This window comes from Polaromonas sp. CG_9.5, assembly GCF_035984465.1.
Classification (GTDB): domain Bacteria; phylum Pseudomonadota; class Gammaproteobacteria; order Burkholderiales; family Burkholderiaceae_C; genus Polaromonas.
This window is the reverse complement of sequence record NZ_JAXCHR010000014.1, coordinates 1-96042: the sequence shown is the minus strand read 5'-3', so window position 1 is coordinate 96042 and position 96042 is coordinate 1. Positions and strand designations below refer to the sequence as shown.

General features: G+C 60.2%; 88 protein-coding genes. 28 read left to right on the top strand and 60 right to left on the bottom strand.

The window, feature by feature from the left end; genetic code table 11:
* Positions 1–478: 478 nt before the first annotated feature.
* Complete coding sequence (locus RCH06_RS12290) at positions 479–1297, top strand: GIY-YIG nuclease family protein (protein WP_327081756.1); 819 nt, start codon at positions 479–481, stop codon at positions 1295–1297.
* Positions 1298–1695: 398 nt separating this feature from the next.
* On the opposite strand, the gene RCH06_RS12285 is transcribed toward RCH06_RS12290, so the two are convergent.
* The 6 genes from RCH06_RS12285 to RCH06_RS12260 form a co-directional block, all read right to left on the bottom strand.
* Complete coding sequence (locus RCH06_RS12285) at positions 1696–3360, bottom strand: FadD3 family acyl-CoA ligase (protein ID WP_327081755.1); 1665 nt, start codon at positions 3358–3360, stop codon at positions 1696–1698.
* 6 nt (positions 3361–3366) lie between these two features.
* Positions 3367–4413, bottom strand: coding sequence for a ferredoxin--NADP reductase (locus RCH06_RS12280; RefSeq protein WP_327081754.1), 1047 nt, complete (start codon positions 4411–4413; stop codon positions 3367–3369).
* 136 nt (positions 4414–4549) lie between these two features.
* Positions 4550–5308 (bottom strand): SDR family oxidoreductase, encoded by a 759-nt coding sequence (locus tag RCH06_RS12275; protein WP_327081753.1) that lies wholly within the window; start codon positions 5306–5308, stop codon positions 4550–4552.
* A gap of 13 nt (positions 5309–5321) precedes the next feature.
* Positions 5322–6995, bottom strand: coding sequence for an FAD-binding protein (locus tag RCH06_RS12270; protein WP_327081752.1), 1674 nt, complete (start codon positions 6993–6995; stop codon positions 5322–5324).
* Entirely contained in the window at positions 6992–8743 is a 1752-nt protein-coding gene (locus RCH06_RS12265; RefSeq protein ID WP_327081751.1) for an FAD-binding protein, read from the bottom strand. Before RCH06_RS12265 ends, RCH06_RS12270 begins: the two co-directional genes overlap by 4 nt.
* A 47-nt stretch (positions 8744–8790) precedes the next feature.
* Positions 8791–9987 (bottom strand): acyl-CoA dehydrogenase family protein, encoded by a 1197-nt coding sequence (locus tag RCH06_RS12260; protein ID WP_327081750.1) that lies wholly within the window; start codon positions 9985–9987, stop codon positions 8791–8793.
* A gap of 226 nt (positions 9988–10213) precedes the next feature.
* On the opposite strand from RCH06_RS12260, the gene RCH06_RS12255 reads away from it, so the two are divergent.
* The 5 genes from RCH06_RS12255 (at position 10214) to dmpG (ending at position 14944) form a co-directional block, all read left to right on the top strand.
* Entirely contained in the window at positions 10214–11188 is a 975-nt protein-coding gene (locus RCH06_RS12255; protein WP_327081749.1) for a flavin reductase, read from the top strand.
* Between the two features lie 95 nt (positions 11189–11283).
* Positions 11284–12123 carry an alpha/beta fold hydrolase gene (locus RCH06_RS12250; protein WP_327081748.1) on the top strand — a complete coding sequence of 280 codons (840 nt, stop codon included), beginning with the start codon at positions 11284–11286 and terminating at the stop codon, positions 12121–12123.
* A gap of 3 nt (positions 12124–12126) precedes the next feature.
* The gene (locus RCH06_RS12245; protein ID WP_327081758.1) at positions 12127–12918 is read left to right on the top strand and encodes a fumarylacetoacetate hydrolase family protein; all 792 of its coding nucleotides are present in this window, start codon (positions 12127–12129) and stop codon (positions 12916–12918) included.
* 12 nt (positions 12919–12930) lie between these two features.
* On the top strand, positions 12931–13878 hold the full coding sequence (locus RCH06_RS12240) for an acetaldehyde dehydrogenase (acetylating) (protein WP_327081747.1): 948 nt from the start codon (positions 12931–12933) through the stop codon (positions 13876–13878).
* A gap of 28 nt (positions 13879–13906) precedes the next feature.
* Complete coding sequence (gene dmpG, locus RCH06_RS12235; protein WP_327081746.1) at positions 13907–14944, top strand: 4-hydroxy-2-oxovalerate aldolase; 1038 nt, start codon at positions 13907–13909, stop codon at positions 14942–14944.
* Between the two features lie 271 nt (positions 14945–15215).
* Here the strand turns inward: dmpG and RCH06_RS12230 are convergent, their stop codons facing one another.
* From RCH06_RS12230 to RCH06_RS12210, 5 genes are all read right to left on the bottom strand, one after another.
* Positions 15216–15404 (bottom strand): hypothetical protein, encoded by a 189-nt coding sequence (locus RCH06_RS12230; protein WP_327081745.1) that lies wholly within the window; start codon positions 15402–15404, stop codon positions 15216–15218.
* Positions 15405–15660: 256 nt separating this feature from the next.
* Positions 15661–16857: an MFS transporter gene (locus RCH06_RS12225; RefSeq protein ID WP_327081744.1), complete on the bottom strand. Its 1197-nt coding sequence runs from the start codon at positions 16855–16857 to the stop codon at positions 15661–15663.
* A 42-nt stretch (positions 16858–16899) separates the two neighbouring features.
* Positions 16900–17751, bottom strand: a complete 852-nt coding sequence (locus tag RCH06_RS12220; RefSeq protein ID WP_327081743.1) for an SDR family NAD(P)-dependent oxidoreductase — start codon at positions 17749–17751, stop codon at positions 16900–16902.
* Between the two features lie 155 nt (positions 17752–17906).
* Positions 17907–18863 carry an OB-fold domain-containing protein gene (locus tag RCH06_RS12215; protein ID WP_327081742.1) on the bottom strand — a complete coding sequence of 319 codons (957 nt, stop codon included), beginning with the start codon at positions 18861–18863 and terminating at the stop codon, positions 17907–17909.
* Positions 18864–18866: 3 nt separating this feature from the next.
* Positions 18867–20081: a thiolase family protein gene (locus tag RCH06_RS12210; RefSeq protein ID WP_327081741.1), complete on the bottom strand. Its 1215-nt coding sequence runs from the start codon at positions 20079–20081 to the stop codon at positions 18867–18869.
* A gap of 249 nt (positions 20082–20330) precedes the next feature.
* Here RCH06_RS12210 and RCH06_RS12205 point away from each other — a divergent pair, with 249 nt between their 5' ends.
* The 3 genes from RCH06_RS12205 to RCH06_RS12195 are packed head-to-tail and all read left to right on the top strand — an operon-like array spanning position 20331 to position 24219.
* A complete protein-coding gene (locus RCH06_RS12205) occupies positions 20331–21365 on the top strand; it encodes a WD40/YVTN/BNR-like repeat-containing protein (protein WP_327081740.1) in 1035 nt (344 codons plus the stop codon).
* Positions 21362–23746 carry an efflux RND transporter permease subunit gene (locus RCH06_RS12200; RefSeq protein ID WP_327081739.1) on the top strand — a complete coding sequence of 795 codons (2385 nt, stop codon included), beginning with the start codon at positions 21362–21364 and terminating at the stop codon, positions 23744–23746. The genes RCH06_RS12205 and RCH06_RS12200 overlap by 4 nt, the downstream gene beginning before the upstream one ends.
* Positions 23746–24219: a nuclear transport factor 2 family protein gene (locus RCH06_RS12195; RefSeq protein WP_327081738.1), complete on the top strand. Its 474-nt coding sequence runs from the start codon at positions 23746–23748 to the stop codon at positions 24217–24219. Before RCH06_RS12200 ends, RCH06_RS12195 begins: the two co-directional genes overlap by 1 nt.
* Before the next feature lie 274 nt (positions 24220–24493).
* Here the strand turns inward: RCH06_RS12195 and RCH06_RS12190 are convergent, their stop codons facing one another.
* The 21 genes from RCH06_RS12190 to RCH06_RS12090 all read right to left on the bottom strand — a co-directional run bounded on the left by RCH06_RS12190 (position 24494) and on the right by RCH06_RS12090 (position 45920).
* Positions 24494–25654, bottom strand: coding sequence for a helix-turn-helix transcriptional regulator (locus RCH06_RS12190; RefSeq protein WP_327081737.1), 1161 nt, complete (start codon positions 25652–25654; stop codon positions 24494–24496).
* An 89-nt stretch (positions 25655–25743) separates the two neighbouring features.
* Entirely contained in the window at positions 25744–26952 is a 1209-nt protein-coding gene (locus RCH06_RS12185) for an acetyl-CoA C-acyltransferase (protein ID WP_327081736.1), read from the bottom strand.
* A gap of 14 nt (positions 26953–26966) precedes the next feature.
* Positions 26967–27443, bottom strand: coding sequence for a MaoC family dehydratase (locus tag RCH06_RS12180; protein WP_327081735.1), 477 nt, complete (start codon positions 27441–27443; stop codon positions 26967–26969).
* A gap of 2 nt (positions 27444–27445) precedes the next feature.
* Complete coding sequence (locus RCH06_RS12175; RefSeq protein WP_327081734.1) at positions 27446–28231, bottom strand: SDR family oxidoreductase; 786 nt, start codon at positions 28229–28231, stop codon at positions 27446–27448.
* A gap of 228 nt (positions 28232–28459) precedes the next feature.
* The gene (locus RCH06_RS12170) at positions 28460–29623 is read right to left on the bottom strand and encodes an acyl-CoA dehydrogenase family protein (RefSeq protein ID WP_327081733.1); all 1164 of its coding nucleotides are present in this window, start codon (positions 29621–29623) and stop codon (positions 28460–28462) included.
* Positions 29620–30765, bottom strand: a complete 1146-nt coding sequence (locus RCH06_RS12165) for an acyl-CoA dehydrogenase family protein (RefSeq protein ID WP_327081732.1) — start codon at positions 30763–30765, stop codon at positions 29620–29622. Before RCH06_RS12165 ends, RCH06_RS12170 begins: the two co-directional genes overlap by 4 nt.
* Before the next feature lie 89 nt (positions 30766–30854).
* Complete coding sequence (locus tag RCH06_RS12160) at positions 30855–32426, bottom strand: amidase (RefSeq protein ID WP_327081731.1); 1572 nt, start codon at positions 32424–32426, stop codon at positions 30855–30857.
* Positions 32410–33288 carry an SDR family oxidoreductase gene (locus tag RCH06_RS12155; RefSeq protein ID WP_327081730.1) on the bottom strand — a complete coding sequence of 293 codons (879 nt, stop codon included), beginning with the start codon at positions 33286–33288 and terminating at the stop codon, positions 32410–32412. The genes RCH06_RS12160 and RCH06_RS12155 overlap by 17 nt, the downstream gene beginning before the upstream one ends.
* Before the next feature lie 4 nt (positions 33289–33292).
* Entirely contained in the window at positions 33293–34444 is a 1152-nt protein-coding gene (locus RCH06_RS12150; RefSeq protein ID WP_327081729.1) for an acetyl-CoA C-acetyltransferase, read from the bottom strand.
* Between the two features lie 14 nt (positions 34445–34458).
* On the bottom strand, positions 34459–35532 hold the full coding sequence (locus tag RCH06_RS12145; RefSeq protein WP_327081728.1) for an acyl-CoA dehydrogenase family protein: 1074 nt from the start codon (positions 35530–35532) through the stop codon (positions 34459–34461).
* A gap of 12 nt (positions 35533–35544) precedes the next feature.
* A complete protein-coding gene (locus RCH06_RS12140) occupies positions 35545–36699 on the bottom strand; it encodes an acyl-CoA dehydrogenase family protein (protein WP_327081727.1) in 1155 nt (384 codons plus the stop codon).
* A gap of 16 nt (positions 36700–36715) precedes the next feature.
* Positions 36716–37471 (bottom strand): enoyl-CoA hydratase family protein, encoded by a 756-nt coding sequence (locus tag RCH06_RS12135; RefSeq protein WP_327081726.1) that lies wholly within the window; start codon positions 37469–37471, stop codon positions 36716–36718.
* Between the two features lie 43 nt (positions 37472–37514).
* On the bottom strand, positions 37515–38633 hold the full coding sequence (locus RCH06_RS12130; protein ID WP_327081725.1) for an NAD(P)H-dependent flavin oxidoreductase: 1119 nt from the start codon (positions 38631–38633) through the stop codon (positions 37515–37517).
* Positions 38630–39538, bottom strand: a complete 909-nt coding sequence (locus RCH06_RS12125; RefSeq protein ID WP_327081724.1) for an enoyl-CoA hydratase — start codon at positions 39536–39538, stop codon at positions 38630–38632. The genes RCH06_RS12130 and RCH06_RS12125 overlap by 4 nt, the downstream gene beginning before the upstream one ends.
* 13 nt (positions 39539–39551) lie before the next feature.
* Entirely contained in the window at positions 39552–40316 is a 765-nt protein-coding gene (locus tag RCH06_RS12120) for a CoA-transferase subunit beta (protein ID WP_327081723.1), read from the bottom strand.
* Positions 40317–40328: 12 nt separating this feature from the next.
* Positions 40329–41207 (bottom strand): CoA transferase subunit A, encoded by an 879-nt coding sequence (locus RCH06_RS12115; RefSeq protein ID WP_327081722.1) that lies wholly within the window; start codon positions 41205–41207, stop codon positions 40329–40331.
* Positions 41208–41226: 19 nt separating this feature from the next.
* A complete protein-coding gene (locus tag RCH06_RS12110; protein ID WP_327081721.1) occupies positions 41227–42141 on the bottom strand; it encodes a VOC family protein in 915 nt (304 codons plus the stop codon).
* Between the two features lie 481 nt (positions 42142–42622).
* Positions 42623–43702 (bottom strand): alkene reductase, encoded by a 1080-nt coding sequence (locus tag RCH06_RS12105; RefSeq protein ID WP_327081720.1) that lies wholly within the window; start codon positions 43700–43702, stop codon positions 42623–42625.
* Position 43703: 1 nt separating this feature from the next.
* Positions 43704–44336, bottom strand: a complete 633-nt coding sequence (locus RCH06_RS12100; RefSeq protein WP_327081719.1) for a nuclear transport factor 2 family protein — start codon at positions 44334–44336, stop codon at positions 43704–43706.
* A gap of 14 nt (positions 44337–44350) precedes the next feature.
* Positions 44351–45121 carry an SDR family NAD(P)-dependent oxidoreductase gene (locus RCH06_RS12095; protein WP_327081718.1) on the bottom strand — a complete coding sequence of 257 codons (771 nt, stop codon included), beginning with the start codon at positions 45119–45121 and terminating at the stop codon, positions 44351–44353.
* A gap of 64 nt (positions 45122–45185) precedes the next feature.
* A complete protein-coding gene (locus RCH06_RS12090; RefSeq protein WP_327081717.1) occupies positions 45186–45920 on the bottom strand; it encodes an SDR family NAD(P)-dependent oxidoreductase in 735 nt (244 codons plus the stop codon).
* 346 nt (positions 45921–46266) lie between these two features.
* On the opposite strand from RCH06_RS12090, the gene RCH06_RS12085 reads away from it, so the two are divergent.
* Both RCH06_RS12085 and RCH06_RS12080 read left to right on the top strand, forming a co-directional pair.
* Complete coding sequence (locus tag RCH06_RS12085; RefSeq protein WP_327081716.1) at positions 46267–46761, top strand: antitoxin Xre/MbcA/ParS toxin-binding domain-containing protein; 495 nt, start codon at positions 46267–46269, stop codon at positions 46759–46761.
* Positions 46758–47240, top strand: a complete 483-nt coding sequence (locus RCH06_RS12080) for an RES family NAD+ phosphorylase (RefSeq protein ID WP_327081715.1) — start codon at positions 46758–46760, stop codon at positions 47238–47240. Before RCH06_RS12085 ends, RCH06_RS12080 begins: the two co-directional genes overlap by 4 nt.
* A gap of 167 nt (positions 47241–47407) precedes the next feature.
* Here RCH06_RS12080 and RCH06_RS12075 read toward each other — a convergent pair whose 3' ends face one another.
* The 4 genes from RCH06_RS12075 to RCH06_RS12060 form a co-directional block, all read right to left on the bottom strand.
* Positions 47408–49111 carry a hypothetical protein gene (locus tag RCH06_RS12075; protein WP_327081714.1) on the bottom strand — a complete coding sequence of 568 codons (1704 nt, stop codon included), beginning with the start codon at positions 49109–49111 and terminating at the stop codon, positions 47408–47410.
* A 236-nt stretch (positions 49112–49347) separates the two neighbouring features.
* Positions 49348–49494 carry a hypothetical protein gene (locus RCH06_RS12070; protein WP_327081713.1) on the bottom strand — a complete coding sequence of 49 codons (147 nt, stop codon included), beginning with the start codon at positions 49492–49494 and terminating at the stop codon, positions 49348–49350.
* A 154-nt stretch (positions 49495–49648) separates the two neighbouring features.
* Complete coding sequence (locus RCH06_RS12065) at positions 49649–49999, bottom strand: copper-binding protein (protein ID WP_327081712.1); 351 nt, start codon at positions 49997–49999, stop codon at positions 49649–49651.
* Positions 50000–50039: 40 nt separating this feature from the next.
* Positions 50040–50411, bottom strand: coding sequence for a DUF4148 domain-containing protein (locus RCH06_RS12060; protein ID WP_327081711.1), 372 nt, complete (start codon positions 50409–50411; stop codon positions 50040–50042).
* A 151-nt stretch (positions 50412–50562) separates the two neighbouring features.
* On the opposite strand from RCH06_RS12060, the gene RCH06_RS12055 reads away from it, so the two are divergent.
* From RCH06_RS12055 to RCH06_RS12005, 11 genes are all read left to right on the top strand, one after another.
* Positions 50563–51243: a heavy metal response regulator transcription factor gene (locus tag RCH06_RS12055; protein WP_327081710.1), complete on the top strand. Its 681-nt coding sequence runs from the start codon at positions 50563–50565 to the stop codon at positions 51241–51243.
* Entirely contained in the window at positions 51240–52706 is a 1467-nt protein-coding gene (locus RCH06_RS12050; protein WP_327081709.1) for a heavy metal sensor histidine kinase, read from the top strand. Before RCH06_RS12055 ends, RCH06_RS12050 begins: the two co-directional genes overlap by 4 nt.
* A 166-nt stretch (positions 52707–52872) precedes the next feature.
* A complete protein-coding gene (locus tag RCH06_RS12045) occupies positions 52873–53154 on the top strand; it encodes a CopK family periplasmic copper-binding protein (protein ID WP_327081708.1) in 282 nt (93 codons plus the stop codon).
* Positions 53155–53342: 188 nt separating this feature from the next.
* Positions 53343–53762 carry a hypothetical protein gene (locus tag RCH06_RS12040; protein WP_327081707.1) on the top strand — a complete coding sequence of 140 codons (420 nt, stop codon included), beginning with the start codon at positions 53343–53345 and terminating at the stop codon, positions 53760–53762.
* Between the two features lie 124 nt (positions 53763–53886).
* Complete coding sequence (locus RCH06_RS12035; protein ID WP_327081706.1) at positions 53887–54219, top strand: hypothetical protein; 333 nt, start codon at positions 53887–53889, stop codon at positions 54217–54219.
* Positions 54220–54230: 11 nt separating this feature from the next.
* Positions 54231–55646, top strand: a complete 1416-nt coding sequence (locus RCH06_RS12030; RefSeq protein WP_327081705.1) for a TolC family protein — start codon at positions 54231–54233, stop codon at positions 55644–55646.
* 44 nt (positions 55647–55690) lie between these two features.
* Positions 55691–57124: a multicopper oxidase family protein gene (locus RCH06_RS12025; RefSeq protein WP_327081704.1), complete on the top strand. Its 1434-nt coding sequence runs from the start codon at positions 55691–55693 to the stop codon at positions 57122–57124.
* Positions 57125–57316: 192 nt separating this feature from the next.
* On the top strand, positions 57317–57832 hold the full coding sequence (locus RCH06_RS12020) for a cupredoxin domain-containing protein (RefSeq protein ID WP_327081703.1): 516 nt from the start codon (positions 57317–57319) through the stop codon (positions 57830–57832).
* Positions 57813–58322, top strand: a complete 510-nt coding sequence (locus RCH06_RS12015; RefSeq protein WP_327081702.1) for a DUF411 domain-containing protein — start codon at positions 57813–57815, stop codon at positions 58320–58322. Before RCH06_RS12020 ends, RCH06_RS12015 begins: the two co-directional genes overlap by 20 nt.
* Positions 58323–58332: 10 nt before the next feature.
* Positions 58333–58665 carry a copper-binding protein gene (locus tag RCH06_RS12010; protein ID WP_327081701.1) on the top strand — a complete coding sequence of 111 codons (333 nt, stop codon included), beginning with the start codon at positions 58333–58335 and terminating at the stop codon, positions 58663–58665.
* A 178-nt stretch (positions 58666–58843) separates the two neighbouring features.
* Positions 58844–59896 carry a DMT family transporter gene (locus tag RCH06_RS12005; protein ID WP_327081700.1) on the top strand — a complete coding sequence of 351 codons (1053 nt, stop codon included), beginning with the start codon at positions 58844–58846 and terminating at the stop codon, positions 59894–59896.
* Positions 59897–60052: 156 nt separating this feature from the next.
* Here the strand turns inward: RCH06_RS12005 and RCH06_RS12000 are convergent, their stop codons facing one another.
* The 9 genes from RCH06_RS12000 to guaB all read right to left on the bottom strand — a co-directional run bounded on the left by RCH06_RS12000 (position 60053) and on the right by guaB (position 71405).
* Positions 60053–61099, bottom strand: a complete 1047-nt coding sequence (locus tag RCH06_RS12000) for a YVTN family beta-propeller repeat protein (protein ID WP_327081699.1) — start codon at positions 61097–61099, stop codon at positions 60053–60055.
* Positions 61100–61346: 247 nt separating this feature from the next.
* Positions 61347–63683 carry a heavy metal translocating P-type ATPase gene (locus RCH06_RS11995; protein ID WP_327081698.1) on the bottom strand — a complete coding sequence of 779 codons (2337 nt, stop codon included), beginning with the start codon at positions 63681–63683 and terminating at the stop codon, positions 61347–61349.
* A gap of 267 nt (positions 63684–63950) precedes the next feature.
* Entirely contained in the window at positions 63951–64373 is a 423-nt protein-coding gene (locus RCH06_RS11990) for a hypothetical protein (RefSeq protein ID WP_327081697.1), read from the bottom strand.
* Between the two features lie 178 nt (positions 64374–64551).
* A complete protein-coding gene (locus RCH06_RS11985) occupies positions 64552–64992 on the bottom strand; it encodes a hypothetical protein (RefSeq protein ID WP_327081696.1) in 441 nt (146 codons plus the stop codon).
* A gap of 530 nt (positions 64993–65522) precedes the next feature.
* Positions 65523–66482 (bottom strand): LD-carboxypeptidase, encoded by a 960-nt coding sequence (locus RCH06_RS11980; RefSeq protein ID WP_327081695.1) that lies wholly within the window; start codon positions 66480–66482, stop codon positions 65523–65525.
* A gap of 85 nt (positions 66483–66567) precedes the next feature.
* A complete protein-coding gene (gene tadA, locus RCH06_RS11975) occupies positions 66568–67818 on the bottom strand; it encodes a tRNA adenosine(34) deaminase TadA (protein WP_327081694.1) in 1251 nt (416 codons plus the stop codon).
* A gap of 61 nt (positions 67819–67879) precedes the next feature.
* A complete protein-coding gene (locus tag RCH06_RS11970; protein ID WP_327081693.1) occupies positions 67880–68140 on the bottom strand; it encodes a hypothetical protein in 261 nt (86 codons plus the stop codon).
* Positions 68141–68238: 98 nt separating this feature from the next.
* The gene (gene guaA, locus RCH06_RS11965) at positions 68239–69858 is read right to left on the bottom strand and encodes a glutamine-hydrolyzing GMP synthase (RefSeq protein ID WP_327081692.1); all 1620 of its coding nucleotides are present in this window, start codon (positions 69856–69858) and stop codon (positions 68239–68241) included.
* A 77-nt stretch (positions 69859–69935) separates the two neighbouring features.
* On the bottom strand, positions 69936–71405 hold the full coding sequence (gene guaB / locus RCH06_RS11960; protein ID WP_327081691.1) for an IMP dehydrogenase: 1470 nt from the start codon (positions 71403–71405) through the stop codon (positions 69936–69938).
* A gap of 153 nt (positions 71406–71558) precedes the next feature.
* On the opposite strand from guaB, the gene RCH06_RS11955 reads away from it, so the two are divergent.
* Complete coding sequence (locus RCH06_RS11955) at positions 71559–72083, top strand: DUF4124 domain-containing protein (protein WP_327081690.1); 525 nt, start codon at positions 71559–71561, stop codon at positions 72081–72083.
* Between the two features lie 17 nt (positions 72084–72100).
* Here the strand turns inward: RCH06_RS11955 and RCH06_RS11950 are convergent, their stop codons facing one another.
* Both RCH06_RS11950 and RCH06_RS11945 read right to left on the bottom strand, forming a co-directional pair.
* The gene (locus tag RCH06_RS11950; RefSeq protein WP_327081689.1) at positions 72101–72466 is read right to left on the bottom strand and encodes an RnfH family protein; all 366 of its coding nucleotides are present in this window, start codon (positions 72464–72466) and stop codon (positions 72101–72103) included.
* Positions 72453–72899, bottom strand: a complete 447-nt coding sequence (locus RCH06_RS11945; protein WP_327081688.1) for a type II toxin-antitoxin system RatA family toxin — start codon at positions 72897–72899, stop codon at positions 72453–72455. Before RCH06_RS11945 ends, RCH06_RS11950 begins: the two co-directional genes overlap by 14 nt.
* Positions 72900–72970: 71 nt before the next feature.
* On the opposite strand from RCH06_RS11945, the gene smpB reads away from it, so the two are divergent.
* Complete coding sequence (gene smpB, locus RCH06_RS11940) at positions 72971–73528, top strand: SsrA-binding protein SmpB (RefSeq protein ID WP_327081687.1); 558 nt, start codon at positions 72971–72973, stop codon at positions 73526–73528.
* 58 nt (positions 73529–73586) lie between these two features.
* Here smpB and RCH06_RS11935 read toward each other — a convergent pair whose 3' ends face one another.
* The 11 genes from RCH06_RS11935 to RCH06_RS11885 all read right to left on the bottom strand — a co-directional run bounded on the left by RCH06_RS11935 (position 73587) and on the right by RCH06_RS11885 (position 89325).
* A complete protein-coding gene (locus RCH06_RS11935) occupies positions 73587–74726 on the bottom strand; it encodes an enoyl-CoA hydratase/isomerase family protein (protein WP_327081686.1) in 1140 nt (379 codons plus the stop codon).
* Positions 74727–74928: 202 nt separating this feature from the next.
* A complete protein-coding gene (gene typA, locus RCH06_RS11930) occupies positions 74929–76752 on the bottom strand; it encodes a translational GTPase TypA (protein WP_327081685.1) in 1824 nt (607 codons plus the stop codon).
* Entirely contained in the window at positions 76749–77828 is a 1080-nt protein-coding gene (truB, locus tag RCH06_RS11925; protein ID WP_327081684.1) for a tRNA pseudouridine(55) synthase TruB, read from the bottom strand. The genes typA and truB overlap by 4 nt, the downstream gene beginning before the upstream one ends.
* An 88-nt stretch (positions 77829–77916) precedes the next feature.
* A complete protein-coding gene (rbfA, locus tag RCH06_RS11920) occupies positions 77917–78285 on the bottom strand; it encodes a 30S ribosome-binding factor RbfA (RefSeq protein WP_327081683.1) in 369 nt (122 codons plus the stop codon).
* A gap of 77 nt (positions 78286–78362) precedes the next feature.
* Positions 78363–81353, bottom strand: a complete 2991-nt coding sequence (gene infB / locus RCH06_RS11915; RefSeq protein ID WP_327081682.1) for a translation initiation factor IF-2 — start codon at positions 81351–81353, stop codon at positions 78363–78365.
* Between the two features lie 31 nt (positions 81354–81384).
* Positions 81385–82902: a transcription termination factor NusA gene (gene nusA, locus RCH06_RS11910; RefSeq protein ID WP_327081681.1), complete on the bottom strand. Its 1518-nt coding sequence runs from the start codon at positions 82900–82902 to the stop codon at positions 81385–81387.
* A 22-nt stretch (positions 82903–82924) separates the two neighbouring features.
* The gene (rimP, locus tag RCH06_RS11905) at positions 82925–83533 is read right to left on the bottom strand and encodes a ribosome maturation factor RimP (RefSeq protein WP_327081680.1); all 609 of its coding nucleotides are present in this window, start codon (positions 83531–83533) and stop codon (positions 82925–82927) included.
* 199 nt (positions 83534–83732) lie between these two features.
* Positions 83733–85355, bottom strand: a complete 1623-nt coding sequence (locus RCH06_RS11900) for an ABC transporter ATP-binding protein (protein ID WP_327081679.1) — start codon at positions 85353–85355, stop codon at positions 83733–83735.
* Entirely contained in the window at positions 85352–86413 is a 1062-nt protein-coding gene (locus tag RCH06_RS11895) for an ABC transporter permease (protein WP_327081757.1), read from the bottom strand. Before RCH06_RS11895 ends, RCH06_RS11900 begins: the two co-directional genes overlap by 4 nt.
* 22 nt (positions 86414–86435) lie before the next feature.
* On the bottom strand, positions 86436–87470 hold the full coding sequence (locus RCH06_RS11890; RefSeq protein ID WP_327081678.1) for a microcin C ABC transporter permease YejB: 1035 nt from the start codon (positions 87468–87470) through the stop codon (positions 86436–86438).
* 28 nt (positions 87471–87498) lie between these two features.
* Entirely contained in the window at positions 87499–89325 is a 1827-nt protein-coding gene (locus RCH06_RS11885) for an extracellular solute-binding protein (RefSeq protein ID WP_327081677.1), read from the bottom strand.
* A gap of 112 nt (positions 89326–89437) precedes the next feature.
* Here RCH06_RS11885 and fabI point away from each other — a divergent pair, with 112 nt between their 5' ends.
* Positions 89438–90235: an enoyl-ACP reductase FabI gene (gene fabI, locus RCH06_RS11880; RefSeq protein ID WP_327081676.1), complete on the top strand. Its 798-nt coding sequence runs from the start codon at positions 89438–89440 to the stop codon at positions 90233–90235.
* 84 nt (positions 90236–90319) lie between these two features.
* The gene (locus RCH06_RS11875) at positions 90320–91204 is read left to right on the top strand and encodes a DNA ligase (protein WP_327081675.1); all 885 of its coding nucleotides are present in this window, start codon (positions 90320–90322) and stop codon (positions 91202–91204) included.
* A 57-nt stretch (positions 91205–91261) separates the two neighbouring features.
* Here RCH06_RS11875 and RCH06_RS11870 read toward each other — a convergent pair whose 3' ends face one another.
* On the bottom strand, positions 91262–93550 hold the full coding sequence (locus RCH06_RS11870) for an arginine/lysine/ornithine decarboxylase (protein ID WP_327081674.1): 2289 nt from the start codon (positions 93548–93550) through the stop codon (positions 91262–91264).
* Positions 93551–93829: 279 nt separating this feature from the next.
* Here RCH06_RS11870 and RCH06_RS11865 point away from each other — a divergent pair, with 279 nt between their 5' ends.
* Together RCH06_RS11865 and RCH06_RS11860 are read left to right on the top strand one after the other, a co-directional pair.
* Positions 93830–94258: an NfeD family protein gene (locus RCH06_RS11865; protein ID WP_327081673.1), complete on the top strand. Its 429-nt coding sequence runs from the start codon at positions 93830–93832 to the stop codon at positions 94256–94258.
* A 66-nt stretch (positions 94259–94324) separates the two neighbouring features.
* Positions 94325–95236 carry an SPFH domain-containing protein gene (locus tag RCH06_RS11860; protein WP_327081672.1) on the top strand — a complete coding sequence of 304 codons (912 nt, stop codon included), beginning with the start codon at positions 94325–94327 and terminating at the stop codon, positions 95234–95236.
* 97 nt (positions 95237–95333) lie between these two features.
* Here the strand turns inward: RCH06_RS11860 and RCH06_RS11855 are convergent.
* Positions 95334–96042, bottom strand: a 709-nt coding sequence (locus tag RCH06_RS11855; protein WP_327081671.1) for a hypothetical protein, incomplete at its 5' end; no start/stop codon positions are given.

The following is a 96042-nucleotide window of genomic DNA, read 5'->3' as shown; positions in this document are numbered from 1 at the left end:
GCCCCTTGAGGTCTACCGCAATTTGTTGCTCAACTACCACCCCTCGCCCGCTACTATTCAATGATCCCTGTGTTGCGCTTGGACTTGAAACTGCCGGGCGTTGAGGGGGTTGTTTTGCTACTTAAACGATAGCTGCTTACGCAAGTAGTAAATGCGCATAGAGCCTTTTTGTCTGATAAATAAAGATGCACAGGCTTTCTGGCAGCCTGCGCTGCGGCCAAGCTGTGCCGGAAGGGTAAAACCCAGCCAGAACGGGTGGCAGCAGGAATGCAGAAGACAAACCGCCGAAAAAAACCAAACGTTGGACGGGTTTCGGTTTGAATATCGGCTAACGGCCAAGAAATCGGCATTCGAATTGAAGACTTCAAAGCCCGCTTCAGACTGAACGGAAGCATTCAGTATTTGAAGCTACTTGCAAATAGTAGCCGTAACGTTGCTGGTGGCCTAACGCTAACCACCACCATATATAGTGGTATTCATGGCAAAACAACCTTCCATCTTTTCCACAAAAAAACGACGTCCTCCCAAGACGGATAACGGTGTTTGGACGCAGATACAGAACAGGTTCGCCAGGCCAATTGAGCTCAAAGCCAAAGAACAAAGGTCGAAAATCATATCGAAAGAAATTGCGGCCTTTAAAAAAACTCAAGTTCTTTCAAGCGTGAATGAGGTAATGCAGAAGTACGGGAAGGATGAAAAGCAAGCGAGAAGCATTACTGGATCAGTTCGCCGGCAGTTAGTCAAAGAGGAACAAGCCAGTGCCGATAGGCGAAGGCTACTTGCCTCTTTTCAAACTCCCAACCTTATCGAATCCAATGTATCCAGCAAGACTTTTAATTCTCCGATTGCTGCCAAGGGGATCATTGCAGACCCGATTCAATCATCAACCAAAGTCCCTGCGATTCTTTCCGCAAGTGATGACCTTCAAATCGCAAAAATTGCTTTGCAAAAAATTCGTCTGCAGCATGGTGCTGAAATACGCCAACGAGGCGAGCAGACATCGATTCAAGAAGGCTTTATTTACTTGGTGTCGCATCCTTTGTTTCATGGCTGGGTAAAAGGTGGAATGACCGTGGATTTCGAATTGCGGCTCGAGATGTATAACGTGGCTGATCCACTTTCAAGGTTTAGTCTTTCAAAAGTAAAGTGGGCCGCGTATAGAAGAACTGCAGAGAAAGAACTTCTGGACCGGCTTGCTAACATCGCTCAAGAGCGTCGTGGTGAATGGTTCAGGATTGAGTTCGAGCAGGCTTGCAATGCTTTTCACAGCATAAAAAATCAATTCCTGATTCTGTGAGCGTGTACCGTCAAACGCCTTCACAAAGATACCCAATTGGGATTAAAAAAATCTCGGTCGTATGTTTATAACGTTGCCGTCCAGCAATACTCTCATGAGCTGCCAAGCAGTAATTCCCGGCAACCACCCCGAAAGACGGCATTGAGGCCGTTCTCGCCTTCATTCACCGCCCCGTTCTGGATGCGCCGAGGAGTGCAAGGTCAGGTGGACAAGCGCTGGTGATTTTCTGAGTGAAGCGGGTTCAAACTCGGCCCCGCTTGGGCCGAGCGCCACCAAGAATTTCAAGCCATCTTGAAAATCTGATCGAACTACAAATTCAATAGCGAATAGCGCCCGTACTGCTTTCGCCAGAGCCTCATTTGGCCAAAAACCGCCGGGCGAAGCCAAAAACCCCCGGCTCATCCCTTGGAGATCCCCAACCGCCCCACCGCCAGCTGCGCCAGCTCGCGCTTGAGCACCTTGTTCGACGCATTCACCGGAAAGGCGTCAAACCACAGCACATGGCGGGGCACTTTGTAGTTCGCCATGTTGGCGCGCGCCCAGGCAATCAGGGCTTCGGGTGTCAGTTCGCTGCCGGCGCGGCGCACCACGCAGGCGCAGCCGACTTCGCCCATGCGCTCGTCGGGCACGCCGACCACGGCGACCTGGGCAATCGCCGGGTGGTCGGCCAGCTGGCGTTCAATTTCGGCCGGGTAGCAGTTGAAGCCGCCGACGATGAACATGTCTTTCAGGCGGTCGGTGATGCGCAGGTAGCCGCGTTCGTCCAGCACGCCGACATCGCCGGTGTGCAGCCAGCCATCAAGGTCGATGGCTTCGCGCGTGGCGGCTTCGTCGTCGAAATAGCCTTGCATGACGTGGTAGCCGCGCAGCAGCACTTCGCCGGGCTGGCCGGTGGGCACGGGCTGGCCAGCTTCGTCAATGCAGCGCACTTCGGTGCCGGGCATGGCGCGGCCGCAGGTGCCGGCGACGGTTTCGGCGCTGTCGCCGGGGTCGCAAATCGTGGCGCAGCCGCCGCATTCGGTCAGGCCGTAGGCGGTGGTGACGTTGGTGATGCCGAGTTCTTCGCGCATCCGGGTGATCAGCACCGGCGGCACGGTGGCCGCGCCGGTCACGGCCACGCGCAGCGAAGCAATGTCAAAGTCCTGCAGGCGCGGGTGCGCCAGCATGGTCAAAAATAGCGTCGGCGGGCCGGGCATGAAGCTGATGCGGTCGTGTGCGATGCGCGTCAGCACCTTGTCGGCGTCAAACACTTGCTCGGGATACACCGTCGCGCCCTGGATGAAGGCGGCCACCCAGCCGGCCTTGTAGCCGAAGGAATGAAAAAACGGGTTGACGATGAGGTAGCGGTCGCCCGGCTCCAGCCCGACGACGCGGCTCCAGGTGCTGAACGCGCGGATGGTCGGGCCGTGCGCCGACATCACGCCCTTGGGCCGGCCCGTGGTGCCCGAGGTGAACATCAAATCAGCCGTGCTGTCCGCGCTGAGCGCCTGCTCGCGCGCCAGCACCTGCGCGGGCGACACGGCGCAGCCCAGGCCCATGAAATAGCGCCACGCCATGTCGCCAGGCGGGCTGGTGTCGGCCTGAAAACCGTCGCGCAGCACCACGATGTGCTGCAGTGTGGCCGGGCGCTGGCCTTCGAGCAGCGCCGGGTAGTACTGACCCAAAAAGTCGCCAATACAAAACAGCACCTTGGTGCCGCTGCGCGCCAAAATGTCAGCCGCCTCGCCGCCCTTCATGCGGGTGTTCAGCGGCACCAGCACCGCGCCGGCCGCATGAATGCCGCAGGCGGCCAGAATCCACTCGTGCAGGTTGGGTGCCCAGACGGCCACGCGGTCGCCGGCCTGCACGCCCAGCGCGATCAGCGAGCGCGCCACGGCCTGGCTGCGCACCAGCAAATCGGCGTAGCTGATGGTGACTGCACCATCGACGATGGCCGATTGTCCTGAAAACTTGGCCGCCGACTGGCGAATCAGCGCCGGCAGCGTCTCTGGCAAATCGGGCGCGAGCGCCCAGGACGACGACTCGGAAACAGCGCGGACAGGCGCTTCAAAAAGCAGGCTCATGGGGGTTTACTCCGGAAATTTGATGCGCAGCCGCTCGCTGGTCGGCACGGCCTGGCAGGCCAGCGTCCAGGCCTTGGCAAGGTCTTTTTTGTCCAGCACGTCGTTGTGCCGCAGGTGCACGCTGCCTTCGACAACCTGACACATGCACGAGGCGCACATGCCGGCCTGGCAGGAAAACGGCGCGTTCAGGCCGGCCTTAAGGGCGGCTTCGAGCAGCGTTTCGTTGCCGCTGCAATGCAGCGTGTGGGTTTCGCCATTGAGCAGCACCTCGACCACGGCTTGGTCCACGGCACCGGGCAGCGGCGGCGCGGCTTGGGCGACGGCGTTGGCAGCGGCCAGGGTTTCCTCGTCGGGCAGGGAAGCAAAGCGCTCGACATGGATGCGCTCGGACGGCATTTCAATCGCCTGCAGCGCTGCCACGGCGGCATCCATGTAAGGGCCGGGGCCGCAAATGAAGGCTTGTGCGGCGCAGTGATGCCGCGCCAATTCGGCCAGCTGCGCCACCGACGGCACGCCCTGCACCGAGTCCAGCCAGTGGATCACGCTGAGCCGCGCCGGGTAGGCCTCGGCCAGCGCCTTGAGTTCGTTCTTGAAGATGACCGACTTTTCGTCGCGATTGGCGTACAGCAGGGTGATGCGGCCCGTGCCTTTGGCCAGCACCGAGCGCAGGATGGCAAACACCGGCGTGATGCCGCTGCCGCCGGCCAGCAGCAAAAAGTCGCCGCCCAGCGTGCGCGGGTGGAACACGCCTGACGGCGGCATCACCTCGATAATATCGCCGGCCTTGACGTGGTCGCAAACCCAGTTCGAGCCGCGCCCGTCCCGCACACGCTTGACGGTGACGCGCGGCGCGTCGTCCACGCCGGGTGCGCTTGACATGGAATAGCAGCGCGGCACATGGCGGCCCTCAATGCCAAGTCGCAGCGTCAAAAACTGGCCCGGCTGGTAAGCAAAGGCGTCGGCCAGCGCGGGCGGCACGTCAAACACCAGCGACTTGGTGTCGTGCGTCTCGTCCACCACCGCGCGCACGCGCAGCGCATGGTATCGGCTCATCATGAACTCCTTTTCAGCAAGCGCTCAGGCACTATGAAAATAATAGCTGTCAGCGCACGGCTGGCGTGCGCAAGAGGCAGTTTTGGCATTAAAAATGAAGGGATTACGGGCAATCTGGCCATCCAAGCGCTTGCGCTCACAGCCCCATGCCCAGAATGGCACTGTCGGCGCGAATCTCTGCACCGCTGATGGCCTGCGAATCATCGGACGCCAGGAACAGCAACACCTTGGCAATGTGCTCGGGCAAGGCGGCGCGGCCTTTGCGGTTGTTTTTGGCGTCAAACAGCAAGAACTTGGCCGGCACGCCGGGTGCGGAGGCCTGCATCATGGGCGTGTAGATGCCGTCAGGGTGCAGCGAATTGACGCGCACCGGGTGGCCGTTGTTGCGGCAATACAGCGCGGTGGCGCGGGTCAGCGCACCGACGGCGGCCTTGCTGGCGCTGTAGCCGGCGTAGCCTTCGATAGGCAACCAGGACGACACCGACGCCATATTCACAATGCTGCCGCCGCGCTCCTTCATGGCCGCCACGCCCTGCTGGCAACCCAGAAAGCACGAGTCAGCGTTGACCTGCATCAGCTGGCGAAACTGCGCCAGCGTGGCGGTTTCAATGCTGTCCGGAATCAAAATGCCGGCGTTGTTGATGAGGATGTCGAGCGGGCCAAAGCGCTGCTGCACGCTGGCGATGGCGGCGCTCCAGTCGGCTTCGCTGGCCACGTCGTGGCGCACAAATAAAGCGCGCTCGCCGCATTCGTCGGCCAAGGCCTGGCCGGCCTCAGCGTTGATGTCGCTGATGGCGACGAAAGCGCCCTCTTGCAGCAGCAGCTTGACGGTTTCACGGCCCACGCCGCTGGCGCCGCCGGTGACCAGCGCCACTTTGTCTTGTACTCGTCCCATCTTGATTCCTTTTTTATGCAGCCATGGCAGCGCGGCCAGCGCGCCTGCCGGAAAACACACAGTCGGCCAGCGACAGGCCGCTGATATAACGCGACGACGGCAGGCCGATGGCGGCGCGGCCCGCAGCAAACAAACCACCGATGCGCTGGCCGGCGGCGTCCAGCACCTGGCCGTTGCTCTCGTCCAGCACCAGGCCGCCCAGCGTCAGCACCGCCAGCGGAAAGGTTGGCGAGCCGATGGAAATGTCGAGCGCGTAATACGGCCCGCGCCCCAGGTCGTGGCGCATGTCGGGCGACTTGCCAAAGGCGTCGTGGTGTTCGCCGCGCGCTGCGGCGCTGGCACTGTCCAGGCTGGCGCGCAGCGTGACCGGGTCAGCCTGAATGCGCGCCGCCAGTGCCTCAGGCGTGGCGGCTTTTTTGGCGCTGAACAGCATCATGGCCAGCGCCGGCAGCGACTGAAACGCCCAGAGACCGCCAAACAAACACTGGCGCATCGCCTGCTTGCGCAGCTTGCCGTCCAGCACCAGCCAGCCGCGCCCGCCATGCTTGTCCACCAGTTCATGGCCCAGCGTCGCGCCGTAGACCTGTTCGTTGCAAAAGCGTTCGCCAGCGGCGTTGACGACCACGCCCTTGGGCCAGACCGATGGCGGCGTGATGAAGCGCCAGGCCGACACATTGTTCAGCGCCTGCGTCGCCGCGCCGGCGCTCTGGCCCAGACGCAAGCCGCTGCCGTCGCAGCCCGCGCCGCCAATCGGCCAGCCGCGCCGGGTGTGCGGTGCGTTTGCCTTGACCAGCTCGGGGTTGTAGATGAAGCCGCCCGTGGACAGCACGACGCCGCGCAGGGCGCGGATAAAGCGCGGTTGGGCGGCTTGTTGTTCGATTTGCGCCGCCTCGACCCGGCAGGCGGCGGCTTTGCCCGGCCTGAAGGTGCGCCAGCGCGCCACCTGACGGTTCAGCGCGGCATGGCGCAGCGTGGCGGGATCGCCCGGTGGCAATTCCCAGATTTCAACACCCAGCACCGCGCCCGGTTGGCTGTCGGCGCTGCGCTGGCGAACCAGCCGGCGCACGCTGGCCTGAGTGATGGCCACCGCGCCAGCGCGCAGCGTGGCGTCACGCAGCGCGGCATACAACGTCGCGCCCGACTGGCCCTTGGCCACGGCGCGGTGGCCGCGCGGCGCAGGCGCACCGCGCTCGCCCCGGCAAACCGGCACCACTTCGTTGCCGGAGTAATACAAAAACTTGCCCTCGGGCGGGTACGAGGTTTTGTGGTCGGGCATCGTCGCGGCAAAGCGCGCGCCCTGCGCTTCCAGCCAGGCCAGGTTGGCGACGCTGTCGTCGCAGAATTTTTGCAGGGTGGTGTCGCTGACCACGCCGTTGACCTCATGGCGCAGGTAGTCGGCCATGGCGTCCGGCGTGTCTTTAAAGCCCGCTTGCGTTTGATAAGGCGTGCCGCCGCCGGCATACACCACGCCGCCTGACAGCGCGCTGGCACCGCCGCCCTCGAAGCGGTCAATCACCCGCACCGAAGCGCCCGCACTGCGCGCCTCAATGGCCGCACAAGCACCGGCAGCACCCCAGCCGACCACCACCACGTCGGCGCTGTCACTCCAGTCGACGGCGCTGGCGTCGTCGACTTCCAGCGCTGGCGCAATCGGCGTGACGGTAGTGGGCCGCTTGCCTTTGCTCATGCCACGGCTTCCAGTTGCCAGGCGGGGGCCAGCAGGTCGGTGCGCTCCAGGGCAATCGGCTTACCTTGCATGGCAGCAATCGCGCGGTAGCCAAAGGTCATGGCCGGGCCGAGCGTCGAACCCGCGCCGGGATAGGCGGGGCCCATCACCGAAGCCGAGTTGTTGCCGATGCAGTACAGGCCTTCAATCACCTTGCCGGCACCGTCGAGCACGCGCGCATCACGGTCAGTCAGCAGGCCGCCCTTGGTGCCAATGTCGCCGGGGTACAGCTTCATGGCATAGAACGGGCCTTTGGCAATCGGTGCCAGGTTGGGGTTGGGCGACACGTTCACGTCGCCGTAGTAGCGGTCAAACACGTTGCCGCCCCGGTCAAACTCCAGGTCTTTTCCGGTGCGGGCAAAGTCGGTCATGCGGGCGGCGCTGGCCTTCAGGCCGGCAGCGTCCACACCGATATGGCCCGCCAGTTCTTCGAGCGTCTCGCCTTTCCAGTACACCGTGTTGAGCCAGCTCTTGCGCATCCGGCTGTCGGGCACGGCGGAGCCGGGCATGAGCGGACCAATCGGGTAATTGGCGCGGAAAGTGGCGTCAAACACAATCCAGGCCGGAATGCCGCCGCCGGTTTTGGCGTGGTTGGCAAACATGGCTTGCTGAAATTCAGGGTACGGGCCGGATTCGTTCAAAAAGCGCTCGCCGCGCGCATTGACCACCATGCAGCCGGGCAGCGAGCGCTCGACAAACACGGGGCGAAATTTCTCTTCCTTGGGCACTTCCATCGTCGGCACGCCCCAGGTGTGCGCCATCAGGTGCAGCTGGCCGCCTACGGCCGCGCCGGCGCGAATGGTGTCGCCGGTGTTGGCGTCCGGCGGTGTGGCCGTCCAGCCCTGCTGGGTCGGTTTGGGCAAATATTGGTCGCGCATTTCCTGGTTGCGCTCAAAGCCGCCCGCGCCCAAAATCACGCCTTTGCGCGCCTGCAGACGCAGTGTCTGGCCGTCTTTTTTGACCACCACGCCGGTGACGCGCCCGCCTTCGGTGATCAGCGATTCCATCGGTGTGTTCAGCGACAGCGCAATGTTGCGTTTACGCAGCGCCGTCAGCAGCCCGCCGACCAGCGCCTGGCCGCCGGTCAGGCGGCGGTCGCGCCGGCTTTTGCGTCGCCACGGGTAGTCCAGAAAGTAGCGCGCCATGATGCCCATCAGCATCCACTTGGCCTTTTTCTCGCGGGCCAGCATGGTGCGCGCCTGAAAGGCGTTGATGTTCATGCGGCCAAAAATCAGCTGCCCCGGATTGGTCGGGCGCATCAGCGCCAGGCCTTCAAGCCCGAGCTTGGCGGCGTTGAAATCAATCGGGTCCATCGTGCGGCCGCCGGGCAGCGAGCCTTGCACATGCGGGTAGTAATCCGAGTAATGCGGCATGCAGCGGTAAGGCACGCCAATTTCAGTCAGGTAGCGCGCCATGTGGCGCGCCGTCTCGACATAGGCCAGCACGCGGTCGTCGCTGGCCAGCCCCTTGGCGCAGGCCTTGACATAGCCAAAGGCCACGTCCAGGCTGTCGCGCAGGCCGGCTTTGGGCATGTCGTGGTTGTCCGGAATCCAGATGCCGCCGCCCGAAATGGCCGAGGTGCCACCGGCCAGCGCCGTTTTTTCGACCACCAGGGCTTTGAGCCCGGCGTCGCTGGCACGGATGGCGGCCAGCAGCGCGCCGGCACCGGAGCCGACGACGATCACGTCGAACGCTTGGTTGTCTGTCAAGTTTTGATCTTGCACGCCGTCTCCTGTTGTCATGCGTTAAGCCCGGGTCAGACGAAAGCGTCGGCGTTGGGCAGGCCCAGCATCACCGCGCCGTGGCTGCGGGCGTAGGTATCGGTGTTGTTGGCAATGTGGCCGCGCGCCACATGCAGGTCACGGAAGGTGCGCTCGATCGGGTTGGTCTTGAACACGCCACCTGCCGCGCAGGCGCGCATGATCTCGTTGACCGCCTCGGCGCACAGCTTGGGCACCTGCGATGACTGGGCACGCTGCATCAGGCGCTCTTCGACCGGCATCTTTTCGCCGCTCTTGGCGCAATCAACGATGCGCTGGAAGTTGCGGTGCAGCACCAGCTTGAGCTGGTCGGTGGTCATCATGGCTTCGCTCACCGCCAGCTGGGCGTTGACGTCCTCGGCGGTCTTGGCACCGTGCTTGCCGACAAAGCTGGCAGCCCGCGTGCGAAAGCTCTCGATGGCACCATCGGTCGCGCCAATGCAGGCGGTGGACACGGCGCGCTGGAACACCTGGGTAAACGGAATGCGGTAGAGCCAGCCGGGGTTGGTGGCGCGGCCCAGGCAGCCTTCGTCGCTGTGGTCGTTGGTGCGGTGCGTGCGGTGCGTGGGCACGAAGGCATTGGTCACCTGAATGTCGTGGCTGCCGGTGGCGCGCAGGCCCAGCACGTCAAAGTTGTTGACGATTTCAAAGTCCGCCTTGGGCAGCAAGAAGGTGCAGTGCTCCAGCGCGCCCGAGCCGTCTTTCTTGGGCAGCAGGCCGCCCAGCAAAATCCATTCGCAGTGCTGCGAGCCGCTGCTCCAGCTCCAGCGTCCGCTGAAGTTGTATCCGCCCTCGACCGGCTCGGCCTTGCCGGTGGGCATGTAGGTCGAAGCCGTCAGCGTGGTCGGGTCTTTGCCCCAGACATCGATTTGTGCCTGCTCGTGGAACAGCGGAATTTGCCAGTTGTGAACGCCGACTACGCCGTAGATCCAGGCCGTCGCCATGCAGCCTTCTGCCAGCGCCATTTGCACTTCATAAAACACGCGCGGGTCCATCTCGTAGCCGCCCCAGCGCTTGGGTTGCAGCACCTTGAAAAAACCCGCCTCCTGCATCTCGTCGATGGTGACGCGCGGCACCAGGCCGGCGTCCTCGGCGGCGCGGGCACGTTCGGCCAGGCGCGGTGCCATGGCGCGGGCACGCGCGATCAATTCAAGGGCTTCAGGGGTGAGGTAGTCGTCTTTCACGGGGTTCATGGTGTCGTCTCCGAAAGGCTGGGCCTGTGCGGCGCAAGGGGTTAATCCGCAAGGAGAATGCCTTGCGATGCACGCATATTCCCACCCGCCGCCAGCGCATTCATCGTCCAATCAGACTAAAAGCAAACCAGTGACCAAGGGCCGGCGCCTGGCCTAGTCCGTGTGAGGGATTCAACCCGTCCTGGCTGGCGGCAAGCTAGGCGTCCAGGCATCAGGAGACACACATATGGACCAACCCGCCCCGCCCTTTGACCCCAAAGACTTTCGCCGCGCGCTCGGCAATTTCGCCACCGGCGTCACCATCGTGACCACGAACGCGGCTGACGGCACGCCGGTCGGCATCACGGCCAACAGCTTCAACTCGGTCTCGCTGGAGCCGCCGATGGTGCTGTGGAGCCTGGCCAACAACGCGCGCAGCCTGCCGGTTTTCAGCGGCAGCGAATTTTGGAACGTGCATATTTTGTCGAACGAGCAGGAGGCGCTGTCGAACCGCTTTGCCCGCCCCAGTGAAGACAAGTTCACCGGCCTGGCGCTGGACGCACAGGCCAGCGGCGCGCCGCTGCTGCCCGGCTGCAGCGCGCGCTTTCAGTGCAAAAGCGCCTTCAAGTACGAGGGCGGCGACCACACCATCTTTGTCGGCGAAGTCGTGAAGTACGACAGCTGCGCCCTGCCGCCATTGCTTTACGTGACGGGCGGCTATGCGCTGGCGTCGCGCAAGGCAGCGCCCGTGTCGACCGAGCCGCTGGCGCAGCTGGAAGGCGCGTCGTACTCTGAAAACCTGCTGGGCTACCTGTTTGGCCGCGCCCACTTTCAGTTTGTGCATGGCATTCGCAGCACATTGCAGCAGCGCCATCTGTCGGACACCGACTTTTTCGTGCTCTCGCTGCTCAGCGTGCGCCAGCCGCTGGGTGCTGAAGAAATCGCCGCCCACATTGCCTACACCGGCGTAGACCTGGGCGCTGCTGCGCTGGCATCGCTGGTGCAGCGCGGCTTGCTGCAGGAAACCGGCGCGCAAGGCCTGCGCCTGAGTCCGGCGGGCGAAGACGCGATCTTGCACGTACTGGCCGCCGCCAAGGCGGTTGAGGCCGATCTGGTGGGCCGCATGGGCGAGCTGGAATCGGCCGCGCTGCGCAACCTGCTCAAGCAGGCGATTTTGGCAACCGACCCCGGCCTGCCCAAGCTCTGGACGCAGCCCATCTGAAGCGACGCAGCCGCCGTGGGTTGGCCACGGCAGCGCGCCGCAGCCCTGCCCCACGCTGCGCCCCCTTTTTTCCTTTCTTTTTTTACCCACATTCCATGCAAACCACCTACTCCATTCCAGAAGGCAAGTACCTCGACATTGGCGAAGTCGCCGGCTTGCCGACGCGCATCCACTACCACGAGCAAGGCGAAGGCGAAGCCGTCATCTTCCTGCACGGCGCAGGCGGCGGTGCCAGTGGCTACAGCAACTTCAAGGGCAATTACCCTGAATTTGCCCAGGCCGGCTACCGCGCCATCGTGCCCGATTTGATTGGCTATGGCCTGTCGAGCAAGCCCGACCTGCCGCAGTACGACCTGGACCTGTTCATTGCCGGCATCAAGGGGCTGGTCGATGGCCTGGGCTTGAAGAACGTCACGCTGCTGGGCAACTCGCTGGGCGGCGCGGTGGCGTTGGGCTATGCGCTGGCCTACCCCGACGACGTGGCGCGGCTGATCTTGATGGCCCCCGGCGGCGTCGAAGACCTCGACACGTACCTGGCGATGCCCGGCATTGCCAACATGTTCGCCATCTACAAATCGGGCAAGACCGGCGCCGAGGCGATGCGCGCCGTCATGACCATGCAGCTGTTCGACCCCAGCTTGCTGACCGATGAAATCATCAACGAGCGCGCGCCGATTGCCGCCACGCAGACGCAGGCCGCCCGCTCAATCCTGAAAGTGCCCAACATGACCGAGCAGCTGCACGAATTGCGCTGCCCGGTGTTTGGCTTTTGGGGCGTGAACGACCAGTTCAACCCGGCCAGCGGCACCATGAAGCTGATGGACAACTGTCCGCAGGCGCGCATGGTGCTGGTCAACCAGTGCGGCCACTGGGTGCAGGTCGAACACCGCGAGCTGTTCAACCGCAGCTGCATCGACTTTTTGCAGAACGGCTAAATGATGGACGCTACCACCATTGAAGCGCTGGGCGACGAGCTGTTCGACGCCTTGCGCGAGCGCCGCACGCTGACGCCATTCACCAGCCGCCACCCCGACATCAGCGTGGACGACGCCTATCGCATCTCGCTGCGCTTTCTGGCACGGCGCGAAGCGGCTGGCGAGCGCGTCATCGGCAAGAAAATCGGAGTCACGTCCAAGCCGGTGCAGGACATGCTGGGCGTGTTCCAGCCCGACTTCGGCTTTTTGACCGACACCATGCAGTGTGCCGACGGCGCGACCGTGTCGCTGAAAAAATCGGGTCTGATCCAGCCACGCGCCGAGGGCGAAATCGCCTTTATGCTCAAGTCCGACCTGCAAGGCCCGGGCGTGACGCGTGAAGATGTGCTGGCGGCGACCGAATGGGTCGCGCCCTGCTTCGAGATTGTCGATTCACGCATCGACGACTGGAAGATCAAGATTCAGGACACCGTGGCCGACAACGCCTCCTGCGGCGTGTTTGTCGTCGGCACGCAGCACACCGACCCGCGCGCGCTCGATTTGGCGGCAGCTTCCATGCAAATGTGGAAGAACGATGCGCCCGCCGGCTCCGGCCTGGGCGCTGCCGTGCAGGGCCACCCGGCTGAGGCGGTGGCCTGGCTGGCGAACACGCTGGGTGCGTTTGGCATACCCTTCAAGGCCGGCGAGCTGATCCTGTCGGGCTCTTTGGCGCCGCTGGTGCCAGCGGTGGCCGGCGACCGTTTCACCCTGCAGATCGAAGGCCTGGGCGGCTGCTCGATTGCTTTTTCAGACTAAGAAAACCCTTCAATGACCTCAAAGAAAATCAAGTGCGCCCTGATCGGGCCGGGCAACATCGGCACCGACCTGCTGGCCAAGCTGCAGCGCAGCCTGGTGTTAGAGCCGGTCTGGATGGTCGGCATCGACCCCGACTCCGACGGCCTGAAGCGCGCCCGTGAAATGGGCATCAAGACCACCTCGGACGGCGTTGACGGCTTGATTCCGCACATGAAAGCCGACGGCGTGCAAATCGTCTTTGACGCCACCAGCGCCTATGTGCATGCCGAAAACTCACGCAAAGTCAATGAACAAGGCGCGATGATGATCGACCTGACACCGGCGGCCATTGGCCCGTTTTGCGTGCCGCCAGTGAACCTCAAGCAGCATGTCGGCCAGCGCGAGATGAACGTCAACATGGTCACCTGCGGCGGCCAGGCGACGATTCCGATGGTCGCAGCCGTGAGCCGCGTGCAGGCCGTAGCGTACGGCGAAATCGTCGCCACGGTGTCGTCCAAATCAGTCGGCCCCGGCACGCGCAAGAACATTGACGAGTTCACCCGCACCACCGCCGGCGCGGTTGAAAAAGTGGGCGGTGCCAAAAAGGGCAAGGCCATCATCATCATCAACCCGGCCGAGCCACCGATGATGATGCGCGACACCGTGCATTGCCTGTTGGAAGCCGAGCCCGACCAGGACGCCATCACGCAGTCGATCCACGACATGATCAAGGAAGTGCAAAAGTACGTGCCCGGCTACCGCCTGGTTAACGGCCCGGTGTTTGACGGCAAGCGTGTGTCGGTGTTTCTGGAAGTCGAGGGCCTGGGCGACTACCTGCCCAAGTACGCCGGCAACCTGGACATCATGACCGCCGCCGCCGCCCGCACCGCCGAGATGTTTGCCGAGGAAATCCTCGCCGGCACGCTGGTGCTGACCCCCACGCCCGCCAGCGCTGCGCCTGCCGCCCTGGCCACCGCCTGAACCGCCTGAACCCCCAAGGAGCCACCCCATGAATTTGCAAGGCAAAAAAATCACCGTCCACGACATGACGCTGCGCGACGGCATGCACCCCAAGCGCCACCTGATGACGCTGGCTGAAATGAAGGGCATCGCCTGCGGCCTGGACGACGCCGGCGTGCCGCTGATCGAAGTCACCCACGGCGACGGCCTGGGCGGCAGCTCGGTCAACTACGGCTTTCCGGCGCATACCGACGAGGAATATTTGAGCGCGGTAGTTCCGCTGATGAAGCGCGCCAAGGTATCAGCGCTGCTGATTCCCGGCATCGGCACCGTGGACCACCTGCTGATGGCCCGGGACCTGGGCGTGAGCACCATCCGCGTGGCCACGCACTGCACCGAAGCCGATGTCAGCGAGCAGCACATCAGCAAGGCGCGCGCGCTGGGCATGGACACCGTCGGCTTTTTGATGATGGCGCACATGGCCAGCGCCGACAAGCTGGTGAGCCAGGCACTGCTGATGGAAGGCTATGGCGCCAACTGCATCTATGTGACCGACTCGGCCGGCCACATGCTGCCGGGCGACGTGAAGGAAAAACTGAGCGCCGTGCGCGCTGCCCTCAAGCCAGAGACCGAGCTGGGCTTTCACGCCCACCACAACCTGGCGATGGGCGTGGCCAACTCCATCACCGCCATTGAATGCGGTGCCAATCGCATCGACGCAGCCGCCGCCGGCCTGGGCGCGGGCGCAGGCAACACCCCGATGGAAGTGCTGGTGGCCGTGTGCTCGCTGATGGGCATCGAGACCGGCGTCGATGTGTTCAAGATTCAGGACGTGGCCGAAGACCTGGTAGTGCCGATGATGGATTTCCCGATCCGCATCGACCGCGATGCGCTGACGCTGGGTTACGCCGGCGTCTACGGCAGCTTCCTGCTGTTTGCCAAGCGCGCCGAGAAAAAATACGGCGTGCCGGCGCGCGACATTCTGGTCGAGATGGGCCGGCGCGGCATGGTCGGCGGCCAGGAAGACATGATTGAAGATACGGCCATGACGATGGCGCGCGAGCGCCGGGAGCGGGCCGCCGCCTGAAGCCGCACAGCATTGCCCGGCTTGCCGTGGTGCCTGCGCCCTCTTAACCGGGGCCAGGCAAAAACGGCAACAGCACGGGGCTGAAATGAAAAAAGGAGGCGCTGGCCTCCTTTTTTTACGTGCGCATGGCACTGAATAAATACTATGCTTTTGATAGCTGTCAGCGCCCGTCCAGCATGCGCCAGCGGCTGTTTTTACTATATTTCAAGGAAAAACATCGCTAAAAAGGCCAGACCGGGGCGGCTGCGCCCGCATTTGAGGCTACTGCGTCTTACCAGCGGTTGGAGGTCATGGCCATTTGCCATGACGTGCCCGCAGGGGGAGCGCCTGCGCTGTCGGCAGTTTGGGAGGCGCTGCTTGAAAAAGCCAGGGGCGTCAGCGACGGCAGGCTCATCAGCGAAGTGCCCAGGGCAATGGCAACGGTAGCGGCAAGAATCCAGCGTGAACGGCGGCTTTTCATGGTGTGTCTCCTGGTTTCAATGAACAGGCTTTTCAGCCCCTGTGGTTCCTGGGGAACTCTGTTTTTTCTCGGCAGGCCCCGCTTGTTGCGGGGCCATGGCGCAAGTATCAAATCAATGAAACCGTGCAACATCACCCGTTTGAACTAAGGGTTTTCCTTGAAACGCTTTACTTTTTCAAGTTTGGTGACAGTGCTGCTCTGGTTAACCCCATGATTGCTGGCGCTGCCGCCACCCAGCACCTGCCAAGCGGTTTTTTCAGGGCTTGGCGACGTGTGCGTCAGCGGTCGCCAGCGGACGCCACAGCCAGACGGCCAGCACCGGCACGACTGAAGAAGCCAGTGCAAACACCAGCAAGCCGCCAAAGCTGCCGCCCGCGACGATCTGGCCGGCCAGGCCGGGCCCGGCCATCGAGCTCAGCGCAAAAGCACCCGGCACCAAGGTCACGGCGCGGCCGCTCGGGTCACTGCGCGCAATGGCGGCCGTCTGGAACACGCAGCCGCAGGTGAAGGCAAATTCCCAAACCCACGCGCCCAGCGCAAAGCCGACAAACCCGGTGGTGCTGGCGCTGGCCAGAAGCGCCAGCCCTGCACCAATGACTGTCAGCACCAGCAAGGCGGCGCGCAGCGGTGACAGGCGCTCGCCCAGCGCCGCCACGCTGAAGGCGGCCACGCCTCCCAGCAGCTTGAGCAACGCAAAGACAATGCCCATTTCGGTCGGGCTGACCTTGAGCGACGCGCCGATGCGCTCCAGGAACGCCCACAGGCCAATGTTGCCGACCAGAAATAAAAAGAACAGGGCAAGTGCCCGCCACGAAGCTGCGGGCAATGCGCGGTGTCCGGTGGCAGCCACAGGCGCGCCCTGCACCGCTGCCGCCCCGGCGCTGGGCGGGCCATGCGGCACCCACAGCGCCGACAAGCCCAGCAGCGCCACCACACCGGCCAGCGCCAGCGCCGCGCCGGGGTATTTGAAATGTGCAATCACCAATGGCGGCAGCGCAAACAGCACCAGCGCCGTCACCGACAGCTCGACGCCCTGGCGCACACCAAAGGCGCGCACCTTGTTGGGCAGGTCCGACAAAATGCGCATGCCCAGGCAGGTCATGGTCGAGGCAAAAAAGCCGATCAGCGCCCACATGCCATACAGCACCGACACGCTGCTGACCCCGACGCTGAGCGCAAAAAACAGCGCGGTGCCCGCCGTGCTGACCACCGTCAGCACGCGCCAGTTGAGCCGGTTCATCCACAGCGGCGCGCCCAGCGTGCCGACCAGGTAGCCGGCAAAGCAGACCGAGCCCATCAGCCCGGCGGCGCGTGCGTCCAGCCCGAACGAGTCGGCCATGCTGCCCAGCATCACCGGAAGCAGGTTGAACGGCAGCCCGCCAATGGTCGAGGCCAGGCTGGCCGACAGCATGAAGGCGATCAGCGTGCGGTCACGCAGTGCGGTGGGGTGCATGAAACAGTCTCCGGCTGGCCGGCGTTCAGGGCCAGCCTGGGTTTAAAAAGCGTAGTCAGGCAGCGGCTGGCTGCCATCCAGCGTGTGCACCGTCACCCCCAACTCGCGCAGCAGCGGCAGACTCAAGACGCAGCGGCCCGAGAGCTGTGCCTGCGGGCGCGAGCACAGTTGCAGCGCAGCCTCGGCCATCGCTTCTTCAGGCTCCATGTGCGCGACGGCATCGATGGCGCCGGTTTTCAGCGCGCCCGCACTGGCCACGGCCTCGACCGGTGCCAGCGTGTTGACGGCAATATTCACCGGCGCCAGCTCGGCGGCCATGCCGGCCGACGTGCGCTCCAGCGCCGCCTTGGTCGAGCCATACAACGTGGGCGAGGTGTTCTGGTGGAACTGGTAAGAGCGGTTTTTGGGGTCGTAAGGTGCCGGGTCGGGGTGCAGCACGGTGGTGCTGGAAAGGTTGAGTATCCAGCCGCCACCGCGCTCGACCATGCTTTCAATCGCCTGCTGCGACAGCTCCAGCGGCGCAAAATAATTGATCTCAAACGCCAGTCGGGTGTAGCGCGGCAACTGCTCACGCGTGGGTTTGAAGCGTGCCCAGGCGGCGTTGTTGACCAGAATATCGACGCCGCCAAAGTGCGCCACCGCTTCTGGAACGATGCGCGCGCGGTCTACCGGGTTGCTCAGGTCGGCCTGCACGCAATGGCATTCGCCGCCCCGCGCGCGGATGCGCTCGGCGGTTTCCCGCAGCGATCCGGGCAGCTTGCCATCGGCCTCCAGCGTGCGGGCGGTGATGACCACCTTCGCGCCTTCGGCCGCAAAGCGCTCGGCAATCGCCGCACCAATGCCCCGGCTGGCACCGGTAATGATGGCGACTTTGTTTTTCAGCGTATCGGACATGAGAAAACTCCTTGAAAGAAGCGCCGTGCTGGCAAGCCAAAGCGGCCTCCGCACGGCGTGCGGTGGCAAAAGGCGCGAAGTGCAAAGCGGGAACGCAGGCCAAAGGCGCGCAGGCCAGGTCAAGCCGGCGGCAACGCCCCAGGCCGTGCCGCGTGTCACATATAGAGCATCACCAGGTCGTTGATGACCGAAGGCCGATCCTGGCCAACGCAGTGGATGTTGATTTCCATCACCACCTGCACGCCGCGCTTGAGCTGCTCGACCGACTTGATGCGGTAGCGCCCATGAATGCGGCAGCCCGACGGCACCGGCGTGGCAAAGCGCAGGCGGTCCGAGCCGTAGTTGACGATGTTGACGAAATCCGTCACCTCAAAGTCCATCGGCATCTTCAGCTGGCTGGTCAGCACCTGCACCAGCGAGCCGTGGGCAATGGTGGTGCTAAACGGGCTTTGCGCACGCGCCTTTTCGGGGTCGGTGTGAATCCAGTAATCGTCGCCCGACAGCGCGGCAAACTGGTTGATCAGCGCTTGCGTGACTTCAAACTGGTTGGACCAGGCCGAGAACTCCTCGGACACCAGCGAGCGCATGGCGTCGATGTCCTTGCAGCTGACCTGGCGTTTGGGCGCTTCGGTTGCCGCTCCCGGTGCGGTTTCGGTTTCGGTTTCGGTTTCCGCTGGTTTTTCACCGGTGATGACATTGGCATGTGCCGACTCAACCGGCGTAAAGCGCAGCAGCGTGGCGCTGCCGGGCCGCTCGTCAAACACCGGGCGCACGCGCTGGCCAACACGCAGGTCTTCTGGCTGCACGCCGACCATCGTCGTGTTGATGTGGACGCCTTGATCGAGCGCAACCACGGCCAGCAACTGCGGCATCTCGTCGCTGAACTCGGGCAGTGTCGGTACGCGCGCCACGGTGAAGGTGTAGAGCGTGCCTTCGCCAGACACAGTTTTCCAGGTCAAATCGCGCGAGCCGCAGGTCGGGCAATGCGTGCGCGGAAAGAACAGCCAGTGACCGTGGTCGCACTGCTGGATGCGCACTTCATGCGCTTTCAGACCGTCCCAGAACGGGGCGGAAATAGTCGTCGGTTGGGGCAGGGGTTTGTTCCAGCTCATGACTCAGGCTCCTTTCAAAATCAAGGCACCCTGCTCGCTCATGACACCGCCGGTGCCAGAAACATAGGCCATGTCGTGGCGCGCCACTTGGCGCTCACCCGCGCGGCCCTGGATCTGGTGCATGGCCTCAATAACCTGCGTCATGCCGCCGGAGCTGCCGGTCTGGCCAAAGCTGAGTTGTCCGCCATGGGTGTTCATTGGAAAGTCGCCCTTGAATGTGAAATCGTGTTCGCGCAAAAACTGCATGCCCTCGCCCTTGGCGCAAAAGCCGGCGTCTTCCAGCGTCAGCAGCACGGTGATGGTGTAGCAGTCGTAGATTTGCGCCATGTGCATGTCGGCGGGCGTCAAGCCCGCCATGGCAAAGGCGCGGCGCGAAGCCGGGCCAATCGGCGTGGCCAGCATGTCGGCCGCGTAGGTGGGCGACTTGGTTTGCACATGCTCGCCGCAGCCAATCACTTTCACGCCGCGATGCCGGCCTTTTTTGGCCTTGTCGTCGCGCGTGACGACCACGGCACCGCCGCCGGCCACCGGCATGACGATTTCCAGCATGCGCAGCGGCTCGGCCACCATGCGCGATGCCAGCACGTCCTCGACGGTGATCGGCTGGCCGTAGAACATGGCGTTGGGGTTGTGACAGGCGTTGAAGCGCTGGTCGACGGCAATGCGCGCCAGGGCGGCGGCGTCGTAGCCGTGGATGGCAGCGTAGCGCTGTGCAATCATGGCGTAGCCGGTGTTTTGCGCCATGTGGCCGTAGGGCAAATCCATCTCGGCCTCAGGCGCGCCAAAACGCGTGCTGTGGCCACCAAAGCGCGACGCCTTCATCACCTCGGCCATGTGGTTGTCGTTGGGCGCAGTGGGCGCCATGCGTGACGGAATCACGCACACCACCGTGTCGCACATGCCCATCTCAATGGCCATGGCCGCGCGCCAAACGGCACCGACCGAACTGGCGCCGCCCAGGTCGACCACCTCGGCAAAGTTCAGCGGCACGCCCAGGTATTCGCCGGCCATCGCCGGCACGAACATGCCGGCCTCATGGAACTGCGGCCCGACGGTGATCAGCCCGTCCACGTCGGCCAGCGACAGGCCGGCATCCTCCAGCGCCTGCGTGGCCAGGTCGGCCACCTGCTCCAGATGAAACATCTGCGGTGCGGTAGAGTATTTCTCTGGCTTGTATTGCGCGGCGCCAACCAGCGACGCCTGTCCTGTGAGTCCCATGGGTTCCTTCGGTGAATATGTCGGTAGCTTGCATTGTGGGCAGCCGCGCCGGGTCATCCATCGTCCAACAAGACTATTTCGCATGGCAAACCGGGCGATAGCAGCCACCCACCGACTCAGGGTTTACCCGCTGGCCGCGCCGCTGTCGTCCTTTCGGACGATGACTGATCTGCCCCATTGCGAAGAATCGTCCCCTGCAGCGCGCCCGCATCCAGCGGCGGCGCGCATTGAATCCAAGGAGACAACATAGTGCGAACACCTGTCGGCATAACCGTGGCAGTCCTGATGGCGCTGGGCGCGGCGCAAGCCTTTGCCCCACGCGCAACCCCCCCGCTGGCGGCCACCCGGCTGGCCGTGGACCGGATGCAGCTCAATACGCTGGTGGCCTCCAAAGCCGGCCTTGTGACGGGTGGCGAGCTGGGCAACCTGCTGTATTCCACCGACCAGGGCAAGGACTGGACGCGCGCCAAGGTGTCCAACGACCGCCAGGCACTGATCAACCAGATCAGCTTTGCACCTGACGGCCTGCACGGCATGGCGGTGGGCCACGAAGGCTGGATTTTGCGTACCACCGATGGCGGCCTGAGCTGGAAGGAAATCGCTTTCGAGGAAAAAAACGGCGAACCGCTGATGAGCGTGGCGCGCCTGCCGTCGGGTGCCTGGATTGCCGTGGGGGCTTTTGGCAAGGCGCTGCGCTCGGACGACGAGGGCGCGCACTGGACGCCTCTGGCCCTGCCCGCCAGCGTCGAAGACAAGCACATGAACCGCATCGTCGGGTCAAGCGACGGCCAGCGCTGGCTCATCGTCGGCGAACGCGGCCTGGTGCTGCACTCGGGCGACGCCGGCCAGAGCTGGAGCCTGATTGACCCGTTCTACAACGGCTCGCTGTACAACGCCTTGGCGCTGCCCGATGGCGGCTGGCTGGCCTATGGCATGCGCGGTAACATTTTTCAGAGTAGCGGTGACCTGGGGCCGTGGAGCCGCTCCGAGATGCCGGTGCAAGCGTCTTTTTACAGCCATGCCGTCACGCCTGACGGCAAGATCATCCTGGTCGGCCAGGGCAGCGTGATGGCGACCAGTAGCGATGGCGGACGCCACTTCACCTTGAGCCGCGCCAAGGGCCGCACCAGCCTGACCGACCTGCTGCTGTTGCCGGGCGGCCAGGGCTGGCTGTCCAGCGACGCCGGCCTGCAAGCGTTTTCTGCAACTGCGACCGCTCCCCCGGCCCTGCCCACACCCGCGCCCCAGCCCAGCGCCACCCCCTCTTCCGGAGCCGCACAATGAACCCGACCCAGCCCGCATCACGCGTTGAAGCGCTGATTGCCCGCCTTGCCCACGGCTTGATTGCCTGGCGCAAAACGATTGCCATCGTCACCACCCTGATCACGCTGCTGCTCGGTGCTTCGGCGCTGCGCACGCACCTGGACGCCGGCTTCAACAAGCTCATTCCGCTGCGCCACGCGTACATGACCGCCTTCCTGGAGCACGCCAGCACCTTTTCGGGTGCCAACCGGGTGCTGATCAATGTGCGCTGGAAGGGCCAGGGCGACATCTACAACAAGGAGTTTCTCGACACTTTGCGCAGCGTCACTGACGAGGTGTTTTTTACGCCCGGCGTCAACCGGGGCCAGGTGTTCTCGCTGTTCACGCCCAATGTGCGCTACATCGAGGTGACCGAGAACGGCTTTGTCGGCGAAGTCATCATTCCGTCCCGCTTCACGCCCAATGAAGAAGGCCTGGCGCAGGTGCGCTCCAACGTTTCCAAGTCGGGGCAGATTGGCCGGCTGGTCAGCAACGACGTGAAGTCCGCCATGGTGCGCGCCGACCTGCTGGAGATTGACCCGCAGACCGGCAAACACCTTGACTACAGCGACGTGGCCAAGAAGCTGGAGCTGATTCGCACCAAGTTCAGCAATAAAGACATCGAAATCAACATCGTCGGCTTTGCCAAGGTGCTGGGCGACGTGATGGACGGGCTGACCACGGTGATCGGCTTTTTTGGACTGGCCTTCATCATTACTGCCGTGCTGCTGTGGCTGTATTCGCGCTCGGTCAACCTGACAGTGCTGGCGCTGGGCGTGGCGCTGCTGCCGGTAATCTGGCTGCTGGGCCTGCTGGCCATAGGCGGCTTTGGCATTGACCCGATGTCCATCCTGGTGCCGTTTTTGGTGTTTTCGATTGGCGTGTCGCACGCGGTGCAAATGACCAACGCCTGGAAGCAGGACGTGCGCGCCGGCATGACCTCCGAGCTGGCCGCCGAAAGCGCCTTTCGCAAGCTCGCCATTCCCGGCACCGTGGCGCTGCTGACCAATGCGCTGGGCTTCATGGTCATCATGCTGATTGACATTCCCATCGTGCATGAACTGGGCCTGACCGCCTGCCTGGGTGTGCTGCTCATGATCATCACCAACAAGATGATGCTGCCGGTGATCTTGTCGCACCTGCGGCTGGAGCCCAAAGCGCTGGGCCGCGTCGATGGCGTGACCGGCCTGCATAACCGCTGGTGGGCCGTCTCGGTGCTGGCCAAGCCGGGCCCGGCGCTGGTGACACTGGCGGTTTCGCTGGTGCTGCTGGTCGGCGGCACAATTACCTCGCGCCACCTGCTGACCGGCGACATCGGCGCCGGCGCGCCCGAGCTGCGCGCCGACTCGCGCTACAACCTTGACAACGACCGCATCATCAGCAGCTATGCCATTGGCATGGACGTGCTGTCGGTTTATGCCGAGACCACCAACGTGCCAGAAGCCTGCCTGAACTGGCCGGTGATGAACGCCGTCGAGCGTTTTGACCTGACCATGCGCGGCGTGGACGGCGTGCGCTCAGTCACCACCGTGGCCGGTCTGGCCAAGCTGGCGGCCAGCGGCAACAACGAAGGCAATCCCCGCTGGGCCGCGCTACAACGCACCGAAGCGGCACTGCGCACCGGTGCCAAAGCGGCCAACCCCGAGCTGGGCCTGAACACCGGCAACTGCGATGTGATTCACCTGCAGCTGTTCCTGAAAGACCACGAAGGCGCGACCCTCAAGCACGTGGTCGGCGAAGTGGAAAAATTCATCGCCGCCGACAAGACCCCCAACCTGAAGTTCCGCCTGGCCGGCGGCAACGCGGGCGTGGCCGTCGCCACCAACGACGCGGTAGAGCATGCCGAAGTGCAAATGCTGGCGTCCATTTTTGGTGCCATCACGTTGCTGTGCTGGCTGACTTTCCGCAGCTGGCGCGCGGTGCTGTGCATCATCGTGCCGCTGACGCTGGTGTCCATTTTGTGCAACGCGCTGATGGCGCTGCTGGGCATTGGCCTGAAAGTGGCGACGCTGCCGGTGATTGCCATGGGCGTGGGCGTGGGCGTGGACTACGGCATTTATCTCTATGAGAGCCTGCAGCACGAAATGGAGCACAACGGCAAGTCGCTGCGCGAAGCCTTCTACGAAGCGCTGCGCCAGCGCGGCACGGCCGCCGTGTTCACCGGCGTCACCATGTCGATTGGCGTGGGCACCTGGGCGTTTTCGGCGCTCAAATTCCAGGCTGACATGGGTATCTTGCTGGCCTTCATGTTCCTGGTCAACATGCTGGGCGCGGTGTTCTTGCTGCCGGCTATGGCCTGCTGGCTGGGCGTGGGCGACAAGCAAAAGCGCGCTGACACCCCACTCATGCACAAGGTGTCTTGATGAACGCCGTGCGCCTGACGTACCCGGTGCAGGCGCTGCCCTTGGAGCGCCTGCTGCTGGAGCGCGAACTGCACCAGGTATTGATTGCCTATGCGCTACTGTGCGACGGGCGCGACTGGGGCGGCATGGGCAACGTCTTCAGCGACGACGCCAGCGCCACGTACGGCGGTCGCGCCCTGCTAGATCGCCCCGCCATCCTGGACATGCTGCGCAACCACCTGGGCGGCTGCGGCCCGACCCAGCACCTGCTGGGCAATTTGCAGGTGTGGGTAGAAGGCGAGCAAGTCACCAGCCGCATTGAAGTGCGCGCCAGCCACCGGGGCATGGGCGAGAAAAAAGAGCTTACTTACGACTGTATGGGTTATTACCAGGATCGCTGGACGCGCACGCCGGGCGGCTGGCGCATTGCCCACCGCGCCATGACGGTAACGCTGGAATTTGGCAGCCGCCAGGTGCTGGGCCCGGCGCGTTGAGCAAAAATCGTGCGGTCGGCTGCTTCAGGGCAAGTTTTTAAGCCAAAACAGTCTGTTGTGCAGGCAAAACGGGCGCAAGCAGCTATTAAAAAGTGAGTAACCTAAGCTTGATTTCAAGCGCGTGGCGTCATTCCCTGCCCTGTTGAGTCGCCCAACCCCTTACCGGGAAGCCACAAGCCGTGACGATTCATGACCTGCGGTTCGTCATCGCCAGCGCAGCGCCATGCGCGCAACGACGGGGCTGCCGGCAAACATTCCGGCAGACACCGGGCGTTCAGCCAGCAGCGCTCAGCCAGGCCACGCTGTTCAGGAAAATCCGCACCAGTTCGGTTTGGCGACGCACGCCGGTCTTGGAAAAGATCGAGCGCAGATGCGCGCGCGCGGTGTTGCGCTTGATGTTGAGCACTTCGGCAGCTTCTTCGAGCGACAGGCCGTTGGCCAGCTGAATCGCCAGCGCGGTTTCAGCCGGCGTCAGGTGAAACAGTTGCTGCGCCAGCCGCACCGGCGGGTCAACGCGGCCTTCGGTGTCCCGCACGAACACCACCACGCTGGGGCGCTGCTTGCCCTCAGTCCACTGGTCGGACGAAATGCTCTGCACAATCAGGCCCCAGCTCAGGCGGCCCGACGGGCGGCTGACCGACATGGCCTCTGTCAGCGTCAGTTTGGCGGCAAGCGGATGCGTCAGCGCGTCGCGCACCAGGCCCAGCAGCTTGCGGTTGTCGTTGGCATACGAGGCTTCGAGCTGCTTGCCAACCACGCGCAAGCCGTCTTTCAACTCCAAAATAGCGGCGGCGGCGGGATTCGACTCAATCACCTGGCCGTTTTGGTCCAGCACCACCACGCCCACCATCATCTGCGCCATGGCATGGCTGTACAGCGTGCTGACCTTGCGATCCTGGTTGATCGACAGGTGCATGTTCAGCGCGCGCTTGATGTGCGGAATCAACAGGCCGCAAAAGTCGCGGTCGGCCCTGGAGAAGTCCGGGGCCGTTTCGGGGCGGGTGACGCGAAAACCGTACACCCCGCCATCGCGCGTGACAATGTCGGCGGCCAGCACATGAAAGACGCCCTGCGGCTGGCAGTAGTCGCGGTAATAGGTCGAAGCGCGCCAGTCTTTTTCAGACAGCACGTCCCCAATCGTCACCAGCTGGTCGGGCACCATGCCGCTAAACGGACTCATGGCGATATAGGGGTTGCCGGGGTCCAGACTGGCCTGGTTGTTGCCGGCTGAAACAATCAAGCCGACATCGTCAATGGTTTCGGTGCGGACAATCAGGGACGCATAGTTGGCACCAAAAATAGTGCGTATTGACTCCAGGCAAGAAACCCAGCCGGCCTCGTCAAGTGCCGCGTCGTAAATCGCGCCCAGAATATGGCTTAAAAATTCTGGCGACATGCTCTCGCCGAGTGAGGATCCAGGTGAAGTGTCTTGCAAGGCCGCTGTTTCTAAACCGTTGGATTCAATAAAAATCGAGTATATCTTTGGGCGGACGCCATGCAAAACACCCTGCTCCGCAACTGGTTTTAGGCCACTTCGAACAGTCCGGCCGCGCCCATGCCGCCGCCAATGCACATGCTGACCACGGCATATTTCACGCCGCGCCGGCGTCCTTCGAGCAGCGCATGGCCGACCAGACGCGCGCCCGACATGCCAAACGGGTGGCCAATCGAAATCGCGCCGCCATTAACGTTCAGGCGCTCGTCCGGAATGCCCAGCGTGTCGCGGCAATAAATGACCTGGCAGGCAAACGCTTCGTTGATTTCCCACAGGCCAATGTCGTCCACGCTCAAACCGTGGCGCGCCAGCAGCTTCGGAATGGCAAACACCGGGCCAATGCCCATTTCGTCGGCGCCGCAACCGGCAACCGCCACGCCGCGATATGTGCCGAGCGGCGTGAGGCCACGGCGCTTGGCTTCAGCCGCGCTCATCAGTACCGAGGCGGAAGCGCCGTCGGACAGCTGCGAGGCATTGCCGGCGGTGATGAATTCGCCTTCGGGCACCCACTGGCCGTTTTTCCAGACCGGTTTGAGTTTGGCCAGGCTTTCCAGCGAGGTGTCGGCGCGGTTGCCCTCGTCCTGCATCAAGGTGACGGTTTCGTTGCCGGTGACGTTGCCTTCCTTGTCGAACAGTTGTTTGCTGGTGGTCAGCGGCACGATTTCATCGGCGTACAGGCCGGCCTTTTGGGCAGCGGCAGTGCGCTGCTGGCTGCGCAGCGAATAGGCATCTTGCGCCTCGCGCGAAATGCCGTAGCGGCGGCTGACGATTTCAGCCGTTTCGATCATCTGAATGTAGGCCGTCGGCATGGCCTCCAGCACCGACTTCGATTGCGCGCGGTAGCTGTTTTTGTGCTTGTTTTGCACCAGCGTGATGGATTCGAGGCCACCGGCCACGGCAATGTCCATCTCGCCCGTCATGATGCCTTTGGCGGCGGTGGCAATGGCCATCAGGCCCGAGGCGCACATGCGGTCAATCACCATGCCGCCCACGCTGTCGGGCAGGCCGGCGGTGTAAGCGCACAGGCGGCCCAGGTTGTAGCCCTGGTTGCCCTGCTGGGCGGCAATGCCCAAAATAATGTCGTCAACTTCGTGGCCCGCCACACCCGCTTTGTCGAGGGCTGCGCGAATTACATGGCCGCCCAGCACGGGCGCTTCGGTGTCGTTGAACGCGCCGCGAAAGGCCTTGCCGATGGGCGTGCGGGCAGTGGAAACGATAACGGCGTCTTGGGTGTTCATGTAAATGCTCTCATTCAAACTTGATCAAAATAAAGACGGCTGATGGTGTCCACCACGCAGCCCGGTTTGTCGGCGCCTTCAATCTCGACGCTGATACGCACGGTGACCTGCACGCCGTCGCCCTTGACAGGCTCGGCAGCCACCACTTCGCCGCGTCCGCGAACCCGCGCATTGACCTTGACGGGGGCCGGAAAGCGCACCTTGTCGCAGCCGTAGTTCACGCCCATCTTCAGGCGCTGGTAGCTGACGAGTTGCGGCAAAAACAGGTTGGCCAGCGACAGCGTCAGGTAGCCATGCGCCACGCAGCCGCCAAACGGGCCGTCCTTGGCGCGCTCGGGGTCGACATGGATCCACTGGTGGTCGCCGGTGGCGTCGGCAAAGGTGTTGATGCGCGCTTGCGTGACGCTGACCCAGTCGGTGGTTCCAAGGTCGGAACCGACCGCCGCCAGCACGCTGGCGACCGAGTCAAAACAGGTCGTAGGAGTGTGCATGGTCAAGCGTGCTGCGCGCTGACCGACACCACTTCGCCGGTCATGTAGGACGAATAATCGCTGGCCAGGAAAATCATCACGTTGGCGATTTCCCAGGGCTCTGCGCCCCGGCCAAAGGCTTCCTTGGCCGACAGTTCGTTGAGCAACTCTTCAGAAGCCGATTTTTTCAGGAAGGCGTGAATGGCAATCGACGGCGCGACGGCGTTGATGCGGATACCGAACTCGGCCGCTTCCAGCGCGGCGCAGCGCGTCAGCGCCATCACGCCGGCCTTGGCCGCCGCGTAATGCGCCTGCTCGACCTGCGCGCGCCAGCCCAGCACCGAGGCGTTGTTGATGATGACGCCCTTGCCGCGCGGCTGCATCACCTTGAGCGCGGCGCGCATCATGCGAAACGTGCCGGTCAGCGTCACGTCGATGACCTTGTGCCATTCGGCGTCGTCCATGTCGACCACGCGGCGGCTGGTGCCCAGACCGGCGTTGTTGACCAGCACGTCGATGCCACCGAGTTGCGCTTCGGCTGCGTCCACCAGCGACTGAACCTGGCTTTCCTGGCTGACATCGCACAGCTGGCTGTACACCTCTGTCAGGCCGGTGTCGCGCTGGATGGCTTCGACGGCTTCGCTCAGGCGGCGTTCATGCACGTCGGAAATAAACAGCGCGCGGCAACCTTCTTCGGCGGCACGCTTGGCAATGGCAAAACCAATGCCCGCGCCGGCAGCGGCAGTGACCAGCACGGACTTGCCGTAGAGCAGGCCATGGGCAGGAACGTAATCGGGAGCAGGCTTCATGGGGCAACATCCATCAAAAATAGTAGGACTCATGGTGCCTGCGGGCCAGGGACGTTACATCGTCTGCATGGACGATGAGAACGGCCGCCTGCGCTGATGCTTCAATGCCTTCATACGGGTCAATCAGCGAGTTTTAAGCATTAAATAGGTCGATAGCGCATGCTGTATAAGCGTTAACAGCTATTAATACAGTAGCAAAATGCTGATAAATCCGCTTGCCTTTTCAACTCAGCGCGGCATTTGCAGCGCGCGTTCGGCCATCATGTTGAGCTGGATTTCGTTGCTGCCGGCGTAAATCGTGTCGGCGCGGCTGACCAGCCAGAGCCGTTGCAACGCGTGGCGCAGGACATCGTCGTTGGTCACGTCGCCGTCGGCGCCCAGTACATCCATCGCCAGCTCGCCCAGCGACCGACGCCAGTTGGACCACAGGTATTTGCCGATGCTGACGGCGCGCGGCGGTGCGTCATCGTTTGACGTGCGCAGCGCGTGGCTGCGCAGCGTTTGCAGGCCGAGCGCGGCGTGGGCGATGCGCTGGCGCAGCAGCGGGTCGCGGGCCGCGCCGTTGCGACGCGCGGCGGCAATGACCTGCTCCAATTCACTTTTGAAATGCGCCTGCTGGCCCAGCGTGGACGCGCCCCGTTCGCAGCCGAGCAAATACATGGCGACTGCCCAGCCCTGCCCCGGCGCACCCAAATGCAGCGCGCCTTCGGTGCGGGCGCCGTCAAAAAACACCTCGTTGAATTCGGCCTCGCCCGTGATCTGGCGAATCGGCCGCAGCGTGATGCCCGGCTGATGCAGCGGCACCAACAGCAGCACCAGCCCCTTGTGGCGAACGGAGCCGGGTTCGCAGCGCGCCAGCACGAAAATCCAGTCCGACTCCTGCGCCCACGAAGTCCAGACCTTCTGGCCGTCAATCACCCATTCGCCGCTGTCCGGGTCGAGGCGCGCGCGGGTGCGCACGGCGGCCAGGTCGGAACCTGCGCCGGGCTCGGAATAGCCCTGTGCCCAATACGTCTGGCCCGCCAGAATGCCCGGCAAAAAACGCGCCTGCAATTCGGGCGAGCCGTGCGCCATCAGCGTCGGCGCCAGCAGCGTCTCGCCGATGTGGCCCAGCCGGCCTGGCCCGCCGCAGCGCACGTATTCCTCATGAAAAATCACCTGCTGTGCCAGCGGCAACTCGCGCCCGCCGTGCTGGCGCGGCCAGCCCAGGCCGGTCCAGCCGCCGGCGGCCAGTTGCTGCTCCCAGCGCTTGGCCAGCGCCGGCTCGTAGCCCGGCGCGCCCAGACCGTGGGCGTGGCGCAGCGGCTCGAATTCGCCGCGCAGGTTTTCACCCATCCAGCCGCGTACGCTGGCGCGGAAGGCTTTTTCTGTCTCGGTTTCCTGCAAATTCATACCGTCTCCTCGGGCGTATCCAACAGCTGTTCGGCCACCTGCTCCAGCCACCACGCCGGGGTACCGAGCCGCTGGCTGGACGCCTGCGCGCGGCGCAAATACAGGTGCGGGTCGAACTCCCAGGTAAAGCCCACGCCGCCGTGCAGTTGGATGGCTTCACGGGCACAAAATTGCGCCGCCTCGGTGGCGGCCACGCGCGCTTGGGCCGCATGAAACAGCAGAGTGGCGGCGTCGGGCGTTGTATCAGCGATGCACGCCGCGCCATAGACGGCGGAGCGGGCACTTTCCAGCGCCACCAGCATCTGAGCGCAGCGGTGCTTGACGGCCTGAAAGCCGGCAATCGGCTTGTCAAACTGCACGCGCTGCGCGGCATAGGCCAGCGTCAAGTCCAGGCACTGCTGCGCCACGCCGACCTGTTCTGCCGCCAGGGCAATCGCGCCAAGTTGCAGCGTGCGCGCCAGCACGGCGTCGAGCGATTCGCCCTGGCCAATGCAGTTCTCGACGGGCAAATTCACGGCCCGGCACTGCACTTGCGCCAGTCGGCGCGTGGTGTCCAGCGTCTTCAAAGGCTGCACCTGCAGGCCCGTCGCACCAGCCGGCACGGCGAACAACAGGCTTTCGCCCGATTCGCCCTGCGCAGGCAGCAACAGCACATCGGCCAGCGCGGCAGAACCGACCTGCGGCCATTCGCCGTCCAGCGTCCAGCCCGTGTCGGTGCGTTGGGCGCGGACGTGCACCGCAGCGACAGGGCTGGCAGCTTCTGCGGTCAAGGCCAGCGCGCCAACCTTCTCGCCGGTGGCCAAGGATTCCAGCCAGTCCTGCGCCAGTGCGCTGCCCGGCAACTCGCGCAGCACGGTCGCGGCCAGCGCCACACTGTCAAAAAACGGCACGCAAGCCAACTGCCGGCCCAGTTGTTCTTGCAGCAGCACAAGCTCGACCATTCCCAGGCCCAGCCCACCAGCCGACTCGGGCAAATGCACGCCGCCCCAGCCAAGTTCGGCGATGCCGCGCCAGAGTTCGCTGTCCAGTCCGCTGGCGCTTTCGCTGGCAGCGCGCACCGCCGGCATGGCGCTGGCTTCTTGCAAAAAAGTGGCGGCGCTGTCGGCAATTTGCTGTTGCTCGTCGCTCAGGGAAAGATCCATGCGAGTGATCCATCAAAAATAAAATGAAAAACGGCGCGCCGCCCCGGCAAACACCGGGGTTGGCACGCCAAGAGCGCTGCGCCAGGGCGTTAAATCGCTGGCCGGCGGTCTTTCCAGGGGGCGGCCTGTTCCAGCTGTGCGGCCAGTGCCAGCAGCGTGGCTTCATCGCCGTAACGGCCCGCAAACTGCGCGCCGAAAGGCATGCCTTGATCGCTCCAGTGCAGCGGCACGGCCATGGCCGGGTGGCCGGTCATGTTGAAAATCGCGGTGAACGGCGAAGCTTGCATCGCGACCCGTGCATAGTCTTCATACGGCTGGTCCAGCGCCATGGTGCCCAACAAAGGCGCGGGCCCTGCCGTCACCGGCGACAAAATCAGGTCGTAGGTTTGCAGGAAGATATCGATGCTTCGAGCGCCCTGGTCAAACGCGGTGCGCGCCGTGTAGGTCTGGTCGGCCGTGTAGGTGCGCGCCAAGTGCAAACTGCGCCAGTTCAGCGGCTCCAGCTCGTCTTCGCGCACCGGGCGACCCAACTCCTTTTCCCGGGCGCTGACCGTGTGCAAAACACCGGTTGCGGTCACGATGCCCATGCTGCCAAACAGTGCGCCCACGTCCAGCCTGGGCGCAGCCACTTCCACTTGATGCCCCAACGATTCGCACAGCTTCGCCGCGCCGCGCGCCGCCGCCAGACAATCGGGGTGCACTGGCGCACCAAAGGGGTTTTGCGCCATCAGGGCGATGCGCAGGCGGCGCGGCGGGCGCGCAATCGCCTGCATCACATGGCCTGGCACAGGCCCGGTGCGACTCCCCGGCTCCGGCCCTTGGGTCAACTGCAGCAAGAGCGCGCTGTCGCGCACCGAACGGCTGATCACGTGGTTGGCCGACAGCCCGAGCCAGCCCTCCAGCATGCGCGGGCCCATGGGCACCAGCCCCCGGCTGGGCTTGAGGCCAAACAGACCGCAAAAAGACGCCGGAATGCGGATTGAGCCGCCACCGTCGCTGGCGTGGGCCACTGGCAAGATGCCCGCCGCCACCGCAGCGGCCGAGCCGCCGGAAGAACCGCCGCTGCTCAGTTTCAGGTTCCAGGGGTTGAGCGTGCGGCCAAACAGGCGCGATTCGGTGGTGGCCGTTTGCCCGAACTCGGGCGACGCCAGCTTGGCAAAAATGTTCAAGCCCGCCGCACGGTAACGTTCCACCAGCGTCGAATCGTGGTCGGCCACCGCGTCTTTAAAAAACACGCTGCCCTGGGTGGTGACCGTGCCCTTCATCGCCACGCCCAGGTCTTTCAGCGCAAACGGCACGCCTGTCAGGGGTGATTTCTCGAAAAGCAGGGCGCGGTCAACCGCGCTCAGGCCCGAGAGCCTCTTGGCCTCTTGCCGCGCCAGCTCGAAGTGACGCACGGTGACCGTGTTGAGTACGCTGCGCGCCTCGACCCGGGCCAGCGCAGCTTCCAGCGTGTCCAAGGCAGTGAGGTGGCCGCTACGCATCTGCTGCGCGAGGCCGACCGCGTCAAAGCGCTCGTATTCGGGCAAGGGCAGCGCCGGGCTGGCGGCCTGCGCCGAGCGGGCCGACAAACCCAGGGCCACGGCACCGCTCAAAGCCGCGCCTGCCTTCAAGAAATCACGGCGATCACTCGACGCCTGCATATCAAGTCCCCCAAACACGCTGCGCCGGCACGGCTTCGGCCAGCAACTGGTCGATGACCGGGCCGAGTTCTGCCGGCTCCCAGCGTGCGCCCTTGTCGCGCGTGGCGTCGGTGCGCCAGCCGTCGCCTATCGAGATGCGGCCGCCCTGGCTTTCAAACATTTTCCCGGTGACATGCGCTGACTGGCTGCTGCCCAGCCAGACCACCAGCGGCGCGACGTTTTCTGCCGCCCAGCCATCAAAGCTGCCGTCGCTGGGCGCTTTCACCATGTCAGGCATGCCGGCTTCGGTCATGGCGGTGCGTGCTGCCGGGGCCAGTGCATTGGCCGTGATGCCGTAGCGGCCCATTTCAGCGGCCTGCACCAGCGTCAGCGTGGCAATGCCGCCCTTGGCAGCGGCGTAATTCGACTGGCCAATCGAGCCTTGCAGGCCCGCGCCCGAACTGGTGTTGATGATGCGGGCGTCGACCGGCTTGCCGGCCTTAGACGCGTCGCGCCAGCGCTTGCCCAGCAGGTTGGCCAGGCAAAAGTGGCCCTTCAGATGCACGCGCATCACCTGGTCCCAGTCGTCTTCGCTCAGGCTGACGAACATGCGGTCGCGCAGGATGCCGGCGTTGTTGACCAGCACATGCACTTCGCCATACGCCGCCACGGCGGCGTCAATGATGGACTGCGCGCCGGCGATCGTGGTGATGTCGCCGTTATTGGCCATCGCCTGGCCACCGGCCGCCGGCACTTCGGCCACGACGGCTTCAGCGGCTTCGAGGCGAATGTCGTTGACGACGACGCTGGCACCTTCAGCAGCAAAGGCCAGCGCGTAGGCGCGGCCCAGGCCGCCGCCGGCGCCGGTGATGATGACGGTGCGGTTGTTGCAAATAGCCATGATTTCAGAGTCTTTCAAGAATGGTGACATTGGCCTGGCCGCCGCCTTCGCACATGGTCTGCAGGCCGTAGCGGCCACCGGTGCGTTCGAGTTCATGCAGCAGCGTGGTCATCAGCTTGACGCCCGAAGCGCCCAGCGGGTGGCCCAGCGCAATCGCGCCGCCGTTGACATTGGTGCGCTCGTGCGGGTAGCGGGTTTCCTTCAGCCAGGCCATGACGACCGAGGCAAAGGCTTCGTTGATCTCGACCAGATCGATGTCATCCAGCTTCATGCCGGCTTTTTTCATCGCGTATTCGGTCGCCGCAATCGGGGCCGTCAAGTGCCAGATCGGGTCATCAGCACGCACACTGATGTGGTGAATGCGGGCGCGCGGCGTCAGGTTGTAGCGTTTCAGCGCAGCTTCTGACACCACCAGCACGGCAGCGGCGGCGTCGCAGGTCGAGCTGGACACGGCAGCGGTAATCTTTGGATACGTTGGGTCAACCGGCTTGAGCGTGGCGAGCTTTTCCAGCGTGCTGGCGCGCGCTGTCTCGTCCATGCGAAAGTCGCCAAACGGCACGATTTCCCGGTCAAAGCGGCCTTCTGCGATAGCGCGCAGCGCGCGGTCGTGGCTTTCCTTGGCAAACACTTCCATGTCTTCGCGCGACAGACCCCAATGGTCGGCAATGCGCTGCGCGGCATAGAACTGGTTGACCGGCGCATCGCCAAAACGCGCCTGCCAGCCCACGCTTTGCGCAAACGGCGTGGTGAAACCCAGCGGCTGGCCGGCCAGCATGGCCGAGCCAATCGGGATGGCGCTCATGGTCTGCACGCCGCCGGCCAGAATCACGTCCTGCGTGCCGCTCATCACCGCCTGCGCGGCAAAATGCACTGCCTGCTGTGACGAGCCGCACTGCCGGTCGATGGTCGTGCCGGGCACGCACATTGGCATGCCGGCGGCCAGCCACGAGGTACGGGCAATGTCGCCGGCCAGCGAGCCGATGGTGTCGACACAGCCAAAAATCACGTCGTCGTAGTCTTCAGCCGGAACGCCGTTGCGCTCGACCATTGCCTTGATGACATGCGCACCCAGATCAGCGCCATGCACGGCGGCCAGTGCGCCATTGCGCTTGCCGGTGGGCGAGCGCAGAGCATCAACAATAAAAGCTTCTGCCATGGGAAAACTCCGAATCAAGTGGTGTGGAAAGTGGCGCCGGGGCCGAGCAGCGTGTCGTCGCTCAGCAAGGCATCGGCGATACGCTGCTTGTGAAAGGCGCGGTCGCCCCAGGACGCATCGAGCACCCAGGCGCGCTTCATGAACATCTGCAAGTCAACTTCCCAGGTGTAGCCCATCGCGCCATGCACCTGGATGCCCTTGCGCGCCGAGAACCAGCCGGCGTCAGCGCACACCAGTTTGGCGTGCGAGACGCGCACCGAACGCTGCGCCTCGCCATTGGCCAGCGCGCTGGCAGCGCGGTAGAGCACCGGTTTGGCAAATTCGATCTTGGTGACCACATCGGCCAGGTGATGCTTGACCGCCTGAAACGAGCCGATCGGCTTGCCAAACTGTTTGCGCTGCGCGGCATAGTCCACCGTCAAGTCGAGCATGCGCTGCGCCAGGCCGATCAACTGGCCCGAAACGCTGAGTGCGCCCCGATCCAGCAGGTCATTGGCGAGCAGCTGGCCGGCAACTGCGTCGACGATGCGCGTGGCGTCTGAAGGCGTCCAGGCCACGGTGGCCAGCCGGCGCGAAGCGTCGATGCTGGCGCAGGGCGTCAGCTGCACCTGTTGCGGCGTCAAGGCGTGCCACTCGGTGCCGCCGTCGGTCGGGTTGGCCAGCAGCAACAAGTTGGCCAGGTGGGCGTCAGCCACCCACGGGTTGACCGGATGGCCCAGCGCAATGCGGGCGCTGCCGTCGGCAATGCGCGCCAGCCAGGCGCTGCGCAAGGCATGCCCCTCGGGCAGCGCCGTCAGCAGGCCGGTGGCCAGGTAAGCCGTGTCGGCCAGCGAATCGGGAATGCCGAAGTAACCCAGTTCCTGGGTCATCAAGGCCCAGTCCACGTCGCCCATACCCAGTCCGCCATCGGCCTCGGGCACTGACAGTGCGGTCAGGCCTTGCGCGGCGAGTTTGCCGCGCAGCTCGGACGAGCGGCCCACATCGGTCTGCCAGACTTCGCGGAGTTTTTCCGGTGCGGCCTCGACCATCAAAAAGCGGCCGACCGAGTCGCGCAGCGCTTGCTGGTCTTCGTTAAAGGTGAAATCCATGGTCGGCCTCGCTTAATTCTTGGGCAGGCCGAGCAGGCGCTCGGCAATGATGTTGCGCTGGATTTCGTTGCTGCCGGCGTAAATGGGGCCGGCCTGCGCAAACAAAAAGCCTTCGAGCCAGTCGTGCGTCTCGGGGTCGTCGCACAACTCGGCGCGCGGGCCCAAAATGCGCATGGCAGTCTCGTGCATGTCCAGATCCAGCTCGGACCAGAAAATCTTGTTGGTGCTGGCCTCGGCACCAATGCGCGCGCCATGCTGCACCCGGCTGACCGTGTGGTACGACGCCAGGTTGTAGGCTTCAGCGCCCATCCAGCCGCGCAACACGGCTTCGCGGATCGACGGGTCGCGGTCGGCGCTGGCCTGGTGCTTGCGGTACAGCTGCACCAGTTTTTGCGCGGTGCGCTGGTAGCGCGCCGGTGAGCGCAGCAGCAGGCCGCGCTCGAAACCGGCGGTGGCCATCGCGACGTTCCAGCCCTGGCCTTCGTCGCCCAGCAAGTTCTCCACCGGCACGCGCACGTCGTCGAAAAATATTTCGGCAAACGCTTCCTTGCCGTTGAGCGCCTGAATCGGACGAATCGTGATGCCCGGCGTGTCCAGCGACACCATCATGTAGCTCAGGCCGTGATGGCGACTTGAAGCCGGGTCGCTGCGAAACAGGCCGAACAGCCAGTTGGCAAACACGGCACGCGTCGACCAGGTTTTTTGGCCGTTGAGCACATAGTGGTCGCCGTCCCGGATGGCGCGGCTGCTGATGGCGGCCATGTCCGAGCCGGCGTTGGGCTCACTCCAGCCCTGCGCCCACATGTCGTCACAGCGCGCCATGCGCGGCAAGAATTTGGCTTTTTGTTCGTCGGTGCCAAACTCCATCAACGTTGGGCCGAGCAGCAAGATGCCGTTCTGGTTAACGCGAAACGGCGCATTGGCGGCGGCGTATTCTTCTTCAAAAATCAGCCAGTCGATCAGGTCGCAGCCGCGCCCGCCCAGTTCCTTGGGCCAGGTCACGCTGCTCCAGCCGCCTTCAGCCAGCGTGGCCTCCCAGCGGCGGTGCTGCTCGAAGCCTTCGCGGGTGTCGTAGCTGGCAAATTTTTCTTGCGGCACGTTGGCGTGCAGCCAGTCGCGCACTTCGGCCCGGAAGGCCTTTTGCGCGGGGGTGTAGGTCAGGTCCATCTTGGCGTCCTCGGGTTCAGAACTTGGCGTCGCGTTTTTCGACGAAAGCGGCGCGGGTTTCGCTGGAATCGGGGCTCATGTAGGCCTGCAGCGTGAAGCCCTGCTCCCAGCGGTACTTGGCTTCCAGGTCGCCGTCCTCGATGCCGGTCAACGCCTCTTTGGCGATGCGGATCATGGCCGGGCTTTTGGCGGCAATCTTGCCGGCCACTTCCAGCGCGGTTTCGCGTAACTGGTCGCGTGGCACCACTCGCTCGATGGCACCCAGACGCAGCGCCTCAGGCGCGCCGATCATGTCGCCGGTAAAAAACAGGTAGCGCGTTTTTTGCACGCCAAACATGCGCTGCAGGTGCGCCGCGCCGCCCATCGCACCACGGTCCACTTCGGGCAGGCCAAAGGTAGCGTCGTCAGCGGCAATCACGATGTCAGCCGCGCCGCAAATACCAATGCCGCCGCCCAGCACGAAGCCCTGCACGGCAGCAATCACCGGCACCTTGTTCAGGTGGACGGCCTTGAAGGTGGCGTAGTTGCCAGCGTTCACGTCCAGGATGAGCTTGTCGTTGGCGGCCAGTTCCTTGATGTCGACGCCGGCGCAAAAGCCCCGGCCTTCGGCGCGCACGACGATAACGCGGACTTCAGGGCGCTCGCCCAGCGCCGCGATTTCGGAGGCCAGCCCGTTCCAGCCAGCGGCATTCAGCGCGTTGACCGGCGGGCGGTTGAGCACGACTTCGGCTACGCCGTTGTCATGCACCAGGGAAGAAAATTGCTGTGTCATGCTTGCTCGTCCTCGTGTTGTTCTTTGACTTTGTTCTGGGGGTTCAGGCGACTTGCGCACTGGGCATGGCAGCCAGGGCGGCTGGCGCGTTCGTCATGGCATTGAGCGCGGCGCGGCGTTCGCAGGCCTGCGCCACGATGCCGGCAATCACCTGCTCGCACGAGTCGAGCTTGCCAATCAGCGCAGCCACCTGGCCGGCGGACATCACGCCTTCGTCGGGCTTGCCGTCGACCATCGAGCGCTGCAGCAGCATGGGCGCGTTGGCAGCCATGACGGTTTGCGCGGCGCTGCCGGGGTCTTCGCGCAGGCCTTTCCACATCACGCCCATGGCGTGCTGCGTGGTCATGCCGGTCTGGGCTTTGAATTGCAGTGCCAGATTGACGGCAATGCGCAAGCGCTTGAGTGGCGAAGCTTTTTCGAGCATGGCCAGGTATTCGTTGGGAATCATGCGCTGCGGCATGCCGTCCACCAGGTACGAAATCTGGATCTTTTCGGCGTCGCGCGTGGCCAGGTAGCGCTTGAGCGTCACCTCGGGCACGCCCGAATCGCTGGTCATCAAAAAGCGCGTGCCCATGGCGATGCCCTGCGCGCCAAAGGCCAGCGCCGCCAGCAAACCGCGCCCGTCGTAAAAGCCGCCCGCCGCCACGACCGGCACACTGACCGCATCGACGACTTGCGGCAGCAGCACCGTGGTGGGCACCGAGCCGGTGTGGCCGCCGCCCTCGCCGCCCTGAATGGTGATGGCGTTGGCACCCATCTCGATGGCTTTTTGCGCATGCTTGAGCGCGCCCACCGTCGGCATGCAGACGATGCCGGCATCGCGCAGTCGGCCAATCACCTTCTTGTCCGGCCCACGGCCATAGCTGACAGCGCGCAGCTTGTGTTTGACGGCCAGGTCCAGCAGCTGCTGCGCGTTGGGCTGGAACATGTGAAAGTTCAGGCCGAAGGGCTGGTCGCCTGTCAACTCGCGAATGCGGACGATTTCGGCTTCAATCTGGTCAGCAGCAATCGTGGCACCGGCCAGAAAGCCGAAGCCGCCGGCATTGGTGGTAGCCGCCACCAGCGACGAACCCGCCACCCAGCCCATGGCCGTTTGCACCACGGGATAGCGGCAGCCCAGCAGGTCGCACAGGGGCGTGCGGATCGTGGAAGTTGCGCTCATGCGTTGCCGTCCTTTTTGTTGGCCTGTGCCATTGATTTGGCGTCGTGCCCGCCCAGGTGCCCGGCACCCAGAATCTGGCTGTGCGCATGGGCAAAGTGGTGGTAGCCAAAGGCCACGTCCATGGTGGTGCGCAGGCCCTGCAGCTCTTCGACCCGGTTGATGACGGTCTTGGTCAGTGCCAGGCCCAGACGTGGCTGCTTGGCAATGCGGGCGGCGATGTCATAGGTTTGCGCTTCCAGCTCATCGCGCGGCACCACGCGGTTGACCATGCCCATCATGTAGGCGCGGTCGGCTTTCATGCGGTCGCCGAGGAACAGGAATTCCTTGGCGATGCGCGGATTTAGCTCGTGCGCGTGGGCAAAGTATTCGACGCCCGGAATGCCCATGCGCACCACCGGATCCTGGAAAAAAGCGTCGTCGCTGGCAATGATCAGGTCGCAGACCCAGGCCAGCATCAGCCCGCCGGCCACGCAGGCGCCCTGCACCATGGCAATGGTCGGCTTCGGGATGTCGTGCCAGCGCCGGCACATGCCCAGGTACACCTCCTGCTCGCGCACAAACAGCTGCTCGGCACCGGGCTTGTTGGTGTGGTCCCACCACAGCGTTTCACGCTCGAAGGGCTTGTTGATGTCGCGCCCCGGCGTGCCAATGTCGTGGCCGGCGCTGAAGTGCTTGCCGGTGCCGCGCAGCACGATCACCTTGACGCTGTCGTCGTCGACGGCACGGCGAAAACCCGCGTCCAGCGCGTAGGTCATCTGCGAGTTCTGCGCATTGTTGAAGTCAGGGCGGTTCATCGTCAGCGTGGCGATGCCGTCCACGGCCTGGTACAGCACCGGCTCGTCGGTTTCGTAGACTGATTTGTCCTCGCGCTGCACGAAGTTGTCACCCGGGTCTGTATGGCTCATGGAAAGTACTCAGTTAAGCAAGCACCGAAGCGCGCAGGTTGTGGGGATCAAGCCGCGCCAGCAAGGCGAGTTGCTCGTCGGTGGGCGCTGCAGTCTCGGGCACATCGGCCGGAACATGCAGCTCAAAGCCGGTGGCTTCCTGCACCTGCGCGGCGGTAACGCCGGGGTGCAGAGACACCAGCCGCGCCTGGCGATCGGGGCCGCCAAAGTCAAACACCGCCAGATTGGTGAATATCTGCCGCACATCGATGTCGTCCAGGCTCCAGCCGCGTGCCAGCCGCGCCGGGTTGTAGCCGACCGACGCCACCATGTCGACTTCGCCGGCCACAAACACCTTGGTGCTGTGGTTGGGAACGAAAAACGAGTTGGCATGGCTGATGGAGTTGCCCGGAAAGCCGCGCACGCCCAGCATCATCGACTTGGGTTTTTGGTAATCGCTGCCAATCATCGAGATGTTGGCCTGACCAAAGCGGTCAACCTGCGTGGGCCCGACCATCGCGTGGCGCTTGCCGCTCCAGACATTGTCAAAAATGCGGGTAAAACCCATCCAGCCTTCGCGCTTGGGCTCGTAGCCGTTGCGCGGGCCAATCGGCACCGGCTCGCTGACCAGCCAGGCTTCTGAATCGGTCATCATCAGGGCCGGGTTGCTCGACAGCATGCTGATCGAGGCTGCCAGGCGCGGCACGATGCCAATGCCGGTGGCCAACACTTCGCCGTCGTCTTTCCACGCGTTTGAAGCCGCACAGATGATTCGGTCTACCAAAGAAAATTCACTCATGACAAGCTCCCGTCAAAACACTGGCAGCGGCAGCTTGCGCACCGCATCGATACCCCCGACCCGCTCCAAATACTCTTCGTGGGTCCAATTCACAAAGCGATCGGCATATTTTTGCCAGCCGCCCTCTTCCTTGGCCGTGGCCGCGTATTCCTTGAAGTGCTTGACATCAAAGCCATACATGGGTGCGCACGAACTTGGGTGTGCGCCCGCAGGGATGTGCACCACGCCGGTGGTGTGGGCGCGTTCCCAGAACACCTGGCGCGAGGCTTCGGCAGATTCAAAATGGCTGCTGTCAACCATCTCGTCGCAGCTCACGAAGCTTTGCTTGGCAGCGCGCACAAACAGCTCGTCCATGTAGACGTCAGGGCCGTTGACCTGGCACACGCCGCGCGTGTCCGCCTTATCCACATGCACCAGCGCCACATCAAGCGGCAGCGCCGGCATGGCCACCCACTGGCGGTCGTCGTAAGGCGAATCGACCAGCCGGATAGAAGGGTTGCGCGTCAGCACGTCGGTGCCCAGACCAATACGCGAAGGAATAAAGGGCACGCGCATGGCGGCGGCCCGCAAGCCGAGCAGCATCATGCCTTCGTCGATTTCCATCACGTCCAGCTTGCCGCTCTGGCGCGCCTGGCGAAAGTAGGGTTCGAGCGGAATGAAGTCTAGCGTCACGAAGGCAAAAATCAGCTTTTTGACCTTGCCGGCAGCGCACAACATGCCCACGTCAGCGCCGCCATAGGCGACCACCGTCAGGTCTTTCACCGGGCTGCGCAAAATCTCGCGCACCAGCGCCATCGGCTTGCGCCTTGGGCCCCAGCCGCCAAAACCCACGGTCATGCCGTCCTTGATCTGCGCAACCGCTTCTGCGGCGCTCATTTGTTTATTGGCCATCACTGCTTCGCTCTCCTGGTCAAGCAACTGCGTTGACAGCGCTGCGCTGTCCGACGCTGAAATCGTGGCCCCAAAGGCTCACGCGGGTAAATTCGTGGGTGATGTGCTCGCGCCAGTCCACCACCGCGCCGCCGTAGCCAAACTCGATGTCAAAGTTCGACGGGCTGCGCATGTAAAAAGAAATCATCTTGTCGTTGGTGTGCTGGCCAAGCGTGGCGGTCTGCTGCACCTGGTGCGCGGACATGCGGTCCAGCGCGCGGCCCACTTCGGGCATGTTCTCGACCTCGACCATCACATGTACGCAGCCGCTTTCTGACGGGAAACCGGCGAACGCCAGGCTGTGGTGGCGGGCGTTGTTACAGTGGAAAAAGTGGATCGGCAGCGTCGGGCCATCCGGGCCAGCGGGCTGAAAGTTGAAGATGTCCGACAGGCCAAAACCCATCACCTGGGTGGCAAATTCAACCGTCTTTTCAAAGTCCAGCGCGGGCAGCACGGTGTGGCCCATGCCGATGTTGCCGGTGACAAAGCGCGACACGCCCATCGGCGAGGCAAAGTGCGCAAAGTCCGAGCGAAAGCCCCAGACCAGTTCGTGGCGGTTGCCCGAGGGATCGCTGAAACCCGCCACCTGTTGCACGCAGCGCAAGCGGCACTGGGCGGTGTCGCCCATCGCGACTTCAACGCCAGCGTCCTTCAGCACTTGCAGCGCGTGGTCGAAGTCGGCCCGGCCAGTCACTTCCCAGCCTGACACCACATAGGCGTCACGTGCGCCGGATTGCACGGCAAAGCGGTATTGCCGCTCGTCCATGCGCACATACAGGCCGCCGTCGGGTGCGGGCGCTGTCATCATGCCCAGCACGCCTTCGGCGTAATTTTTCCACTTGGCCAGATCGGTGGTTTCAGCCACCACGTAAGCCAGTCCGCTGATGTTCATCATTGTTTGTTTCTCCGGGCTTTGCACCAATGAAGCCGCTGCGGTTGATTCTGGTCAGCCGACCCCCTGCAAGCATCGTCCGTTGAGACTAACGAAATCAACAGGCGGACAGCGCACCGCTGCGTGATGGCGGGCGCAGTGCGGTAATCCATAGCTGCGCCTTATCAAAGCTGGATCGCCACGCCAGCGGCCTGCGTTCTGGGCCAAAAACCAGGTTTCAGCATAAAATAAGCCTCTTGCGCATGCTGCGTATGCGCTGGCAGCTATTTATTTAATAGCAAAATGCTGGGTTTTTGCTGGCGTGATGGGCTGCCAAACCGCCTCCGCTCTGGCGCGTAGAGAAGAATTGCAGAGTCGTTTTGCCACGCACTTCGGCCTCGCAATGGCGAGGCCGAACGGGCAGGAAACACAGCGCACGAGAAAGCGAAAAAAGGCGTGAAAACGCCCTGTATGCGGGCGCTTCAACCAGCGCCACCAAAAGGCGTCAAGCCGTGGCGGGGTCGGTGCAGTAGCTGTCGTAGCTGGTGTAGCCGGCGGCGCCTGGCGTGTACAGCGTCTTGCGGTCAAAGCGTGTCAGCGGCTGGCCGGCGCGCAGCCGGGACACGAGATCCGGGTTGCCGATGAAATGTCGCGCAAACGACAGGGCAGCGCCAGGATGGTCGCGCAGCGCGGCTTCGGCGTTGTCTGCGCCAAAGCCGTCGTTCAGGATCAGCCGTTCGCCAAAGTTCGCACGCGCCAGCGCAAAGGCATCGACTTCGGGCATCGGCGCGCGCATCACGTGCAGATAGGCCAGGCCCAGCGTCGCCGCCTGGCGCATCAGTTCGGCGTGCGTGGCGCTTGAGTCCTCGTCGCGGGCGTCGTTGTAAGTGTTGCCGGGGTTCAGGCGCAAGCCGACGCGGCCAGCGCCAATCGCCGCACCCATCTCGCGCAGGCATTCAAAGGCAAAGCGCGCGCGATTGGCCGCCGATCCGCCGTATTCGTCGGTTCGCTGGTTGGTGCCCGAGCTGAGGAACTGCATCGGCAAATAGCCGCTGGTGCCGTGCAATTCGACGCCGTCAAAACCTGCCTCGCGTGCATTGCGCGCGGCTTGGGCATGCTCTTGCACGATGGCACGAACTTCTTCGGTGCTGAGCGCACGCGGCGTGTCGTAGGGCTGCATGCCGGCGCTGTCGGTGACGACTTCGCCCGCCGCCTGCAGCGCTGACGGCCCCACGGTCTCTATGCCCTCGGGCTTGACATGCCGGCTGCCAATGCGCCCGCCATGCATGACCTGCAGCACGATCAGGCCGCCGCGCGCATGCACGGCGTCGGTCACGCGCTTCCAGCCGGCGATTTGCGCTGGCGTGGCAATGCCGGGCTGGCGGCAATAGGACTGGCCAACCGCGCTGGGCCAGGTGCCTTCGGCCACGATCAGGCCGGCGTCGCCGCGCTGGCCGTAGTAATCGGCCATCAGCTCGCCGGGCACGCCGTCAGCGCCGGCGCGGTTGCGCGTCATCGGCGCCATCACGATGCGGTTGGCCAGACGCAGCTCGCCCAGTTGCAGCGGTTCAAACAGTTTGCTCATGTCAACGCACCTTCATCTTGGGCGCGGGCGTACCGCGCCGCATCGTGACTAAAAATTGCTCCAGCGGCGCGGGCGCGGCGACTTCGGGCAGCGTGTCCTTGTCGGTGCGCTTGGCCCAGAACTCGGTCCAGCTCGGAAACAGGTCGTGAAACGTGCCGTTGTAAGGCTGGCGGCCGGGCCAGCGCATCTTCATGTCGCCAATCGGCGGCTTGTTCAGGTCGGTGGCGTACCAGTAGCACGGCAGGCGGCGGCGGAAATACCAGCCGCCGTCGATGCGCTCGTAGTCGTCCCAGTAGAGCATCTGCATGGTCACCCACTCGGCGCCGCACTCGTGCTCGTTCTTGGAGTAAACGACGCCGGTGGCGTGGTCGGCATCGACAAACTCGATGATGTGCTGGCCCAGGTGGTGCGAGGTGCCGGTGAACTGTTCGCGCAGCGTGTCGGTCTGCCAGGCCTTGAAGTGCGCGCGGCCCACCTTGTCGCGGCCCACGCGGATGTCCGGCGCAAACAAATTGACATGCGCATCCATGTCGCGCATGTCCAGCGACAGCGAATACTTGCCGGCCAGCTGGCGAATCGCGTCGATGGATTCGAGCCGGTCGATGCGCTCTTCCAGGTTGGCAGGCCAGGTCATGGGTTGGTCGCCTTTCACAGCGCAGTGACCAGCACGGCCGAGCGGCCACCATCGACCGGCAACGCCGCGCCGGTGATGTAGCTGGCCTCGTCGCTGGCCAGAAACAAGATGGCGTTGGCCAGTTCTTCGGGCTGGCCGACGCGGCCCATGGGAATGAGCTTTTCGGTGTTCTGGCGCGAGGCTTCGTCGGCCAGCATGCCGGCGGTTCCGGGTGTCTCGACCACGGCTGGAATCACTACGTTGACGCGGATGCCGCTGAGCGCGCCTTCAGCCGCTGCCGCACGTGAAAAATTGATGATCGCTGCCTTGGCTGCCGAATAGCCGGCCATGTGGGCCGTGCCCAGCAGGCCGCAGATTGACGACAGGTTGATGATGGAGCCGCCGCGTTCCTTCATCAGCTTCATCGCCGTGCGCGTGCCCCAGAAAGTGCCATCGACCGAGGTGCTGAAATTACTGTGCCAGTCGGAGGTACTGGTTTCCTCAATGGTGCCCCAGCTGTAGGCCATCGCGTTGTTGACCAGCACGTCAAGACGGCCGTGGCGCTGCGCTGCGGCCTCAATGGCAGCCGTAAAGCCGTCTTCGTCACTGACATCGGCCTGCACTGCCTCGGCCTGGCCACCGGCCGCCTTGATTTGCGCCACCACCTCGTCCAGCGGCGCTTGGCGGCGACCGCAAATGACCACGGTCGCACCTTCCTGGGCGAGGCGGATCGCCGTTGCTGCGCCAATACCCGTGCCGCCGCCGGTTACGAAAGCGACCTTGCCCTGCATTCTTGCTTGTGTCATGGTTGTCTTTTTCAGTGGGCACAGGGCGACGTTGCGCTCCGGTCTGTGCCGCAAGGTGAATGAATTAAAGGAAGGCGCTGCCGCCGTTGACCGCCAGGTTCTGGCCAGTCACAAAACCGCTGTCGTCGCTGGCCAGGAACAGCGCGGCGCGCGCGATGTCCTCGGGTTCGGCCATGCGGCCCATCGGTACGCCGGCAATGATGGCGTCCGTCCATTCCTGCGGAATGCTTTGCATCATGGGCGTGTTGGTCGGGCCGGGCACCAGCGTGTTGACGCGGATGCCTTTGGACGCCAGCTCTTTGGCCATGCTGCGTGTCAGGCCCATCAGCGCAGCTTTCGACGCGCAGTAATGCGCCGGGCCGTCGCCGCTGGCCGCTGCCGTGCTGGCCACGTTGATGACCACGCCGCGCGTTTCGGCCTTGAGCATGGCGCGCACCGCTTGGCGGGCGCAGTAAAAAGCACCGTTCAGGTTCACATTGATGACACGCGCCCAGGTTTCGTCGTTGATATCGGCAAAGGCATCGACCGAACCAATGCCGGCGTTGTTGACCAGCACATCGACCTGACCAAAAGTGGCAACGACTTCATCTATTACGGCGGCGACAGCGGCGCTGTCGGCGACGTTCAGGCTGCGCGCGATGCTGCGCCCTTTCAATCCGGCCAGCGACTCCTGCGCCGCTTCCAGATTCAGGTCCAGCGCCACCACAATGGCACCTTCCTGGGCAAAACAGCGCGCAATGGCGCGCCCCATTCCCTGCCCTGCACCGGTCACCAATGCCACTTTGTCTGCGAGTCTCATCTGTTGTTCCTTTACGAATCATGGGGTCAATCTGATGCGCAAAGCTTAGACAGCCACCAGTCACAAGCCATCGTCTAATGGGACTATTGAGCGATCTTGATGAATGCAGAGTGGTCCCAATTCGCGGCATATCTAAGACGTCACCCTTTTCAGATGGCTCCCCACGCGTTGGCCAGCGTTCAAGGACTTCCTGATTGGGCAAAACAGCCTGTTGATAAACAAATAGAGCTGATACAGCAAGAAAAGTGGCTGTAGCGCACGTACAGCGTGCGAAAGCCGCTATCAATTCAGGACTAACATAGCCCTACGAGTTGCAATTGCATCGCCTTTATGATGCAATTGAATCATGACAACCCTATCTTCCCTGCCTGCGACGGCCCAGCGCATGAAATCACTGGGTGCGGTCTGGAACATCATCGAGCCCTCCACCACCGGGTCTTCAGCCGCACGCCTGCCGGTGCCGCCCTTTACCAACGAACAGGCGCTTCGGATCCTCAAGCGCGGCATTTCCAGCAAGGTCATCGAGCCTTTGTCTGATTACCTAGCGGTCGGCAAGGGTGAACTGGTAAATATTCTGGACCTTGACCGGACGACGCTTTTGCGCCGCGCCAGCAAAGACCAGCCGCTGCCCACGCATTCCGCAGAAAACGTGCTGCGCGTGCTAGAACTCAAGGACGCCGCCATCGACACCTTCGAGACCGAAGCCATGGCGCTGGACTGGATGCGCCGCCCGCATCCGATGCTCGACGGCGAAAGCCCGCTCGAATCAGCCGCCACGTCTTTTGGCTCGCGGCGGGTGCGCGAAATTTTGCTGGCTATTCAATACGGCGGTGTGGCTTGAGCGTTGTCGCGGTCTGGCGCATCGCCTTTTCCGGCGCGCTGCGGCTGGCCGATCTGGGCTTTGGCTCAACACTGGGCGATGGCCGCTGGCACACCGGATGCGCAGGGCCGCGTCAACTGGTCTATTGCGGCGCAAGCCGGGCGTTGTGCCAGCTTGAAAAGCGTGTCCACTGCAACGGAGCGATGCCCAAAAACATGGCCTTGATGCGGCTGGAAATTCCGGCTTCCGCCGCTTTACCTGACGTTGAGCAATGGGCGGGCCAGGCGCTGGCTGCCGACTGGCGGCAAGACAAGGGGCTGACCCAGTCGGTCGGCATGCAATGGCTGGACAGCCAAGCCAGCCTGGGCTTGTGGGTGCCGTCGTATGTCGAGCCTGCGGAGCGAAACCTGTTGCTCAACCCGGCGCATCCCGACTACCTGCGCATTGAGCTGGTATGCGAAAAAAATCCTTTCGTTTTTGATCCCCGGCTGTTTATGTGAGTACGCCAGTGCGGCTTTGATGAGGGGCTGGCACCGCTCTTGCCCATAACGGTTTCAAAACCCAAATGCACCGGTCGGGATGAATCCTGTTTTTTTCGATAGATGGATTGTCAAAATGAAGCGAAAAACCAAACGCGAATTTTGTTCTTGCAAAAATGACACCATGTTTACGCATTTTTTACCGAAAACAGCAGCGCTTGCATGCTCTCACGTTCAGCAATGCTGGGCCAATTGGCATCCTGTGGCACGGATGCAGGAGCGGCGCTACCAAGAGGGGTAGACGGCGTTGAAGTCCAGTCAACACGCCCTTCCTGGTTAAACCGGATCTCGGTATAAGTTTCGTTGACCACCGTGTCAGGAGCGCCATTTTTCATCCGCACGTACCAGTCTGCCAAGCGCAAGGTCTGACCAGCCAGTGTTTCGGCCACTGCTTGGCCACGTGCCAGCGCCACGTACAACGCATGCGGGACAGGGTGGACACCCTGCTCTGCGTCCAGCAAGAAAACATAGGACGCGTACTTGTCTTCATCTGCACACTGCCCGTCTGGCACGCAGCAGTTTTGGGCTGACACATCCACGGTGCTGTACACCGGTGAAAAGCCACCGCCCGGCGTACGAAAGTTGGTGGTTTGGCCCTGATACATCCGCGCTGCCACCCACTGGACTGCGCCGTCATACGTGTAGGCGCGCAGATCAAATTTCATGGCCTTGGGGTCCAGCTTGTCGACCATGCGCTCGCCAGGTAAAACGATGCTCTGTGCCACATAGTCACCCGCAAGAATATCTTGCCAGACACGCTTGGTCAGCTTGTCGCCACGGTAGGCGGCCCGGCTTCCAAAACCGGCGACCGGCTTGAAAAAGAGGCTTCGACGTGCGGCCCAAAGGCGTTGCTCATCGTCGGGATCAACCACTTCGGTGCGGGGAACATGTTTGAGCAGTACCTCTTGCGTCGCCTGGGGAACGCCCAGCGCCTGCAATTGCGCCGCATCGCTGAACACTGCGAGCCGCCTCTTGTCGGCATACAGCGCGTGGGCCTGTGGATGCGGTGTCAGCACAACCCCACGGTTCAAGTAGGCTTCACGCAGCGCGCTGCTGCTGGCTTCCTCCAGATAAAAATCAGTGAGCCGGTTGTAAACCAGATCGATGGCGAGTTCACCATGCCACAGCACGCCGCCGCGCCACTCCAGCGCAGAAGGACCGCAAATAACCGAGCGCATACCGTGACGCTCGAACAACTGCTGGAAAAGCAAAAACTCGGGGTAGAGATACTGGTCTTCTGGCCCCTCGTCGACGATGGCAATACTCGACAGCGCATTGGTTCGGCCGCTGAGATGCCATTCATGGCGAAACATGTCAACTATTTGCTGCTCAAAGTTGGCTGCCCCCTTGAGACTGGGTGCCATCTCTTCCATCGCCGTGCAACAAGCCCGCTGCGCCCGCGCCAGCAACGCATTGAGCATGGCCCCGCCTGCATTGGTATTGATCTCGATGAGGCCCAGACTGCCTTGATGAAGGTGAAAGTCGTAGCCAAAAAAGGCTCCTCGGGGACCACTGGTCTCGAAGCGGGCAATGGCGGGCGAGGTGGCCAAGACCTGCTCACGGTACGTGGAAAGCGCCACGACCGATTCGACGGCGTGCACCAATTGCGCCATGGCTTGCAGCTGCACTGCAGGCACAAACACAGGTTGCGCGGCGAACAGGTAAGGGCAACGCTGCCGAATCATTTCCGACAGGACAGGCTGACCGACCTCAGCATCGAGCGCAAGCGACAGCGCGTTTGGGTCGAGCGTCAGGCAAAAGCAGCTGCGATTGAGGACGTCAGAATGCTCAGGCTGCGCGCTGAGTTGCGGCGAGGGTGAAGGAATATTCATGGGTCTTTAAATATCCCCATACTAATCGGTCGCTCTGAAGTTCAAAGCAGCACGATAAGCGTTCATCGGCAAGCAGCCAGCCAAGAGTGTTGAAACATCAGGAAACCAGTCAGGCTTTGGTTTTTCGCCACCAGTTTTTGATAAGCGTGAAAGAGTGCCCAGTTCTGTCTGTGGTGGACTAACTTAAATGAAGCCACCATGAGGCATTGCCAATTGGCGTAGCGGATTGAAAAAATTTAAAACCTGTCTTTGCTGGCGTGCCTGCCGCTGAAAAACAGGTATTTAACCAACGAAATGGCTGCAAGTGCCAACACCACAAAAAGCAACAGGCATAAAAGCCCCATGACCCACATCATCGGGCCACCCGCCATGGCGTGCATCATGTTTTGCATAGTTATTTTTCCAATGCTATTAAGAGTTTGAAAAGTTTGGCATCACCGCCTGAACAATGCACCGAGCATGAGACAAGTCCTTTTGGCGGGCGTTTACTCATCTGTCGCTGGTGCCGTAGGGTGCGTCTATCGTGACGAGCCAGGGTTACTTGGCCGCTTGAATAGTCGTTATAACCAGAGCACCATTGGCTTTTTCAGCCGCGAACTTGATCTTGTCTCCGACCTGCAATTTTTCAAGCATTGCGGGATCGGTTGCTTTGAAGACCATAGTCATGCCTGGCATTTGAAGGTTTTCAATTGCCTCGTGCTTGATTGTGAGTTTGCCCTGCTCGGTGTCGACCTTGCGCACCTCTCCAGAGGTCAACTTTGCGAACACGGCAAGCGTTGCAGTTTCACTCAAGGGTGAAGTCTGCACGTCAGAGGCAGCCATTGCGATCCCTGAACTCCCCGCAAACAGAGCTGCAGCAATCAGCAAAGCATTTATTTTTGTCTTCATAAAAATCCTAAGTGTGGTTGATCAATGGACGACCAGGTGTTTACCGGCGGTACAGTTCACGGTTGCGGCGCTTGTCGGCGTCCGTCAACACCACGCTTGGCTTGACAGTGTTGTGCGCAATGGTGTCCGTGTGAACAAGCGTGCCTCCTTGAAACGCATAACTGTGCTGGGCAGGCACAAAGCCTCGCTCGTTATCGATGAACCTGCTGCCGTCAGCGGCAACGGGGTTGTTGCGAAAGGCTTGCAACTCTTGCATCACTTCAGCGCGGGTTTTGGTGCTGGTGCCGGTGTTGGCCTCAATGAGGCTAACGCCGCGCTCGTTGCCTGCCCAGCCGGTGTGGCTGCTGGCAAAAGCGGCAGGAACGGCAGCGGCCACAAGGGCCAGGGCAACAATGGTTTTACGAATGGACATGATCAAGCTCCTTTAATATCGACGGAGTTGTCCCAAGCCTGGGAGCAACCTGGATGCAACTGCTGCATCACGGTTCCCAATGTAGAAGCCAGAGGGCAACACAATGCTGACCTGCAGATTACAAATATGACATGTTCGACAGGAACCTATTTTGAAGATATTGGTGATTGAGGACGAACCCAGGGCTGCCGAGTATTTACGCCAGGGCCTGACGGAGAGTGGCTATGCCGTTGAGGTGGCCCACAATGGAACGGACGGCCTTCACGTGGCGATCAACGGCGATCATGCGCTGGTCATTCTGGACATCATGCTGCCAGGTATTGACGGATTCACCGTGCTGTCAGCACTGCGTACTTCCAAACAAGTACCTGTTTTGATGCTCACCGCCCGTGGCCAGACCGATGACAAGGTGCGCGGCTTTGACTTGGGCGCCGATGATTACCTGGTCAAGCCTTTTCAGTTTCCCGAGCTGTTGGCCAGGGTGCGCGCACTGGTCAAACGCGGCCAGCCAGCAACAAATGATTCCGTTTTAAGGACAGCAGATCTTGAAATAGACCCAGTTCGTCACCGGGCAACCCGGGCAGGCCAGCGGATCGATCTTTCCGCAAAAGAGTTCGCCTTGCTGACTCTGTTAGCCCAGAAAACGGGTGAGGTACTTTCAAGAACACAGATTGCATCGCTTGTATGGGACATCCATTTTGATTCGGACACCAATGTTGTCGAAGTGGCGATCAGACGGCTACGCGCCAAAATTGACGATCCTTTTGATGAAAAACTGATTCACACGGTGCGTGGCGTGGGTTACGTTTTTGAACGCCGGAAAGCGTCGTGACGCCGCGCGCACTGCTCGATTTCTGGACTCAGAAATCACTGGCAGTTCGAATTGCGCTCACCAGCGCATTCTTCGGTCTCATTCTCACGGGTGGGGCCATCGTGGTCGGTTTTTATGCGCTTTCACAACAGCTCGATACACGTGCGGCCGAAGAGCTTAAAGGAAAGCGTGACTTGCTGCTGCACATGTTGTCTGAAATACCCTCACCTGAAGCAATCGCTCAAAATAAGCACCGGTTTGAGGATTTGTTGATTGGTCATGATGACCTGCATTTGGCCCTGACTGACCCCGCCACCGGCCAATGGGTGGCGAGTTTTTCCGAAGTCGCAAAGCAATCAGTGTTTGCGCTGGACGCCAGTGCAGCGATCAATACAACCATCGCCGCATGGAGGATGCCCAACAATAGTCAACTCAATGCCATTCGTGGCATTGGTCCGGTCGCCAATGGCGAAGCAGTGCGTTACTACCTTTCTCTGGACCGGCGCCATGACCGCAAGCTGCTGAGTGGTTTCATCAACACCACGGTGGTTGCGTTGCCAATAATGCTGCTTGTTGTGGCACTGGGCGCATGGCTCATAGCGCGTACCAGTTTGGCGCCGCTGCGACGATTTCATCAATTGGCCGCATCAATCGGAACGCAGTCCCTGAGCCACCGAGTATCTTCTTCAGGATTACCCAAGGAGCTTCATGAGCTTGCCGAAGCGTTCAACGGCATGCTGATCCGAATCGATGACGGTTATCAAAGGCTGCAGGAATTTTCGGGCGAACTTGCCCATGAAATGCGCACCCCCATTGCAACGCTTTTGGGAAGAACTCAGGTGACCCTTTCCCAATGCCGCACAGTTGCCAACCTGCGAAATGTACTCGAAGGCAATGTGGAAGAACTCGAACGCCTGTCTCGCTTGATTGCTGACATGCTTTTCATTGCCAGCGCAGACCACAACGAAAATATCCTCAAATGTGCACCCGTCGATCTGGGCAAAGAGGCTCGGCAGGTAGCGGAGTATTTATCGCTGATTGCAGAAGAGCGAGGCTTGACCATTGAGGTAACTGGCAGTGCAACTATCTTGGGCGACCGGCTGCTAGTGCAGCGCGCAATTACCAACCTGCTGTCCAACGCGATTCGTCATGCGCATGCAAATTCTGAAGTGAACTTGCTGATAGCGTTTGAAAATGAGAACACCACGTTGGCAGTCGTCAATGAAGGGGATGGCATCGCAGCGGAGAATTTGGAACGCGTTTTTGATCGCTTTTACCGTGCTGACGCGGCCAGAGCGCGTCTTGACGGTGGGGCAGGTCTTGGCCTGGCAATTGTGCGATCCATCATGTCGGCGCATGAAGGACAGGTGAGCGCAAAGAGTCTGGTAAATGGCAAAACAACTTTCACACTGTCATTTCCAGTAAAAAATTTTCCTTGCCTAAATATGCCCAAATCTGCGACGGTATCCAGCATGGATGATTGAGTCGAAATTTGCACTGGTTGTTGATTGAATCGAGGATAACAAAATCGTAATGTTTCGGTCAGGCCACTGTATGCCGGTGTCCTCTACATTGCCCTCAGTGATACAAAAAATTGTGTCACAGGCTGCATAGATTGACTGGGACCTATTACAAAGAAAGATTTTTGTTATGTCTATTTTCAAAGCCATTGTTGGATTCGGTCTTGTTTTTTCAAGTCTGTCAGCCTTCGCCATCGATCAAGGAAACATCGAAAAGTCCGTTCAACTCAAGGATGGATCAACGGTGCACCAGTTCAAAGATGGAAAAATGGCCATGGAAAGCAAATTCGGGCGCCCTTACCGTATGAAAGACGGTGAAGTCATGGAAACGACGAATGGCAAATCAATTGCGATGAAGGGCGATGAAGTTGCCAGACTTTCCAACGCGATACGGTCACATATGAGGCCTTGAAAATTGGTTTTTGCATCACTTTTGCCTGGGTTTTTTGCAATAAACGCTGGTCATAGCCATTTGAATCGACTGCAGCGGTTGCCCACAAAAACAGGTAGAGCCGATGATTGCCTATTGCTGCCGTTAACGGCTACTTGCAATGCCCTATAAAATAAACTACTAAAAATTTCTGGTATTTTCACCTCCCCATGCGTCACCTTTTCCTCATCCTCATGATCGCCCTGCTGCCTTTGCGCGGCTGGGCCAGTGACGCGATGGCAACGGCAATGGTCACGGCTCAGGTGCAACACCAGCAAACTGCTGCACCCACATCAGCCACCCACGCGCATGAAGCAGGGATGCAAGCGCATCAGGATACCGAAACTGTGATGGCTGACGCAGCTCGAACTGCCGCCGACTGCTCAGGCCATGCCTTTGGAGAAGATGAGCATGCAGAGGACGCACACTGCAATACCTGCAGCGCCTGCCAGGCCTGCCACACGGTTGCGCTGTCTCCATCGACAGTCAATGTAATCACCGCTTTCAATCCACGCACACTGCCCCACGCAGTCATTGCCCAATATGTCAGTGCCGAACACGCACTGGGCCAAAAACCACCGATTTCCTGATTTCCAGGCCCGTACTGGGTCTGTACTTGCTGACCGCATGGCCCCTTGTGGCCTTTGCATCGCATGCGATGCCCGGACAACCGCGATTTTTCCCATCGCCCCGCTTGTATTTCAGGAGATTTTCGTGACTATTCGTCTTTATTCAAAACTGTCCGCTGCCGTGGGCTTATTGGTGGTGTCCCTGTGGGCCACCCAGGCCAGCGCACAAGTTTCTGCTTCTACACCATCAAACATTGCGAGTCCAGCAGCCACCGAACAAGCTGCTGTGCCCGCTTACCGCTCGGCGCTTGAGGGCTACCAGCGCTACACCGAAGAAAAAACCGTCAACTGGAAAGACGCCAACGACGCCACCGCGCGGATTGGCGGTTGGCGCGCGTACGCCAAGGAAGCCAGTCAACCGCAGGCGCCAGAAGGCACCGACAAGTCCAACTCCGGCGTAATGCCAGCCAAACCGTGACGAGAACCCCCATGAAAAAGATTTTTCGATTGAGCGCGCTGGCTGCGGCCAGCCTGGTGCTGGCGGGCTGCGCATCGGTCAACATGGACCAGGCCGTGCGGGACACCAACAACACCGCAGGCACGTTCACCCAAGGCAAACTCGAACTCAGCCGCACCGAGCAGCAAACCCAAGCCAGGGCCAGGCTGAGCAACGATTTGCTGGCCAAACCCCTGGGCATGGATGACGCCGTACAGCTGGCGCTGGCCAACAGTCCGGCGGTGCAAACCCTGCTGGCGCAAAGCTGGTCTGACATGGCGCAGGCCAACCAGACCGGCCGCATTGCCAACCCGGTCTTCTCGTTCGAGCGAATTCGCTTTGCTGATGAACTGGAGTTGGGCAGGCTGCTGTCGTTTGGCTTGCTGGACTTGTTGACCCTGCCACGGCGCATGGAGATTTCACAGAGTCAGATGGCCCAGGCCAGGGTACAGCTCAGCGCCAATGTGGTCGAGCAGGTCACGCAGGTTCGCCAGACCTGGGTACGCGCTGTCGCCGCACAGCAGTCTTTGGCGTATGCAACCCAAGTCAACCGCAGCGCGCAGGCCGGCAGCGAGCTGGCCAAGCGCATGCAGCAGGTGGGTAACTTCACCAAGCTGCAGCGTGCGCGCCAGCAAAGCTTTTATGCCGACAGCGCAGCCCAGCTGGCGTCCAGCCAGCATGCCAGTACTGCTGCCAGGGAAGAGCTGATTCGGCAACTCGGTTTGACCGACACGCAAGCCGGTCAGCTCAAGCTGCCCGAGCGCCTGCCCGACTTGCCCAAAGAGCCTTTGCAGGCCGCTGTGGTCAATGACAACGCGCCGCAGCAGCGCCTTGATGTGCAGCTTGCACGCAACCAGCTGGAGATGGCAGGCAAATCGCAAGGTTTGAACCTCGTCACCAGTTTGGTAGATGTGGAGCTTGGGGTGCGCCGCGACACCGTGTTCGACAACGCTGCAGGGACCAGCACCCCGCGCAAGGGCTACGAGCTGGGCATTCGCCTGCCGATCTTTGACTGGGGCACGGCCAAGCGCGATGCCATGAATGCGCAATCGCTGGCAGCGGCCAACCGCTACGAAAGCACGGTTCGCGGTGCATCGTCGCAATTGCGCGAAAGCTATTCGGCCTACCGCACCGCCTACGACGTGGCGCGGCATTACCGCGATGAAATCGTGCCGCTGCGCAAAACCATGGCCGATGAAAACATCCTGCGCTACAACGGCATGCTGATCGGCGTGTTCGAGTTGCTGGCCGACAACCGCGACCAAATTGCCAGCGTCACCGCTGCCCTCAACGCCTACCAGCAGTTCTGGCTGGCGGACGCCGCACTTGCAGCCTCCATGACGGGCAAACCCACTTCCACCATGATGACCGCGCCTGCTACTGGCGGTAGCGACGCCGCTGGCCACTGAGTCCAATCACGCCCAAACTCACGAAACACATTGAGTAAATTCCTATGACGAACCGAAGAAAATTTTTGACCGGTGCAGGCGCTATCACTACAGCGGTGGCTGCTGCTGCGGTGAGCCGGGTGGCCATGGCGGCGTTGCCAGAGCCCGTATTCCAGACCAAGCCCGACACGATGGCACCGCTGGTGCCCAACACCGGCCGGCCTTACAACCCTGTTGTCACGCTCAACGGCTGGACGCTTCCCTGGCGCATGAACAATGGCGTCAAGGAATTTCACCTGGTGGCCGAGCCCGTGGTGCGCGAGATGTCGCCCGGCTTTAAAGCCCACTTGTGGGGCTACAACGGCCAGTCGCCCGGCCCGACCATCGAAGTCGTTGAAGGCGACCGGGTGCGCATCTTTGTCACCAACAAACTGCCTGAGCACACCAGCGTGCACTGGCACGGCCAGCGCCTGCCCAACGGCATGGACGGCGTGACGGGGCTGACCCAGAAGGCCATTCCGGTTGGTAAAACCTTTGTCTACGAGTTCGTCGCGCGCAGGCCCGGTACCTTCATGTACCACCCGCATGCCGACGAGATGACGCAGATGGCCATGGGCATGATGGGTTTCTGGATCACGCATCCCAAAGTCAGGCACCCGCTGATCGACGAGGTCGATCGTGATTTTGTCTTTCTGCTCAACGCCTACGACATTGACCCCGGCGCCTACACGCCCAAGATCATGACCATGCTCGACTTCAACCTGTGGAGCTGGAACAGCCGCGTCTTTCCAGGCATTGACCCGCTGGTGGTGCGCAAAAACGACAAGGTTCGAATCCGAATCGGCAACCTGACCATGACCAACCACCCCATGCACCTGCACGGCCATGAATTCACAGTGACAGGCACCGACGGCGGCCCGACGCCCAAGTCAAGCCGCTGGCCCGAGGTGACTGCCGACGTGGCTGTAGGCCAGATGCGGCAAATCGAGTTTTTGGCCAACGAGGAAGGCGACTGGGCTTTTCACTGCCACAAGAGCCACCACACCATGAATGCCATGGGCCACGATGTGCCCACGCTGATCGGCGTAGACCACCGCAAGGTCGCCCGGGACATCACCAACGTCATTCCGGACTACATGGTGATGGGGGAGCGAGGCATGTCCGACATGGCCGAGATGGAGATGCCCTTGCCCGACAACACCGAACGCATGATGACCGGCGCCGGCCCATTTGGTTCGGTCGAGATGGGCGGCATGTTCAGCATGGTCAAGGTGCGCAAAGACCAGAAACCGGGCGATTACAAAGACCCGGGCTGGTACAAGCATCCGGCGGGCGAAGTGGCTTATGAATGGACAGGTGCCCTGCCCAATCCGGCACGCTTTGCAGCCGAAGGTGGTCAATCCATGAAAGCGCAGAACATGCCGATGAAAGAAGTCGAAGTTCAGGTGCGCAAGCCCGTCATGGGCGGTATGGGCGGTATGGGCGGTATGAAGCACTGACGGCCAGCAAGTCGTCGCTCAAAAAAAGCATCCGATGAAAAATATATTCACTATCAAAATAATAGCTGATAGCGCAATATGGGTGTGCACAGCAGCCTCTTTTTGTCAAATTTTCAGTCATGTGGGCCGCTTGCAAGCTGACGCTAGCTCGGCAACCACAATTTTTCCACTCTCACCCTTGAAAGGTATTTCATGAAATCACGCAACCTCCTGATCGCAATTCCCGGACTTCTTCTCGCTATCAGCGCCATGGCCTCAGGCACCCACGCCGGTGGCCACGGCGGTGTCGAGGAGATCGGAAAACCCGGCATCGCCGCCAATGTGACGCGCACCGTCAACGTCGACATGACCGACGACATGCGCTTTGGGACTTCAAAAATCGCCGTCAAACAAGGCGAAACCATCCGCTTTGTCGCTAAAAACTCGGGGCAAGTCAAACACGAAATGGTGCTGGGAACCCAAAAGGAACTCAAGGAACACTACGAAGTGATGAAGAAAAATCCCGAGATGGAACATGCCGACGAAAACATGGTCACGGTGGCTCCGGGAAAAAACGGCGAAATCATCTGGCACTTCACCAAGGCCGGCAACGTTGACTTTGCCTGCCTGCAGCCTGGTCACTATGACGCGGGTATGAAAGGCGTGGTCAATGTGGCCAGCGGCAAGGCGCAGTCCAAAGGACATGGCCATGCCGACAACAAGCATTGATACGGTTTCCCGTCGCCTCGCATGGCAGCTGCCGCTTGCGCTCATGGGTGCTGCCGTCTTGACGCAGCCCTTGCGTGCGCTGGCAGCGAGCAGCGCCAACCAGATTGCCGTCTGGAAAACGCCAAGCTGTGGCTGCTGCCATGAATGGGTGGCGCATCTGCGCAAAAACGGCTTTGAGGTGGCGACCCATGACGTTGAAGACACGGCACCCATTCGTCAGAAATTTGGCTTGAATGCCAAGTTTGGGTCTTGCCATACTGCGCGTCTGGGAAACTATGTGGTGGAAGGCCATGTTCCGGCGCAGGAGCTGCGCCGATTGCTGCGTGAGCAACCCAAGGCGCTGGGCCTGGCCGTACCCGGCATGCCGATGGGCTCGCCGGGCATGGAAATGGGCAACACCCGGGATGCCTACGACGTGCTGCTGGTTCTGGCCGATGGCAGCTCGCGCGTTTACCAGTCCTACCCTTCTCAATCTTCTGTCAAATCCTGAAAGAAACATCATGAAAAAATTCAACGCCTTACTGCTTCTCACTGCCCTGTTGGCCGGTACTGTTTCCGCTCAAACGGCCATGCCTTCGGGCAGTGGTGCCATGCCCATGGCCGGATCAGCCGACATGGCACAAGGCGAGATCCGAAAAGTCGATATGGACAACAAGAAAATCACCATCAAGCACGGTGAGATCAAGAACCTGGACATGCCGGGCATGACCATGGTGTTTCAGGTCAAAGACCCTGTCCTGCTGGAAAAAACAAAGGTCGGCGACAAGGTTCTCTTCAAGGCTGAAAAGTCCGGCGGTGCCCTGGTGGTAACGGACATTAAACCTGCCAATTAATCGCGGGCAACTCCGGGGAGAGGCGCATGCGCCCCGGACGATCCATCTTCCGAGTCAAGCTTTTATTCAAGCCCATCTTTGGCGACGCAGGAAATTCCCGTGCAGTCTTTCACATCGCAGGAGACATGGGACAGCGATACTGTGCAGTGCAGCGGATGCATCACCAAAGGAGTAGCTCTTGAGATTGCTTACACAGCCAGGCGTGTTGGCCACCTTGACAGCCGCCTTCCTGTTCGGCGGCGGCACCCCACTGGCCAAACTACTCTTGGCGCAAACCAGTCCCTGGCTGCTGGCGGCCTTGCTCTACCTGGGCTCAGGCGTGGGCCTGCTCGCTTTACGTTTTCTGCGCAATGCACCATCGGTTCAATTGCCTCCGGGGGAGTGGAAGTGGCTGGCTGGTGCGGTGCTTGCAGGAGGTATGGTCGGCCCGGTGCTGTTGATGGTTGGGTTGTCGGGCATGCCCGCCTCCGGCGCATCCTTGCTACTCAATGCCGAAGGCGTACTGACTGCGCTGATCGCCTGGGTCATATTTCGCGAAAACGTCGATCGACGCATCGCGCTGGGAATGCTGGCGATTGTGGCGGGTGGCGCGGTGCTGTCGTGGCCGGGCGAAGCACGATTTGGGGAGCTGTGGCCCGCCTTGGCGGTGGTCGGTGCATGCCTGGCCTGGGGCATCGACAATAACCTGACACGCAAGGTTTCCTTGTCTGACGCATCGTTCATTGCCATGGTCAAGGGGTTAACAGCCGGTGCAACGAATCTTGTACTGGCGCTCTTGTTGGGCGCCACATGGCCTGAATTCCCCGTCGTAGTGGCTGCCGCAGTGCTGGGCTTTGCCAGTTACGGGGCCAGCTTGGCCCTGTTTGTCCTGGGCTTGCGCCACCTCGGGGCAGCCCGCACGGGTGCTTATTTTTCCATCGCGCCTTTTGTGGGTGCGGCTCTGGCCATTGCAATCCTGGGCGAGCCAATCACGCCGCAGTTACTCATGGCAGGCGTCTTGATGGCGTGGGGTGTCTGGCTTCATCTGACAGAAAACCATCAGCATGCACATACCCACGAGCCGCTTGAGCACACCCATGTGCATACGCACGGCACAGGCGATACCCACCACGATCATGCTCACGACGATGTGGTGACGCCTGGTACGCGCCATACCCATTCACATCGTCACACCCCTATCACGCACACCCATGCGCATTTCCCGGACGTGCATCATCGTCATTCGCACTGAGCGCAGCGCCTGGCACCTGCGAGTGCGTTTGACTCAGGGTGTTGGTCACCATTCTTGGCAGTCACACTAGACCTTAAAAATACAAGTCCAGCGCGACATGCCGCAGGCCGCACACAACGAACACTTGGGCGGACAGCGGCAAACGCCGGGCGAGCATCAAGGCGTCACGCTGATGCCGTTGGGGCCCTTGCCGACAGGAACGGTCTTCACGACCTTGCGGTCTTTCACATCGACCACGGAGACTGAGTTGGCGTAGCTGTTGGTCACGTAGGCGTACCGGCCTTCGCGGTCAACGACCACGCCATGGGCTCCGGCGCCGGTCACCACAGTCTTGGTGACCTTGAAACTCTCCAGGTCGATCAGGCTGACGGTCTTGCCAGGCTTCTTGCGCGTACCCTGGTTGGCCACTACCAGTGTGCGTGAATCAGGCGTGGCATACAGCTGGATGGGGACTGTTCCGACCGCCACCTTGCGAATCACCTTGCGCGTGGCCGGGTCGATCACTGCGACGGCGTTTTCCTCTGACAGCGAGACCAAGACAAGACGACCGTCCGGCGTAAAGCCGACCTGAGCCGGCCCCTTGCCTGCCGGAACTTGCGCAATTTCCTTCTGGCTGGCGGTATCGATGACTGACACCGTGCCGCCCTTGAGGTTGGCGACCCAGACCTGCTTGCCGTCTGGCTTGAACCGAAGGCCGTGGGGAAACTTGCCGACCGGAATTGTCGCCACAAGACGTTGCGCGGATGTGTCGATAACGCTGACCGTGTTGTCGCCACCATTGGTGACATAAGCGAAGCGGCCATCGGGCGACACCACCACATGGGCCGGGTGCATGCCAACCGGCACCTTGGCGACGACTGCGTCGCTACTGGTATCGATAGCCCAGACCGCCCCCGGCTTTCCCATCGCATCATGGCTGCCTTTGGTCATATTTTTGTGCGCAGAAGCGTCAGCCGTCTGATCGGGCTCGCCGTTGTTGGTCACCCATACGAGCTTGCCGTCGGGCGATACCTGCACGTTGTGCGGCATCTTGCCGACGCGCACGTTTGCGAGCGTTTTGAACGACGCGGCATCGAGCACGCTCACCGTGTCAGCGCCCTCGTTGGCCACATACACCTTGTCGGCGGCCAAGGTAGCGCCAGACCAGGCCAGCAGGCTGAGTTGCAGCGTCGTCAAAAACCATTTATTTTTACTTGTAGTCATCAATCAATCCTTGTTGGGTACTATTGATCCGGCCCTCTGAAGTTTGAACAAAAATTGACTATTTTTCTTGGGACCAAAGCCGCAAAACTTATGACTTCAATGGGCCGGAGCAATAACACTTCTGTCGCCAGGCTTGAACCTTCAATGGCGAGTAATTGACACCAGCGACGATCAAAGTCGCCGTGCCTGCTATTTCATGCCTCTGGCAACAAAAGTAGTTGTCGGCGAGACAAGTAAACCAGCGGACTCACACACGTCTGTTGCGCAGGCGCAAAGCGTTGCCGATCACGGATGCCGAGCTGAAACTCATGGCCAGCGCCGCAATCATGGGCGACAGCAGCCAGCCGGTCAGCGGATACAGCACACCAGCCGCAATCGGGATGCCCAGCGCGTTGTACAAAAAGGCAAACATCAGGTTTTGCTTCATGTTACTGACGGTCGCTTCCGACAGCGCACGCGCAATCGCAATCCCGCGCAGATCGCCCTTGACCAGCGTGATCTGCGCACTGTTCATGGCCACGTCGGTTCCTGTGCCCATGGCCACGCCCACATCGGCCTTGGCCAGTGCCGGTGCGTCGTTGATACCGTCCCCAGCCATGGCCACCACACGGCCCTCCTTTTGCAGCTTTTCTACCAGCATCAGTTTGTCGGCTGGCTTGACTTCGCCGTGCACCTCGTCAATGCCCAGGCGGGCGGCGACGGCTTTTGCTGTGGTCAAACCGTCGCCGGTCGCCATCACGATGCGCAGTCCGGCCGCTTTCAAGGTTGCCAGCGCTTCCGGCGTGCTGGCCTTGACCGGATCAGACACGGCCAGCAGACCCATCAGCTGGCCATTCACCGCCAGGTGCATCACGCTGGCGCCTTCTGCGCGCAAAGCCTCGGCCTGCGCCACCATGGCGGCGACCGACACGCCAATTTGCTCCATCAACGTGGTGTTGCCCAGCGCCAGCTGACGGCCCCCAACTTGCCCGCGCACGCCAATGCCCGAGCCGGAATCGAAATTCTCCGGTTTGTCGAGTTGCATGCCACGCTCGCGGGCAGCACGCACAATGGTTTCGGCCAGTGGGTGCTCGCTGCCCTGGTCCAGGCTGGCGGCCAGGCGCAATACCTCGTCGGCCTCAAAGCCAGCGGCTGGAACAGCGCGGTCAAATGTCGGACGGCCTTCCGTCAGGGTGCCGGTCTTGTCGATGATCAGGGTGTCGACCTTGCGCAAGTTCTCGATGGCTGCTGCATCGCGAAACAACACGCCCTGCGTTGCACCGCGGCCTGTCGCCACCATGATCGACATCGGCGTGGCCAGGCCCAAAGCGCACGGGCAGGCGATGATCAGCACCGACACGGCATTGATCAGGCCAAACACCCAGCTGGGCTCAGGCCCGAAAAATCCCCAGATTAAAAACGTCAGCAACGCAACAGAAACGACAGTGACGACAAAGTAGCCCGCCACCACGTCGGCCATGCGCTGCATCGGCGCCCTGGAACGCTGCGCCTGGGCAACCATCTGCACGATCTGCGACAGCATGGTGGCCGCGCCAACGTGCTCTGAGCGCATGACCAGGGCCCCGCTGGTATTGAGCGTGGCGCCGATCACTTTATCGCCCACACGTTTGGCAACCGGCATCGGCTCGCCTGTCAGCATGGATTCATCCACCGAGCTACCGCCTTCTGTCACGATGCCGTCGACTGGAACTTTTTCGCCAGGGCGCACGCGCAACTGGTCGCCCACATGAACATGGGACAATGGAACATCCTCTTCCGTGCCATCCTCCCGGATCCGGCGCGCGGTCTTGGGCGCCAGGCCCAGCAGAGACTTGATGGCGGCCGAGGTTTGTGATCTGGCCTTGAGTTCGAGCATCTGGCCCAGCAGCGTGAGCGAGATGATGACGGCCGCTGCTTCAAAATACACGGCCACGCGCCCCATGGAGATGAACGAATCCGGAAATACCTGCGGTGCCAGAGTCGCCACGACGCTGTAAACATAGGAGGCGCCCGTGCCCAGACTAATCAACGTCCACATGTTGGGACTGCGATGCACCACGGATTGCCAGCCACGCGCGAAAAATGGCCAACCGGCCCACAGGACGATGGGAGTTGCCAGTACCAGTTCCACCCAGCTTTGTACGGTCATGTCCATCCACTGGAAGCGATGACCAAACATGGCAAGCACAAAAACGATGGCGGTCAGCGGCAGAGTCCACCAGAAGCGCCGCTCGAAGTCGCGCAACTCGGGGTTTTCATCATCATCGAGGTCTGGAAGCAACGGCTCGAGCGTCATGCCGCATATGGGGCAGTTGCCGGGATGGTCTTGGCGGATCTGCGGATGCATTGGGCAGGTGTAGATCGTTCCCACCGCCGCCGGAGCGGTGTCTACCGGCGCTATGGGCGTAAGGTACTGCAGCGGATTGGCCGCGAACTTGCCCTGGCACTTGGTGCTGCAGAAATAGTAAGGCCGACCCTCGTGCGTCAACTTGTGATCAGACTGCTCTGTGACGGTCATGCCGCACACTGGATCCTTCAGATCGGTGGGCGAGGATGGCGTAGCTAACGGGTTGCTGCTCTGATGCTGATGCGTTTTCATATCCATGGGGTTACTCCTTGTTATGGCTTGTGTGGCCCGGTTCTGTTGCCGATGCCTTGAATAACCACCATGTCCTGTTGAACACGAACATCGCTTTAGGTGCGTGTGCATGCAAACAGTCACATCTAGGTCATGCTATGGAACTGATTGGTTATGAAAAAATCGAGAAACGATCAAGGCTCCACAGTTCAAGTCAGCGCACACAGGGCATCGAACAATCCGACGCTGGCCAGCGCGACACCCGTGTAAAGAAATGTTGTGGGATTGGGTGCGTTATTTCGCTGGTGTAGGCTGCATCCTGTCCATCATCATTTTCATCATGGACTGCATCATTTCCATGCGTTTTTCCATCATCGGATGATGTGAACTCATGTCACCCGCCATCCCGGGCATGCCTTTCATAGCGCCCATGCCAGCGCTGGGCATGCCCTCCATCATGGCCATCCCCTCCTGCATGGTTTTCATGTGTTCGGCCATCAGCTTGCTTCGCTCTTCCGGAGTCTTGGCGTTCATCATCTTGTCGTGCATGCGCTGCATGGTCTCCATCTGCGCATCCATCTTGGCCGTCTGATCTGGTGTGGTCATGCTGTTGTTAGACGCAGTGCCCATGGGCATCGCCGGAGCCGTATTACAGGCGGCTAGTGCGCTGGTGGCAATCAAGGCGACGGTAAGCGGAATAAATCGAAAATTGGTCATGGCAGACTCCTGTTTAGTTGACAGAAAATTAACTACGGGGGGTGCTGTGGGAAAGCACAGCGCTGCTTTGATGTCGTAATCTGCGTTCTGCGCTCGGCACAAAAGCAAACTGAATTCAATTCGGATATGGACGCAGACCGCAGAGCACAAAGCTCGGGATTTAAACGTCAAAGGGCGGCTAAATTGCCAGTCGCGAGAAGCGAATACGGATGGGCAGCACAGGCTTGGCCGGCTGCTCGTCATCCATGTGATGAAGTGTCGGAATGACCGGCGCAGCGGTGCCCCAGAGAATTCCAACGAGGAGCGCTGGCCCGGGATCGTTTTGGGCGACCGTCAAATCCTGCTTGGGGAAAGAGCGTGAGCCGTCATCACAAACCTTCAGGCATGGCGCCTTGGAGTGCGATTCACCAACGCCATCGGCCACGGCTCCGGGGTGACCCGGAAACATCACAGACTCATGCGCAGCTTCAGAAGATTCGACTGTAACTGTGTATAAATTCGTTTCACGCGCTTCCAGTAAACAAGCGTTCACAACCCCTGAAGCCAACGCAAACACCCATGCCATCAACACCATCAATATGATGTTGCGCTTGGCACAGATGTTAGAAAAAAATTTCATGTTGGATCGGGTTGCAGATATCTCATATTAAGCCCATTCCGCTTCAAGTTATTGATCGAAATCAAAAAGTGCAGTATTGCTTAAGCAAACTCTGCCTAACTCCCATATTTTTGTGCTTTAAATCAGTTTGATTTAAAGTAATTTTGTTTATGAAACAAGCCGTCCTGAATCTCAATTTGAGTGTGAAGAAGACCCGCAAGTGTGAGTTCCTGGAGAAGATGGAGCGCGCTGATCGAGCTCATTGCCCCGTACTGTCCAGGGAGGAAAAATGGCCAGACACCTTTTATTCTGCAGACGGTACTGCGCATTCACTTGCATAGCAGCAGTGGTTCGCGATGTCGAACCCGGGCACGCAAGAGGCGTTCTTAGTCACCCCGCTGTACCGCGAGTTTTCCCATCTCGCCGAATTTGGCAGCCTGCCCATGAGTCCACCACCGGGCGCTTTGGCCGTCGGTTGAAAAAGCACAAACCCGCCAAGCAAATCTTGACAACAGTCAACGAGAAACTGACTAATTACTTGTCTTCTTGGATCAATGTTGATGACCCCATAACAAAAAAGCATCTCTTTTTTCTACAGCCAAAGTAACTGAGAGTCCAACAGGCAAAAGTACCTTGGTAGCTATATGACCAAATGGCAGTCCGGTCAAGACCAGCCCCTTGACGTTACTTTTTAGCCAAGCTACTACGCTTGCAAGTTTGTAGCCTTTGTCATGCGGTACAAGTTTATAGTTACTGAATTGGCCAAAAATGATGGCTTTTTGCTGGGCAAGAATGCCTGCCTGAAGCAGTTGGGCAAGCATTCGTTCAACTTTATAAGGATGCTCGCCTACATCCTCTATGAATAGAATTCCGTTCTTGACCACAGGCATATAAGGCGTTCCCACCAGCGAAGTCAACATGGACAGATTGCCGCCCCACAGTATTGAATTACTTATATTATGAATACTCTCTGCAATTATTGTGTTTTCATTACTCTTAATATCATTTACTAATTTACCAGCAGACTTGGGCAACTGCCATCCACTGCCTTCACCCTGCCCTGTTACCAGATCATCAAAACAGGCCTCCATGATGTCATCTGCTCCGTCGGCGGCACCAAAGTCTTCACCTAATGAAGGCCCCGCCCAGGTAACTGCACCGGTTTTAGCTAAAACAGCCAGTTGAAATGCGGTGAAATCACTAAACCCAACAAATTGAGTGCCTTTTGAAATTGCATTTGCGACAGCACGATAATCAATATCGGGCAAAATTCGCGTGAGTCCGTAACCTCCACGTGAAATAAGCGCAATGTCAGCACCGCTACTTGCGGCTCTGTGGATTGCAGCTAATCGTGTTTTGTCATCGCCGGCAAATCTTTGGTGAGTTGTCAGTGCAGCTTCATCGACTTCGACTTCATAGCCCATTGCACTTAGTTTTTTCAGACCACGTTTGAAGCTGGCTTTATCACGTACAGCACTTGAAGGCGAATAAATATATATATGTTTTTTCATTTTTACTTTTTTAGTAATTATTTAAAATTAAAATGTGTAAATTACATTGAAATGCATGGGGCACTATCCTGATGTGTAACGCCTTTTATTCGACGTTAACTTTAGTCGTTGCCATTTGTTCACGCCAATACCCGGAAACTTCATGTGAGATGACGCTGCATTTTGTAATTCCAGCTTCCCCTGCTATTCGCCCAAAAGCTCGAATGGCAGCGCGATGTCCCTGATCCGGAAAAGGCGCATTCCAAGCAACCGTCCTGTCATTGACGATGTTCATCTGTTTATCGCTACACAAATACGGCGACACCTCATTACTATCAGCAGGCATATGTGCAATCAGCTTTTCCCATAGTCCATGCCCTGCAGAAATTGGTAAATTACTGTTAACCAGTCCGTCCTCCTGAACCCGTAGATAGCGGTAACGTTTGGGTGCAGCCATTGGCAGCGTAAGAGAAAGCCATGCGTTGGCTTGTGATACCACAAGCGCAATATTCTTCAAGTCCAGTCGTTCAACAAGTTCGATCAGTATTTGACGATGATGGCTAAAGGTGTGAAAAGCCTCTTTTTTGGGTTTGTCACTTTTTCCAAAACCAATCAAATCCGGCACGATTACACGGTGCCCTGCATTGATCAGGGGCTGCAGAAAATGGCGAAACTCGTAACTCCAGCCCGTTCCATTATGCAAAAACAGATAAGTCAGCGAATCACCGCCCTGCCCCAGGTTTGCACCCTGATCGTCCAGATAATGTATTCGTAAGCCATCCAACGCAGGTAAATCGTTGACGTAATGAGGCTGCCAGGGATAGTCAGGCAGACCGTGAAAGGCTGCATCAGGCGTACGCAACGCATCCTCGCGTAACAAATAACTTTGGCTAGACTCTTTACGCAAAGTGAGCCTGCGCTGGCGAAAAAATTTTTGTATCAGCGCACGACCTTGCGCAGGTAGAACTCCGCCCTGTACTTGGGTGTGGTGATTCAACTCCGGTTGTGCAAACAGGTTAATCACCGAGCCAGCTGCACCAGTTTTTGGCTCGGACGCCCCATACACCACGCGCTTGAGCCGTGCGTTCAGCAGCGCGCCGCTGCACATGGCGCAGGGCTCAAGCGTGACAAACAATTCACATTCGTGAAGCCGGTAATTTCCCAACACCATCGCAGCGGCGCGCAAAGCGACAATTTCGGCATGGGCCGTCGGATCATGCGTGCCAATCATTGCATTACAGCCCGCAGCAATCACTTCACCGTGCCGTACGACGACCGCACCCACCGGGACTTCGCCCAGCAACGCAGCTTGGCGGGCTTGGGCAAGGGCTAGCCACATGAAATCTTCGTCACTCATTTGCTACCAAATTAATAGCTATCAACACTTGCCAGAAATGCGCCAGCGCCTTGTTTGACTATTATTTTGCGTCATCAGGGACTGGATGGCTTTGCTGCATGGCGGCGTCAAGCGATTGCTTGATTTGTTGCTCGATTTGCTGGCGCTGAGCTTGGGGGGTTGCGCCAGCAGGAACGACCGGCAAAGTCACCGACGGATCAACAAGCGCCGGATTCTGTACGTGAATGGGTACGGCGGGCGTTGATGCCAGCTGCTTTTTAGCCAGCCCCAGCACCACCAACAGTACGATCAATAAACTGATCAAACCAAAAACTGCACGCATCTCAACCCCCTTGAAGATTTAAGAAGGCCGTGCGTGTTTGGTGAGAAACATGGCGGCATCGAACTCATTCAAGCCCAATATCACAGGCAGCTGCTTACTTATTCCCACTCAATAGTCGCTGGCGGCTTGCTGCTGACATCGTAGGTAACACGGTTGATGCCGCGCACTTCATTGATGATTCGGCCTGATACTTTCTTGAGCAGTGCGTAAGGCAGTTCGGCCCAGTCAGCCGTCATGAAATCGCTGGTTTGGACTGCACGCAGCGCCACCACGTACTCATAGGTACGACCATCGCCCATCACGCCTACGCTCTTTACCGGCAAAAACACGACGAATGCCTGGCTGGTCAGGTCGTACCAGGTTTTACCTGTTTCAGCGTCTTTGAAATTACGCAACTCTTCAATAAAAATTGCGTCTGCCCGGCGCAACAGATCGGCATATTCTTTTTTGACTTCGCCCAGAATTCGCACGCCCAGCCCCGGTCCGGGAAAGGGATGGCGATACACCATGTCGTGCGGCAAGCCGAGCGCCACGCCCAGTTCACGCACTTCATCCTTGAAGAGTTCGCGCAGGGGTTCGAGCAGCTTGAGGCCCAACTGTTCAGGCAAACCGCCGACGTTGTGATGGCTTTTAATAGAAACTGCTTTTTTGCTTTTGCCGCCACCTGACTCGATCACGTCGGGATAAATCGTGCCTTGGGCCAAAAATGTCGCTCCCTGGTGCCCGCCGCTTCCGGCCTTGAGCTTGGCAGCCTCAGCCTTGAAAACTTCGACAAACTCACGGCCAATGATCTTGCGCTTGGCTTCCGGATCACTCACGCCAGCGAGGTGTCCAAGAAATTGACCGGCGGCATCGACCCGAATCACTTTGGCGTGGAGTTTTCCGACAAACATCTCCATCACCATGTCGCCCTCGTTCAGGCGGAGCAGACCATGATCGACAAACACGCAAGTGAGCTGGTCGCCAATGGCGCGGTGAATCAGCGCCGCTGCGACCGATGAATCGACCCCGCCTGACAGGCCCAGAATGACTTCTTCGCTACCGACCTGCTGGCGGATTTTTTCGACCGCTTCAGTGATGTAGTCACCCATGACCCAGTCCGGACGTGCGCTGCAGATGTCAAGCACGAAGCGCTCCAGAATCGCCTTGCCCTGGGGGGTGTGCGTGACTTCGGGGTGAAACTGCACAGCGTAATATTTACGCTCTTCATCGGCCATGCCAGCAATCGGGCAAGAATCGGTCGACGCCATGATCTTGAAGCCCGGCGGCAATTCGGTGACATTGTCGCCGTGGCTCATCCAGGCATGCAGCATGCCTTGGCCTTCGGGCGTAGCGTAATCCTGAATACCTTCCAGCAGCTTGGTATGCCCACGGGCGCGAACTTCGGCATGGCCAAATTCACGCTTGTGACCGCCTTCGACCTTGCCGCCCAAGGCCTCGGCAATGGCATACATGCCAAAACAAATGCCGAGCACCGGAATCCCCAGTTCAAACACCGCTTGGGGCGCACGAAGGGTTTCGTCTTCCCAGAGGCTGGCATGGCTGCCTGAAAGGATGACGCCTTTCAGGTTGCCGTCCTTGGCGTATTCACGAACCCAGTCATCAGTCACATCGCAGGGATGAACTTCGCAAAAAACATGGGCTTCGCGTACGCGGCGGGCAATCAGCTGGGTAACTTGTGAGCCGAAATCTAGGATGAGGATTTTTTGGTGCTTCATGAAAGACGTAGGGGCAATTGTTCAGTCAAAAAAGAAAAGGGCGTCTGCTGCCAGACGCCCAGGATGCGAAGACTCGATCAGTCTGCGCGGTAATTCGGCGCTTCCTTGGTGATCTGTACGTCATGCACGTGGCTCTCGCGGATACCGGCAGAGGTGATCTCGACAAACTCTGACAGGTTGTGCATTTCTTCGATCGTGGCGCAGCCGCAATATCCCATGCTTGCACGCAGTCCACCGGCCATCTGAAAAACGATAGCCACCATGGAGCCCTTGTACGGGACACGGCCTTCAATGCCTTCAGGAACCAGCTTGTCCGCATTCGGGTTGCCCGTGCTGGACTCCTGGAAGTAGCGATCCGCACTGCCCTGCTGCATGGCACCAATACTGCCCATGCCGCGATAGCTCTTGTAGCTGCGGCCCTGGAACAAAATAACCTCGCCGGGTGCCTCTTCGGTGCCGGCAAACATGCCGCCCATCATCACGGTTCCAGCGCCAGCCGCGATGGCCTTGGCAATATCGCCGCTGTAACGAATGCCGCCGTCTGCAATCAAGGGCACGCCGGTGCCGCGCAAGGCGGTGGCTACGTTGTCGATGGCCATGATTTGCGGCACACCCACGCCAGCGACGATGCGCGTCGTGCAAATGCTACCGGGGCCAATGCCGACCTTCACCGCGTCAGCACCAGCATCTACCAGCGCCAAGGCCGCTGCGCCGGTGGCGATATTGCCGCCGATCACATCAATGTGCGGATAGTTCTGCTTGACCCAGCGAACCCGGTCAATCACGCCCTTGCTGTGGCCATGGGCGGTGTCCACCACAATAGCGTCCACCCCGGCACGAACCAGGGCTTCGACGCGCTCTTCAGTGCCCTCGCCCACCCCGACGGCTGCGCCCACGCGCAGCTTGCCATGCAAATCACGCGCGGCATTGGGAAAGGTGGTCTGCTTGGTGATGTCCTTGACAGTAATCAAGCCCTTCAGCTCAAACTTGTCATTGATCAGCAGGACGCGCTCCAACCGGTGTTTGTTTAACAACGCCTTGGCATCGGCCAAGGTTGCCGTTTCAGGCATAGTGATCAAGCGCTCGCGCGGCGTCATGATGGTGCTGACCGGCACATCCATGCGCGACTCAAAGCGCATATCGCGCCCGGTCACGATACCGACCACCTTGCCGCCGTCAATGACCGGAAAGCCGGAAATACCAAGCTGTTCACTGAGCGCCATGACTTGACGAACGGTGTGGGTCGGGGTGATCACGACCGGATCACGCAGCACACCGCTTTCGTAGCGCTTGACTCGGGAGACCTCTGCCGCCTGCTGCTGAGGCGTGAGATTTTTGTGGACGATACCAATGCCACCTTCCTGCGCGATGGCAATGGCCAGACGCGCCTCGGTGACCGTGTCCATCGCCGCTGAGACCAGCGGCAAATTCAGGCGGATGTTTCGGGAGAACTGGGTGGAAAGCAGGGCGTCCTTGGGAAGGACTTGGGAGAACGCTGGCACCAACAATACGTCGTCGAAGGTGAGCGCTTTGCCGAGTAGGCGCATAGAGAAAGCTCCAAAAACACGATTGTACCTTTGTACAAGACGCTCCCAGTCGCTGCATCCCTAGTGATATCCAGACCGTACGCCGGGTTTGCAGGCAAGCCGTTTTGTTAAAAGACCACCCATACGACTGGCACACAGCGCTACACTTTCGCGATGGACTTCAAATCTTTTACAAGAAACCTGATTCTGCTTGTTGCCAGCACTTCATGCATGCACGCTGCGCTGGCGCAATGGCAATGGATTGACAAGGACGGCCGAAAAGTCTTCAGCGACCGCGCGCCGCCCGCCGAAATTCCAGAAAAAAATATCCTGAAACAGCCCGGTTTGAGAGCGCCTTTGCCGGCAGCCGATGCAGATGCGGCACCTGCGGCCGCCGCCCCGCTGGTAGCCAACAAAGCCGGCACGCCCAAAATCCCGGGCAAGGACACCCAGTTGGAAGCAAGAAAAAAACAGGCGGAGGATGAGGAAAACGCCAAGAAGAAAGCGGAAGAAGAAAAATTGGCAAAGTCCCGAGCCGACAATTGTGAGCGCGCCAAAAAAGGGCTGGTCGCGGTTCAATCAGGCACGCGGCTGAGCGTCATTAATGCCAAAGGCGAACGCGAATTCATGGATGACAACGAGCGCGCAAAAGAAACCAAGCGTCTGCAGGGCATTGCCGACAGCGACTGTCAAAAATAAATGGCTGGCGATCCGGGTCAATAGCCGGCTTTTGCGCCGGGCCGGGTTTTGGCAAAAAGTCCTGCGCTTTTTGATCCTTGGCGATTGAAGCGCTCACGCCGCGCCACCTTGGGGTCTACACGCAATTCCCGGTAAATTTCGATCCGGTCGCGGTCATTGAGCCGGTGATCCAGCCCGCTTTTCAAACCCCAGATGCCCACTGACAGCGTCTGATGCCGCAATTGCGGAAATTCGTCGTACAAACCAGACGCTGAAAGCCCCTGCGCTACGGTGCCATCCTGTGCCAATTCCAGCGTCCAGTCACGAACCTGCCGGGGCGCCGGTGAATAAACCAGCGTGACCCGGATGCGCGGCTTGTCTTGAGAGTTTTCAGGCTTCGCCATAAACAACAGACGCTCTTTTGACAAAAGCATCGACCAGACTGCCGGCTATTTTGTCAAAAACAGGACCCACCAGCGCAGCCAGCGCTATATTGTCAAAGTCATAGCAAAGGGTGAACTCCACCTTGCAGGCGCGCTGGCTGCCGTCGCCCAAGGGCAAAAAGCGCCACTCGCCTTCAAGGCTGGAAAAAGGGCCGTCGACCAGTTTGAGGCTGACTTTCTGGTCTTGTTCGTGGCGATTACGCGTCGTGAAGCTTTGCTTGATGCCGGCAATGGAAATGCCGACCTTGGCGGTTACGCCATCGACATGCGTAGCCTGCACGGAGGCACGGTCACACCAGGGCAAAAACGCTGGGTAACTGGCGACATCGGTGACGAGGGCAAACATTTCAGCTGCGCTGTACCAGATAAGAACGGACTTGTGAACGGTTTTCATACAATCAAAGGCTGGGGGCAATTGTATGAGCCACAAGTGCGCCTTCGCCCCTTCGTTTCACTATCTTAGCCATGGCCACCAAAGAAGCATCCTCCTCCAAAAAATCCGCCGCCGCCTCTTCAGGCAAACCGACTGGCAAACCCGCCAGCAATTTGTCTCCCAAGGCTGCTGCCGCTGCCGTGCGCATTGCCGACAACAAAAAAGCGACCTTCAACTATCACATCGAAGAACGCTTTGAAGCGGGCATGGTGCTCGAAGGCTGGGAAGTCAAATCCGTGCGTGAAGGCAAGGTGCAGCTCACCGACGGCTATGTGGTGATTCGCAATGGCGAGCTTTTCATCATTGGCTGCCAGATCAATCCGCTGGGAACGGCATCGACCCATATTCGTACAGACTCCGTGCGCACCAAGAAGCTGCTGATGCACAAGGAAGAGATTCAGCGCCTGATCAGCAAGACCGAGCAAAAAGGTTTTACCATCGTGCCGCTCAACATGCACTGGAAAGCCGGCAAGGTGAAGTGTGAGATCGGCCTGGCCAAAGGCAAGGCTGAGCACGACAAGCGCAACACCATCAAAGACCGTGAAGGCAAGCGCGAGGTCGATCGCGCCATGAAATCAAAAAATCGCTGAAAAAGCGGATTGACTCAGCCCTGGCAAAGGGCTGAAAACGACCCTCAGCTTGACTTTCCTACAGGTCGCGCAAGGGATGCGTTTGCGCAGTCCACGGGCTGACAAAAAATTCATCTGCCATGCCGGGTTTCACGTCTTCAATGCGTGCCGGCTTCCATTGCGGTTTGTAGTCCTTGTCAACTGCCAGCGCACGAATGCCTTCCACGGTTTCACTTTGCGCACCGGGGCGCAGGTGAAAGCACTGATACACCATGTCCCGCTCCATGCGCAAGTCATCGGCCAGCGTCATGCCGCGTGCCTTGCGAATCTGCTCCAGCACCACATGCAGCATTAGCGGCGAGCGCTTGCGCAAAGTCGCTGCTGTCTTGATCGCCCAGGCATCGGTCGAAGCTTCCAGCGCATCAACGATGTGTTTGACGCGCAGCAACGAGAAATAAGTATCAATCTGGCCTGTAGCGCACGCTGGACGGGCGCTATCAGCTACTAATTCAGTAGCAATCCACTGATCAACATCTGCCGCGCAAGCAAACGGTGCGGCACCCAGTTCGGCCCAGAGTGCCGGCAAGCGCGCGGCCTCCAGCTTGACATCGGCCAGGCCGTAGCCGACCGCCTCATCAGCGCCAATCACCTCGCCCGTCAGCGCCAGATACTCGCCCACATGGCCGGGGCAACGGCTCAGGAAGTAGCCGCCGCCCACGTCAGGGAACAGGCCAATATTGGTTTCGGGCATCGCCATCTTGGTGCGCTCAGTGACGATACGCACACGGGCACCCTGGCTGATGCCCATGCCGCCGCCCATCACCACGCCGTCCATGAAGGCGATATACGGCTTGGGATAGGTCTGGATCAGGTGGTTGAGGGTGTATTCCTCGGTGAAAAAGTCTTCCAGTGACGCATCACCCGACAGCGCGGCTTCGTGGAAAAAACGAATGTCTCCGCCTGCGCAAAAACCGCCAAAAAGACTCTCCGGCGTTCCAGGGCGGCCAACTTTATTGGTTCCGCGAATGGCCACGACCAATACCGTTGGGTCGTCACGCCAGGCGCGCAAGGTACTGAGCAGCTCGCGCACCATTCCCAGCGACAGGGCATTGAGAGCTTTGGGGCGGTTCAGCGTGATCAACCCGGCACTGCCGCATCGCTCGGCGAGTACGTCCGGGGCAGATTCGGTTTGTTTCATCGTCATCGTTTCTGTCGTCATGGTCTTTGTCTCCATCCAATTAATTCATTCATTCATTCACTACCAGCGCGCGAATTTCATTACAACCCCTGTAACCAGGTCAAAAAAAGGCCGCTGGCGATTTTTACGCGCAACGGCCTGATTTTTAACTGCTCCCCGTCTTTACCAGCAGGGGCCGCGCCCTGGGGCAGCGAACCCCACGAAGTGGGGAGCGTGGAGGCATTTAACGGCCAGCGCGCTTGCGCTCGCTTTCGGTCAGGTGACGCTTGCGCAGACGGATCGACTTGGGCGTGATTTCGACCAGCTCGTCGTCCTCGATGAACTCGACGCCGTATTCCAGCGTGCATTCAATCGGCGGCGTAATCTTGATCGCGTCTTCCTTGCCGCTGACGCGGAAGTTGGTCAGCTGCTTGGTACGCGTGGCGTTGACCACCAGGTCGTTGTCTCGGCTGTGGATGCCGACAATCATGCCTTCGTACACCGGGTCGTTCGGCTTGACGAACATACGGCCACGGTCGTCGAGCTTGCCCAACGCGTAGGTGAATATTTCACCCGCATCCATGGAAATCAGTACGCCGTTTTTACGGCCACCGATGTCGCCCTTGTGCGGCTCATAGCAGTCAAAAATGTTGGCGATCAGGCCGGAGCCGCGCGTCAAGTTCAGAAATTCGTTGGTGAAACCGATCAGGCCACGCGCCGGAATGCGGTATTCAAGGCGCACGCGGCCACGGCCGTCCGGATCCATGTTCACCAGCTCACCCTTGCGCTCGCCGAGCGCCTGCATCACGCCGCCCTGATGGCCTTCTTCGATGTCAGCCGTTACCAGCTCGATGGGCTCATGCTTTTCACCGTTCACGTCCTTCATCAGCACGCGGGGCTTGGACACGGCCAGCTCAAAGCCTTCGCGGCGCATGTTTTCCAGCAAGATGGTCAGGTGCAACTCGCCCCGGCCCATCACTTCAAAAATGCCTTCTTCGTCGGTTTCCTTGACGCGCAACGCAACGTTGTGCTGCAGTTCTTTTTGCAGGCGGTCCCAGATCTGGCGGCTGGTGACGTACTTGCCTTCGCGGCCAGCCAACGGGCTGGTGTTGACGCAAAAGTTCATGGTCAGGGTCGGCTCATCGACCTTGAGCATGGGCAGCGGCATGGGGTTGACCGGGTCGGTGATGGTCACGCCAATGCCGATGTCGGTCAGGCCGTTGATCAGCACGATTTCACCGGGGCCGGCCTCAAGCGCCTGCACGCGCTCCAGACCCTGGAAGGTCAAGACCTGATTGATACGGCCCTTGACGGCTTTGCCATCCGGACCTTCCATGACCATCACGTCCATCATGGGTTTGATGGTGCCCTGGCTGATACGGCCCACGCCAATCCGACCGACAAAGGTCGAAAAGTCGAGTGCCGAAATTTGCAGTTGCAGTGGCGCAGCCGGGTCACCCTTTTGGGCCGGTACGTGCTTGAGCACAGTATTGAACAGGGCCGACATGTCGGGGCCCCACTGCTCGCCTGGCGCACCTTCTACCAGTGACGACCAGCCGTTGATACCCGAGGCGTACACCACGGGGAAATCGAGCTGTTCATCGTTGGCGCCGAGCTTGTCGAACAAATCGAACGCCGCATTGACAACCTTGTCCGGGTTGGCACCCGGCTTGTCAACCTTGTTGACGACGACGATGGGCTTGAGGCCCAGGGCCAGCGCCTTCTTGGTCACGAAACGCGTTTGTGGCATCGGGCCTTCTTGCGCATCAATCAGCAGCACCACGCCATCGACCATGGACAGGGCGCGTTCGACTTCACCGCCGAAGTCGGCGTGGCCGGGGGTGTCGACGATGTTGATGTGCGTGCCTTCCCAGGTCACGGCGCAGTTCTTGGCCAGGATGGTGATGCCGCGCTCTTTTTCGATGGCGTTGTTGTCCATCACGGTGTCAACCACTTTTTCGTGGTCGGCAAAGGTGCCGGACTGGCGCAGCAATTGATCGACCATCGTGGTCTTGCCATGGTCGACGTGGGCGATGATGGCGATGTTTCGTATCTGTTTAGGGCTCATGGTTGACTTTCTGGGAACTTGAAAACGGGACTTGATGAATATTGAAAAGAGCCGCTCTCCGTTGTTTCGGAGGGGGCGGCCGTGAAAACCGGCGTTAAAACTTCAGCAGAACGCTGCGCCGATTGCAGCATGTCCTGGATTTCAATCAGGCTCAGCAAACGCTGGGGAATCAGCTCATCGCCAGTGATATGGGCAGAACCCAGAAATGCAGCCGGCGCACTGCCATAGACCTGCACCAGCGGCGCATCAGCACCCCACTCACCCCGACGCCGCAGGCCGCTCAAAAAACGTCCTGCATTATCAGCGTCGAGTGTGACCGAAGGGTAAGCAGCCACCAGCGACTGCGGCGGCAACAGGCAAGCATCACGTTCAGCTTCGCTCATTGCCTCCAGCGCGGCCAGCGTGATGCACTGTGAAGCCACAAAGCCGCCGGTTTCGATGCGCCGCAACGCGCCCAGGTACGCACCGCAACCCAGCGCTTCGCCGATGTCTTCGCCGAGTGTGCGGATGTAAGTTCCCTTGCTGCAGCTTACTATGATTTTAATAGCTGCTTGCGCGCGTGGGTCATGCGCCACAGCCATATTTAGCTTAAATATAGTGATGTGACGGGGTTCACGCTCTACTTCTATGCCCTTGCGTGCATATTCATAAAGCGCCTTGCCGTCTTTTTTCAAGGCGGAATACATCGGCGGAATCTGTGCCAGCGGGCCGGTAAAACGCTGCGCAATGCTCTCAAGCAACTCGGGCGTGATCTCGGGCACGGGCCGGGTTTCAATCACTTCGCCTTCGGCGTCGGCCGTCGTCGTCTTCTGGCCCAGCAGCAGCAGCGCCTCGTAGGTCTTGTCGGCGTCAAGCTGCAACTGGCTGAACTTGGTGGCCGCGCCAAAGCACAGCGGCAGCACGCCGGTCGCCAACGGATCGAGCGTGCCGGTGTGACCTGCCTTGTCGGCGCGCAGCAGCCATTTGGCCTTTTGCAGCGCCTGATTGCTCGACAGGCCCAAGGGCTTGTCGAGCAGCAGCACGCCGTGAACGGGACGTCGCTGGATTTTCTGGCGAGGAGAAGAGGATTGCGTCATAAGGCTCCGACAGGCTCTGCGCCGGGCCTGCCCGAACGCTGGTGGGCACCGTTATCCCCGAACCTGTCAAAAGGGGAACGGCGCGAACTCAGTCGTCCTGGGCGCGGGAAGAAACGGCCTTGGCGATCAAGGCGTTCAGGTCGGCGGCACGTTCGGTGGTTTGGTCGAAGTGAAAATGCAGGGTAGGCACGGTGTGCGTCATGAGACGCTTGAACAGGCCGTTGCGCAAGAAGCCGGCAGCCTGATTCAGCGCAATTTCGCACTCTTTCGGGTCACCAACCAGCACACTGAAAAACACCTTGGCATGGGCATAGTCAGGCGTGACTTCAACCGCCTGAACCGTCACCATACCAACGCGCGGGTCTTTCAACTCGCGCGCGATCAGTTCCGTCAGGTCACGCTGGATCTGGTCGGCAACACGAAAACTGCGGTTGGGAGTAGATGATTTTTTACGCATGGAATGAGGTCTGAAGTTGCAGTCCTTGTTTTAAGCAGATCGATCGCCAACCCGAAGGCTGACGATCGACCGTGTGCTTACAAAGTCCGGGCCACTTCCTTGATTTCAAAGAACTCCAGGATGTCACCGACTTCGATGTCGTTGTAGTTCTTCAGGTTCAAGCCGCACTCGAAGCCTTCCTTGACTTCCTTGGCATCGTCCTTGAAACGCTTGAGCGAGTCGAGTTCACCGGTAAAGATGACCACGTTCTGGCGCAGCAAGCGCAGCTTGGCGGTGCGGCGAACCACACCGGCGGTGACCATACAGCCGGCAATCGAGCCGATCTTGCTGACCTTGAAGACTTGGCGAATCTCGGCATTGCCAATAATTTCTTCCTTCTTGTCGGGCGTGAGCATGCCGGACATGGCAGCCTTGAGCTCGTCCACCGCGTCATAAATGATCTGGTAGTAGCGAATATCAACGCCGTTGTTCTCAGCCTGCTTGCGCGCCTGGGCGTCAGCGCGGGTGTTGAACCCGATCAGCACCGCCTTTGAAGCAATCGCCAGGTTGACGTCGGATTCGGAGATACCACCGACACCCGAGTACACCAATTGCACCTTGACCTCGTCGGTCGACAGCTTGAGCAGCGACTGGGCCAGCGCTTCCTGCGAACCCTGTACGTCGGCCTTGATGATGATCGGCAGCAGCTTGACTTCGCCAGCGTTGATATCGGAGAACATGTTCTCCAGCTTGGACGCTTGCTGCTTGGCCAGCTTGGTGTTGCGGAACTTACCTGCACGGTAAGTAGCGATTTCGCGGACACGGCGTTCGTCGGTCATGACCATGAAGTCGTCGCCAGCTTGCGGCACTTCCGTCAAGCCCTGAATTTCGACCGGAATCGAAGGGCCTGCCGTCTTGATCGGTTTGCCGTTTTCGTCGAGCATGGCGCGCACGCGGCCATAGGTCGAACCTGCCAGCACCACATCGCCCGCCTTCAGCGTACCGGACTGAACCAGCACGGTGGCCACCGGGCCACGGCCCTTGTCAAGGCGCGCTTCGATCACCAGACCCTTGGCCAGGGAATCGACCGAAGCCTTGAGTTCAAGCACTTCGGCCTGCAGCAACACCTGTTCAAGCAGTTCGTCAATACCGGCACCGGTGTGCGCCGAAACCGGCACAAACGGTGAGTCACCGCCAAACTCTTCGGGCACCACGCCTTCGGTGACCAGCTCACCCTTGACGCGCTCCATGTTGATGCCGGGCTTGTCGATCTTGTTGATCGCCACGACGATGGGAACGCCAGCGGCACGGGCGTGCTTGATGGCTTCCTTGGTCTGCGGCATCACGCCGTCGTCCGCTGCAACCACCAAAATCACGATGTCGGTAGCCTGCGCACCACGGGCACGCATGGCGGTAAACGCCTCGTGGCCCGGAGTGTCCAGGAAAGAGATCATGCCGCGCGGGGTTTCCACGTGGTAGGCGCCAATGTGCTGGGTAATGCCGCCAGCTTCACCGGTTGCCACCTTGGCACGACGAATGTAGTCAAGCAGTGAGGTTTTACCGTGGTCAACGTGACCCATGACCGTCACCACCGGTGCGCGCGACAGCGCTTCAGCCTGCTGGCCTTGCACATCGTCATCGGTGAAAGCTTCCGGATCATCCAGCGCAGCGGTGAGTGCCTTGTGGCCCATTTCTTCCACCACGATCATGGCGGTATCCTGGTCCAGCGGCTGGTTGATGGTGACCATCTGGCCCAATTTCATCAAATGCTTGATGACCTCGGACGACTTCACGCTCATTTTGTGCGCCAGTTCACCCACGGTGATGGTTTCGGGCACATGAACCTCAATCACCTTGAATTCAGTCGGCGCCACAAAGTTGGATTCAGGACGCACATCACGACCAGAACTGCGGCGGCCGCGTGCGCCAGGGCGGAAATTACCACGACCAGGAACCACCGGGGCGCCACGGCTCGGAATGCCTTTTTTCTTGGCAGCGTCATCTTTCCAGGTGGACGACAAGTTCTCGGACTTGACTTCTTTCTTGCCTGCAACGCCGGGGGCAGCAGGCGCAGCAGCGGGCACGCCTGGCTTGACAGCGCCAGGGGCTACAACTGGCTTGTGCAGCGTTCCCTTCATCGCAATCTTCGGATCCACATGCGGAACCAAGACACGCTTGGGCGCTGACAGCATGGCGCGAATGCCAGCGGCTTCGGCCTCGGCCTTGCGGCGACGCTCCTGCAAATCTACGGCCTTGGCCGCATCGGCCTGGAATTCAGCCGTTGCCTTGGCTTTGGCAGCAGCCTGCAGGGAAGCAGTTTCTGCGGCTTTGGCGGTGGCAGCTTCTGCGGCCTTGCTGGCCTTTTCTGCCGCGGCTGCATCAATCGCCTTTTGCGCATCGACATTCACAGCTGGCGCGGCGGGCGTTACGGGTGCGGCCGGTGCAGGCTTGAAGATTTTTCCAATGGTGGGCTTGACTTTTTTGGCTGCTTCTGCGGTCAGCGCGGCAGCCTGAGCAGTTGCCGCAGCCGCTGCTGCGGCCTGAGCTTCAGCTTGCGCCTTTTGGGCAGCTGCTTCTTCGCGTTCACGTTCACGCGCTGCTTCCTGGGCAGCTTGCGCATCCAGCAAGCGGCGTTTTTCAGTCAATTCTTCTTCTTGACGGCGCAGCAGTTCCGCATGGCGACTGGCTTCTTCTTCGCGGCGAACCAGTTCGGCATCTTCAGCAGCCTGTGCCTGCAGGGCAGCCGCTGCATCCACCCGAACTTCTTCGGGCTGATCAGCTTCGTCTTCGCGGCGGACAAAAGTACGCTTTTTACGCACTTCAACCTGAATGGTGCGGGCCTTGCCGGTGGAATCGGCCTGCTTGATTTCAGAGGTCGATTTTTTCACCAGCGTGATCTTTTTACGATCTGCCGCGACAGTGCCATGACTGGCATGGAGATAGCCGAGCAGCTTTTGCTTGTCGGACTCCGACAAGGGATCGCTGGCCTGCGTTTTGGCAACGCCGGCGCTGGTCAATTGCTCGATCAGGGTAGCGGGTGATTTATTCAATTCAGCTGCGAATTCAGCGACGGTAGTGGTACTGGACATATTTTGTTTTCCTGACTGGCCTGCATGATCATTACTCTTGGGCTGCTGCGGGTGCAGCAGCGTCGCCAGCGTCATCGGTAAACCAATGGGCGCGTGCAGTCATGATCAGGGCTTTGGCCTCGTCCGCAGACTGGCCGGTTATATCGGTAAGCTCATCCACGGCCAGATCGGCCAGGTCGTCACGGGTGGCAACACCCGCTTCGGTCAATTTGTCAATAAGCTCGGGCGAAAGGCCTTCAACGTCACGCAGATTTTGCGAGACGCCACCGGCATCTTCTTCCTTGACAATTTCCATTGTCAAAAGGGCGTCTTTGGCGCGCATACGCAACTCGTTGACCGTGTCTTCGTCAAAAGTCTCGATTTCGAGCATTTCCTGCAAGGGCACATAGGCCACTTCTTCCAAGCTGGTGAAGCCCTCGGAAATCAGGATATCGGCGATTTCCTGGTCTACATCGAGCTTTTCCATGAACAGCTTGCGGCTGCTGTCGGTCTCAGAAGCCTGCTTCTGGGCCGACTCATTGGCATCCATGATGTTGATCTTCCAGCCGGTCAGCTCGGACGCCAGGCGCACGTTCTGGCCGCCACGACCAATGGCGATAGCGAGATTTTCCTCATCCACCACCACATCCATGGCGTGACGCTCTTCGTCAACCACGATGGACGACACGTTGGCTGGTGCCAGAGCACCAATCACGAACTGCGCCGGGTCTTCGCTCCAGAGCACGATATCGACACGCTCGCCGGCCAGCTCGTTGGTCACGCCGTTGACACGGGTGCCGCGAACGCCAACACAGGTGCCGATAGGATCGACGCGCTTGTCATGCGACAGAACGGCAATCTTGGCGCGCGAACCGGGGTCACGGGCGCAGGTCTTGATTTCGAGCAAGCCTTGCTCGATTTCAGGCACTTCCTGGCGAAACAGCTCGATCATGTATTCGGGCGAGGTGCGCGACAAAATAATGGGTGCACCACGCAGCGTGGTATCGACTTCCATGATCATGGCGCGCACACGGTCGCCGGTGCGCAAGTTTTCCTTCGGAATCATGTCGCTGCGGCGCAGTCGACCTTCAACCCGGCCTGACTCGACGATCAAATCGCCCTTGTCCATGCGTTTGACGGTGCCGACAAAAATCTTGTCGCCGCGCGACATGAAGTCGTTGAGCAGCATTTCGCGCTCGGCATCACGGATTTTTTGCAGAATGACCTGCTTGGCGGCTTGCGCGCCAATGCGGCCAATCGGCAGGCTCTCAATCGGCTTTTCGATGTAGTCGCCTTCTTCGATGTCGGAGATTTCATCACGGGCATCGGTTACCAACTCTTCAGCTTCCGGGTTTTGCAGTCCGGCCTCGTCAGCCACGACCAGCCAGCGGCGAAAGGTTTCATATGTTCCGCTGTCACGGTCTACCGCGACACGAATATCCACACCTTCGGGATACACCTTCTTGGTGGCAGAGGCAAGCGCAAGCTCGACGGCACCAAAGACGACGTCACGCTCAACGTTTTTTTCACGCGAGATGGCATCAACCAACATCAACAGTTCGCGATTCATTTCACAAGCCTGCCTTTCTAAATTAATTCTCAATGGATTTATCAGCAGCCAGCTTGGGTCTGCGGCCCTTGAAATCGACAACCGGCGCCAAACGCGCCTGCTGGATTTCATCGAGCGTGAAGCCGAGCGCTTGCAGCGGCGCGGGAATTCTTTTTTTGCTTATTTTCTGGCCAAGCTTGACGGCAGGCTCATCACTCCAGACGATTTGCCAGCCCGCAATGCCGTCTACCGGCTCAGCGCGCTCCAGCGTGCCGCGGAATTTCTTGCGACTGGCAGAGACCGTCGAACCTGCGGTTGCCGCCACGCCAATCGGTGCCTTCAGAGTGATGTCAATCAACTCCCCGGCAAACCGTTCAAAATCTTTTTCATGGCGCAGGGGCCGGTCAATACCTGGGGAACTGACTTCAAGCCGCGAATATTCAGCACCTTCGACTTCAAGCACGAACTGCAATTGACGCGTGACTTTTTCACAGTCCTCGGCATTGATGAACTGCACCGCTTCAGGCGCCGTGCCGGCAACATAAGGCATGTCAATCGTGACACGCAGCAAGCCGCCGCTGGTGCGCTCAACCTCTATCAGCTCGTAGCCAAGTCCTGTTACCGTTTGTTCAATCGTCTCTTGCAAAGCCATTCAGTCTTTCGTTCCTTATTTTCTATCTCTTGTTTTTGCCCATACGCAAAAACAAACGCCCAAAAAAAATGGGCGGTGAAAACCCGCCCATTTGGTCGTGTGAAGCGCGTATTCTAGCGCAGCTTGCCCTGCATTGCAACAATTTTCGTGCCCAAAACCTGGGCTGGCAGCCGCAAATACTTGTAGTCCACGGCCCGTGTCATTCCTGGGCTACCAATATTTGCGTATAAGGATGGCGCGGCGTGTCCAGCACCTCCTGGACACTGCCAGATTCGACGATTTCGCCGTCTTTCATCACCATCACGTCGTGGGCCATGGCGCGAATGACATCCATATCGTGGGTGATGAGCAAGTAGCTCAGGCCCCTCTCCCTTTGCAACCGCTGCAGCAGCGCCAGCACCTGCTTTTGAATCGTCACATCGAGCGCACTGGTCGGCTCATCGAGCACCAGCAAGCTGGGGTTGATGATCAGCACCCGCGCAATCGCCAGCCGCTGGCGCTGCCCGCCCGAAAACTCATGCGGATAGCGCCGCAGCAAGCCCGGAAACTGCGCCTCGCTCATGCCGACATCCGTCAGCGATTGCTCAACGCGCAGCCTTCTTTCGCCCGGCCCCAGCAAGGGTTCATGCACCAAGAGGCCCTCTTCCACAATTGCCTCAACTGTCATGCGCGGCGACAGCGACGAAAACGGGTCTTGAAACACCACCTGGACCACCCGGCGAATCGCCTTGTTGCCGGCGGCCTGAAGGCTCCAGGATTGCCCTGCCGCCTGCAATTGTCCGGAAAATTTCAGCAGCCCCAAACTGGCCAGCGCCAAGGTCGATTTTCCGGAACCTGATTCACCGACGACGCCCAGCGTTCTGCCGGGAAGAATAGTGAACGTGGCCGCTTTGACGGCGACAAATTCGCCGCTTTTAAACCAGCCCCGGATGCCGGCAATAGCCACCGGATAGCCCACCCGCAAGTCGCGGGCCTGCATGACCGGCACAGAATCCGGCGCAAGGCTGGCTGACACCACGTCGCGCACCGGTTTGCTGTCAATCAATTTACGCGTGTACGGGTGCCGGGGCCGCGCAAACACGTCGGCAACACTGCCCTGCTCCACAATATGGCCGTTTTCCATGACCGCGACCCGATCCGCAAAGCGGCGCACCAGATTCAGGTCGTGGGTAATCAGGAGCACCGCCATGCCGTTGCGCCGTTGCAAGTCACTGAGCAAGTCCAGGATCTGGCTGCGCAGCGTGACGTCAAGCGCCGTGGTCGGCTCGTCAGCCAGCAGCAGTTTGGGACTGCAGGCCAGCGCCATCGCGATCATGGCGCGCTGACGCTGGCCGCCTGACAACTGGTGCGGAAAGGAATTGGCCCGCCGTTCAGGCTCGGTGATGCCGGTATCTGCTATTAACTTAATAGCTGCTTGCGCCGATGCAGCCTGCACAAGGCCCTGTTTTAGCTGTAAAACTTCAGCAATCTGGTCGCCCACGGTAAACAGGGGGTTCAATGCCGTCATGGGCTCCTGAAAAATCATGGCGATGTCCCGCCCACGAATGCCGCGCAGCGCCTGCTCAGGCAAAGACAGCAAATCGCCCAAGCTACCCGAGGTTTCAAACAACGCTTGCCCGCTGATCTCGGCATCCTGAACCAGCCGCAGCAGGCTCAGCGCCGTCACCGTCTTGCCCGAACCCGATTCGCCCACCAGCGCCAGCTTTTCTCCGGGCGCGATGGAAAAGTTGATGTCACGCACGACTTCCTTGCCGGCAAAGGATACGCGCAGATTTTTGACTTCCAGCAGCAGTCTGGGCGAAGCGACAGGTATCGGGCTCATGCATCCACCTTTCGCGGATCCAGCGCGTCCCGCAAAGCATCGCCCATGAAAGTCAGCAGCAGCAAGGTGATGACCAGGACGGCAAAAGTCGACATCGATATCCACCAGGCGTCGATATTGGCCTTGCCCTGGCTGAGCAGTTCGCCCAGCGAAGGCGTTCCCGGCGGCACGCCCAACCCGAGAAAATCCAGCGACGTCAACGCCAAAATGGCCGCACTCATGCGAAATGGCAAGAAAGTCACCACGGGCGTCAAACTGTTCGGCAATATATGTCGCCACATTATCTGTAGATTACTTACGCCAAGCGCTTTGGCTGCGCGCACATAGTCCATCTGGCGATTACGCAAAAACTCGGCGCGCACGTAGTCCGACAACCCCATCCAGCCAAACAGGCTGAGCAGCAACAAAAGCACGCCCACGCTGGGCGCAAAAATGGCGCTGAAAATAATCAACAGGTACAGCTCAGGCATGGAGCCCCAGATTTCCATGAAACGCTGACCAATCAGGTCGGTCTTGCCGCCGGCATAGCCCTGAACGGCACCGGCAATCACCCCCATCACAACGCCGATGGAAGTCAGCGCAAGTCCAAATAGCACGCTGAGCCGAAAACCGTAAATCAGCTGCGCCAACAAATCGCGGCCCCGGTCATCGGTGCCCAACAGGTTGTCGCGCGATGGAGCCGACGGGTTGGGCTCCTTGGCAAAGTAATTAATGGTGCGCGCGCCATACGGATTCGGTGGATAAATGGCCCAGTTACCGCCCTGGCTCAGTTTGCTGCGAATGAACGGGTCGAGGTAATCGGTCGGCGTATCAAAGTCGCCATCGAAAGTTTTTTCTGAATAGTCTTTCAGCAACGGAAAGTACAGCGTGCTCTGGTAACGCACGACCAGCGGCTTGTCGTTTGACAGCACTTCGGCAAACAGGCTGAACACGACCAGCAGGCAAAACAGCACCAAGCTCCAGTAGCCCAGCCGGTTGCGCCGAAACCGCTGCCAGGCACGGCGTGAAGGCGAAATTGAGGCCCCTACGCTTGTCGCTTCGCGTACTGCGCTGCTCACGGCGTCAGCGGCGTCTCTGGCTTCAATCGAATTTGACACGCGGATCCACCCACACATAACAAAGGTCGCTGATGAGCTTGGTGACAAGGCCAATCAGGGTAAACAAATAAAGGGTGCCCAGCACCACCGGGTAATCGCGCCGGATCACGCTTTCGTAGCTGAGCAAGCCCAGCCCGTCGAGGGAAAACAGCGTTTCAATCAACAGCGAGCCGGTAAAAAATGCCCCGATAAAGGCCGCCGGAAAGCCGGTGATGATCGGAATCAGGGCGTTGCGAAACACATGCTTCCACAGCACCTGCCGCTCGCTCAGCCCTTTGGCCCGGGCCGTCAACACATACTGTTTGCGGATTTCTTCCAGAAACGAATTCTTTGTCAGCACCGTGGTCACGGCAAAACTGCCCAACACCATGGCAATGATGGGCAGCGTGATATGCCAGAGGTAGTCGGTAATACGCGCGCCCCAACCCAGCGTTTCCCAGTTGGCCGAGGTCAATCCGCGCAGCGGAAACCATTGCAATTGCCCGCCAAATACCACCAGCAGCGCCACGCCCAGCACAAAGCCCGGAATGGCGTAGCCGATCAGCACAATCAGCGTGGTTAAAAAGTCAAACCGCGAGCCGGCCCGCACTGCCTTGGCCACGCCCAGCGGAACGGCAATCAGGTAGCTGATGAAAAAAGTCCACAGCCCCAGGCTGACCGACACCGGCAACTTTTCCTTGACCAGTTGCCAGACATCCTTGTGCTGGTAAAAACTGTTGCCCAAATCAAAGCGGGCAAAGCGCCCCAGCATCTGAAAAAATCGCTCATGCACCGGCTTGTCAAAGCCATACAGCACCTTGATTTCCTCAATGCGCTCGGCATCCACGCCTTGGCGTCCCCGATAACCCGCGCCCGCAGTGGCAGCACGTTCGCCACCTGAATCGCGCCCCTGCAGTTGCGCCACCATTTGTTCGACCGGCCCGCCCGGCACGAACTGCACCATGGCGAAAGTCAGCAGCAGCACGCCGAACAAAGTCGGAATCATCAACAGCAGGCGTTTGAGGATGTAGCTGGCCATGTCGTTTTCTTGAGGTTCTGGTTTTCCGTTATTTGTTGGACGCGGACGCCCACCAAGTGCTCATCGCCCAAGTGTCGGGCTGGTAATACGGCGGAATGGTGGCCGGCAGCACAAATGGCCGTGGCCGGTAGCCAATCAAAAACGCGTCGCCGTAGTACTGCGGCACCGAGTAATAGCCGTTCGTCAGCACCCGGTCCAGCGCGCGCATGGCGGCGCTGAGTTCAGGCCGGGTCTTGGCGGTCACCACTTTTTGCAACAGCGCATCCACCGCCGGGTCGGCAAGGCCCCAGACATTCGAAGATCCGTGCGTGGTGGCGGCCTTCGAGCCGAAAAGCTCCAGCAACTCGCCGCCCGGCGCAGTGCTGCCCGGCAGGCGCAGCGTGGTGATCTCAAAATCAAAAGCGTCCATCTTCTGTTTACCCAGCGAAAAATCGACGATGCGATAAGTCATGGTGATGCCGAGCTTTTCCAGCGCTTTTTGAAACGGCCCGACGATGCGCACCAATGAAGGCTGGTCATTCAGGAACTCCATCGTGAAGGCTTCGCCCTGGGCGTTGCGCAATGCGCCATCGCGGTAAGTCCAACCGGCCTCACGCAGCAGCGCCTGGGCCTGGCGCATGTTGTCCCGCAGGCTGCCGGGCGGGGTGGTGCTGGGTGATAACGGCACAGGCCCAAACACTTCAGGCTTGAGCCTGGCGCGCAGCGGCTCCAGCAAGGCCAGCTCGTCAGGCTTGGGCAGGCCTTCTGCATGAAATTCACTGTTCGGAAAGTAGCCGTTGACGCGTTTGTACAACCCGTAAAACAGCTGGCGGTTCATCCATTCGAAATCCATCGCCAGGCCAATCGCCTTGCGCACGCGGACATCCTGGAACTTGGGCTTGCGCAGATTGAACACATAGCCCTGAAAGTCGCCAGGGTTGCGGTTTTCAAAAGCACGCTTGACCAGTTCGCCCGAGGTGAAGGCCTTGCCGGTGTACTGGCGCGCCCAGTTGCGCGAGATAAATTCACGCAAAAAATCGAATTCGCCCGCCTTCAGCCCCTCAAAGCGCGAGGTTTCATCAAGGTAAATCTTGAAGCTGATGCGGTCAAAGTTGAACTGGCCCTTGCGGCTGGGCAGGTTGACGCCCCAATAAGCCGGGTCACGTACATACGTGATGTCGCGCCCCATGGCGGGGCTGGCCACCTTGTAAGGGCCGGAGCCAATCGGAATTTCAGAGACGATCTTGTCAAACGGCTTGGCTTGACCGTTGACCTGGCCCCAATCGCGGCTGAATACCGGCATACCGCCCACCACCAGCGGCAACTCGGGGTTGGGCGTCAAAAAATCAAACCGCACCATGCGCTCGGACAGCACGGTGACGCCTTTGACTTCAGCGTAAATCGTGCGGTACTGCGGCGCGGCGAGTTTGCTGGTGAGCTGGGTGTAGGAATGCAGCACATCGGCGGCCAATACGGGCGCGCCATTGTGAAAACGGGCTTTGTCATTCAGGTGAAACGTCACCGACAGCTTGTCAGGTGCCAGCGTCACGTCATCGGCCAGCAGCCCGTAAGCGGTGGTCGGTTCTTCCGAGTTGCCGGTCAACAGGCTTTCGATCAGCAGCAAGCCCAAACCATACGGTGCGGTGCCGCGCAAGGTGAACGGGTTGAACTTGTCAAAGTTGGTGGGCCGGGTCGGCGGCACCATGCGGATTTCGCCGCCTTTGGGGGCGTCCGGGTTGACGTAGTCAAAGTGTGTAAAGCCGGGCGCGTACTTGATGTCGCCAAACTGCGCATAAGCGTGGCCCGCCCAGCTGGCTGGGGCAAGGCACACCATGCCGACCATCGTCAAGGCCCGTAAAAAAATCAAATCCCGCATGCGACAATTCTGCACTACTTAAGTTGGCAAGATTTTGCAGTCTGCGGAGCACTAAACCGCCAGCCTGCGCAAAACCGTTGCCGCATCACACGCACACACTGGAGCATCAAAAATGGGTTTTCTCACCGGCAAAAAATTGTTGATTACGGGCGTGCTGTCCAAGCGATCCATCGCTTACGGCATTGCCCAGGCCTGCCACGCGCAAGGCGCGGAGCTGGCCTTCAGCTACGTCGGCGAGCGCTTCAAAGACCGCATCACCGAATTTGCAGCCGACTTTGACTCCAGCCTGATTTTTGACTGCGATGTCGGCTCCGACGAGCAGATCGACAAACTGTTTGTGGACTTGGCCAAGACCTGGCCCACCTTTGACGGCTTTGTCCACAGCATTGGTTACGCACCGCGCGAAGCGATTGCCGGCGACTTCCTGGACGGCCTGTCGCGTGAAAACTTCCGCATCGCGCATGAGATAAGTGCCTACAGCTTTCCGGCGATGACCAAGGCGGCCCTGCCCTACTTCAACCCAAAATCCGCCGTGCTGACGCTGACTTACCTCGGCGCTGAACGCATCATTCCGCACTACAACACCATGGGCCTGGCCAAGGCCAGCCTGGAATCGTCGGTGCGCTACCTGGCCGAATCGCTCGGCCCCAAGGGCATGCGGGCAAACGGCCTGAGCGCCGGCCCCATCAAGACACTGGCCGCCAGCGGCATCAAGGACTTCGGCAAGCTGCTGGGCATGGTGGCCGCCGCATCACCCATGCGCCGCAACGTGACGATTGAAGATGTGGGCAATGTGGCAGCGTTCCTGATGAGCGATCTGGCTTCAGGCGTGACGGCTGAAATCACCTACGTGGACTGCGGTTTCAGCAGCACCGCTGGTGCCAGCCGCGACAGCGAATCCGTCGCCTGATTTTATATAAAAAGTGCCGCTTGCGCATATTCCACGGGCGCATGCAGCTATTTATTCAATAGCAAATTTCCTGAACGATTCATCATGCAGCGACGCTTTTTCCTGTCCCTGATTGGCTTGGAGCTCGCGGGCGCGTTGCATCCGGCCATCGCGGGCAAGCTGGCGGCGCTTCCCGCTCCCCAAGCCCCGCCGCCATTGATGCTGGCCAATGTCTACCGTCCGGGCATCGTGCTGGCAGACTACTGGGTCAGCGAAAAATTCGATGGCGTGCGCGGCTACTGGGACGGCCAGCAACTCTGGACACGCGGAGGCGAACGCGTCGCGGCACCTGCCTGGTTCACGGCGGGCTGGCCCCAAGTCGCGATGGACGGCGAACTCTGGGCCGGCCGGGGCCAGTTTGGCAAGGCCTTGTCCACGGTGCGCCAGCAAACGCCCAACGATTCCGCCTGGCGTGTGATGCGTTTCATGGTGTTCGACCTGCCCGCGCAAAGCGGCCCGTTCACCGACCGGATTCCGGTCTTGAATGGGGTGGTGAGCCAGATTGACCAGCAGTGGGTTCAGGCCGTAGTGCAGCTGAAAGTGGCCAGCCCCCAGGCGCTGCAGCTTTTACTGGCCCAAACCGTCAAAAATGGCGGTGAAGGTCTGATGCTGCATCGCGGCGCTTCGCTTTACAAAGGCCTGCGCACTGACGACCTGCTCAAGCTCAAGACCCACGAAGACGCCGAAGCCACCGTAGTGGCGCATATTCCGGGTCAAGGCAAATACGCTGGCAAGCTGGGCGCGCTGCTGCTTGAAATGCCCGCCGTTAACGGCAAGCCCGCGCAGCGCTTCAAACTGGGCACCGGTTTCAGCGATGCCCAGCGACAGAATCCACCGGCGGTGGGCCAGCGCGTGACCTATCGCTTCAGAGGCGTGAACGACAGCGGTATTCCGCGTTTTGCCAGCTTCGTGCGAATCCGCGAAGACTGACCTGCTGACGCCGCGCCCGCAAACCTGCCTGCACCGGCTTGCGGGCTGACGCCCTGCTTAGTTCTTGACGCAGTCGGCGTAATAACGGACTTTCCCTTTCGCATCGACTTGCTCGACCAGGCCATGAATGTCGGTTTCAAACCCAGGGCACTGGGCGTTGAACTCGCGGGAAAACTTCAGGTAATCAACAATTTTCTTGTTGAACACCTCGCCCGGAATCAACAGCGGAATACCCGGCGGGTAAGGCGTCACCAGCCCGACGGTGATGCGGCCTTCGAGGTGGTCAATTTCCACGCGCTCGGTGGTGCGGTGGGCGATGTGGGCAAACGCATCGCTCGGTTTCATGGCTGGCGTCAGGTCGCTCAGGTACACATCGGTCGTCAGGCGGGCAATGTCGTATTTGGCGTACAGGGTGTGGATGTGCTGGCACAAATCTGCCAGCCCCATGCGTTCGTACTTCGGAAACTTCTGGCAGAACTCGGGCAGGATGCGCCACATCGGCTGGTTCTTGTCATAGTCGTCCTTGAACTGCTGCAGCGCCGTCAACAGCGTGTTCCAGCGGCCCTTGGTGATGCCGATGGTGAACAGAATGAAAAAGCTGTAGAGGCCGGTTTTTTCAACGATCACGCCATGCTCGGCCAAAAACTTGGTCACGATGCTGGCCGGAATGCCGGTCTTGGCAAACTTGCCGTTCAAGTCCAGCCCCGGCGTGACGATGGTGGACTTGATCGGATCCAGCATGTTGAAGCCGGTCGCCATCTGGCCAAAGCCGTGCCAGTTATTGGCCCCGTTTTTGGACGTCTTGGCGCTGCGCGACTCGCCCTTGATGATCCAGTCCTTGGCCTCGCCAATGCCTTCTTCGACCAGCTTGTCCGGTCCCCAGACCTTGAACCACCAGTCGCTGCCGTATTCCTCGGCGATCTTGCGCATGGCGCGGCGGAAGTCGAGCGCTTCGGCAATGCTTTCTTCGACCAGTGCGGTGCCTCCCGGCGGCTCCATCATGGCAGCGGCCACGTCGCAGCTGGCAATGATGCTGTATTGCGGCGAGGTCGAGGTGTGCATCAGGTAGGCCTCGTTGAAGAGGTGCCTGTCGAGCTTGACGTTTTGCGAATCCTGCACCAGCACATGGCTGGCCTGGCTGATGCCGGCCAGCAGCTTGTGAATTGACTGCGTGGCATATACCACCGCGTTTTTCGGCCGGATGCGGTTCTTGCCCATCGAGTGGTAAGTGCCATAAAAAGGGTGAAACGCTGCGTGCGGCAGCCAAGCCTCATCAAAATGCAGGTTGTCGATGTAGCCGTCAAGCATGCCCTTGATGGTTTCGGTGTTGTACAGCACACCGTCATAGGTCGACTGCGTCAGCGTCAACACGCGCGGCTTGACCGTAGCGGCATCCACACCGTTCAGCAACGGATTGGCGGCAATTTTGGCGCGGATGGCGTCCGGCTCAAACTCACTTTGCGGAATCGGGCCGATGATGCCGAAATGGTTGCGCGTCGGCTTCAAAAACACCGGAATCGAGCCGGTCATGATGATGGCGTGCAGGATCGACTTGTGGCAGTTGCGGTCGACCACCACCACATCGCCCGGCGCCACGGTGTGGTGCCAGACCATCTTGTTCGACGTTGACGTGCCGTTGGTCACGAAAAAGCAGTGGTCGGCATTAAAGATGCGCGCCGCATTGCGCTCGCTGGCACCAATCGCGCCGTTGTGGTCCAGCAGCTGGCCGAGTTCTTCCACCGCATTGCACACGTCCGAGCGCAGCATGTTCTCGCCATAAAACTGGTGGTACATCTGGCCGACCGGGCTTTTCAGGAAAGCCACGCCGCCGGAGTGACCGGGGCAATGCCAGGAATAAGAGCCGTCTTCCGCGTAGTCCAGCAGGGCCTTGAAAAACGGCGGCTGCACGCCTTCGAGGTAGCTTTTGGCTTCGCGGATGATGTGGCGCGCCACGAACTCGGGCGTGTCCTCAAACATGTGGATGAAGCCGTGCAGTTCGCGCAGGATGTCGTTCGGGATGTGGCGCGAGGTCTTGGTCTCGCCATACACGTAAATCGGCACATCGAGGTTTTTGCGCCGCACTTCGGTGATGAAGTTGCGCAAGTCCAGCACGGCCGGGTCCAGATCAGGGCCGGGTGTGAATTCTTCGTCGTCAATCGACAAAATAAAGGCGCTGGCGCGGCTTTGCTGCTGCGCAAACTGCGATAAATCACCGTAACCGGTGACGCCCAGCACCTCAAAGCCTTCGCTTTCTATGGCTTGGGCGAGTGCGCGAATCCCCAGGCCCGAGGTGTTCTCGGAACGGAAATCTTCGTCAATGATGACAATTGGAAAGCGAAATTTCATGGCATGTGCAATCTGGTTAGCCCGAACCTGTCGGAGGGCATGGAAAAACGTTCAAAAACCCAGGCAGGTTGAGCCCGAACGGTCGGATAAATATCAATTTTTTTGGGCAATTTTCAGATTAGCCAATCTGCAATTTTCACCTATCTCTGAAGCCAGGCGATGGGCTGGCAGGACAAAGACTTTTTTCAGACTGCGAAGTGTAAGGATGTCGTGCGTCAGCGGGCTTGCCCAACGCCTGCGTGACTGAGAATAGGGGACAACATCGGAAAAGGGAAAACTATGGATACATCGACCGTTTGGTGGATTCTGGCCGGCTGCGCAGTCGCCGTTGAATTGGTGACAGGCACTTTTTACCTGCTCATGCTGGCGCTGGGCTTCACCGCCGGTGCGCTGGGCGCGTACATGGGACTGGCGGTTATAGGCCAGATGCTGCTGGCGGCGGCCATTGGCGGCGGTGCAGTCGCTGTGTGGCACTGGCGCCGAAGCCAAAGCCCGGCCCCTCTGGCGGCCAACGCCAATCCCGATGTCCATCTGGACATTGGCGAGACAGTTCACGTGGTACGGTGGAATGCTGACGGCACGGCCAGTGTGTATTTTCGCGGCGCGCAATGGACGGCCGTTGCAGCCGATCCAGCCGCAATATCAATCCCGGGAAATTTCCGGATCAAGGAAATGCGCGGAAATCGCTTGGTCATCGAAAGGCTGTAAAAAGCACACGGGTTGAATCCTTGGCCACCTACTCAAGCGCCTTTAATTTTAAGCAACGGAGATTTCATGGAAATAGCACTCGTCATCCTCATCCTGGCTGGCATTTTTATTGTGCAAAGCATCAAGGTGGTGCCGCAGCAAAACGCCTGGGTCGTGGAACGCCTGGGCAAATACAACGGCACCCTGACGCCAGGCCTGAATTTCCTGATTCCTTTTGTCGACCGCGTGGCCTACAAGCACAGCCTGAAGGAAATTCCGCTCGATGTGCCCAGCCAGGTGTGCATTACGCGCGACAACACGCAGTTGCAAGTCGATGGCATTTTGTATTTTCAGGTGACTGACGCGATGCGGGCCAGCTACGGCTCGTCGAACTACATCGTGGCGGTCACGCAACTGGCACAAACTTCGCTGCGTTCGGTGATCGGCAAGCTGGAGCTGGACAAGACCTTTGAAGAGCGCAACATCATCAACGCCCAAGTGGTGGCCGCCATTGACGAAGCGGCGCTGAACTGGGGTGTGAAGGTGCTGCGCTACGAAATCAAGGACTTGACGCCCCCGAAGGAAATCCTGCACGCCATGCAGTCGCAAATCACCGCTGAACGTGAAAAGCGCGCGCTGATTGCCGCCTCGGAAGGCCGCAAGCAAGAGCAAATCAACATCGCCACCGGCGAACGCGAAGCGTTTATCGCCCGCTCAGAAGGTGAAAAGCAGGCCGCCATCAACAATGCGCAAGGCGAAGCCTCCGCGATTCTAGCGGTGGCTGAAGCCAATGCGCGCGCGATTGAAGTGGTCGCCATCGCCATTCGCCAACCCGGCGGCGAACTGGCCGTGCAGCTCAAGGTGGCCGAAAAAGCCGTCGAGGCTTATTCGCGGGTCGCCAGCGACGCCACGACCACGCTCATCGTGCCCAGCAACATGACCGAAGTGTCAGCGCTGATCACGTCGGCCATGAAAATGGTGCAATCGAACAAGGCTTGATGCCAGCGCCGGGACTACGACAATTCAAGACGGCGGCGTTTTTCGCCGCTAACGATGTAAAAATATTCGCCGTCGCTGTCGAGAAAAAATACGTTGGCTAAAGTAAATTTTCCAGATTTTTCAGCACTTCGGTAATGTTCCCGCCGAAGTCCTTCACATAACTGGCGGCCTCCAACAATCCTGCCGCACCAAGTGAATACCATTTGCGCCGAGGCTTGGCACTGGTCACTTCTTTAACGACTACTTCCAGGTTGTCAGCCACCTCCGCAGCCTTGTCTTTTTTATCCTCAGGCAGTGCCGCAATGATCTGGGCCACTTGCTTTTGCAATGCTTCCAGCAAGTCTTTTCGCTCTCCCGGTGCTTGCTGCTGCACCATGTTCGTGCAGTTCGTCAGAGTCTGGCCGACCTGGCTGTTGGTTACGTTGCCGCCAATATGAATGCTGTTGCCGTCGTTCATCGTTTTGTTTCCTTTAACATAGTCGCCTTGCACAATAAAGGTGATGCCTTCCTTCTCTTGCACCTTGGCGGCGCGCAATTGCAATCTGGGGTCTTCACGCTTTTTCAGCTTTTTTAGCTCCTGCCTTTGAAGGAGCAGGGGTTCCAACTCTTTCTGCGCCTGATTGAATCCCGCCTTGCGGCTTGCATGTTGGCACACCGCCTTTCCTCCAGGCTTCAGTATCTGATACTCCGCCAAATCCAGCCCTTCCAGACTGAATCGCCCCGGGTTTTGAGGAGGCTCAAATCTCTGAGAGGATTGAGCCATGAAGAAGTCAAACAAGTTTTCACCCGAGGTTCGAGAACGCGCA

Excerpts from the sequence above, each read along its gene's own strand:
- RCH06_RS12290 (WP_327081756.1), top strand. The coding sequence starts at position 479 with ATGGCAAAACAACCTTCCATCTTTTCCACAAAAAAACGACGTCCTCCC.
- RCH06_RS12285 (WP_327081755.1), bottom strand. The coding sequence starts at position 3,360 with ATGAGCCTGCTTTTTGAAGCGCCTGTCCGCGCTGTTTCCGAGTCGTCG.
- RCH06_RS12280 (WP_327081754.1), bottom strand. The coding sequence starts at position 4,413 with ATGAGCCGATACCATGCGCTGCGCGTGCGCGCGGTGGTGGACGAGACG.
- RCH06_RS12275 (WP_327081753.1), bottom strand. The coding sequence starts at position 5,308 with ATGGGACGAGTACAAGACAAAGTGGCGCTGGTCACCGGCGGCGCCAGC.
- RCH06_RS12270 (WP_327081752.1), bottom strand. The coding sequence starts at position 6,995 with ATGAGCAAAGGCAAGCGGCCCACTACCGTCACGCCGATTGCGCCAGCG.
- RCH06_RS12260 (WP_327081750.1), bottom strand. The coding sequence starts at position 9,987 with ATGAACCCCGTGAAAGACGACTACCTCACCCCTGAAGCCCTTGAATTG.
- RCH06_RS12255 (WP_327081749.1), top strand. The coding sequence starts at position 10,214 with ATGGACCAACCCGCCCCGCCCTTTGACCCCAAAGACTTTCGCCGCGCG.
- RCH06_RS12250 (WP_327081748.1), top strand. The coding sequence starts at position 11,284 with ATGCAAACCACCTACTCCATTCCAGAAGGCAAGTACCTCGACATTGGC.
- RCH06_RS12245 (WP_327081758.1), top strand. The coding sequence starts at position 12,127 with ATGGACGCTACCACCATTGAAGCGCTGGGCGACGAGCTGTTCGACGCC.
- RCH06_RS12240 (WP_327081747.1), top strand. The coding sequence starts at position 12,931 with ATGACCTCAAAGAAAATCAAGTGCGCCCTGATCGGGCCGGGCAACATC.
- dmpG (WP_327081746.1), top strand. The coding sequence starts at position 13,907 with ATGAATTTGCAAGGCAAAAAAATCACCGTCCACGACATGACGCTGCGC.
- RCH06_RS12230 (WP_327081745.1), bottom strand. The coding sequence starts at position 15,404 with ATGAAAAGCCGCCGTTCACGCTGGATTCTTGCCGCTACCGTTGCCATT.
- RCH06_RS12225 (WP_327081744.1), bottom strand. The coding sequence starts at position 16,857 with ATGCACCCCACCGCACTGCGTGACCGCACGCTGATCGCCTTCATGCTG.
- RCH06_RS12220 (WP_327081743.1), bottom strand. The coding sequence starts at position 17,751 with ATGTCCGATACGCTGAAAAACAAAGTCGCCATCATTACCGGTGCCAGC.
- RCH06_RS12215 (WP_327081742.1), bottom strand. The coding sequence starts at position 18,863 with ATGAGCTGGAACAAACCCCTGCCCCAACCGACGACTATTTCCGCCCCG.
- RCH06_RS12210 (WP_327081741.1), bottom strand. The coding sequence starts at position 20,081 with ATGGGACTCACAGGACAGGCGTCGCTGGTTGGCGCCGCGCAATACAAG.
- RCH06_RS12200 (WP_327081739.1), top strand. The coding sequence starts at position 21,362 with ATGAACCCGACCCAGCCCGCATCACGCGTTGAAGCGCTGATTGCCCGC.
- RCH06_RS12195 (WP_327081738.1), top strand. The coding sequence starts at position 23,746 with ATGAACGCCGTGCGCCTGACGTACCCGGTGCAGGCGCTGCCCTTGGAG.
- RCH06_RS12185 (WP_327081736.1), bottom strand. The coding sequence starts at position 26,952 with ATGAACACCCAAGACGCCGTTATCGTTTCCACTGCCCGCACGCCCATC.
- RCH06_RS12180 (WP_327081735.1), bottom strand. The coding sequence starts at position 27,443 with ATGCACACTCCTACGACCTGTTTTGACTCGGTCGCCAGCGTGCTGGCG.
- RCH06_RS12175 (WP_327081734.1), bottom strand. The coding sequence starts at position 28,231 with ATGAAGCCTGCTCCCGATTACGTTCCTGCCCATGGCCTGCTCTACGGC.
- RCH06_RS12170 (WP_327081733.1), bottom strand. The coding sequence starts at position 29,623 with ATGAATTTGCAGGAAACCGAGACAGAAAAAGCCTTCCGCGCCAGCGTA.
- RCH06_RS12165 (WP_327081732.1), bottom strand. The coding sequence starts at position 30,765 with ATGGATCTTTCCCTGAGCGACGAGCAACAGCAAATTGCCGACAGCGCC.
- RCH06_RS12155 (WP_327081730.1), bottom strand. The coding sequence starts at position 33,288 with ATGGCTATTTGCAACAACCGCACCGTCATCATCACCGGCGCCGGCGGC.
- RCH06_RS12150 (WP_327081729.1), bottom strand. The coding sequence starts at position 34,444 with ATGGCAGAAGCTTTTATTGTTGATGCTCTGCGCTCGCCCACCGGCAAG.
- RCH06_RS12145 (WP_327081728.1), bottom strand. The coding sequence starts at position 35,532 with ATGGATTTCACCTTTAACGAAGACCAGCAAGCGCTGCGCGACTCGGTC.
- RCH06_RS12140 (WP_327081727.1), bottom strand. The coding sequence starts at position 36,699 with ATGGACCTGACCTACACCCCCGCGCAAAAGGCCTTCCGGGCCGAAGTG.
- RCH06_RS12135 (WP_327081726.1), bottom strand. The coding sequence starts at position 37,471 with ATGACACAGCAATTTTCTTCCCTGGTGCATGACAACGGCGTAGCCGAA.
- RCH06_RS12130 (WP_327081725.1), bottom strand. The coding sequence starts at position 38,633 with ATGAGCGCAACTTCCACGATCCGCACGCCCCTGTGCGACCTGCTGGGC.
- RCH06_RS12125 (WP_327081724.1), bottom strand. The coding sequence starts at position 39,538 with ATGAGCCATACAGACCCGGGTGACAACTTCGTGCAGCGCGAGGACAAA.
- RCH06_RS12120 (WP_327081723.1), bottom strand. The coding sequence starts at position 40,316 with ATGAGTGAATTTTCTTTGGTAGACCGAATCATCTGTGCGGCTTCAAAC.
- RCH06_RS12115 (WP_327081722.1), bottom strand. The coding sequence starts at position 41,207 with ATGGCCAATAAACAAATGAGCGCCGCAGAAGCGGTTGCGCAGATCAAG.
- RCH06_RS12110 (WP_327081721.1), bottom strand. The coding sequence starts at position 42,141 with ATGATGAACATCAGCGGACTGGCTTACGTGGTGGCTGAAACCACCGAT.
- RCH06_RS12105 (WP_327081720.1), bottom strand. The coding sequence starts at position 43,702 with ATGAGCAAACTGTTTGAACCGCTGCAACTGGGCGAGCTGCGTCTGGCC.
- RCH06_RS12100 (WP_327081719.1), bottom strand. The coding sequence starts at position 44,336 with ATGACCTGGCCTGCCAACCTGGAAGAGCGCATCGACCGGCTCGAATCC.
- RCH06_RS12095 (WP_327081718.1), bottom strand. The coding sequence starts at position 45,121 with ATGACACAAGCAAGAATGCAGGGCAAGGTCGCTTTCGTAACCGGCGGC.
- RCH06_RS12090 (WP_327081717.1), bottom strand. The coding sequence starts at position 45,920 with ATGAGACTCGCAGACAAAGTGGCATTGGTGACCGGTGCAGGGCAGGGA.
- RCH06_RS12085 (WP_327081716.1), top strand. The coding sequence starts at position 46,267 with ATGACAACCCTATCTTCCCTGCCTGCGACGGCCCAGCGCATGAAATCA.
- RCH06_RS12075 (WP_327081714.1), bottom strand. The coding sequence starts at position 49,111 with ATGAATATTCCTTCACCCTCGCCGCAACTCAGCGCGCAGCCTGAGCAT.
- RCH06_RS12070 (WP_327081713.1), bottom strand. The coding sequence starts at position 49,494 with ATGATGCACGCCATGGCGGGTGGCCCGATGATGTGGGTCATGGGGCTT.
- RCH06_RS12065 (WP_327081712.1), bottom strand. The coding sequence starts at position 49,999 with ATGAAGACAAAAATAAATGCTTTGCTGATTGCTGCAGCTCTGTTTGCG.
- RCH06_RS12060 (WP_327081711.1), bottom strand. The coding sequence starts at position 50,411 with ATGTCCATTCGTAAAACCATTGTTGCCCTGGCCCTTGTGGCCGCTGCC.
- RCH06_RS12045 (WP_327081708.1), top strand. The coding sequence starts at position 52,873 with ATGTCTATTTTCAAAGCCATTGTTGGATTCGGTCTTGTTTTTTCAAGT.
- RCH06_RS12040 (WP_327081707.1), top strand. The coding sequence starts at position 53,343 with ATGCGTCACCTTTTCCTCATCCTCATGATCGCCCTGCTGCCTTTGCGC.
- RCH06_RS12030 (WP_327081705.1), top strand. The coding sequence starts at position 54,231 with ATGAAAAAGATTTTTCGATTGAGCGCGCTGGCTGCGGCCAGCCTGGTG.
- RCH06_RS12025 (WP_327081704.1), top strand. The coding sequence starts at position 55,691 with ATGACGAACCGAAGAAAATTTTTGACCGGTGCAGGCGCTATCACTACA.
- RCH06_RS12020 (WP_327081703.1), top strand. The coding sequence starts at position 57,317 with ATGAAATCACGCAACCTCCTGATCGCAATTCCCGGACTTCTTCTCGCT.
- RCH06_RS12015 (WP_327081702.1), top strand. The coding sequence starts at position 57,813 with ATGCCGACAACAAGCATTGATACGGTTTCCCGTCGCCTCGCATGGCAG.
- RCH06_RS12010 (WP_327081701.1), top strand. The coding sequence starts at position 58,333 with ATGAAAAAATTCAACGCCTTACTGCTTCTCACTGCCCTGTTGGCCGGT.
- RCH06_RS12000 (WP_327081699.1), bottom strand. The coding sequence starts at position 61,099 with ATGACTACAAGTAAAAATAAATGGTTTTTGACGACGCTGCAACTCAGC.
- RCH06_RS11995 (WP_327081698.1), bottom strand. The coding sequence starts at position 63,683 with ATGGATATGAAAACGCATCAGCATCAGAGCAGCAACCCGTTAGCTACG.
- RCH06_RS11990 (WP_327081697.1), bottom strand. The coding sequence starts at position 64,373 with ATGACCAATTTTCGATTTATTCCGCTTACCGTCGCCTTGATTGCCACC.
- RCH06_RS11985 (WP_327081696.1), bottom strand. The coding sequence starts at position 64,992 with ATGAAATTTTTTTCTAACATCTGTGCCAAGCGCAACATCATATTGATG.
- RCH06_RS11980 (WP_327081695.1), bottom strand. The coding sequence starts at position 66,482 with ATGAAAAAACATATATATATTTATTCGCCTTCAAGTGCTGTACGTGAT.
- tadA (WP_327081694.1), bottom strand. The coding sequence starts at position 67,818 with ATGAGTGACGAAGATTTCATGTGGCTAGCCCTTGCCCAAGCCCGCCAA.
- RCH06_RS11970 (WP_327081693.1), bottom strand. The coding sequence starts at position 68,140 with ATGCGTGCAGTTTTTGGTTTGATCAGTTTATTGATCGTACTGTTGGTG.
- guaA (WP_327081692.1), bottom strand. The coding sequence starts at position 69,858 with ATGAAGCACCAAAAAATCCTCATCCTAGATTTCGGCTCACAAGTTACC.
- guaB (WP_327081691.1), bottom strand. The coding sequence starts at position 71,405 with ATGCGCCTACTCGGCAAAGCGCTCACCTTCGACGACGTATTGTTGGTG.
- RCH06_RS11955 (WP_327081690.1), top strand. The coding sequence starts at position 71,559 with ATGGACTTCAAATCTTTTACAAGAAACCTGATTCTGCTTGTTGCCAGC.
- RCH06_RS11950 (WP_327081689.1), bottom strand. The coding sequence starts at position 72,466 with ATGGCGAAGCCTGAAAACTCTCAAGACAAGCCGCGCATCCGGGTCACG.
- RCH06_RS11945 (WP_327081688.1), bottom strand. The coding sequence starts at position 72,899 with ATGAAAACCGTTCACAAGTCCGTTCTTATCTGGTACAGCGCAGCTGAA.
- smpB (WP_327081687.1), top strand. The coding sequence starts at position 72,971 with ATGGCCACCAAAGAAGCATCCTCCTCCAAAAAATCCGCCGCCGCCTCT.
- RCH06_RS11935 (WP_327081686.1), bottom strand. The coding sequence starts at position 74,726 with ATGACGACAGAAACGATGACGATGAAACAAACCGAATCTGCCCCGGAC.
- typA (WP_327081685.1), bottom strand. The coding sequence starts at position 76,752 with ATGAGCCCTAAACAGATACGAAACATCGCCATCATCGCCCACGTCGAC.
- truB (WP_327081684.1), bottom strand. The coding sequence starts at position 77,828 with ATGACGCAATCCTCTTCTCCTCGCCAGAAAATCCAGCGACGTCCCGTT.
- rbfA (WP_327081683.1), bottom strand. The coding sequence starts at position 78,285 with ATGCGTAAAAAATCATCTACTCCCAACCGCAGTTTTCGTGTTGCCGAC.
- infB (WP_327081682.1), bottom strand. The coding sequence starts at position 81,353 with ATGTCCAGTACCACTACCGTCGCTGAATTCGCAGCTGAATTGAATAAA.
- nusA (WP_327081681.1), bottom strand. The coding sequence starts at position 82,902 with ATGAATCGCGAACTGTTGATGTTGGTTGATGCCATCTCGCGTGAAAAA.
- rimP (WP_327081680.1), bottom strand. The coding sequence starts at position 83,533 with ATGGCTTTGCAAGAGACGATTGAACAAACGGTAACAGGACTTGGCTAC.
- RCH06_RS11900 (WP_327081679.1), bottom strand. The coding sequence starts at position 85,355 with ATGAGCCCGATACCTGTCGCTTCGCCCAGACTGCTGCTGGAAGTCAAA.
- RCH06_RS11890 (WP_327081678.1), bottom strand. The coding sequence starts at position 87,470 with ATGGCCAGCTACATCCTCAAACGCCTGCTGTTGATGATTCCGACTTTG.
- RCH06_RS11885 (WP_327081677.1), bottom strand. The coding sequence starts at position 89,325 with ATGCGGGATTTGATTTTTTTACGGGCCTTGACGATGGTCGGCATGGTG.
- fabI (WP_327081676.1), top strand. The coding sequence starts at position 89,438 with ATGGGTTTTCTCACCGGCAAAAAATTGTTGATTACGGGCGTGCTGTCC.
- RCH06_RS11875 (WP_327081675.1), top strand. The coding sequence starts at position 90,320 with ATGCAGCGACGCTTTTTCCTGTCCCTGATTGGCTTGGAGCTCGCGGGC.
- RCH06_RS11870 (WP_327081674.1), bottom strand. The coding sequence starts at position 93,550 with ATGAAATTTCGCTTTCCAATTGTCATCATTGACGAAGATTTCCGTTCC.
- RCH06_RS11865 (WP_327081673.1), top strand. The coding sequence starts at position 93,830 with ATGGATACATCGACCGTTTGGTGGATTCTGGCCGGCTGCGCAGTCGCC.
- RCH06_RS11860 (WP_327081672.1), top strand. The coding sequence starts at position 94,325 with ATGGAAATAGCACTCGTCATCCTCATCCTGGCTGGCATTTTTATTGTG.